This is a genomic window from Pseudoxanthomonas sp. LjRoot125 (assembly GCF_964252705.1).
In the GTDB taxonomy this organism is placed as follows: Bacteria; Pseudomonadota; Gammaproteobacteria; order Xanthomonadales; family Xanthomonadaceae; genus Pseudoxanthomonas_A.
In genome coordinates, this window is sequence record NZ_CAXUOY020000001.1 from 1,580,827 (window position 1) to 1,692,929 (window position 112,103).

At 66.9% G+C, this 112,103-nt stretch carries 104 protein-coding genes and 3 tRNA genes (2 of these 107 only partly in view); 57 read left to right on the forward strand and 50 right to left on the reverse strand.

Going from position 1 to position 112,103, the window contains the following annotated elements:
- The 10 genes from rnt to pstS (ACSION_RS07260) form a co-directional block, all read right to left on the reverse strand.
- Positions 1-284, reverse strand: partial view of a ribonuclease T gene (rnt, locus tag ACSION_RS07215; RefSeq protein ID WP_435305454.1) — the beginning only. The gene continues 346 nt to the left of window position 1, outside the view; 284 of the gene's 630 nt are visible here — the first part of the coding sequence; it begins with the start codon at positions 282-284; its stop codon lies off the left edge, out of view.
- A gap of 76 nt (positions 285-360) precedes the next feature.
- Positions 361-1,113: an HvfC family RiPP maturation protein gene (locus ACSION_RS07220; RefSeq protein ID WP_435305455.1), complete on the reverse strand. Its 753-nt coding sequence runs from the start codon at positions 1,111-1,113 to the stop codon at positions 361-363.
- Entirely contained in the window at positions 1,106-1,957 is an 852-nt protein-coding gene (locus ACSION_RS07225) for an HvfB family MNIO-type RiPP peptide maturase (protein ID WP_435305456.1), read from the reverse strand. The genes ACSION_RS07220 and ACSION_RS07225 overlap by 8 nt, the downstream gene beginning before the upstream one ends.
- Positions 1,958-2,008: 51 nt before the next feature.
- Complete coding sequence (locus ACSION_RS07230; RefSeq protein WP_435305457.1) at positions 2,009-2,419, reverse strand: HvfA family oxazolone/thioamide-modified RiPP metallophore; 411 nt, start codon at positions 2,417-2,419, stop codon at positions 2,009-2,011.
- A 147-nt stretch (positions 2,420-2,566) separates the two neighbouring features.
- Positions 2,567-3,277, reverse strand: coding sequence for a phosphate signaling complex protein PhoU (phoU, locus tag ACSION_RS07235; protein ID WP_093490480.1), 711 nt, complete (start codon positions 3,275-3,277; stop codon positions 2,567-2,569).
- An 8-nt stretch (positions 3,278-3,285) separates the two neighbouring features.
- Entirely contained in the window at positions 3,286-4,104 is an 819-nt protein-coding gene (pstB, locus tag ACSION_RS07240) for a phosphate ABC transporter ATP-binding protein PstB (protein WP_093490481.1), read from the reverse strand.
- The gene (gene pstA / locus ACSION_RS07245) at positions 4,097-4,948 is read right to left on the reverse strand and encodes a phosphate ABC transporter permease PstA (RefSeq protein ID WP_435305458.1); all 852 of its coding nucleotides are present in this window, start codon (positions 4,946-4,948) and stop codon (positions 4,097-4,099) included. Before pstA ends, pstB begins: the two co-directional genes overlap by 8 nt.
- Positions 4,948-5,919, reverse strand: coding sequence for a phosphate ABC transporter permease subunit PstC (gene pstC / locus ACSION_RS07250; protein WP_435305459.1), 972 nt, complete (start codon positions 5,917-5,919; stop codon positions 4,948-4,950). The genes pstA and pstC overlap by 1 nt, the downstream gene beginning before the upstream one ends.
- A gap of 110 nt (positions 5,920-6,029) precedes the next feature.
- Positions 6,030-7,124 (reverse strand): phosphate ABC transporter substrate-binding protein PstS, encoded by a 1,095-nt coding sequence (gene pstS, locus ACSION_RS07255; protein WP_435305460.1) that lies wholly within the window; start codon positions 7,122-7,124, stop codon positions 6,030-6,032.
- A 217-nt stretch (positions 7,125-7,341) separates the two neighbouring features.
- Positions 7,342-8,352, reverse strand: a complete 1,011-nt coding sequence (pstS, locus tag ACSION_RS07260) for a phosphate ABC transporter substrate-binding protein PstS (RefSeq protein ID WP_435306677.1) — start codon at positions 8,350-8,352, stop codon at positions 7,342-7,344.
- 429 nt (positions 8,353-8,781) lie between these two features.
- Here pstS (ACSION_RS07260) and ACSION_RS07265 point away from each other — a divergent pair, with 429 nt between their 5' ends.
- Both ACSION_RS07265 and ACSION_RS07270 read left to right on the forward strand, forming a co-directional pair.
- Positions 8,782-10,080: an OprO/OprP family phosphate-selective porin gene (locus ACSION_RS07265; protein WP_435305461.1), complete on the forward strand. Its 1,299-nt coding sequence runs from the start codon at positions 8,782-8,784 to the stop codon at positions 10,078-10,080.
- A gap of 191 nt (positions 10,081-10,271) precedes the next feature.
- The gene (locus tag ACSION_RS07270; RefSeq protein WP_435305462.1) at positions 10,272-11,882 is read left to right on the forward strand and encodes a M28 family metallopeptidase; all 1,611 of its coding nucleotides are present in this window, start codon (positions 10,272-10,274) and stop codon (positions 11,880-11,882) included.
- A 21-nt stretch (positions 11,883-11,903) separates the two neighbouring features.
- On the opposite strand, the gene nth is transcribed toward ACSION_RS07270, so the two are convergent.
- The 3 genes from nth to ACSION_RS07285 are packed head-to-tail and all read right to left on the reverse strand — an operon-like array spanning position 11,904 to position 13,719.
- Positions 11,904-12,566: an endonuclease III gene (nth, locus tag ACSION_RS07275; RefSeq protein ID WP_435305463.1), complete on the reverse strand. Its 663-nt coding sequence runs from the start codon at positions 12,564-12,566 to the stop codon at positions 11,904-11,906.
- On the reverse strand, positions 12,563-12,931 hold the full coding sequence (locus tag ACSION_RS07280) for a hypothetical protein (protein ID WP_435305464.1): 369 nt from the start codon (positions 12,929-12,931) through the stop codon (positions 12,563-12,565). Before ACSION_RS07280 ends, nth begins: the two co-directional genes overlap by 4 nt.
- Before the next feature lie 5 nt (positions 12,932-12,936).
- On the reverse strand, positions 12,937-13,719 hold the full coding sequence (locus ACSION_RS07285) for an enoyl-CoA hydratase/isomerase family protein (protein ID WP_435305465.1): 783 nt from the start codon (positions 13,717-13,719) through the stop codon (positions 12,937-12,939).
- 157 nt (positions 13,720-13,876) lie between these two features.
- Between ACSION_RS07285 and ACSION_RS07290 the strand changes: the two genes are divergently transcribed.
- The 3 genes from ACSION_RS07290 (at position 13,877) to ACSION_RS07300 (ending at position 16,337) form a co-directional block, all read left to right on the forward strand.
- Positions 13,877-14,578: an FKBP-type peptidyl-prolyl cis-trans isomerase N-terminal domain-containing protein gene (locus tag ACSION_RS07290; RefSeq protein ID WP_435305466.1), complete on the forward strand. Its 702-nt coding sequence runs from the start codon at positions 13,877-13,879 to the stop codon at positions 14,576-14,578.
- A gap of 101 nt (positions 14,579-14,679) precedes the next feature.
- Positions 14,680-15,483, forward strand: a complete 804-nt coding sequence (locus tag ACSION_RS07295; RefSeq protein WP_435305467.1) for an NUDIX hydrolase — start codon at positions 14,680-14,682, stop codon at positions 15,481-15,483.
- A complete protein-coding gene (locus tag ACSION_RS07300; protein WP_435305468.1) occupies positions 15,480-16,337 on the forward strand; it encodes a sulfurtransferase in 858 nt (285 codons plus the stop codon). Before ACSION_RS07295 ends, ACSION_RS07300 begins: the two co-directional genes overlap by 4 nt.
- A gap of 11 nt (positions 16,338-16,348) precedes the next feature.
- On the opposite strand, the gene ACSION_RS07305 is transcribed toward ACSION_RS07300, so the two are convergent.
- Complete coding sequence (locus ACSION_RS07305; protein WP_435305469.1) at positions 16,349-17,125, reverse strand: enoyl-CoA hydratase/isomerase family protein; 777 nt, start codon at positions 17,123-17,125, stop codon at positions 16,349-16,351.
- 38 nt (positions 17,126-17,163) lie between these two features.
- Here ACSION_RS07305 and ACSION_RS07310 point away from each other — a divergent pair, with 38 nt between their 5' ends.
- Positions 17,164-17,607: a copper chaperone PCu(A)C gene (locus ACSION_RS07310; RefSeq protein WP_435305470.1), complete on the forward strand. Its 444-nt coding sequence runs from the start codon at positions 17,164-17,166 to the stop codon at positions 17,605-17,607.
- 8 nt (positions 17,608-17,615) lie between these two features.
- On the opposite strand, the gene ACSION_RS07315 is transcribed toward ACSION_RS07310, so the two are convergent.
- On the reverse strand, positions 17,616-18,035 hold the full coding sequence (locus ACSION_RS07315) for an acyl-CoA thioesterase (RefSeq protein WP_435305471.1): 420 nt from the start codon (positions 18,033-18,035) through the stop codon (positions 17,616-17,618).
- The gene (gene uvrA / locus ACSION_RS07320; protein ID WP_435305472.1) at positions 18,032-20,965 is read right to left on the reverse strand and encodes an excinuclease ABC subunit UvrA; all 2,934 of its coding nucleotides are present in this window, start codon (positions 20,963-20,965) and stop codon (positions 18,032-18,034) included. Before uvrA ends, ACSION_RS07315 begins: the two co-directional genes overlap by 4 nt.
- A 424-nt stretch (positions 20,966-21,389) precedes the next feature.
- On the opposite strand from uvrA, the gene rplU reads away from it, so the two are divergent.
- From rplU to cgtA, 3 genes are all read left to right on the forward strand, one after another.
- Complete coding sequence (rplU, locus tag ACSION_RS07325) at positions 21,390-21,698, forward strand: 50S ribosomal protein L21 (protein ID WP_056878361.1); 309 nt, start codon at positions 21,390-21,392, stop codon at positions 21,696-21,698.
- A gap of 12 nt (positions 21,699-21,710) precedes the next feature.
- A complete protein-coding gene (gene rpmA / locus ACSION_RS07330) occupies positions 21,711-21,971 on the forward strand; it encodes a 50S ribosomal protein L27 (protein ID WP_056878362.1) in 261 nt (86 codons plus the stop codon).
- A gap of 107 nt (positions 21,972-22,078) precedes the next feature.
- Positions 22,079-23,131 (forward strand): Obg family GTPase CgtA, encoded by a 1,053-nt coding sequence (cgtA, locus tag ACSION_RS07335; protein ID WP_435305473.1) that lies wholly within the window; start codon positions 22,079-22,081, stop codon positions 23,129-23,131.
- A 124-nt stretch (positions 23,132-23,255) separates the two neighbouring features.
- Here the strand turns inward: cgtA and rpsT are convergent, their stop codons facing one another.
- Positions 23,256-23,525 (reverse strand): 30S ribosomal protein S20, encoded by a 270-nt coding sequence (gene rpsT / locus ACSION_RS07340; protein WP_055935648.1) that lies wholly within the window; start codon positions 23,523-23,525, stop codon positions 23,256-23,258.
- Positions 23,526-23,652: 127 nt separating this feature from the next.
- Between rpsT and murJ the strand changes: the two genes are divergently transcribed.
- From murJ to ACSION_RS07380, 8 genes are all read left to right on the forward strand, one after another.
- Positions 23,653-25,263, forward strand: coding sequence for a murein biosynthesis integral membrane protein MurJ (murJ, locus tag ACSION_RS07345; RefSeq protein ID WP_435305474.1), 1,611 nt, complete (start codon positions 23,653-23,655; stop codon positions 25,261-25,263).
- 84 nt (positions 25,264-25,347) lie between these two features.
- Entirely contained in the window at positions 25,348-26,295 is a 948-nt protein-coding gene (locus tag ACSION_RS07350) for a bifunctional riboflavin kinase/FAD synthetase (RefSeq protein ID WP_435305475.1), read from the forward strand.
- A complete protein-coding gene (gene ileS, locus ACSION_RS07355; RefSeq protein WP_435305476.1) occupies positions 26,292-29,123 on the forward strand; it encodes an isoleucine--tRNA ligase in 2,832 nt (943 codons plus the stop codon). Before ACSION_RS07350 ends, ileS begins: the two co-directional genes overlap by 4 nt.
- The gene (lspA, locus tag ACSION_RS07360) at positions 29,123-29,626 is read left to right on the forward strand and encodes a signal peptidase II (protein WP_435305477.1); all 504 of its coding nucleotides are present in this window, start codon (positions 29,123-29,125) and stop codon (positions 29,624-29,626) included. Before ileS ends, lspA begins: the two co-directional genes overlap by 1 nt.
- A 7-nt stretch (positions 29,627-29,633) precedes the next feature.
- A complete protein-coding gene (gene ispH / locus ACSION_RS07365; protein WP_435305478.1) occupies positions 29,634-30,584 on the forward strand; it encodes a 4-hydroxy-3-methylbut-2-enyl diphosphate reductase in 951 nt (316 codons plus the stop codon).
- Positions 30,585-30,621: 37 nt separating this feature from the next.
- On the forward strand, positions 30,622-31,266 hold the full coding sequence (locus ACSION_RS07370; protein WP_435305479.1) for a cation transporter: 645 nt from the start codon (positions 30,622-30,624) through the stop codon (positions 31,264-31,266).
- A 151-nt stretch (positions 31,267-31,417) separates the two neighbouring features.
- Entirely contained in the window at positions 31,418-31,993 is a 576-nt protein-coding gene (locus ACSION_RS07375) for a hypothetical protein (RefSeq protein ID WP_435305480.1), read from the forward strand.
- A 357-nt stretch (positions 31,994-32,350) separates the two neighbouring features.
- Positions 32,351-32,785 (forward strand): hypothetical protein, encoded by a 435-nt coding sequence (locus tag ACSION_RS07380; protein WP_435305481.1) that lies wholly within the window; start codon positions 32,351-32,353, stop codon positions 32,783-32,785.
- Positions 32,786-33,193: 408 nt separating this feature from the next.
- On the opposite strand, the gene ACSION_RS07385 is transcribed toward ACSION_RS07380, so the two are convergent.
- Positions 33,194-33,412, reverse strand: a complete 219-nt coding sequence (locus tag ACSION_RS07385; RefSeq protein WP_435305482.1) for a hypothetical protein — start codon at positions 33,410-33,412, stop codon at positions 33,194-33,196.
- A gap of 21 nt (positions 33,413-33,433) precedes the next feature.
- On the reverse strand, positions 33,434-33,619 hold the full coding sequence (locus ACSION_RS07390; protein ID WP_435305483.1) for a MarR family transcriptional regulator: 186 nt from the start codon (positions 33,617-33,619) through the stop codon (positions 33,434-33,436).
- Positions 33,620-33,681: 62 nt separating this feature from the next.
- Here ACSION_RS07390 and ACSION_RS07395 point away from each other — a divergent pair, with 62 nt between their 5' ends.
- The 5 genes from ACSION_RS07395 to ACSION_RS07415 all read left to right on the forward strand — a co-directional run bounded on the left by ACSION_RS07395 (position 33,682) and on the right by ACSION_RS07415 (position 37,861).
- Positions 33,682-34,389: an RHS repeat-associated core domain-containing protein gene (locus ACSION_RS07395; RefSeq protein WP_435305484.1), complete on the forward strand. Its 708-nt coding sequence runs from the start codon at positions 33,682-33,684 to the stop codon at positions 34,387-34,389.
- A 5-nt stretch (positions 34,390-34,394) separates the two neighbouring features.
- Positions 34,395-34,892, forward strand: a complete 498-nt coding sequence (locus ACSION_RS07400; RefSeq protein ID WP_435305485.1) for a hypothetical protein — start codon at positions 34,395-34,397, stop codon at positions 34,890-34,892.
- Positions 34,893-35,049: 157 nt separating this feature from the next.
- Positions 35,050-35,125 (forward strand) — tRNA-Thr (locus ACSION_RS07405).
- 104 nt (positions 35,126-35,229) lie between these two features.
- Positions 35,230-36,618: a DNA repair protein RadA gene (radA, locus tag ACSION_RS07410; protein WP_435305486.1), complete on the forward strand. Its 1,389-nt coding sequence runs from the start codon at positions 35,230-35,232 to the stop codon at positions 36,616-36,618.
- Positions 36,619-36,757: 139 nt separating this feature from the next.
- Positions 36,758-37,861, forward strand: coding sequence for a class I SAM-dependent methyltransferase (locus ACSION_RS07415; protein ID WP_435305487.1), 1,104 nt, complete (start codon positions 36,758-36,760; stop codon positions 37,859-37,861).
- Between the two features lie 106 nt (positions 37,862-37,967).
- Here the strand turns inward: ACSION_RS07415 and ACSION_RS07420 are convergent, their stop codons facing one another.
- Positions 37,968-38,759 carry a cytochrome C assembly family protein gene (locus ACSION_RS07420; protein WP_435305488.1) on the reverse strand — a complete coding sequence of 264 codons (792 nt, stop codon included), beginning with the start codon at positions 38,757-38,759 and terminating at the stop codon, positions 37,968-37,970.
- 125 nt (positions 38,760-38,884) lie between these two features.
- Here ACSION_RS07420 and ffh point away from each other — a divergent pair, with 125 nt between their 5' ends.
- The 8 genes from ffh to ACSION_RS07460 all read left to right on the forward strand — a co-directional run bounded on the left by ffh (position 38,885) and on the right by ACSION_RS07460 (position 45,155).
- Positions 38,885-40,255: a signal recognition particle protein gene (ffh, locus tag ACSION_RS07425; protein ID WP_093490511.1), complete on the forward strand. Its 1,371-nt coding sequence runs from the start codon at positions 38,885-38,887 to the stop codon at positions 40,253-40,255.
- 105 nt (positions 40,256-40,360) lie between these two features.
- Complete coding sequence (locus ACSION_RS07430; protein ID WP_435305489.1) at positions 40,361-41,161, forward strand: aminotransferase class IV family protein; 801 nt, start codon at positions 40,361-40,363, stop codon at positions 41,159-41,161.
- Between the two features lie 105 nt (positions 41,162-41,266).
- Positions 41,267-41,524: a 30S ribosomal protein S16 gene (rpsP, locus tag ACSION_RS07435; RefSeq protein ID WP_056878379.1), complete on the forward strand. Its 258-nt coding sequence runs from the start codon at positions 41,267-41,269 to the stop codon at positions 41,522-41,524.
- Between the two features lie 35 nt (positions 41,525-41,559).
- Positions 41,560-42,087, forward strand: a complete 528-nt coding sequence (gene rimM / locus ACSION_RS07440; protein WP_435305490.1) for a ribosome maturation factor RimM — start codon at positions 41,560-41,562, stop codon at positions 42,085-42,087.
- A 63-nt stretch (positions 42,088-42,150) separates the two neighbouring features.
- Positions 42,151-42,909, forward strand: a complete 759-nt coding sequence (gene trmD / locus ACSION_RS07445; RefSeq protein ID WP_435305491.1) for a tRNA (guanosine(37)-N1)-methyltransferase TrmD — start codon at positions 42,151-42,153, stop codon at positions 42,907-42,909.
- A 150-nt stretch (positions 42,910-43,059) separates the two neighbouring features.
- Positions 43,060-43,455: a 50S ribosomal protein L19 gene (gene rplS / locus ACSION_RS07450; RefSeq protein WP_435305492.1), complete on the forward strand. Its 396-nt coding sequence runs from the start codon at positions 43,060-43,062 to the stop codon at positions 43,453-43,455.
- Between the two features lie 117 nt (positions 43,456-43,572).
- Positions 43,573-44,640, forward strand: a complete 1,068-nt coding sequence (locus ACSION_RS07455; protein WP_435305493.1) for a hypothetical protein — start codon at positions 43,573-43,575, stop codon at positions 44,638-44,640.
- A 107-nt stretch (positions 44,641-44,747) separates the two neighbouring features.
- Entirely contained in the window at positions 44,748-45,155 is a 408-nt protein-coding gene (locus ACSION_RS07460; protein WP_435305494.1) for an RNA-binding S4 domain-containing protein, read from the forward strand.
- A gap of 47 nt (positions 45,156-45,202) precedes the next feature.
- On the opposite strand, the gene ACSION_RS07465 is transcribed toward ACSION_RS07460, so the two are convergent.
- From ACSION_RS07465 to mutS, 3 genes are all read right to left on the reverse strand, one after another.
- A complete protein-coding gene (locus ACSION_RS07465; RefSeq protein WP_093299928.1) occupies positions 45,203-45,817 on the reverse strand; it encodes a DUF937 domain-containing protein in 615 nt (204 codons plus the stop codon).
- A gap of 159 nt (positions 45,818-45,976) precedes the next feature.
- Entirely contained in the window at positions 45,977-48,223 is a 2,247-nt protein-coding gene (katG, locus tag ACSION_RS07470) for a catalase/peroxidase HPI (RefSeq protein WP_435305495.1), read from the reverse strand.
- A gap of 400 nt (positions 48,224-48,623) precedes the next feature.
- Complete coding sequence (gene mutS / locus ACSION_RS07475) at positions 48,624-51,179, reverse strand: DNA mismatch repair protein MutS (protein WP_435305496.1); 2,556 nt, start codon at positions 51,177-51,179, stop codon at positions 48,624-48,626.
- 106 nt (positions 51,180-51,285) lie between these two features.
- Here mutS and ACSION_RS07480 point away from each other — a divergent pair, with 106 nt between their 5' ends.
- The 9 genes from ACSION_RS07480 to ACSION_RS07520 all read left to right on the forward strand — a co-directional run bounded on the left by ACSION_RS07480 (position 51,286) and on the right by ACSION_RS07520 (position 60,528).
- Entirely contained in the window at positions 51,286-51,462 is a 177-nt protein-coding gene (locus tag ACSION_RS07480) for a hypothetical protein (RefSeq protein WP_435305497.1), read from the forward strand.
- A gap of 113 nt (positions 51,463-51,575) precedes the next feature.
- A complete protein-coding gene (locus ACSION_RS07485) occupies positions 51,576-54,143 on the forward strand; it encodes a TonB-dependent receptor (RefSeq protein ID WP_435305498.1) in 2,568 nt (855 codons plus the stop codon).
- Between the two features lie 129 nt (positions 54,144-54,272).
- Positions 54,273-54,764, forward strand: coding sequence for a CinA family protein (locus tag ACSION_RS07490; protein WP_435305499.1), 492 nt, complete (start codon positions 54,273-54,275; stop codon positions 54,762-54,764).
- Positions 54,765-54,848: 84 nt separating this feature from the next.
- A complete protein-coding gene (gene lexA / locus ACSION_RS07495) occupies positions 54,849-55,493 on the forward strand; it encodes a transcriptional repressor LexA (protein ID WP_435305500.1) in 645 nt (214 codons plus the stop codon).
- A gap of 187 nt (positions 55,494-55,680) precedes the next feature.
- Positions 55,681-56,718: a recombinase RecA gene (gene recA / locus ACSION_RS07500; RefSeq protein ID WP_435305501.1), complete on the forward strand. Its 1,038-nt coding sequence runs from the start codon at positions 55,681-55,683 to the stop codon at positions 56,716-56,718.
- Positions 56,719-56,746: 28 nt separating this feature from the next.
- Positions 56,747-57,253, forward strand: a complete 507-nt coding sequence (recX, locus tag ACSION_RS07505) for a recombination regulator RecX (RefSeq protein ID WP_435305502.1) — start codon at positions 56,747-56,749, stop codon at positions 57,251-57,253.
- Between the two features lie 93 nt (positions 57,254-57,346).
- A complete protein-coding gene (gene alaS, locus ACSION_RS07510) occupies positions 57,347-59,998 on the forward strand; it encodes an alanine--tRNA ligase (protein WP_435306678.1) in 2,652 nt (883 codons plus the stop codon).
- A 151-nt stretch (positions 59,999-60,149) separates the two neighbouring features.
- Positions 60,150-60,359, forward strand: a complete 210-nt coding sequence (csrA, locus tag ACSION_RS07515; protein WP_056878398.1) for a carbon storage regulator CsrA — start codon at positions 60,150-60,152, stop codon at positions 60,357-60,359.
- A 76-nt stretch (positions 60,360-60,435) separates the two neighbouring features.
- Positions 60,436-60,528: transfer RNA gene (locus ACSION_RS07520), tRNA-Ser, on the forward strand.
- Positions 60,529-60,657: 129 nt separating this feature from the next.
- On the opposite strand, the gene ACSION_RS07525 is transcribed toward ACSION_RS07520, so the two are convergent.
- A tRNA-Arg gene (locus tag ACSION_RS07525) sits at positions 60,658-60,734 on the reverse strand.
- A 251-nt stretch (positions 60,735-60,985) separates the two neighbouring features.
- Here ACSION_RS07525 and ACSION_RS07530 point away from each other — a divergent pair.
- Positions 60,986-62,560: a hypothetical protein gene (locus ACSION_RS07530; protein ID WP_435305503.1), complete on the forward strand. Its 1,575-nt coding sequence runs from the start codon at positions 60,986-60,988 to the stop codon at positions 62,558-62,560.
- A 228-nt stretch (positions 62,561-62,788) separates the two neighbouring features.
- Entirely contained in the window at positions 62,789-64,186 is a 1,398-nt protein-coding gene (locus tag ACSION_RS07535; protein ID WP_435305504.1) for a TIGR03013 family XrtA/PEP-CTERM system glycosyltransferase, read from the forward strand.
- 31 nt (positions 64,187-64,217) lie between these two features.
- Here ACSION_RS07535 and ACSION_RS07540 read toward each other — a convergent pair whose 3' ends face one another.
- On the reverse strand, positions 64,218-65,132 hold the full coding sequence (locus ACSION_RS07540; protein WP_435305505.1) for a glycosyltransferase: 915 nt from the start codon (positions 65,130-65,132) through the stop codon (positions 64,218-64,220).
- On the opposite strand from ACSION_RS07540, the gene ACSION_RS07545 reads away from it, so the two are divergent.
- Positions 65,131-66,153, forward strand: coding sequence for a polysaccharide deacetylase family protein (locus ACSION_RS07545; protein ID WP_435305506.1), 1,023 nt, complete (start codon positions 65,131-65,133; stop codon positions 66,151-66,153). The two genes, ACSION_RS07540 and ACSION_RS07545, sit on opposite strands and share 2 nt — an antisense overlap.
- Positions 66,154-66,187: 34 nt before the next feature.
- Here ACSION_RS07545 and ACSION_RS07550 read toward each other — a convergent pair whose 3' ends face one another.
- The 4 genes from ACSION_RS07550 to ACSION_RS07565 are packed head-to-tail and all read right to left on the reverse strand — an operon-like array spanning position 66,188 to position 70,009.
- On the reverse strand, positions 66,188-67,234 hold the full coding sequence (locus ACSION_RS07550) for a hypothetical protein (protein WP_435305507.1): 1,047 nt from the start codon (positions 67,232-67,234) through the stop codon (positions 66,188-66,190).
- A gap of 12 nt (positions 67,235-67,246) precedes the next feature.
- Positions 67,247-68,227 (reverse strand): NAD(+) synthase, encoded by a 981-nt coding sequence (nadE, locus tag ACSION_RS07555; protein ID WP_093490527.1) that lies wholly within the window; start codon positions 68,225-68,227, stop codon positions 67,247-67,249.
- The gene (locus ACSION_RS07560; protein ID WP_435305508.1) at positions 68,224-69,738 is read right to left on the reverse strand and encodes a class I adenylate-forming enzyme family protein; all 1,515 of its coding nucleotides are present in this window, start codon (positions 69,736-69,738) and stop codon (positions 68,224-68,226) included. Before ACSION_RS07560 ends, nadE begins: the two co-directional genes overlap by 4 nt.
- Positions 69,739-69,754: 16 nt before the next feature.
- A complete protein-coding gene (locus ACSION_RS07565; RefSeq protein WP_435305509.1) occupies positions 69,755-70,009 on the reverse strand; it encodes an acyl carrier protein in 255 nt (84 codons plus the stop codon).
- A gap of 138 nt (positions 70,010-70,147) precedes the next feature.
- Here ACSION_RS07565 and ACSION_RS07570 point away from each other — a divergent pair, with 138 nt between their 5' ends.
- A complete protein-coding gene (locus ACSION_RS07570) occupies positions 70,148-71,380 on the forward strand; it encodes a PQQ-dependent sugar dehydrogenase (RefSeq protein ID WP_435305510.1) in 1,233 nt (410 codons plus the stop codon).
- 10 nt (positions 71,381-71,390) lie between these two features.
- Here the strand turns inward: ACSION_RS07570 and ACSION_RS07575 are convergent, their stop codons facing one another.
- From ACSION_RS07575 to ACSION_RS07585, 3 genes are read right to left on the reverse strand one after another with little or no spacing between them, the layout of a single operon-like run.
- Positions 71,391-72,335 carry a methyltransferase domain-containing protein gene (locus tag ACSION_RS07575; protein WP_435305511.1) on the reverse strand — a complete coding sequence of 315 codons (945 nt, stop codon included), beginning with the start codon at positions 72,333-72,335 and terminating at the stop codon, positions 71,391-71,393.
- Between the two features lie 33 nt (positions 72,336-72,368).
- Entirely contained in the window at positions 72,369-74,354 is a 1,986-nt protein-coding gene (gene asnB / locus ACSION_RS07580; protein ID WP_435305512.1) for an asparagine synthase (glutamine-hydrolyzing), read from the reverse strand.
- Between the two features lie 33 nt (positions 74,355-74,387).
- On the reverse strand, positions 74,388-75,575 hold the full coding sequence (locus tag ACSION_RS07585) for a glycosyltransferase (RefSeq protein ID WP_435305513.1): 1,188 nt from the start codon (positions 75,573-75,575) through the stop codon (positions 74,388-74,390).
- A gap of 92 nt (positions 75,576-75,667) precedes the next feature.
- Here ACSION_RS07585 and ACSION_RS07590 point away from each other — a divergent pair, with 92 nt between their 5' ends.
- The 3 genes from ACSION_RS07590 to ACSION_RS07600 all read left to right on the forward strand — a co-directional run bounded on the left by ACSION_RS07590 (position 75,668) and on the right by ACSION_RS07600 (position 78,928).
- Positions 75,668-76,702, forward strand: coding sequence for an acyltransferase family protein (locus tag ACSION_RS07590; protein ID WP_435305514.1), 1,035 nt, complete (start codon positions 75,668-75,670; stop codon positions 76,700-76,702).
- An 88-nt stretch (positions 76,703-76,790) separates the two neighbouring features.
- The gene (locus ACSION_RS07595; protein ID WP_435305515.1) at positions 76,791-78,302 is read left to right on the forward strand and encodes an oligosaccharide flippase family protein; all 1,512 of its coding nucleotides are present in this window, start codon (positions 76,791-76,793) and stop codon (positions 78,300-78,302) included.
- A complete protein-coding gene (locus ACSION_RS07600; protein ID WP_435305516.1) occupies positions 78,299-78,928 on the forward strand; it encodes a hypothetical protein in 630 nt (209 codons plus the stop codon). The genes ACSION_RS07595 and ACSION_RS07600 overlap by 4 nt, the downstream gene beginning before the upstream one ends.
- A gap of 10 nt (positions 78,929-78,938) precedes the next feature.
- Here the strand turns inward: ACSION_RS07600 and ACSION_RS07605 are convergent, their stop codons facing one another.
- From ACSION_RS07605 to ACSION_RS07630, 6 genes are read right to left on the reverse strand one after another with little or no spacing between them, the layout of a single operon-like run.
- Entirely contained in the window at positions 78,939-80,033 is a 1,095-nt protein-coding gene (locus ACSION_RS07605; RefSeq protein ID WP_435305517.1) for a GNAT family N-acetyltransferase, read from the reverse strand.
- A complete protein-coding gene (locus ACSION_RS07610) occupies positions 80,030-81,172 on the reverse strand; it encodes a GNAT family N-acetyltransferase (RefSeq protein WP_435305518.1) in 1,143 nt (380 codons plus the stop codon). Before ACSION_RS07610 ends, ACSION_RS07605 begins: the two co-directional genes overlap by 4 nt.
- Positions 81,156-83,216 (reverse strand): NAD-dependent epimerase/dehydratase family protein, encoded by a 2,061-nt coding sequence (locus ACSION_RS07615; protein WP_435305519.1) that lies wholly within the window; start codon positions 83,214-83,216, stop codon positions 81,156-81,158. Before ACSION_RS07615 ends, ACSION_RS07610 begins: the two co-directional genes overlap by 17 nt.
- A gap of 28 nt (positions 83,217-83,244) precedes the next feature.
- Positions 83,245-84,420 carry a glycosyltransferase gene (locus ACSION_RS07620; RefSeq protein WP_435305520.1) on the reverse strand — a complete coding sequence of 392 codons (1,176 nt, stop codon included), beginning with the start codon at positions 84,418-84,420 and terminating at the stop codon, positions 83,245-83,247.
- Positions 84,413-85,024 (reverse strand): class I SAM-dependent methyltransferase, encoded by a 612-nt coding sequence (locus tag ACSION_RS07625; RefSeq protein WP_158253501.1) that lies wholly within the window; start codon positions 85,022-85,024, stop codon positions 84,413-84,415. The genes ACSION_RS07620 and ACSION_RS07625 overlap by 8 nt, the downstream gene beginning before the upstream one ends.
- A gap of 26 nt (positions 85,025-85,050) precedes the next feature.
- Positions 85,051-85,722: a hypothetical protein gene (locus ACSION_RS07630; RefSeq protein WP_435305521.1), complete on the reverse strand. Its 672-nt coding sequence runs from the start codon at positions 85,720-85,722 to the stop codon at positions 85,051-85,053.
- Between the two features lie 193 nt (positions 85,723-85,915).
- On the opposite strand from ACSION_RS07630, the gene ACSION_RS07635 reads away from it, so the two are divergent.
- From ACSION_RS07635 to ACSION_RS07675, 9 genes are all read left to right on the forward strand, one after another.
- A complete protein-coding gene (locus tag ACSION_RS07635) occupies positions 85,916-86,977 on the forward strand; it encodes a polysaccharide deacetylase family protein (RefSeq protein WP_435305522.1) in 1,062 nt (353 codons plus the stop codon).
- A 22-nt stretch (positions 86,978-86,999) separates the two neighbouring features.
- Positions 87,000-88,295: an O-antigen ligase family protein gene (locus ACSION_RS07640; protein WP_435305523.1), complete on the forward strand. Its 1,296-nt coding sequence runs from the start codon at positions 87,000-87,002 to the stop codon at positions 88,293-88,295.
- Positions 88,292-89,845, forward strand: coding sequence for an oligosaccharide flippase family protein (locus ACSION_RS07645; protein WP_435305524.1), 1,554 nt, complete (start codon positions 88,292-88,294; stop codon positions 89,843-89,845). The genes ACSION_RS07640 and ACSION_RS07645 overlap by 4 nt, the downstream gene beginning before the upstream one ends.
- Positions 89,842-91,188, forward strand: coding sequence for a phenylacetate--CoA ligase family protein (locus ACSION_RS07650; RefSeq protein WP_435305525.1), 1,347 nt, complete (start codon positions 89,842-89,844; stop codon positions 91,186-91,188). Before ACSION_RS07645 ends, ACSION_RS07650 begins: the two co-directional genes overlap by 4 nt.
- Before the next feature lie 7 nt (positions 91,189-91,195).
- Positions 91,196-92,341, forward strand: coding sequence for a glycosyltransferase (locus tag ACSION_RS07655; protein WP_435305526.1), 1,146 nt, complete (start codon positions 91,196-91,198; stop codon positions 92,339-92,341).
- Between the two features lie 28 nt (positions 92,342-92,369).
- Positions 92,370-93,011: a polysaccharide deacetylase family protein gene (locus ACSION_RS07660; protein ID WP_435305527.1), complete on the forward strand. Its 642-nt coding sequence runs from the start codon at positions 92,370-92,372 to the stop codon at positions 93,009-93,011.
- 84 nt (positions 93,012-93,095) lie between these two features.
- Positions 93,096-94,292, forward strand: coding sequence for a hypothetical protein (locus tag ACSION_RS07665; RefSeq protein WP_435305528.1), 1,197 nt, complete (start codon positions 93,096-93,098; stop codon positions 94,290-94,292).
- Positions 94,289-95,080: a glycosyltransferase family 2 protein gene (locus ACSION_RS07670; RefSeq protein ID WP_435305529.1), complete on the forward strand. Its 792-nt coding sequence runs from the start codon at positions 94,289-94,291 to the stop codon at positions 95,078-95,080. The genes ACSION_RS07665 and ACSION_RS07670 overlap by 4 nt, the downstream gene beginning before the upstream one ends.
- Positions 95,081-95,082: 2 nt before the next feature.
- Positions 95,083-96,006 carry a glycosyltransferase family 2 protein gene (locus tag ACSION_RS07675; RefSeq protein WP_435305530.1) on the forward strand — a complete coding sequence of 308 codons (924 nt, stop codon included), beginning with the start codon at positions 95,083-95,085 and terminating at the stop codon, positions 96,004-96,006.
- 3 nt (positions 96,007-96,009) lie between these two features.
- On the opposite strand, the gene ACSION_RS07680 is transcribed toward ACSION_RS07675, so the two are convergent.
- The 8 genes from ACSION_RS07680 to ACSION_RS07715 form a co-directional block, all read right to left on the reverse strand.
- Positions 96,010-98,010, reverse strand: coding sequence for a hypothetical protein (locus ACSION_RS07680; RefSeq protein WP_435305531.1), 2,001 nt, complete (start codon positions 98,008-98,010; stop codon positions 96,010-96,012).
- Positions 98,011-98,270: 260 nt separating this feature from the next.
- Positions 98,271-100,124 carry a hypothetical protein gene (locus tag ACSION_RS07685; RefSeq protein WP_435305532.1) on the reverse strand — a complete coding sequence of 618 codons (1,854 nt, stop codon included), beginning with the start codon at positions 100,122-100,124 and terminating at the stop codon, positions 98,271-98,273.
- Positions 100,125-100,134: 10 nt separating this feature from the next.
- Entirely contained in the window at positions 100,135-101,436 is a 1,302-nt protein-coding gene (locus ACSION_RS07690; RefSeq protein WP_435305533.1) for an outer membrane beta-barrel protein, read from the reverse strand.
- Between the two features lie 20 nt (positions 101,437-101,456).
- Positions 101,457-102,224 carry a polysaccharide biosynthesis protein gene (locus ACSION_RS07695; protein ID WP_435305534.1) on the reverse strand — a complete coding sequence of 256 codons (768 nt, stop codon included), beginning with the start codon at positions 102,222-102,224 and terminating at the stop codon, positions 101,457-101,459.
- A gap of 10 nt (positions 102,225-102,234) precedes the next feature.
- Positions 102,235-103,827, reverse strand: coding sequence for an XrtA system polysaccharide chain length determinant (locus ACSION_RS07700; RefSeq protein WP_435305535.1), 1,593 nt, complete (start codon positions 103,825-103,827; stop codon positions 102,235-102,237).
- On the reverse strand, positions 103,827-104,447 hold the full coding sequence (locus tag ACSION_RS07705; protein ID WP_093490551.1) for an XrtA/PEP-CTERM system exopolysaccharide export protein: 621 nt from the start codon (positions 104,445-104,447) through the stop codon (positions 103,827-103,829). Before ACSION_RS07705 ends, ACSION_RS07700 begins: the two co-directional genes overlap by 1 nt.
- A gap of 93 nt (positions 104,448-104,540) precedes the next feature.
- Positions 104,541-105,548 (reverse strand): NAD-dependent epimerase, encoded by a 1,008-nt coding sequence (locus ACSION_RS07710; RefSeq protein WP_435305536.1) that lies wholly within the window; start codon positions 105,546-105,548, stop codon positions 104,541-104,543.
- A gap of 25 nt (positions 105,549-105,573) precedes the next feature.
- Positions 105,574-106,863 (reverse strand): nucleotide sugar dehydrogenase, encoded by a 1,290-nt coding sequence (locus tag ACSION_RS07715; RefSeq protein WP_435305537.1) that lies wholly within the window; start codon positions 106,861-106,863, stop codon positions 105,574-105,576.
- Between the two features lie 216 nt (positions 106,864-107,079).
- Between ACSION_RS07715 and galE the strand changes: the two genes are divergently transcribed.
- Complete coding sequence (gene galE / locus ACSION_RS07720) at positions 107,080-108,096, forward strand: UDP-glucose 4-epimerase GalE (RefSeq protein WP_435305538.1); 1,017 nt, start codon at positions 107,080-107,082, stop codon at positions 108,094-108,096.
- A gap of 112 nt (positions 108,097-108,208) precedes the next feature.
- Positions 108,209-109,264, forward strand: coding sequence for a diguanylate cyclase (locus ACSION_RS07725; protein WP_435305539.1), 1,056 nt, complete (start codon positions 108,209-108,211; stop codon positions 109,262-109,264).
- Positions 109,265-109,272: 8 nt separating this feature from the next.
- On the opposite strand, the gene ACSION_RS07730 is transcribed toward ACSION_RS07725, so the two are convergent.
- The 4 genes in view from ACSION_RS07730 to ACSION_RS07745 are tightly spaced (at most 34 nt apart) and all read right to left on the reverse strand, a layout consistent with a single transcriptional unit that may run on beyond the window.
- Positions 109,273-110,124 carry an alpha/beta hydrolase family protein gene (locus ACSION_RS07730; protein ID WP_435305540.1) on the reverse strand — a complete coding sequence of 284 codons (852 nt, stop codon included), beginning with the start codon at positions 110,122-110,124 and terminating at the stop codon, positions 109,273-109,275.
- Entirely contained in the window at positions 110,121-110,930 is an 810-nt protein-coding gene (gene thiD, locus ACSION_RS07735) for a bifunctional hydroxymethylpyrimidine kinase/phosphomethylpyrimidine kinase (RefSeq protein ID WP_435305541.1), read from the reverse strand. The genes ACSION_RS07730 and thiD overlap by 4 nt, the downstream gene beginning before the upstream one ends.
- Before the next feature lie 34 nt (positions 110,931-110,964).
- A complete protein-coding gene (locus tag ACSION_RS07740; RefSeq protein WP_435305542.1) occupies positions 110,965-111,645 on the reverse strand; it encodes a YoaK family protein in 681 nt (226 codons plus the stop codon).
- Positions 111,646-111,660: 15 nt separating this feature from the next.
- On the reverse strand, positions 111,661-112,103 hold the final stretch of the coding sequence (locus ACSION_RS07745) for a PhoH family protein (protein ID WP_435305543.1). 955 nt of this gene lie beyond the right edge of the window; the window shows 443 of its 1,398 coding nt (coding positions 956-1,398); its start codon lies beyond the right edge, outside the window; it ends in the stop codon at positions 111,661-111,663.

The window sequence follows — 112,103 nt, forward strand, 5'->3', positions numbered from 1 at the left end:
TCGTGCTTGGCGAAGCGGAAGGGATGGTCGAGGTCGATACCCGTGACTTCGAGCGACTTGGGATCGATCTCCAGCCCGGGCGCCGGATGCAGGTGCACGCTGGAGGTGGTGCCGGGCACCAACAGGCCGTTCTCGTCCAGGTCGAGCGGGACCGCGGCCAGTTCGAGCAGGGCGTGCCGGTTCCAATCGAAGCCGCCGGTTTCCACATCCACCACGACCGGCAGGTAGCCGCGGAAGCGGTGGGCCATGGGTGTGATGCGGGCGGTTTCGGCGGCGTTTTCCATGCGCGGAAGGGTAGCAGACGGCGCGGCCGCTTCCTGTGCTGGAACCACAACCGCGCGTGAGTGTCGCCGGTCGCGACTACAGTGGGGCTGGCTCCACACCCAGCAGCGTGCCTTCCTCGCGCATGCGCTGCAGCATGGCGGTGCCCTGCTCGATGAAGGCGCGCACATCATCGACGCCGGCCTCGTCGGCGAGCTGGCGAAGGACGTCGGCCCCGCTGCGTTCTCGCGTACCCAGGAGTTCGACCAACCGGTAGACCAGCGGCGAGATCGCGGCGAACCGGACTTGCTGGTCGTCGCCACGCCGCACGAGCAAACACGTGGGTTCGGCGGGAGGCACGTCGGGCTGGTAGTCGGGGCCGACGCGATGCACCGGCCACTGGTACGCCAGCGCCCATGCGAACGGCGACACCACGGGCACGCCCGCGAGCAAGTCGCCTTCCGGATCATGCGGGGGCACGGTGTCGTCGGCGATCTGCAGCGCCAGCTCCACCCATTCGTAGTGGGCGAGTTCGCGCAACCACGGCGGATCGCTGTCGACCGTGCGGGTGTCGAGGAAGCGGATGAACTCGCGCGCGACCTCGGGGAACAGCGGCGTGTGGCTGCGATGGTTGGCGTAGAAATCCCGCACCAGGCGGCGCCAGGCATCATCGCCCAGGGTCTTGCGGATCACCGGGAAATTGCCGGCCAACAGCCCTTCGATGTTGTTGAAGAACAAGTCGCGATAAACCGCGAGCCGCCGCTCCTCGATGCCGGGCGGCGGCGGATGCGCGGAGGGGTCCCGCAGATGCCGCGACAGCGCGAACTGCTGGTCATGCAGGGTGTCAGCCATGGGTCGTGCGTACGCTCGCGCTTGCGTGTGCGATCTGCACGTGGCGGATGCGCTGCACTTCGGCGCTGAGCTCGGCCAGCGGCGGAAAGTTGAAATCGCGTTCGAGCAGGGTGGGGCGGACGCCATGCTGTTCGTACGCCAGCGACAGTAGCGACCAGACATCGTCCTTCACCGGTGCGCCATGGGTGTCCACCTTCAGGTCGTCGGCTTCGTCGTAGTGGCCGGCGATGTGGTACGACGCGATCCGCGCCGACGGCATGCGGGCCAGGAAGGCGCGCGCGTCGTAGCCATGGTTGATGGCATTGACGAAGATGTTGTTGACGTCCAGCAACAGGTCGCAGTCGGCTTCGTCGAGCACCGCGCGAATGAAGTCGGCTTCCGCCATCGCCTGGTAAGGCGCGGCGTAGTAGGAAACGTTCTCCACCGCGATCCGCCGGCCCAGGGCGTCCTGCGCCTGGCGGATGCGCGCGGCGACATGGTGCACGGCTTCCTCGGTGAACGGGATCGGCATCAGGTCGTACAGATGGCCGTCGTCGCTGCAGTAGCTCAGGTGTTCGCTGTAGAGCGACACGCCGTGCTGGTCGAGGAAGCGACGGGTGCGTGCGAGGAACGTGTCGTCCAGCGGCGCCATGCCGCCCAGCGACAGCGACAGTCCGTGGCAGGTGAGCGGGTGGCGTGAGGACAGTGCGTGCAATGCTTCGCCGTAACGGCCGCCGACGCCGATCCAGTTGTCGGGCGCGCACTCAAGGAAGTCGAAGCTGCCCGCGGGCGCATCCAGCAGGTCGTCGAGCAGCGCACGACGCAGGCCGAGGCCTGCGGAGGCGGTGGGTAGGGGTGTGGTCATGCAGAAAGGCATCGGGTCCCGGCGGTGGCGCCGGGACCCTTTCGCGCAGGCTTACTTGTCGCCGGTCTTCTTGTCGCCGCCGCACTTGCCTTCGCCACACTTGCCTTCACCGCACTTGCCCTCGGCACCCTTGGCACCCGCATGGGCCTTGTGCTCGGCAGCGTCGATGAAGCCGTCCTTGTTGGTGTCGATGCCGGCGAAGTCGGCCGCCTTGTCCGGATGGGCGGCCGCGAACTCGGCCTGCGAGACCTTGCCGTCCTTGTCGGTGTCGGCCTTGGCCATGCCGCACTTGCCCTCGCCGCACTTGCCTTCCCCGCACTTGCCTTCGCCAGCCTTCGCAGCTTCGGGCGCGGCCAGCAGGTAACCCTGCGCGAGCGGCTCCATCGCGAAGCTCGAACCGGCCAGCAGGATGCCGCCTGCCAGCGCGACAGCGACGGCAGCGGGTTTGGTGGTCTTGGACATCGTGTTCTCTCCCAGGGCGTGCGGGGGATCCGCACCAGCGTGGCGGGATTGTAGCGGCCGGACGTTAGCGGCCCGTTGGTGCCAGGCCCTGAACGGACAAGCCCCGCCGGAGCGGGGCTTGTCGCGTGTTGCGGTGCGGCGCAGGAATCAGACGGCGCCGGTGGTGCTGGTGTCGTCGCGCTTGGCCCGCGGCGGCAGCGGCTGTTCACCATGCACCAGGAACCACACGTTCTCGGCGATGTTGGTGGCGTGGTCGCCGATCCGCTCCAGGTTCTTGGCCATGAACAGCAGGTGCGTGCACGGCGTGATGTTGCGCGGGTCTTCCATCATGTAGGTCAGCAGCTCGCGGAACAGCGCGGTGTAGTGCGCGTCCAGCTCCGCATCTCGCTCGCGTACTTGTACGGCCTGTTCGGCGTCGCCGTTCTGGTACGCGACCAGTACATCGCGTACCTGGCGGGCTGCCAGCTTGCCGAGCGCGCGAAGGCCGGTGATTTGCGGCATCGGCGGCGACACGTTGAGGGCGATGGAACGCTTGGCGACGTTCGCGGCGTAGTCGCCGATGCGCTCGATGTCGGCCGGGATGCGCAGGCCGGCGAGGATCTCGCGCAAGTCGCGCGCCATCGGGCCGCGCAGGGCCAGGTGCATCACGTCGTGGCTGACCTGGTGCTCGATGGCGTCGATGGCTTCATCGTTGGCGATGATGCGTTGGGCGGCCTTGTCGTCCCGGCGTTCGACCACGTCCAGCGCGGCCTCCAGCTGGGCAACGGCGGTCTCGCCCATGCGGACGATCTCGGCCACCAGGCGGCGCTGTTCTTCGTCGTAGCTCTTCACGATATGGTCGTTGGGTTGTGTGTTCATGGGCGTCCTCAGCCGAAACGTCCGGTGATGTAGTCTTCGGTCTGTTGCTTGCCTGGGTTGGAGAAGATCGTCGACGTGGCGTCGTGTTCGACCAGCTCGCCCAGGTACATGAAGGCCGTGTAGTCGGACACGCGCGCGGCCTGCTGCATGTTGTGCGTCACGATCGCGATGGTGTACTGGTGCTTCAGTTCTTCGATCAGCTGTTCGATCTTGCTGGTCGAGATCGGGTCCAGGGCGGAGGTCGGTTCGTCCAGCAGGATCACGTCCGGGCGCAGGGCGACGGCGCGCGCGATGCACAGGCGCTGCTGCTGGCCACCGGAGAGGCCCAGCGCGCTCTGCTTCAGCTTGTCCTTGGCTTCTTCCCACAACGCGGCCTGGCGGAGCGCCTGTTCGACGCGCACGTCCATGTCCGCCTTGTTCAGGCGCTCGTGGTGGCGGATGCCGTACGCGACGTTTTCATAGATCGTCATCGGGAACGGCACCGGCTTCTGGAACACCATGCCCACCTTGCTGCGCAGGCGGTTCATCGGGTACTTGGGGTCCAGGATGTTCTCGCCATCCAGTAGCACGTCGCCGGCGGCGCGCAGCTTCGGATACAGCGAGTAGATGCGGTTGAAGACGCGCAGCAGGGTGGACTTGCCGCAGCCGGAGGGGCCGATCAGCGCGGTGACGCGCTTCTCCGGGATCTCCAGATTGATGTTCTTCAACGCGTGGAAGTCGCCGTAGTAGAAGTCCAGGCCCTTGGCGGCCAGCTTCACGCTGGCGGGCGCGGCGAGGTCGTCGTGGCGTTGCGGCGTCACCACGGCAATGCGGGCGGCGTCATTCATGGGTCACCTTGTTTCGAAGAAGGATGGTTCGCGCAATCAAGCTGAGGATCAGCACCATGCCGGTGACGAGGAAGGCGCCGGCCCAGGCCAGCGAGTTCCAGGAGTCGTAGGGGCTCATCGCGTACTGGAAGATGACCATCGGCAGGTTGGCCATCGACTGGTTGAGGTCCGTGCTCCAGAACTGGTTGTTGAAGGCGGTGAACAACAGCGGCGCGGTTTCGCCGCTGATGCGCGCCAGCGCCAGCAGGATGCCGGTAACGATGCCCGGCAGCGCCGAACGCATCAGGACCTGGGTGGTGACCTTCCACTGCGGCACGCCCAGCGAGAGCGCGGCCTCGCGCATCTGCTGCGGCACCAGCCGGAGCATCTCGTCGGTGGTGCGCACGATCACCGGCAGCGCGATGAACGCCAGCGCCACGGCACCGGCCCACGCCGAGTAGTGCCCCATCTGCGCCACCATCACGGTGTAGATGAAGAGGCCCAGCACGATCGACGGGGCCGACAGCAGGATGTCGTTGACGAAGCGGACGGTTTCGCCCAGCCAATGCTTGTTGGCGTACTCGGCCAGGTAGGTGCCAGCGGCGATGCCGATCGGCGTACCCAGCACGATCGCCAGCAGGCTGATCACGACGCTGCCGAACAGCGCATTCGCCAGGCCGCCCGGTTCGTTCGGCGGCGGCGTCATTTGGGTGAAGAGATCGAGGTTGAGGCTGCCCATGCCCTTGGTGATCGTGGTCCAGAGGATCCAGACCAGCCACATCAGGCCGAACATGGCCGCCGCGATGGACAGTGTCAGCGCGGCGACATTCTTGATCTTGCGCCAGGTGTAGAGCGAAGCGGACATCAGTTGCCCTCCCGCTTGGCGAGCTGGCGCAGCATCAGGCGGGCGATCGCCAGCACGATGAAGGTCAGCACGAACAGGGTGAAGCCGAGCAGCAGCAGCGAACCCTTGTGCAGCGGGTCGGTGGCTTCGGCGAATTCATTGGCGATGGTCGCCGCGATGGAGGTGCCCGGTTCCAGCAACGCCAGACTGATCGCGTAGGCGTTGCCGATCACGAAGGTGACCGCCATCGTTTCGCCGAGCGCACGGCCCAGGCCGAGGAACACGCCGCCGATCACCGCCGAGCGGGTGTACGGCAGCACGATGTCCCAGACCACTTCCCACTTGGTCGACCCCAGTGCGTAGGCCGATTCCTTCAGGCGGCCCGGCACGGTCAGGAAGACCTCGCGCATCACCGACGAGATGAAGGGAATCACCATGATCGCCAGCACCAGGCCGGCGGTCATCATGCCGATGCCCAGCGGCGGGCCGGACAGCAGCACGCCCACCAGCGGGATCTGGCCGAGGTTGTCGTTGATCCACGGATAGACGTGCTCGCTCAGCTGCGGTGCCAGCACGAACAGGCCCCACATGCCGTAGATGATCGAGGGGATGCCGGCCAGCAGTTCGATGGCCATGCCGACCGGGCCGCGCATCCAGGCCGGCGCGACTTCGGTCAGGAAGACGGCGATGCCGAAGCTCACCGGCACCGCGATCAGCATGGCGATGCCGGCGCTGACCAGCGTGCCGAAGATCGGCACCAGTGCACCGAATTCGCGTGTGCCAACATTCCACTCGGTGCTGGTGAAGAAACCCAGGCCGAAAGTCTGCAGGGCTTCGCGACCGCCCCACAGCATCGACACGGCGGCGGCGATCAGCGAGATCAGGACGAACAGGCCGGCGCCGGTCAGCGTGAGCCGGAACAGCGTGTCTGCGCGCGCATCTTTGGCGGTGCGCACGTCCGTCAGGGAAACGGGGAGGGCAGTGGCGTTCATGCAACCCGATGGGTGGGGGAGGGCGGTGTGGCGGTCTGGCTAGTGCACGGGTACGTCGTTACCGCGTGATGACACCGGGCCGCCGATCACGGCAGCCCGGTGCGCAACTCTCAAAGCTTGATTTCGGTGCTCCAGTACTGCTCGATCTGGCCCACCAGTTCCGGTGGCAGCGGCACGTAGTCCAGTTCGTTGGCCTGCGCCTGGCCCTGCGCGTAGGCCCACTTGAAGAACTCGAGCGTGTGCTTGGCCTTCGCCGCGTCCTTGGGCTGCTTGTAGACCAGGATGAAGTTGGTGGCGGTGATCGGCCACGCGTGCTCGCCCGGCGCGTTGGTGATGACCAAGTTGAAGTCCTTCGCGTTGGCCCAGTCGGCGCTGGCCGCGGCGGCGGCGAAGCTCTCGGCGGTGGGCAGCACGAACTGGCCGGCCGCGTTCTGCAGCGAGGCGTACGACATCTTGTTCTGTTCGGCGTAGGCCAGTTCGACGTAGCCAATCGAGCCCTTCAGCTGGCGCACGTACGCAGCCACGCCTTCGTTGCCCTTGCCGCCGACGCCGCCGGGCCAGTTGACGCTGGTGCCTTCGCCGACGGTGTCCTTCCACGCCGGACTGACCTTGGACAGGTAGTTGACGAAGTTGAAGGTGGTGCCCGAGCCGTCCGAGCGGTGCACGGTGTTGATCTTGCCGGCCGGCAGCGTGACGCCCGGATTCAGGGCGACGATCGCCGGGTCGTTCCAGGTGGTGATCTTGTGCAGGAAGATGTCCGCCAGCACGGTGCCGTTGAGCTTCAGCTGGCCCGGCTGCAGGCCTTCCACGTTGATGACCGGGACCACGCCGCCGATCACCGACGGGAACTGGCCCAGGCCGGCCTGCGCCAGTTCTTCCGGCGACAGCGGCTTGTCGGACGAGCCGAAGTCGACGGTCGCGGCCTTGATCTGCGCGATGCCGCCGCCGGAACCGATCGACTGGTAGTTGATCTTGGCGCCGGTGGCCTTGTTGTAGTCCGTGGACCAGCGCGCCATCAGCGGATAGATGAAAGAGGCGCCGGCGCCGGTGATTTCGGCCGAGATCTTCTGCGTACCGTCGGCGGAAGCGGCAGCGCCTTCGGCGCCCGTGCTCGCGGCCGGGGCATCGGTCTTTCCACCGCAGGCGGCGGTGAAGAGGGCGGTGGCCAGGGCCAGCGTGGCCAGGCGGGCGTTACGGACGTGCATGGGCTCTCCAGACGGGTCGTTTGTGATCCACGCTATGAAATGATGTTTTTGTTACAGGGTGATGACATCGCGGTCTCGCGCTGTCATGCGACCGCCATGGCCTTTCGCCCGGGACCAAATAGAAAGCGGGCCCGAAGGCCCGCCTGGGGTGGAATCGCGCGGGAGGGATCGCGATCCCGGTGCCGGCACGGGGAGAGAGCGTGCCGGCGGTTCTGGATCAGTACTTCAGGTTGGCCTTCCAGTACGTCTCGATCTGCTGCACCAGCGCCGGCGGCAGCGGCACGTAGTCGAGTGACTTGGCCTGGGCGTCGCCATTGGCATAGACCCAGCGGAAGAAGTCGCGGGCGTCCTTGTTGCCCTTCTTCGGCGCCTTGTACATCAGGATGAAGTTGGTGGCGGTGATCGGCCAGGAGTTCGCACCGGGGGCATTCGTCATGACCAGGTAGAAGTCCTTGGACTTCGCCCATTCGGCGCTGGCGGCGGCGGCCGCGAAGGACTCGTCGCTCGGCTGCACGAAGTTGCCGGAGGCATTCTTCAGGCTGGCGTAGGACATCTTGTTCTGCAGCGCGTACGACAGTTCGACGTAGCCGATGCCGCCCTTGATCTGCTTCACGTACGCGGCGACGCCTTCGTTGCCCTTTCCGCCCACGCCGGTCGGCCACTGCACGGTGGTGCCTTCACCGACCTTGCTCTTCCACTCCGGGCTGACCTTGGACAGGTAGTTGACGAAGTTGAAGGTGGTACCCGAACCGTCCGAGCGGCGGACCACGGTGATGCGCTGCGCCGGCAGCGCCACGCCCGGGTTCAGGGCGGCGATGGCGGGGTCGTTCCAGGTCTTGATGTTGCCGAGGAAGATGTTGGCCAGGGTCGGGCCGTCCAGCTTCAGCTGGCCCGGCTTCAGGCCGGCGACATTCAGCACCGGCACCACGCCGCCGATCACCGACGGGAACTGGGCCAGGCCGTACTTGGCCAGCTCTTCCGGCTTCAGCGGGGCGTCGGACGAACCGAAGTCCACGGTGCCGGCCTTGATCTGGGCGATACCGCCGCCGGAACCGATCGACTGGTAGTTCACGCGGTTGTTGGTGGCCTTGGCGTAGTCGGCGGACCACTTGGTCATCACCGGATACACGAACGACGCACCGGCGCCGGTCACGTCGGCAGCGAATGCGTGCGCCGAGAAGGCCGAGGCGAGCGCCAGCAGCGCCACGCGGGATTTGATCGAGTTCAACACGGAAGTCTCCTGGGAGAAGGCAGGGTGGAAGGACGGGTGTGCCCGTTGGGTGGCCATTCCACGACGTTTGTGTGACAGCCCGGTGTCGTGATTAAGACAGTCCCATGACGGCCGGCGATGCAGGCCGATCCATGCCGACATTCCATGTGGGAGCGCATGCGTCACGCGCGCGGCGGATCCGGTCCGCGCACCGACGCATGCAGACCTATCTATGAAAGCGCGCGCAAGCGTTGCCAGGAGGCGGAGGGCGGTGATGCGCCCTTGTCATATTTCGGTCACGAAACGCACATGTGACTGCAAGATTTCACTCCCATCCTTTAGCGCATCTTTGACGGGCGCTTAATGATTTCCGAAGGTGATCTCGGAAGTGAAGCCGGCGCCCACGAAGCCAGCGCTCTTACTTCTACTTCCACTCGGAGAGTCACCATGCGTTATTCCCTCCTGGCCGCCGCGCTCGCCGTCGCCATGGGCAGCACCAGCTTCTCGGCGTCCGCCGCCGACTCCCGCGATCAGACGATCGCCGAACTGAAGGCGCAGTTGGAAGCGCTGTCGGCCAAGGTGGCCGAGCTGGAAGATCGCAGCGATGCGCAGTCGGACGTCAACATCGACACTGCCGCGCAGCTGGACAAGCTCAACACGGGTTCGCCGAAGGTCGATACCAAGGGCGGTCTCAAGATCACCTCGGCGGACGGCAAGTTCGAAGCCTCCGTCGGCGGCCGCATCCACTTCGATACCTATGCCTTCGATCGTGACCTGGCCAGCACCACCGGCACCACCGAATTCCGCCGCGCGCGCCTGACCCTGCAGGGCAAGGCGTACGGCTGGGAATACAAGATGGAGAACGACTTCGGTGCGGGCGGCGGCCTCGACGGCTTCCGCGACGTCTACATCGCCAAGTCGGCGCTGGGCGGCAAGTTCACCATCGGTCACTTCAAGCCGTACCGCGCCATGGAAGAGCTGACCAGCTCCAACGAACTGCTGACCATGGAGCGTCCGTTTGCGTCCGCCACCGGCCTGTTCTCCGGTCGCCAGTTCCAGCAGGGCGTGGGCTACCTGCGCGCCGGCGAGAACTACACGGCGGGCATGAGCGTGTTCAACCTGCGTGGTGCCGCCGGCACGCGCAACGAAGGCGTCGGCGCCGCCGGTCGCGTGACGTTCGCGCCGATCAACAACGACAACAACACGCTGCACTTCGGCGCCTGGTACAGCTTCGAAGACCAGAACCAGGGTTCAGCCGACCTGGTCGCCACGTCGAACTACGCCGGCCGTCGCGGTCCGTCGCAGGTCATCGCCACCACCACCGGCGCCAGCCGCAACACCGTCGACGTGATGGCGGTGGAAGCCGCCGGTTCGTTCGGTCCGGCGTTCTTCCAGGCCGAATACGCCGATGCCACCTACGGCCAGCCGCTCGGCCGCGACCAGGATGTGACCACGTACTACGTGCAGGGCAGCTTCATGCTCAACGGTGGCCACAAGCCCTACAAGGGCGGTACCGGCGTGTTCGGTTCGCCGAAGGTCGCCGACAAGGGCCTGTGGGAGCTGACCGGCCGCTACGATTACGTCGAGAACGAAACGCTGAACCGCGAGGTCACCAGCTGGATCCTCGGCATGAACTACTACGTCAACCCGAACCTGCGCTTCATGTTCAACTACACGCAGGGCGACAACGAAGTCACCGGCGACGAGACCGCCCAGTACGCGCTGCGTACGCAGTTCAGCTGGTAAGCGACGCGGCGCACGCGCGCCGTCATCGCCGCATGGAGGCCCGGGATCGCATCCCGGGCCTTCGCGTTTCCGCCCGCCGACCATGACCATTGGCAGGGGTCCCTGCGATGCCCAGCAGGGACACTGCGGGGCGGTCCCTGGCACGCGCCGAGGGCCGCAGGGATGGGGATCCTTATCAATCAGGGGGTTGGATGAAGCGGCTATTGGTTGTTGCCTGCGTGGCGATGTGCGTGATGTCGGGCGAGGTGCGGGCCGCCGAGCCCGTGGACCTGGATGTGGTCGCGAGAATCCGGCACGAGGCGTTCAACCGCTCGCAGGCCGCGGCCAACCTGAAGGAGCTCACCGAAACCGTCGGGCCGCGCCTGACCGCGTCACCCAACTACACGCGCGCCAGCGCGTGGGCGCGCGGCAAGCTGTCCGGCTGGGGGCTGTCCGGCGTGCATGAGGAGGTCTTCGATCCTGCTTTCGGCCGGGGCTGGGCGTTTGAATCCTCGCGCGTCGAGATGGTGTCGCCAAGGCAAGCGCCCGTGCATGCGCTGCCCAAGGCCTGGACGCGCGGCACCGGCGGCCCGGTGGAGGGCGAGGTGGTCCTGGCCTCGTTCAAGACGCTGGAGGACATCGACAAGCAGCGCGGCAAGCTGCGTGGAAAGATCGTGCTGTTGGACGACGCGCGAGCCTACAAGCCCGCTGACAAGGCCGATTTCCGTCGCTATAGCGAGGCTGACCTGGGCGAACTGCAGACCTTCCCGATCGCTGAAGACGCCGCACCCGATGCGCAGGAGAAGCGCCTGGAGGAGTACCGCAAGCGCCAGGCCCTGACCAAGGCGCTGAATGCCTTCCTCGCGGAAGAGGGCGTACTGGCGACGCTGTCGCTCAGCTCATGGGACAACGGCATCATCCGCGCCACCGGCGGAGGCGCGCGCAAGGCGGACGAGCCGGTGGGCGTGACCGAACTGGTCCTGCCTACCGAACACTACAACCCGCTGGTGCGTGCGGTGCAGGGGAAGCAGCCGGTGCGCCTGCGCATCGACGTCGACTCCCGCTTCACCAGCGAGCAGGACCTGCCAGCCACCAACACGTTCGCGGAAATCCCGGGCAGCGGCGGCAAGGCAGGTGAGGTCGTCATGATCGGCGCGCACCTGGATTCGTGGCACACCGGGACGGGCGCCAGCGACAACGGCGCCGGCGTCGTCGTGATGATGGAAGCCATGCGCATCCTGAAAGCGATCGGGGTGAAGCCCCGCCGCACCATCCGCCTGGCGCTGTGGGGCGGTGAAGAACAGGGGCTGCACGGCTCGGCGGGCTACGTCGCCAAGTACCTGGCCGACTATCCGGCCCCGACCGATCCGGAGCAGAAGGCGTTGCCCCGCGCGTACCAGCGTGGCACCGGGCCGCTGCAGCGCCAGCGTGGTTACGGCGGCTTTTCGACGTACTTCAACTTTGACAACGGCACGGGCCGCATCCGCGGCATCTATGCGCAGGAGAACCACGCCGCCGTGCCGATCTTCAAGGCGTGGCTGGAGCCGTTCGCCGACATTGGCGCGACCATCGTGACCACCCGCAACACCGGCAGCACCGACCACATCTCGTTCGACCGGGTCGGCCTGCCGGGTTTCCAGTTCGTGCAGGACCCGGCGGACTACTTCACCCACGTCCATCACACGCACCTGGACACCTACGACCACGTGGTGCCGGAAGACCTCAAGCAGGCGGCGGCGATCATCGCCTCGTTCGCGTACCACGCCGCGATGCGCGAAGAGCGCCTGCCGCGAAAGCCGTTCGTGGAGCGGGACGAGCAGTAAGCGCAAGCGACGGCGGCCGCGTCAGGCCGCCGTCTTCTCCTTGAAGCGGCAGATATCGCGGATAACGCACTGCGGGCAATCCGGCTTGCGCGCCTTGCACACGTAGCGGCCGTGCAGGATCAACCAGTGATGCGCATCCAGCATGAACTCCGCCGGCACCACCTTCAGCAGTTTGTCCTCCACCGCGCGGACGTCCTTGCCGGGCGCCAGGCCGGTGCGGTTGGCCACGCGGAAGATGTGCGTGTCCACCGCAATGGTCGGTTCACCGAAGGCGGTATTGAGCACCACGTTCGCGGTCTTGCGCCCCACGCCAGGCAAGCCTTCCAGCGCTTCGCGCGAGCGCGGCACCTCGCCGCCGTACTGATCGATGAGGATGCGGCAGGTGGCGATCACGTTCTTCGCCTTGGCGTTGAACAAACCGATCGTGGCGATGTATTTCTTCAGCCCCTCTTCGCCGAGTGCGAGGATCGCGGCCGGGGTGTTGGCCACAGGAAAGAGCCGTCGCGTCGCCTTGTTGACGCCCACGTCCGTCGCCTGAGCGGACAGGGTCACCGCAACCAGCAACTCGAAGGGCGTGCTGTATTCCAGTTCCGTGGTCGGACGCGGATTGAGTTCGCGCAATCGCGAGAACAATTCCACCACTTCATCACGCTTGAGCGTCGGGCTCCGCCGCGGTGCACTCATGGTTTGGTGCGCTCTGCGGCCTTGGCGCGTGCACGCTCCAGGATGGCGGCGGCGGCGGCCGGCAACGCAGGCCGCGCGGGTGCCGTGGGGCCGGCGGGCTGCAGCGTGACGCGCCTTGCCTCGCGTTCGGCGGCACGACGTTCCAGTCGCGTCGCGCGCTGGCGATAGCGTTCACGCGCGGCCCATGCGGTGCGCAGCCGACCCTGCGCACGGGTGATCGCCTCGGCATCCGCAGGCGCGGTACATCCACCTGCGCACGGCGCCCACGCCATGAGGCCGGCCTGCAACGCGGCATCGACCTCGTCGTCGGCCAGCAGGCGTGCCAGGTCGCGTGCCTGTTCGCAGCCGGGGCAAGGCGCGGTCATGCGACTCAGTGGCCGGTGAAGGTGGGCTTGCGGCGTTCGGTGAAGGCGCGCGTCCCCTCGCGCATGTCATCGGTCGAGAACATCAGGCCGAACTGCGCGGTTTCATACTGCAGGCCCTCCTCGATGCCGCACTCGCCGCCGATGTTGACCACATCCAGCGTGGCGCGCAGGGCCAACGGCGCGGAGGCCGCCAGTTGGGCGGCGACCTTTTGGGTTTCGTCCTCCAGCTCCGCCGCCGGCACGACCCGGTTGACGATGCCCAACTGCAGCGCGCGTTCGGCCGTGATCGGTGTGCCCAGCAGGCAAAGTTCCAGGGTCGCGGCACGGCCGGCGAGGCGCAGCAGGCGCTGGCTGCCCCCGAAGCCGGGGATCAGGCCCAGGTTGATCTCCGGCTGTCCGACCTTGGCGGTGTCCGCGGCGATGCGCAGGTGGCAGGCCATGGCCAGTTCCAGGCCGCCGCCCAGGGCGAACCCGTTGACCATCGCGATGACAGGCTTGGGCAGCGTTTCGATGGTGCGCATCAACCGCTGGCCGCGCAGCGAGAAGTCGCGGCCGTCGGTGGGCCGCAGGTCCGCCATTTCGGCGATGTCGGCCCCGGCCACGAAGGCTTTCGGGCCCGCGCCGGTCAGGACGACCACGCGCACGGAGGCATCGTCGGCCGCGGCCGTGAAGGCGGCCTGCAACGCATCCAGCGTGGCGGCGTTCAGGGCGTTCAGCTTGTCGGGACGATGGACGGTGAGGCGGCGGATGCCATCGGCATCGCTAACGAGGACAAGGCTTTCGGACATGGGATTTTCAGGGGTTTTGTAAAAATTCGGTAAAGGGGGAACTCTGCCACGGAGGGCCGGTCAGAGCAGCCTGCTGTCAGTGGCGGTTAAGCGCCCCGGCCGCTATCCTAGCGCGTCCATTCCAGGCGGTACGCCGCCCATCCCGGAGAGTGTTTTGATGAAGTTGCGTTCGTTAGTGGTCGCTGTTGCGGCATTCGCCATGGCCGGTAGTGCCCTGGCTCAGGACGTCTCGTCCGAGAAGGGCAAGCTGAGCTATTACTTCGGCTACGACTATGGCAACAACCTGGCCGAGCTGACCGCCCGTGGCGAGCAGTTGGACATCAATTCCGTGGTCAAGGGCTTGCAAGACGCGTATGCGAAGCAGAAGCCCGCGCTGACCAGCGAGCAGCTGAAGCCGGCGCTGGAAGCTTTCCAGAAGCGTGAGCAGGCCCGCGCGCAGCAGGCCAAGGCCGAGTACGACAAGGTTGCGGCCGAGAACAAGACCAAGAGCGACCAGTTCATCGCCAGCTTCAAGGGTCAGGCCGGCGTGAAGCTGCTGCCCAGCGGCGTGCCGTACAAGGTGCTGGAGAACGGCACCGGCGCCAAGCCCACGCAGGCGAGCACGGTGGAACTGCAGGTCGCGGGTGCCTACCCGTTCGGCCAGCGTCCGACCGAAGCCCGTCCGCCGCAGCAGATGAAGGACGTGAAGGTCAGCGCCATCGAAATGCAGGCCATGCGCGAAGTGCTGCTGCAGATGCCGGTCGGCTCGAAGTGGGAAGTCGCGCTGCCGCCGGAGAAGGCGTATGGCGCCGATCCGCGCACGGGCTTCCCGCCGAACGTGGCGGTGGTGTTCGAGATCAAGCTGGTCAGCGCCAAGTAATTCCCGCCTGATCGTTCCATCCCTGCGCCGGCCTCGTGCCGGCGCAGTGCTTTTCGCGGCAGGAAGCGTTTTCGCGCTAACCTCCGCAGGTGTCCGACGACATGAATACCGCTTTCCGCGCCGTGCTCAGTCCCTGTATCGGCGTTTGCACGCTCGACGACGCCGGCCTCTGCCAGGGTTGCCTGCGCACCACCTCGGAGATCGCACGCTGGTCGCAGATGAACGATGACGAACGCCTGCGCCTGATGGAATCCGTGCTGCCCGCACGCGAACGCGCGCGGGCGCCGCTTGTCGAGCAGTTGCACGAAGGCGCCCGCCTGCAGCGCGCCCTCCATCCGTTGGGCGCAGTACCGCGCACGGCGGGTTGGAACCACGAAGAACTCATCGATCTCCTACCGCCCGGGCCGCTGGCGGAGGCCGCGGTGCTCGCCGGCCTGGTCCCGCGCGATAGCGGCACCCAGGTGCTGCTGACGCGGCGCACGGACGGCCTGCGCCATCATGGCGGACAGGTGAGTTTCCCCGGCGGACGCATCGAGCCCACCGACGCGGACGTCGTGGCGGCTGCACTGCGTGAGAGCCGCGAGGAGATCGCGTTGCAGGCCTCACAGGCGGTGCCGCTGGGCTTCCTGGACCCTTTCACCACCATCAGCGGCTTCCGCGTGGTCCCGGTGGTGGCGGTGATCGATCCGGCGTTCGTGCCGACGCCGGAACCCGGCGAGGTCGCCGATGTTTTCGAGGTGCCGCTGGATTACCTGCTGGCGCCTGACAATCTGCGCCGCGTGGAGGTCGACTACCGTGGCCGCCGGCGGGCGGTACTTGAGTACGACTGGCCAGGGCAGCGCATCTGGGGCGCAACGGCCGCCATCCTGTTCAACCTGCGGCAACGCCTGGAGCAACTCGCATGAACTGGACCGCGCTCGTCGATGCACAGGCATTGTTGGCCGCCATCGGTGCACCCGACCTGCGATTGGTGGACGCGCGCTTCGTCATGCTCAACGCAGCCCCCGACGCAGGCCGCCAGGCCTATGCGCAGGGACATCTGCCAGGCGCGGTCTACGCCGACCTGAATCTGGATTTGTCGGATCTGTCCAAGATCGGCGAGGGGAGGCATCCCTTGCCTGACGAAACAGCCTTCGCGCGCCGCCTGGGCGAGTGGGGCATCACGCCGGCGGACCAGGTCGTGGTGTACGACGCGGGCGACGGCAGCATGGCGGCCGCGCGCGCGTGGTGGCTGTTGAAATTGCTCGGCCATCAGCGGGTTGCCGTCCTCGACGGTGGGCTGGCCGCCTGGCGTGCCGCGGGGGGTGCCGAGACCGATGCGCTTCCTGATATCGCGCCGACGCCGGCGTATCCGGCACGTTTCGACATGCGACAGTGCGTGAGTGCGGATGAGGTGGTGGCGCGCCTGGGCGAAGACTCGGGGTGGTTGTTCGACGCGCGCGCGGGCGAACGTTTCCGCGGCGAAGTCGAACCCATCGATCCCATCGCGGGCCACGTGCCGGGTGCGGTCAACCTGCCGTTCGCTCAGGCACTCCGCGATGGGCGCTTCGCATCGGCGTCCGAGCTGCGTTCCCTGCTGTCGTCCCTGCTGGGCGATCGCCAGAGTTCCGATAGCGTGCTGATGTGCGGTTCCGGCGTGACGGCTTGCCATCTGCTGCTCGCCTTCGAACATGCCGGCCTGCACGGTGCGCGGATCTATCCCGGTTCGTGGAGCGGCTGGATCAGCGATCCCGCGCGCCCAGTCGCACGCGGTGCTTGAAGAGCAACGCGCTACTTCTTCAATTTATCGATCAACGCATGCAGCGCGGCCTGCGTATCCGGCGCATGCCAGGCATCGACGAAGCGCTCGAGCTGGATCAGCGCCGGATCGAGCGCTTCCACCAGGTCGCGACGGGCGAGGGCACGGGTCTGCAGCATCGGATGATGCGGCAGTGCCAGCAGGTGTTGCAGCCAGGCAGTCGCGCGTGCGGTGACGTTGTCCTGGTCGACGAGTTCATCGACCAGGCCAATTTCCAGTGCACGCTCGGCGGGCACCATCTCGCCGGCCACCAACAGGCGCTCCGCGCGATAGGGGCCCACCACCCGGCGCATCAAGCGCTGGATGCCTTCCGGTACCACCAGGCCGACTTGCGTTTCATTGAGTCCCAGCGCAAACGGGCGCGCCGGATCGGGGCTGCGTGCCATCACGCGGTAGTCGCAGCACAGCGCCAGCACGCAGCCGCCCGCCGGCGCGTGGCCGGTGATCGCGGCGACCACGGGTACGCGTGATTCCGCCAGCGTGCGCGCTGCGCCGAAGAATGCCTGCCAGGCGTCGAGCAGCGACTTGCGGTCTTCGCCCAGCGACATCAGGTAGGGCACGTCCATGCCGGCGGAGAATATCTTCGGATTGCCGGCCAGCACGATGCCGCGCACGCCTTCGTCGAGTGCCGCATTGAGCGCATCGATCAGAGCGCGGCACAAGTCCGTATTGAGGGCGTTGACCGGCGCGCGCGCCAGGCGGATTTCGCGGATGTCGCCGCGATCGGCGGTTTCGATGAGGGCGCTCATTCACCATCTCCCTGGAGTCAGGTCGCTATCATAGGCGCATGAACCGACGCTTCGTGATGCTCCCGCTACTGGGTCTGGCGTTTGCCAGCGCGCTTCCCGCCATGGCCGCCGAATGCCTGCCGAAGGTGCAGGGTGCCTGGGTGCGCGTACCGCCGGTGGCCATGCCCATGATGGCCGGCTTCGTCCGCATCGAGAATCCGTGCCGCGCGCAGGTCACGGTGGTAGGTGCGGAGAGCCTGGCCTTCGCGGACGTGTCCTTGCACGAAACGCGCGAGGAAGGCGGCGTCAGCCGGATGCGTGAAGTGGAGCGTCTACCCATCGCGCCCGGCAAGCAGGTTGAGCTGAAGCCCGGCGGTCTGCACCTGATGCTGCATGGCGCTTATGCGCCAGTGGCTGCCGGCGAGAAGGTGGTGATCACGCTGAAACTTGCCGACGGGCGCTCGGTGCCGGTGCAGTTCGAGGCGCGCAAGAGCGCACCCTGATCCACTGACTACTCCGACACCGCCCGGATCGCCGCCGGCAGCGGTGCGCTATGGCCGGTCTGGGTGTCCATCCACACCACCACCACGTTGCCGTCGGAATACAGCACGCTGTCGTCCTTCGCCGACACGATCCGGTGCCCGATGGTGACGCTGCTGGTGCCGAGCCGGTCGACGTAGAGTTCCACCACCACGTCGTTCGGCCACGTCAGCGGGCGCTTGTAGTTGATGTTGTTGGCGGCCACGACGGGCGCGATGCGGTCGGTCATCGAGACCTCCGGCACCGTCAGCATCCAGCGCACGCGCGCTTCCTCCAGGTACGAAATGTACTTGGCATTGTTCACGTGGCCCATGCTGTCCATGTCCCGCCAGCGCACGCTGATCGGGATCTTGGCCAGCAGCTTGCGGCCGTCATCGTGGGATTGGCTCATGACGCGGCCTTCTTCTTCGTGGTCTTGGTGGCGGATTTGCGGGGCGGAAGCACATCGGGCTTCGCCATGGCGGCGGGCTTCGTCGGCTTGGGCGCTTTGGCCGCGGGCAGCAGCTTGGCGAGGAAGCGGCCGGTATGCGATTCCGGATGCGCCGCGATGTCCTCGGGCGTGCCGGTGGCGAGGATGCGTCCGCCCCGGTGCCCACCTTCGGGCCCGAGGTCGACGACCCAGTCGGCGGTCTTGATGACATCGAGGTTGTGTTCGATCACGACGATCGTGTTGCCTTCGTCGCGCAGCTTGTGCAGCACCGCGAGCAGGTGTTCGATGTCGTGGAAGTGCAGGCCGGTGGTGGGCTCGTCCAGGATGTACAGCGTGCGGCCCGTGTCGCGGCGCGAGAGCTCCTTCGACAGCTTCACGCGTTGCGCTTCGCCACCGGACAGCGTGGTCGCGCTCTGGCCCAGCTTGACGTAGCTCAGGCCCACGTCCACGAGCGTTTCCAGCTTCCGCGAGATCGACGGCACCGGCTCGAACAGGGTCAATGCATCCTCGACCGTCATTTCCAGCACGTCGTTGATGTTGTAGCCCTTGTAAAGGATCTCCAGCGTCTCGCGGTTGTAGCGCTTGCCATGGCAGACGTCGCAGGGCACGTACACGTCCGGCAGGAAGTGCATTTCGACCTTGATCATGCCGTCGCCCTGGCAGGCCTCGCAGCGGCCGCCACGCACGTTGAAGCTGAAGCGGCCCGGCGAATAGCCGCGCGCGCGCGCTTCCGGCACCTGCGCATACAGTTCGCGCAGCGGCGTGAACAAGCCGGTGTACGTCGCGGGGTTCGAACGCGGCGTGCGGCCGATCGGCGACTGGTCGATGTCCACGACCTTGTCGAACAGATCCAGGCCCTCGATCTCGCGGTACGGTGCGGGCTTGTGCGATGCACCGTTGATCTCGTTGGCGGCCAGCGCGTACAGGGTGTCGTTGATCAGCGTCGACTTGCCCGAGCCGGACACGCCGGTGATGCAGGTGAACAGCCCCGACGGCACGTCGAGGTCGACATCCTTCAGGTTGTTGCCCGTCGCACCGCGCAGGTGCAGGGTCATCTTCGGGTTCGCCTTGTGGCGCGCCTTCGGCACTTCGATCTGGCGCTTGCCGGAGAGGTACTGACCGGTCAGCGAGCGAGGCGCCTTCAACAAGTCGTCGAGCGTGCCCTGGCCGACGATCTCGCCACCATGCACGCCCGCCCCCGGCCCGATGTCGAGCACGTAGTCGGCCATGCGGATGGCGTCTTCATCGTGCTCGACGACGATCACCGTGTTGCCCAGGTCACGCAGGCGCGTCAGCGTGCCGAGCAGGCGTTCGTTGTCGCGCTGGTGCAGGCCGATGCTGGGCTCATCCAGTACGTACATCACGCCGACCAACCCGGCGCCGATCTGCGAGGCCAAGCGGATGCGCTGGGCTTCGCCGCCGGACAGCGTGTCCGCCTTGCGTTCGAGGGTGAGGTAGTCCAGGCCGACATCGACCAGGAACCCGAGGCGCTCGGCGATTTCCTTGACGATCTTCGACGCGATTTCGCCGCGCCAGCCGGGCAGGTCGAGGCCGCGGAAGAACGCCAATGCTTCGTCCACCGGTAGCACCACCAGCGAAGGCAGCGGGCGGTCGGCCACGAACACATTGCGTGCCGACTTGTTCAGTCGCGCACCCGCGCAATCAGGGCACGGCCGGTCGCTGATGTACTTCGCGAGCTCCTCGCGCACGGCGGGCGACTCGGTCTCGCGATAGCGGCGTTCGAGGTTCGGCACGATGCCCTCGAAGCGGTGCTTGCGCTGCGTGCGTCCGCCCGACTCGGTGAGATAGGTGAACGTGATGACGTCTTCGCCGCTGCCGTAGAGCACCGCTTGCTGCACGCTCTCCGGAAGCGATTGCCAGGGCGCGTCCACGTCGAAGCGATAATGCTTCGCCAGCGAAGCGATCAGCTGGAAGTAGTAGGCGTTGCGGCGATCCCAGCCACGCACGGCACCGGCGGCCAGCGACAACTCCGGATGGACGACGACGCGCGCCGGGTCGAAGAATTGCGCAACGCCCAGGCCATCACAGGTCGGGCAGGCGCCTACCGGCGAATTGAACGAGAACAGGCGCGGTTCCAGCTCCGGCAACGAGTAGTCGCAGACCGGGCAGGAATATTTCGACGAAAACAGCAGCGGTGCGGATTCGGGTTGGTCCAGCGACATCACCTGGGCCATGCCGTCGCCCAGCTTCAGCGCGGTCTCGAAGCTTTCCGCCAGGCGTTGCTTGAGGTCTTCGCGCGGACGGAAGCGGTCGATCACCGCTTCGATCGTGTGCTTCTGGCGCAGCGCCAGCGCCGGAACGGCATCGATCTCGTACAACTCGCCGTCCACGCGCACGCGGACGAAACCCTGGGCGCGCAGTTGGTCGAACACCTGTGCGTGCTCGCCCTTGCGTTCACGGATTACCGGTGCCAGCAGCATGTAGCGCTGCTCACCGTCGAGCGCCAGCACCTGGTCGACCATCTGGCTGACCGTCTGCGCCTCCAGCGGATATCCGTGGTCCGGGCAACGCGGCAAGCCCACGCGGGCGTACAGCAGGCGGAGGTAGTCGTAGATCTCGGTGATCGTGCCGACGGTGGAGCGCGGGTTGTGGCTGGTCGATTTCTGCTCGATCGAGATCGCCGGCGACAGGCCTTCGATGTGGTCTACATCGGGCTTTTCCATCACCGACAGGAACTGCCGCGCGTAGGCCGACAGCGATTCGACGTAGCGGCGCTGGCCTTCGGCGTAGATCGTGTCGAACGCCAACGACGACTTGCCCGAGCCGGACAGGCCGGTGATCACGATCAGCTTGTCGCGCGGGAGGTCGAGGTCGATGTTCTTGAGGTTGTGCGTCCGCGCGCCGCGGATGCGGATGAAGTCCATGGCCATCGGGTGGGGGATCCGGAAAGCGAACAAGGAAGCGTAGCGATCTGCTCAGATGGGGGCAAATCGCCCCATGCACCAGTGCAGGGAGACGCGGAGAGATGGGAGCGGTCAGGCGGGAGTGGGACTGCCGAGGCCCGTTCTGGCGCGCACGGACTCGACGCGGACCTGCGCTGTAGCCCCTGAGGGCAGAGGCGGGCTGGAAGATCTGGGCAAGTCCATGATTCTCAAGGGCTCTGGGAGGGGCGGTTGGTCTGAGCGGGCCAGTGTGGAGGCCCACCGAGGGCGGATTCCGTCCGCAATCGGGACGGGATCGTCAGGAGGAGGGGGTGGTTGACCCTAACCGCCTGAATCCCTTAGAATTCCGCTTCTGTCCGCCCTCGATGGCAGGCAGGCTCCAGAAAATAACTACAGAAACCAAGGAATCCACATGTACGCAGTCGTAGTCACTGGCGGTAAGCAGTACCGCGTGATGAAGGGCGAGACGCTCCGCGTCGAGAAGCTCGAAGCCGAAGCCGGCAACGAGATCACCTTCGACAACATCCTGATGCTGGGCGATGGCGAGACCATCAGCCTGGGCGACGCCCTGAAGGGCGCCAACGTCACCGCGAAGGTCGTCGGTCATGGCCGCGCCGACAAGGTGCGCATCATCAAGTTCCGCCGCCGCAAGCACCACATGAAGCGCCAGGGTCACCGGCAGCATTACACCGAAATCGAAATCACCGGCATCAACAAGTAAGGAGAAGCAGTCATGGCACATAAAAAGGGCGTAGGCTCATCGCGCAACGGCCGCGACTCCAACCCGAAGATGCTGGGCGTGAAGGTCTTTGGCGGTCAGGCGATCGACGCGGGCAACATCATCATTCGCCAGCGCGGCACCCAGTTCCATCCGGGTCCGGGCGTCGGCCTGGGTCGCGACCACACGCTGTTCGCGCTGGTCGACGGCAAGGTCGAGTTCTCGATCAAGGGCGCCAAGAAGCGCCGCACCGTCAGCGTGGTGGCGGAAGCCTGAGGCTTCGCGCACACGCGTCGCGAAGGGCCCCGCCGCGTGCGGGGCTTTTCGTTTACGGGGACGTAGATCCCCGCGTCCCACCCTCCAACGATTGAACCGATCCCGCCATGAAACTCGTAGACGAAGCTGAAATCCTGGTCACCGCCGGCAATGGCGGCAACGGCTGCGTGGGCTTCCGCCGCGAGAAGTTCATCCCGCTGGGGGGCCCCGATGGCGGCGATGGCGGCGGCGGCGGCAGCGTGTGGCTGCTGGCCGACGAAAACCTCAACACCCTGGTCGACTTCCGCCACCAGACCACGTTCCGTGCCCAGCGCGGCGAGAACGGCATGGGGCGGCAGATGTACGGCAAGGCGGGCGACGACCTGACGATCACCGTTCCGGTCGGCACGGTCGTCACCAATGTCAGTACCGATGAAGTCATCGGCGACCTCACCCAGCACGGCGACCGCTTGCTGGTCGCCAAGGGCGGCAAGGGCGGCCTGGGCAACATGCATTTCAAGAGCTCGATCACCCGTGCGCCGCGCAAGGCCACGCCGGGCGAAGAGGGTGAAGAGCGCTTGCTGAAGCTGGAGCTCAAGCTGCTGGCCGACGTTGGCCTGCTGGGCTTTCCGAACGCCGGCAAGAGCACCTTCATCCGTGCCGTCTCGGCGGCGACGCCGAAGGTGGCCGACTATCCCTTCACCACGCTCTACCCGAACCTGGGCGTTGTGAGCGTGGAAGCCCACCGCAGCTTCGTCATCGCCGACATTCCGGGCCTGATCGAGGGCGCGGCCGACGGTGCTGGCCTGGGTGCGCAGTTCCTCCGCCACCTGCAGCGCACGCGCATCCTGTTGCACCTGGTGGACATGGCGCCGATGGAAGGCGGCGTGGAAGGCATCGACCCGGTCGAGCAGGTGCGCGCGATCGAGCGCGAACTCGAAAAGCACGACCCGGAGCTGTTGGCCAAGCCACGCTGGCTGGTGCTCAACAAGGCCGACCTGATGTTCGAGGACGAAGCGAAGGAGCGCGCGGAGCAGATCATTGCCAGCCTCGGCTGGACCCAGTCCTGGTACCAGGTCTCGGCGATCTCACGCGAAGGCACCTGGCCGATCATGAAGGACGTGATGGCCTTCTTCGATCGACAGAAGGCAGAGGCCGACGAGGCCGCCTACGAAGGCTGATGTTCGAAACCCGCCGGAAGGCGGGTTTTTCGTCTGCGCCCCGCGCGGGTCGTGTGCGGCGGGCAGGCAAAAAGAAACCCGCCTTTCGGCGGGTTCCGTGTCTTCGCGTCCGTGTACCGCTGGATCAGGCGGCTTGCAGCGCCTTGATGCGGGCGTTCAGGCGGCTCTTGTGGCGAGCGGCCTTGTTGCGGTGGATCAGGCCGCGCGAGCTCAGACGGTCGAGGATCGGCTGGGCCGAGACGAACGCGGCCTGGGCGCCAGCGGCGTCGTTGGCATCGAGGGCTTTCAGGACTTTCTTGACGGCGGTGCGCAGCATCGAACGCTGGCCGGCGTTGCGCGCATTGCGCACGACGGTCTGCTTGGCGCGCTTCTTGGCGGACTTGATATTGGCCACAGTGGGATTCCTGGTGAATACCTGAGAGAATTCAGGGGTTGAACGGAAGACGGATAATCGAGCCGGAAATTATGGGGCATTCAATGGGTTGCGTCAAGCTGGTGATTCTGTCGGGGGATATGCCCCGATGAGCGGGAAGCTCCTGCGCTCCGCCGCCGTCTTCAGCTCCATGACCTTCCTGTCCCGGCTCTCGGGACTGGTCCGGGACCAAGTCTACGCCCATGTCTTCGGCGCGGGCGGGATGATGGACGCCTTCTTCGTGGCGTTCCGGATCCCCAATTTCATGCGTCGGCTCTCGGCCGAGGGCTCGTTTTCGATGGCCTTCGTCCCGGTCCTGGCCGAGTACAAGGCCACCCGGAGCCCGGAGGAGGTCAAGGCGCTGATCGACCGGGTCACCGGCACGCTGGCCGCGGCGCTGCTGGTACTGACCGGCATCGTCATCCTGCTGGCCCCGCAGATCGCCCGCCTGATCGCGCCGAACTTCGACGCCGAGCAGATGAGGGTGCTGACCGACCTGCTGCGGATCACCTTCCCGTACGCGCTGTTCATTTCGCTGGCCTCGCTGGCCGGCGGCATCCTCAACAGCTACCAGCGCTTCGCCATCCCGGCGCTGTCGCCGGTGCTGATGAACCTGTCCATGATCGCCGCCGCCGTCGGTCTGGCGCCGCTGATGGACTACTCGGTGATGGTGCTGGGATGGGGCGTCTTCGCCGCCGGCGTGCTGCAGCTGGGCTTCCAACTGCCCTCGCTGGCCCGCCTGGGCCTGCTGCCCCGCCCGAAGCTGGACTTCGCCCACGCCGGCGTCCGCAGGATCCTCACCCTGATGGTACCCACGTTGTTCGGCTCCTCGGTGGCCCAGTTCAACCTGCTGCTGAACACCTGGGTCGCCGCGGCGCTCATCAGCGGCAGCGTCAGCTGGCTGTACTACAGCGACCGGTTGCTGGAATTCCCGCTGGGCATGTTCGGCGTCGCGATCGGCACGGTGATCCTGCCGCACCTGTCCAGCCGCCATGCCGAAACCGACCCGGAAGGCTATTCGAAAGGCCTGGATTGGGGTTTCCGGCTCTGCCTGCTGATCGGCCTGCCGGCTTGCGCCGGCCTGATCCTGTGCGCCGGGCCCTTGCTGGCGACGCTGTTCCAATACGGCAAGTTCGACGCCGAGGACGTTCGGATGGCCAGTTGGAGCTTGATGGCCCAGTCGATCGCCGTGCCGGCCTTCCTGTTGGTGAAGGTGCTGGCGCCGGCGTTCTATTCGCGCCAGGACACCCGTACGCCGGTGAAAGCGGCCGTGGTGGCGGTGCTGACCAATGCGTTGTGCATGCTGCTGTTCTTCGCCGCCATGCTCTACGGCACCGAGCCCGGCAGACAGGCGCTGCAGGCCGCCGGCGGCGACCTGAAGCTGGCCCTGGGCCAGGTGCAGGGCGCGCACGCGCTGCTGGCCCTGGCCATCGCCGTCGCCGGCTGGGTCAATGCGCTGCAACTGGCCTGGCTGCTGCGCAAGGCGGGCGTATACCGGCGCCAGCCCGGCTGGGGCCGGTTCCTGCGCCAGATCGGCGTCGCGACGGTGGCGATGACGTTGGTGGTGCTGGCCTTCCGCGTGCTCTGGCCGGACTGGACGCCCTGGGCCTGGTGGGACCGCGGCTGGCGCCTGGCGGTGATGGTGGGCGCGGGCGGCGCACTGTATGCCGGCCTGCTGTGGGTGCAGGGCATCCGCCCCCGTGACCTGCGTGGCCATTGAGAGCCGGTACGCCCGGCTATACTTCAAGGTTGTTGCATTCTTCCCGGATCGCCCGCATCGGCCGGTCCGCCTTGACAGGATTCCATGAGCAGGCTGTTCCGTGACGTCGATGGCGGGTCTCTGTGCCCGCACGGTAGCGTGGTCTGCATCGGCGCCTTCGATGGCCTGCACTCGGGCCACCGCGCGCTGGTGCGGCATGCCGTGGCGCGTGCGCGTGCACTGGGCGTCGAGTGCGTCGTCGTCACGTTCGAGCCCCTGCCGCGCGAGTTCTTCTCCAAGGACCATCCGCCGCCGCGCCTGACCCTGGCGCGCGCCAAGGTCGAAGGCCTGCTGGACCTGGACGCCGATCGCGTGGGCCTGCTGCGCTTCGATGCCAAGCTTTCGGCGATGTCCGCCGAGGACTTCGTCCGCACCCTGCTGGTCGGCCGCCTGGCCGCACGCGAAGTCTGGATCGGTCCGGAGTTCCGCTTCGGCCATCGTCGCGGCGGCGATGTCGCGCTGCTGCAGGCGATGGGAAGTGAACTGGGCTTCAGCGCCGACGCGATCGCGCCGGTCGAAGTGCAGGGCGAACGCGTGTCCAGCACGCGCATTCGCGAAGCCCTGAAAAGCGGCGACTTCACCACCACCACCCGCTTGCTCGGCCGACCCTATGCCATCGGCGGCCGGGTCGTGCGCGGCAAACAGCTCGGCCGCACGCTCGGCTTCCCCACCGCCAACCTGCGCTTCCCGAAAGCGCCGGCCCTGTCCGGCATCTACGCCACCTGGGTGCACGGCGTGGGCGATGCACCGTGGCCGTCGGTCTCCAGCTTCGGCACGCGCCCCACGGTGGACGGCGTCGAGCCGCTGCTGGAAGCCCATCTGTTCGACTTCGCCGGCGACCTCTACGGGCGCCACATCGAAGTCGAATTCGTCGCCAAGCTGCGCGACGAACTGAAATTCCCGGATCTGCCCAGCCTCACCGAGCAGATGCACCGCGACGCCGACCAGGCGCGCGCACTCCTTTCCGAACACAAAGAACGAGCGACGGCGTGAGCCAGGACTACAAAGCGACCCTCCATCTGCCCGCCACGGATTTCCCGATGCGCGGCGACCTGCCCAAGCGCGAGCCCGACACGCTGGCCCGCTGGGAAAACCAGGGCCTGTACGCGCAGCTGCGCGAGAACGCCAAGGGCCGCCCGCTGTTCGTGCTGCACGACGGCCCGCCGTACGCCAACGGTGCGATCCACCTGGGTCACGCGGTCAACAAGATCCTGAAGGACATCATCGTCAAGTCGCGCTACCTCGCCGGCTTCGATGCGCCGTACATCCCGGGCTGGGATTGCCACGGCCTGCCGATCGAGATCGCCATCGAGAAGAAGTTCGGCAAGGTCGGCGTCAAGCTGGACGCGGTCGAGTTCCGGCAGAAGTGCCGCGAATACGCCGAGTCGCAGATCGACATCCAGCGCAAGGATTTCAAGCGCCTGGGCGTGATCGGCGACTGGGACAATCCGTACAAGACGCTGGATTTCCGCTTCGAAGCAAACGAGATCCGCGCGCTGGCGAAGATCGTCGCCAATGGCCACCTGACCCGCGGCGTGAAGCCGGTGCACTGGTGCTTCGATTGCGGCTCGGCGCTGGCCGAGGCGGAGATCGAGTACGCCGACAAGGTGTCGCCCGCCGTCGATGTCGCCTACGCCGCGCGTGATGCGCAGGCGGTCGCGACGGCGTTCGGTGCCACGGTGCCGGCGGATGTCGAGGTCGCTTTGCCGATCTGGACCACCACGCCGTGGACGCTGCCCGCGTCGCTGGCGATCTCCATCGGCGGCGAGCTGGAATACGCCCTGGTCGAAGGCCCCGCGCACGACGGCAAGCGCCGCTGGCTGGTGCTGGCCGATGCGCTCGCGGCGCGCGCGCTGCAGCGCTACGGCGTCACCGACGTGGTCGTGCGCGCGCGGGTGAAGGGCAGTGCGCTGGAGGGCCTGCTGTTTGCGCATCCGTTCTACGACACGCGCGACATCCCCGTGCTGCTGGGCGACCACGTGTCGGCTGAAGACGGTACCGGCGCCGTGCACACCGCACCCGGCCACGGCCAGGAAGACTATGTCGTCAGCAAGCAGTACGGCTTGCTGGACAAGTACACCGCCGCGCAGCTCAACCCGGTCGATGGCCGCGGCGTCTACCTGCCGTCCACGCCGGCCGCGCATGGCGTGGAGCTGGCTGGCCTGCACATCTGGAAGGCCAACGACGTCATCATCGATGTGTTGAAGCAGAGCGGCGTGCTGCTCGCCTTCAGCAAGATGGAACACAGCTACCCGCATTGCTGGCGGCACAAGACGCCCATCGCGTTCCGGGCCACCCCGCAGTGGTTCATCTCGATGGAGCAGGCCCACCTGCGCGCCGACGCGCTGGAAGCGATCAAGCAGGTGGGCTGGTTCCCGCAATGGGGCGAAGCCCGCATCGCCGGCATGGTCGATGGCCGTCCGGACTGGACCATCTCGCGCCAGCGCACCTGGGGCGTGCCGATCGCGCTGTTCGTGCATCGCGAAACCGGCGAGCCGCATCCGCGCAGCGTCGAACTGATGCGCGCGGTCGCCGACCGCGTGGAGCAGGGCGGCGTCGATGTCTGGTACACGCTGGACGCCGCCGAACTGCTGGGCGACGAAGCGAAGGACTACGACAAGATCACCGACATCCTCGATGTCTGGTTCGACTCCGGCGTGACCCACGAAGGCGTGCTGCTGGAGCGTGGCCTCGGCAAGCCGGCCGACCTCTACCTGGAAGGCTCGGACCAGCACCGCGGCTGGTTCCAGTCCTCGCTGCTGACCGGCGTGGCGATCGACAAGCAGGCGCCGTACAAGCAGTGCCTCACCCACGGCTTCACCGTGGACGAGCACGGCCGCAAGATGTCCAAGTCGCTGGGCAACGGCATCGAGCCGCAGGACATCATGAAGACCCTCGGCGCGGACATCCTGCGCCTGTGGATCGCCAGCGCCGACTACAGCAACGAGATGTCGCTGTCGCAGGAAATCCTGAAGCGCAACGCCGACGCCTACCGTCGTCTGCGCAATACCGCGCGCTTCCTGCTCAGCAACCTCAACGGCTTCGATCCCGCCCGCGATCTGCTGGCGCCGGCCGACATGGTCGCGCTGGACCGCTGGATCGTGCACCGCGCGTTCGAAGTGCAGGAGAAGATCAAGGCCGCCTACGACCGTTACGACTTCGCCGAAATCGTGCAGGCGCTGCTGAACTTCTGCAGCGTCGACCTCGGTTCGCTGTACCTGGACGTCACCAAGGACCGCCTGTACACGATGCGCGAGGATTCGCGCGGGCGCCGCAGCGCCCAGAGCGCGATGTACCGCATCGCCGAGGCCTTCGTGCGCTGGATCGCGCCGGTGCTCAGCTTCACCGCCGACGAGATGTGGGGCTACTTGCCCGGTGCGCGCGCCGGCAACGTGCTGTTCGCCACCTGGTACGACGGCCTGGCGCCGCTGCCGGCCGACGCCGCGTTGAACGCCGCCGACTTCGACCAGCTGCTGGCCCTGCGCGAACAGGTCGCCAAGGTGCTGGAGCCGATGCGCGCCAACGGCCTGATCGGTGCCGCGCTGGAAGCGGAGATCGCGGTGTCCGTGAACGCCGCCACCGCCACCAAGTGGCAGCCGCTGGCGGAAGAACTGCGCTTCTTCTTCATCAGCGGCGACGTCACCGTCTCCGAAGTCAGCGCCGACGAGGTCTTCGTGCTCGCCACGCCGACCACCAAGAGCAAGTGCGTGCGCTGCTGGCATTACCGCGCCGATGTCGGCGCGCATGCCGAGCATCCGGAACTGTGCGGTCGCTGCGTCAGCAACATCGACGGCGCCGGCGAAACCCGGGAGTGGTTCTGATGACGGCCGCCCCCAAGCCCAACGCGCTGCTCTGGCTGCTGCTCTCGGCGGTGGTGATCGGCCTGGACCAGTGGTCCAAGGCCTGGGTGCTGGCGTCGCTGCCGGAATACACCGCCATCCCGGTGATCGACGGCTTCTGGAACTGGTTCCGCACCTACAACACCGGCGCGGCATTCAGCTTCCTGGCCGACGCGGGCGGCTGGCAGCGCTGGTTCTTCACCGTGCTCGCGGTGGGCATCAGCGGCCTGTTGGGCTACTGGCTGTCGCGCACGCGCCGGGGCGACTGGCGCCAGGCGCTGCCGTACGCGCTGGTGATCGGCGGCGCGCTGGGCAACGTGATCGACCGCCAGATCCACGGCCACGTGATCGATTTCATCCAGTGGCACTGGCGCGACCACTTCTGGCCGGCATTCAACATCGCCGACTGCGCGGTCGTCGGCGGAGCCATCGGCATTGCGCTGTTCGGCCTGTTCGACGGCAAGTCCAAGGCGAAAGGGGGATAATCCACGCATGGACGTCCTGCTCGCCAATCCCCGCGGTTTCTGCGCTGGTGTCGACCGCGCCATCGAGATCGTCAAGCGCGCCATCGAAACGCTGGGCGCACCGATCTACGTGCGCCATGAAGTGGTGCACAACCGCTTCGTCGTCGACGACCTGAAGCAACGCGGCGCGATCTTCGTGGAAGAACTCGACGAAGTGCCGGATGGCGCCACCGTCATCTTCAGCGCGCATGGCGTTTCGCAGGCGGTGCGCGGCGAAGCCACGCGGCGCGGATTGAAAGTGTTCGACGCCACCTGCCCACTGGTCACCAAGGTGCACCTGGAAGTGGCACGCCACTGCCGCGCCGGGCGCGACGTGGTGCTGATCGGCCACGCCGGCCATCCCGAGGTGGAAGGCACGATGGGCCAGTGGAACCGCGAGGGCGGGGAAGGGCAGATCTACCTGGTGGAGGACATCGACCAGGTGGCCACGCTGGAAGTCAGCCAGCCCGAGAACCTGTTCTACACCACCCAGACCACGCTGTCGGTCGACGACACGGTGGGCATCATCCAGGCGCTGCAGGCGCGTTTCCCGGCCATCCACGGACCGAAGAACGATGACATCTGCTACGCCACCCAGAACCGCCAGGATGCCGTGCGCGACCTGGCCAAGCAGTGCGACCTGGTGCTCGTGGTCGGTTCGCCGAACAGCTCCAACTCCAACCGCCTGCGCGAGCTGGCCGAGCGCGACGGCGTGGAGTCGTACCTGATCGACGGCGCGCACGAGATCGACCCGCGCTGGATCGACGGCAAGCAACGCATCGGCGTGACCGCCGGCGCTTCCGCGCCGGACGTGCTGATCGACGGCGTCATCCAGCGCCTGCGCGACCTCGGCGCCGTCGGCGTCAGCGAACTGGACGGCGAACCCGAGAACATGGTGTTCGCCCTGCCCAAGGAACTGCGCCTGCAGCTGGTCGGCTGAGGCGCGGCCTCACGCGCACGCGGAACGGGATAGGCGAATGTCCGAATGCTGCGGATGCGGGAAGGTCGTCGATGTCGCCGCGCTGGAGGCGAAGCAGCGCCGCGTGCTGCGCTTCGTGCTGGCGATCAACCTGGCCACCTTCGCGATGATGATGTTCGCCGCCTGGCGTGCGCATTCGTCGTCGCTGCTGTCGGGCAGCCTCGACAACCTCGGTGATGCGCTGACCTATGCGATCAGCCTGGCGGTGGTGGGCGCGTCGTTGCGTGCGAAGGCGAAGGTCGCGTTCTTCAAGGGGCTGCTGATCCTCGGCGCCGCGGTCGCGGTGGGCGTGCAGATCGCGTGGCGGCTGGCCAACCCCGCGGTGCCGCTGTTCGAAGGCATGGGCATCGCCGCCGCGTTGAACCTGGCGGCGAACGCCGCCTGCCTGTGGCTGTTCACGCCGTACCGCACCGGCGACGTCAACATGGCCTCGGCGTGGGAATGCTCGCGCAACGACATCGTCGAAGGCGGTGCGGTGCTGCTGGCCGCTGCGCTGGTCTGGGCGTTCGGGGCCGGGTGGCCCGATCTGCTGATCGCGGCCGCGCTGTTGGTGATGTTCCTGCGGTCTTCCTCGCGCGTGTTGCGCGCCGCCTGGCGCGAGCTCAAGGTCGCACCGGCGGCGAACGCCACAGCCACGCGCTGATCCTGGCCCACCCGCGCTTGTTCGATGGTCGGCGCGCCGCCTAAGATCGACCCTGCATCCAGGGGAGGCGCGCCGTATCGGGGCGCCGTGGATGCACGGGGCAGTCGGGCGGTTGGCGGGCTGCCGCATGCGGGGATGACAAGGGGATCTGATGAAGCGTTCGATGATGGCGGCAGGGGCCGTATTGCTCTGCCTGTGCGGCACGTTGGCGGCCCAGACGGCCGCGCCGCCGGGGGCGGCGAAGTTGGTGACGTATCTGTTCGAGGTGTTCCGCGGGGACGAGGCGATCCTGCAGTCGATGCGGGAGCAGATGCCCACCGATCCCACGGAGCGAGCGATGATGGAAGGCTCGATGGCCGCGTTCGATGTCAACGCGCTGGCCGCACGCCTCGACGTACCGTTGTCGCGCCTGCTGACGCCGCAGGAATCCGAGCACTGCCTGGCGCTGATCGCCTCCGAGAGCGCGACCGACCTGGCCGAGGCCGGACGCCGGGCCGCCACGCTCGACGACCTGCTGCCGGAGCTGGAACGATTGCCCGCCCCGAAGAAGGACGCGATCGCCGCCATGTTCGAAGCACCCTGTTTCAAGAAGACCCTGGCCTACATCAACTCGGACGAGGCCCAGCAGGTGTCGTCGGACTACGGCAAGAGCCTGGTCTGCGACTACCTGGCGAAGACCGACCCGGAGAAGTCGGCGCTGGCGAAGCAGCATGGGGTGTGTCCGTAGTCGCGTCGACAGCGGCTTGTTGCGCATAGGTTGGGGTGAGTTTACGAACCCCAACGCACGGAGAAAGAGGAGCCACGGACCTTCGGCGCTTCCGTCAGGAGGAAGCCAGGCTCCCTGTCGAGCCATCGAGAGTCCCTGACGCACCACGTTGGCGCGCCATCATCCGATGAAGCCCGGCTGCCGGGGCGCAGATCCTTGGCGGGGGTCGACCTGAACACCGTCCGGGAACTACTGGGCCATGCGGATATCACCATGACGCTGCGTTACGCACATTTGGGGCCGGAACACCTGGCAGCGGCAGTGGAGAAGCTAGCAGCCTGACATGAGAGGCAATTCCATCAACCCAGGAGCTCTTCTATGAAGCGTTTTGCCGTGTTTTGCCTGATACCTGTCCTTGCTGCCGCTTGCGCCACCAGTCCTGTTTCCCTGTCCGAAGCCAAGCCGGTCCCAGCTGACCGGGTGTTTGCCCACAGCCGGCCCATCGATGAGCCCAGCGGGCAGCTGGTTGTCGTCCGGGATCAGGGTGCGCTCGGTGCTGCTTGCCCCATTGCCCTATACGTGGACGGGCAGATCGCTGCCCACTTCCGGACGTCTGAAACCCTGACCTTCCACCTCCCGGTCGGGCAACACGTCATCGGTGCGGGGCCGTCAGGCGGTGGTGTTTGCTCGTGGACCAACGAAGCAGCCCATCGCCGTGAGATAGCCCACACGGTGGAAGCCGGCAGGCAATCCAAGATGCGCTTGTCCATCACGCAACAGGGCCTGTACCAAATCACACCCACCGCATTCTGAGGGCGCAATCATGAAGAGCATTGGTGCCATCCTCATTGGACTTGGCTTGGCGTGGCTCGCTTTCGCATTGAACTACCACGATGCAATGCAAGAGATTCGTGGACCCTTCCGGTCTGGTCCGGACCCCATCACCGAGTACGAGAACAAGCAAACGAACACGTACCTATCCATCGGCACCGTAGCCGTTGGGGTGATCTTGTTTGGCTTTGGGACCCTGCAACGCCCTAGCGGCAATGATCCCGGCTATCGGACATGCCCCAAGTGCGCTGAAGCCGTCAGGGTGGCTGCCGTCGTCTGCAAGCACTGTGGGGCTAACCTGCCAGCCGTCTCCCCTGACCAATCGAAGTCATCGTATCGCGCGCTAGCAAAAGCAGCCGAGGAAGCCGAGCGCAAGATCCGAAACCGTACCTAGCGATCCTTCGCCAGCTTGCGGGGCCGGCCCCTTTGCGCAATCGCGCGACTTCGTGTCTCGTGCAGCCTTAGCGACTTCAGGTACTTTTCGGCCCTTTCGTCCATCGCTCGTTGGCTGTAATCGCCATTGAGCGCCGCAAGTGCACCAAAGAGGTCATTGCGACGTTTCGCGGACATGTCTGCAAACCAGACATCAGCGATATCGTCCCAGCCCACCAAGCCTCCATACATGGCCTTCTATCCCTTCGCGGTGAGCTGTAGTTGGACGGCCTTTAGGCCCTGCTGAAACGAATCTGGCTCGACGTAGCCAAGGCGTGTCAGCCGCGCAACCAGCACTGACATCGATCCGTTGGTTAGCCCCAGTTGCTCTGCAAGACGAGCCCGCGTGCAAGCAGCGCGTCCCTGTGCACGTGCAATGCCCATCAACGCCTGCAATCCCGTGAGTGTACTGGGTGCACAACGACCACCTCGGTCGACCTGAGATTGTGACCAATACGGCCAAGGCGGTGGTGTGGCGTGCCAGCAACTATGCGTTTGACCGTGCGGTAACGCTGGACAGCATCGGTGGCCTGAACATCGGCTTCCCGGGGCAGTACTACGATCAGGAAACCGGGCTTTGGTACAACGTCAATCGGTACTACGATGCGCGCTTGGGGCGGTATACGCAGTCGGACCCGATTGGATTGGGTGGTGGGTTGAACACTTATGGGTATGTAGGAGGGAATCCGATATCGAGCATTGATCCGCTTGGGCTAAAAGCTACCTGTAGGTGTACCGAGTCTGGTGCCGAGATAAACATCAACTTCAGATTTCAAGGCGAGGGTGCGTCCGACTCGACGCAAGTCGCGGCGCTTCGCTCCGCTATTGAGAATGCATGGTCGACAAGTGGCTTCACTGTCACTACAAGCATTGGTGGGTGGGGAGCTACAAGAGTGAATTTGATACTTGGAGCAGGTCGATCTAATGTTTCCAACTGGTATATGGGCGCTGATCCATGGGTGGCTGCTCATGAGGCTGGCCACATTATGGGTCTTCCCAATCGTTACACCGAAGCCGTCCGCGGGCAGACGATTTCTCAGCCTGGTTGGGAGGGGACCGTGATGGCGGAGTCTAACGGGGTTGTAACTGCGGCGGATCGCCAGGCTGTGCTGGACGCGCTCGGCTGCGATTGCGAATGTGGAGGAAAGAAATGAGCTCAATGAAATCTATCGCGGTTGCCATGTTAGCTCTCAGCCTTTTTTCTGCCTGTGCAAGTGGGCCTGAAGCTACATCACTTGAAGGTCATATTGCTGAGCTCGTTGATGAGATTCCTAGATCTGAGAGTGCAGGAAGAAGAGCTTTCGTTAGGCTGGAAGCTCTGGGGGAGCCTGCGGTTCCTTATCTGGTAGCGCACCTGGATGACATTCGGCCGTTGGTCGCACCCAAGATTAGCCTCAAGAACAATGCGTCAACTGCTTTCGAGGAAGAGCGTCACTACAGCCCGAATACAGTTCATGATGCTCTGTCGGCGATCCTTAACCAGATCACTGGTCAGAACTTCATCTTTGTTTACAACGGCGCCACTCCACAGGAGCGCGAGGAGAATCGACGTAGATGGATAACGTGGTGTCGTTCGACCTATCCAGATGATGCCGAGACATGTGGTAGCGCCATAGGTTGGGGTGAGCTTGCGAACCCCAACAGGCCGAGACGATGATGGACGCGACTTCGATGACACGTCCGTCAGGCCAAACCATCAAGCCGAGCCGACAGGGTGCAAGCCACCCACCCCCGGCTTCCCAGCGGCTTACACCCAATCCCGAACACCCCCGCATTGACCCGCCCCCACCCCAACCCCTAAAATTCGCGGCTCCGCCGGAATAGCTCAGTTGGTAGAGCGGCGCATTCGTAATGCGTAGGTCGTAGGTTCGATTCCTATTTCCGGCACCAGTCGTGACAAGGCCCCGCTTCGGCGGGGCTTTGTTTTTTCCGGGTCTCGCCTGCGGAGACGGCGGGCCGATACAGTAGCCGCTCGCCGTCCCGACAGGTTTCCCGTGGCCAAGACCTCCGCCAAGTCCCGTACCGCCTACGTCTGCGCCGAATGCGGGGCCGACCACAGCAAATGGCAGGGCCAGTGCGCCGACTGCGGGGCGTGGAATTCGCTCAGCGAGATCGTGCTGGAGACCGCCGCTGGCGCACCACCCGCGGCCCGCCGCTCGGGCTGGGCCGGGAAGGCCGAAGCCCCGAAGATCACCGCCCTGAAAGACGTGCGCCACAGCGAAGAAGCGCGCGTGACCACCGGCATCGGCGAGTTCGACCGCGTGCTGGGCGGCGGCCTGGTGGAGGGCGCCGTGGTGCTGGTGGGCGGCGACCCCGGCATCGGCAAGTCCACCCTGTTGCTGCAGGCGCTGGCCCGGATGTCGGCCAGCCTGCCGGCGCTGTACGTCACCGGCGAGGAATCGCTGGCCCAGGTCGCTGGCCGCGCCGTCCGCCTGGACCTGCCGCTGGACAACCTGCAGGCGCTGGCCGAGACCGGCATCGAGACCATCCTGCAGCACGCCTCGGTGGCGCGGCCGAAACTGATCGTCGCCGACTCCGTGCAGACCCTGTGGACCGAATCGCTGACCGCCGCGCCGGGTTCCGTCAGCCAGGTGCGCGAGAGCGCCGCGCGGCTGGTGCGCTACGCCAAGGAGACCGGCACCGCCGTCTTCCTGGTGGGCCACGTGACCAAGGAAGGCGGCATCGCCGGCCCGCGCGTGCTGGAGCACATGGTCGATGCGGTGCTGTACTTCGAAGGCGAGAGCGGCAGCCGGTTCCGCGTGCTGCGCGCATTCAAGAACCGCTTCGGCGCAGTGAACGAACTGGGCGTGTTCGCGATGGGCGAGAAGGGCCTGAAGGAAGTGCCCAACCCGTCGGCGATCTTCCTCTCCGGCAGTGCGCAGCAGCCCGGCAGCTGCGTGATGGTCACCCGCGAAGGCACGCGCCCGCTGCTGGTGGAAGTACAGGCGCTGGTGGACAGCTCGCCGTTGTCCAACCCGCGTCGCGTGGCGGTGGGCCTGGAACAGAATCGCCTGGCGATGTTGCTGGCCGTGCTGCATCGGCACGGCGGCGTGGTGGTGGGCGACCAGGACGTGTTCGTGAATGTCGTCGGCGGCATCCGCGTGCAGGAAACCGCGGCCGACTTGCCGGTGCTGCTGGCGGTGCTGTCCTCGCTGCGCGACCGTCCGCTGGCCGAGAAGACCGTGGCCTTCGGCGAAGTGGGTCTCTCGGGCGAGATCCGCCCAGTGCCCAACGGCGAAGAGCGCCTGCGCGAAGCGGCCACGCACGGCTTCAAGCGCGCCATCGTGCCCAAGGGCAACGCGCCGAAGTCGGGCACGTTCAAAGGGTTGGAAGTGGTGGCGGTGGAGCGGCTGTCGCAGGCGCTGGAGGCGGCCGCCGATTGAATGGCGCCGACGACTTCAGTCGCGATCAGGACGCTCGCTTTATGGCCCGAGTAGCATGAGGCGGGCGGGGGGGGCGGTAGCGTCACGTCACGCAAGATCTCAGTGCTAAGCTGTCGGAAACCCGAGCGGAGCGACGTGCATGCCTGGCGATTTGCGGGAAGTACAGGACACCTGGGAACGATTGGCGCAGATCGATCCGCTTTGGGCGGTGCTCAGCGAGCCGGACAAGAGGGGACGCAAATGGTGTCCTGACGATTTCCTCGCCACGGGCAGGCTTGAGATCGAGCATCTGCTTGAGGATTTGAGGTCGCTGGGCTTTGACGGCCGCGAATCGGCGCTGGACTTCGGATGTGGCGCGGGACGCCTGTCAATCGCGCTGGCGGCTGGATTCTCGCAGGTGGTTTCGGTGGATATTTCGCCCACCATGGTGGAGACCGCCCGCACCTTTGCTGGGGGCGCGTCGAACATCCGCTTCATCGTCAACGATAGAGATGACTTGTCGGTGTTGGCACCTGGGCAATTTGACCTGGTCTATTCCAACATCGTGCTCCAGCACATGCCGCCGGAGGCGGCGGCCGGCTACATACGCGAGTTCTACAGAGTCGTGAGGCCGGGGGGATTCGTGGTGTTCCAGATTCCCTCGCACCTCACCGAGGAATGGTTGCCTGGCGGAGGGGGTTCGGTCCTGCCGGAAGAGGCGCGCGCCGCGCGGGTCGTCGTGCTGGATGCGCCTGCTACGCTCGTTGCCGGCCAGAAGACCGTAGTACGGCTGCAGGTTACCAACCAGAGCGGGGTCGACTGGATGCAAGATCTCGTGCACCAGATCAATGTGGGCAACCACTGGGTGGGCGCGGATGGCGTGGAGATCCTGCACGATGATGCTCGGAGCAGACTGCCGGGAAGCGTTCGCGCTGGCGAGACCTGCGAAGTTTCGATAGAGATATGCGCCCCGCGCGTGACGGGATGCGCGTGCGTGGAGTTCGATGTTGTGCAGGAGGCGGTGTGTTGGTTCGCAGATCACGGGTCCATACCGGCACGCCATCCCATTGCCATCACGGCCCCGATATCCGAAGAGGATGTGGTTGAGTCGGCGCCATCTGCGTATCCGACCTTCATGATGAATGGCATTCCGCGGGATGAAGTCAGGGATCTGGTCGCCGCATGCGGGGCTGAGGTCCTGGATGAGGCGGAACACATCACGGAATGGGTGTCCTACCGTTACACCACGCGCCTGAAGGATTGAAGCCTGCAGGAGAGTTACCGACTTGGACTGGACCGGCTCAGTGCTGCCTCCGTCCCTGGTCCTGGTTGGCCGGGAGCGCCAGAGGGCATTGCCGGTCAGCCGCGCACTAACCCCGCCTCAACACCATCTCGTAGACGAACTTGCTGCCGAAGAACGCCAGCAGCAACAGCACCATCGCGGCAAGGGTCCAGCGGACGGCTTTCACGCCTCGCCAGCCATAGCGCCAGCGGCCGACCAGCAGCGCCCCGAACGCCAGCCATGACAGCACGCTCAGCACCGTCTTGTGGCTGAGCTTCTGGGCCAGGAAGTTCTCCACGAACAGCACGCCGGTCAGCAGCGTGGCGGTCAGCAGGATGAAGCCGACCGTGATCGTGCGGAACAGCAGGTCTTCCAGTTCCGTCAGCGGCGGCAGGGCACGCAGCCAGAGGTGGAATTCGCGCCGACGCAGGGCGCGTTCCTGCGCCCACAGCATCACCGCCAGCAGCGCGGCGATGGCCAGCGCCGCGTACGCCAGCAGCGCCAGCCAGGCGTGCAGCTGGAGGCGCCAGTCCAATCCGCTGGAGGCCTGGTGGCCGTAGAAGTGGTAGGCCGCCAGCAGGACGGCCGCCAGCGGGAACGCCACGACGCCCAATGCGGCCATCCGGCCCTGGATGGCGACCAGCAGCGTCATTGCCGCCATGCCCAGCGCCACCAGCGAGAGCGCGGCGAAGAAATGCATGTCCGGGCCGCCGGGGGTGCGCCAGGCCACCAGCAGGTGGTAGGCGCCATGCAGCACCACCGCGCCCAGTGCAGGCCACACCCAGGGCCGCGAGGCCTCGCCGGTGTCGCGGGCCACGGAGCGGACCAGCAGGCCGGCGGCGAGCAGATAGAGCGCAACGGCGATGAGAATGACTGTCATCGGGGAAGTGTCGCACAGCGGGCGGCGCCGGCGCAGGGGCGAAGGCGGCCCGCGCTGCGCGGGGAGGAGGCGGGGAGCGGGACCGCTATAATCGCCCTCCGTTTTCCCCTGGCGTGACTGCTTCCATGTTCGAATCCCTGACCCAGCGACTCTCCGGCACCATCGAACGCCTGCGCGGCCGTGGCCGCCTGAGCGAGGAGAACATCCGCGAGGCCACCCGCGAGGTCCGCATCGCCCTGCTGGAGGCCGACGTGGCCCTGCCGGTGGTGCAGGCGCTGATCGAGCGCATCAAGGTGCGCGCCGTCGGCCAGGAAGTGCTGAAGTCGCTGACGCCGGGCCAGGCGCTCATCAAGGTGGTCCGCGACGAACTGACCGCGGTGATGGGGTCGCAGGCCAGCGATCTGAACCTCAACGTGCCGGCACCGGCCGTCATCCTGATGGCCGGCCTGCAGGGCGCCGGCAAGACCACCACCGTCGGCAAGCTGGCCAAGCACCTGCGCGAGAAGCGCAAGAAGAAGGTGATGGTGGTCAGCGCGGACGTCTACCGTCCCGCCGCGATCGAGCAATTGAAGACGCTGGCGGAGCAGGTGGACGTGCTGTTCTTCCCGTCCGATGCCGGGCAGAAGCCGGAAGCCATTGTGCGTGCCGCCATCGATGATGCGAAGAAGTCCTTCGTCGACGTGCTGCTGGTCGACACCGCCGGCCGCCTGGCGATCGACGAGGCCATGATGGCCGAGATCAAGGTGCTGCACGCCGCGGTCAAGCCGGTGGAAACGCTGTTCGTCGTCGACGCGATGACCGGCCAGGACGCCGCCAACACCGCCAAGGCCTTCAGCGAAGCGCTGCCGCTCACCGGCGTGGTGCTGACCAAGACCGACGGCGATGCGCGCGGCGGCGCGGCGCTGTCGGTGCGCTACATCACCGGCAAACCGATCAAGTTCATCGGCGTGGGCGAGAAGCCCGACGGCCTGGATGTCTTCCATCCGGAGCGCGTGGCCAACCGCATCCTCGACATGGGCGACGTGCTGTCGCTGGTCGAGCAGGTCGAGCAGAGCGTCGATCGCGAGAAGGCCGAGAAACTCGCCGCGAAAGTCATCAAGGGCAAGAAGTTCGACCTCAACGACATGCGCGACCAGCTGGAGCAGATGCAGAACATGGGCGGCATCAGCGGCCTGATGGACAAGCTGCCGGGCATGGGCCAGATCCCCGAGCACGTGAAGCAGCAGGTGCAGCAGGGCAAGGAAGTGCCGCGCATGATCGCCATCATCAATTCGATGACGAAGAAGGAGCGTCGCAACCCGGCGCTGCTGAATGGTTCGCGCCGTGCGCGCATCGCCAAGGGCGCGGGCCTGACGCCGGCCGACGTCAACAAGCTAATGAAGCAGTTCCAGCAGATGGAAAAGATGATGGGCAAGCTGGCCGGCGGCGGCATGAAAGGCATGATGCGCAACATGAAGAGCATGATGGGCGGCCGCGGCGGCATGCCGTTCCGCTGATGCTTTCGCTTGCGCTTGCAGTGGGAGCGACGTAAGTCGCGATCTTGCCTCCGTTCATCGCGACTTACGTCGCTCCCACATTTGATTGAAGCGGAGTTCCGGTCCATGACCCTCGCTTTCCTCAACGGTGAACCGGCCCTCGCGGACGCGCTGCGCGCGCTGGCGTTGGCGAACTACGGCCACTTCACCTCGATGCAGGTGCGCGACGGTGCGGTGCAGGGTCGTGACTTGCACATCCAACGGCTCGAAGACGCCACGCAGGCGTTGTTCGGCGCATCGCTCGATGGCGAGTCGGCGCTTCAGCAGGCGGCGCATGCGCTGGCATCGGCCGGACTGCGCGATGCGTCCGTGCGCATCACCGTGTTCTCCCTGCATTTCGACTACCGCGATCCGGCGCGCGCCGTCGTGCCCGATGTACTAGTCACCTTGTCGCCCTCGTCGGCAACGGAAAAGCCGGCGCTACGGGTGAAGACGTATCCGTTCGTCCGCCCGCTGCCGCAGTTCAAGCACGTGGGCACGTTTCCGTTGTTCCACTACCGCCGGCAGGCGTTGGCCGAGGGGTTTGACGATGCGTTGTTCGTCGATCCGGCGGGGCAGGTCGTGGAGGGTTCGATCTGGAACCTGGCCCTGTGGGACGGCGACACCGTGACCTGGCCCGAGGGTCCGGCCCTGCGGGGCACGACCGAACGGTTGCTGCAGGCCGCCTTGGCCCGGGCCGGCGTGTCGCAGCGGTCGACACGGGTCCGGCAGGCTGACCTGGGGCGGTTCAAGGCCGCTTTTGCCTGTAACGCCAGTGGGTTACAGCCGGTGGTGGGCGTCGATGCTGTCGCATGGGGCATTGATACTGCCCTGATGGCACGGATGGCCGGGGCGTTGGAGGCCTCGCCCTGGAAGCCGCTGGCCTGATCGCGGAGGCCGAAGGCCCCGGGTGGGTTTTCCTGACCGATTCAATGGCTTAGAATAGCCGGCTTACCTCGCCATTCTGGCGACTGGGCAACACTGGAAAACACCATGGTCAAGATCCGTCTCACCCGCGGCGGCGCGAAGAAGCGTCCGTTCTACCACATCATCGTCACCGACTCGCGCAGCGCGCGCGACGGCCGCAACATCGAGCGCGTGGGTTACTACAACCCGGTCGCCGCCGGTAACGAAAAGCGTGTCGAACTCGACATCGCGCGCGTCGACCATTGGGTCGGCAACGGCGCCCAGCTGACCGAAAAGGTCCGCAACCTGTACAAGGAAGCCACCAAGTCCGCTCCGGCGGCCTGAGTGGTCCGGCCGCGCTCCGCGCGCGGCCTTTTCGCATGAGCCAAGAGCGCCCGACCGACCCGCAGAAAACGATTCTGCTGGGCAGGTTCCTGGGCGCTTTTGGTGTGCGCGGTCAGGTGAAGATCGAATCCTGGACCGAGCCGCGCGACGCGATTTTCCGCTACCAGCCCTGGACGCTCCGCGATGCGCGCGGCGGCGAACGCGAGCTCACCGGCGTGCGCGGCAAAGCGTCCGGCAAGCACCTGGTGGCCACGCTGCCCGAGGTGGAAGACCGGGACGCCGTTGAAGCACTGCACGGCACCGAGATCCATGTCCCGCGATCGGCACTGCCGCCGCCCAAACCGGGCGAGTTCTACTGGGTGGACCTGGAAGGTCTGCGGGTGGTGAATGCCGACGGGACCGATTTCGGCACCGTTTCGCATCTGTTCTCCACCGGCGCCAACGATGTGCTGGTGGCGCGCGGCGACCGCGAGCGACTGATTCCCTTCGTCGAACCCGAGTTCGTCCGTTCCGTGGATTTCGAGGCGGGCGTGGTCACGGTGGACTGGGACCCCGAGTTCTAGCCGTTTCGCCCGTCGTCGTCCTGGCGGTTACCCTGCTTCCCCAACGAGCTGCAGCCGATCGCCATGCGCATCGACGTCATGACCCTGTTTCCCGACTTCATCGCCCAGGCCGCGGCCGTGGGCGTGGTAGGGCGCGCGCAGGAGCGTGGACTGCTGTCGCTGCATGGCTGGAATCCGCGCGATTACGCCACCGGCGGCTATCGTCGGGTGGATGACCGGCCGTTCGGTGGCGGCCCGGGCATGGTGATGCTGATCGAGCCTCTGCAGGCCTGCCTGACGGCGATCCGTGCGGCGGATCCGGCCCCGGCGCCGGTGATCTACATGAGCCCGCAGGGCGCTCCGCTCACCCAGAGGAAGGCGCGCGAGCTGGCGGCGCTGCCGAGGATGATCCTGTTGTGCGGCCGCTACGAGGGCGTGGACGAGCGCTTCCTCGAGGCCGAAGTCGACGAGGAGTTGTCGATTGGCGACTACGTCCTGTCCGGGGGCGAGCTGGCGGCCGCGGTGGTGATCGATGCCGTCGGCCGGCTGCAGGAGGGAGCGCTGAACGATGCCGAGTCCGCGGTCCAGGACAGTTTCGAGGGCGACGGGTTGCTGGATTGCCCGCATTACACCCAGCCGTCCAGCCATCCGCTGGGCGACGTGCCAGCGGTCCTGCGCTCCGGCGACCATGCTGCCATCGCGCGCTGGCGCCGCCAGCAGGCGCTGGGCCGAACCTGGCTTCGCCGTCCGGACTTGCTGGACGAGGCCGGACTGTCCAAGGCCGACCGGCTGCTGCTGGAGGCCTTCAGGGCCGCTCTGGCGGGCCGGGACGGGGCAGGGTAGCCACCCGGCCGGGAAATCCGGTAGAATGCGCGACCCTTGGGCGGTTCACGCCCCCGGATCCCATAACAATATCGTGCAGCGCAATCCGGCGACTGCATCAGTTTTCCGCTGTCGCAAGACACGATCACGCATACAAGCATTGGTGCCAACATGAGCAAGCTCCTCCAGGAATTCGAAGCCTCCCAGATCACGCGCGAGCTGCCCGCGTTCGGCCCCGGTGACACGGTCGTCGTCAACGTGAAGGTCAAGGAAGGCAACCGCGAGCGCGTGCAGGCGTACGAAGGCGTTGTCATCGCCAAGAAGAACGCCGGCCTGAACTCCGCCTTCACCGTGCGCAAGATCTCGCACGGCTACGGCGTCGAGCGCGTCTTCCAGACCCACAGCGCCACCATCGACTCGGTCGAAGTGAAGCGCCGCGGCAAGGTCCGCGCCGGCAAGCTGTACTACCTGCGTGACCTGGAAGGCAAGGCTGCCCGCATCAAGGAAGACCTGGCCGCCAACGCCGCCGCCAAGGCCGCCCGCCTGGCCGCCGCCGCCGCCGAGTAATCCTCGCCGGTTGCGCGTCCGAGACGGCCACCTTCGGGTGGCCGTTTGCGTTTGGGCGTTGCGTGTTCACTCCTGATCGCCGAGGCGGTCCGCGTCATTTGCCGAGCGAGTGCCTGCATGCCGATGGATAACCCCTTTCTCTCGCTACTCCGCACGCTCATGGCGCTCGGCGGCCTCCTCATGGCGGGTAGCGTTCACGCGGCCAATTCACCCAGCAAGAACGTCACGCTCGACACTCTCTCGCCGCTGGCGTCCGCCCCCGAGCTGACATCGCGCCTGTTGTCGCCGGTGACGCAGGAACGCATCGCCAAGTTCCGCGAAAAAGTGGACGTAAGCCTCAGGGAGCAGACGATCACGGTAGGCGAGGAGCCGTTCGAGGTATTCGTTCCGGAGCCCGGCGCCGACGGCAAGTACGGTCTGATGGTGTTCGTGTGGCCCGCCGACGACATCCAGGTGCCCGAGGGCTGGTGGAGGGTGTTCCGCGATGAACACATGATCTACGTGGCGTCGCGCAGGTCGAGCAACGTCGAGAACATCTTCGACAGGCGAGTGCCCCTGGCGCTGCACGGCCACGAGTACGTGCGCAGCCGCTATCCGATCGATCCCGCGCGGGTCTACATCGGCGGCTTTTCGGGCGGCTCGCGGACCGCGCAACGGGTGGCGATGGCCTACCCGGACGTGTTCAGCGGCGTATTCCTGGTCGGTGGCAGCGATTCGCTGGGCGGTGAAAGCGGATTCACCCTCCCGTCCGCTGCGCTCTCCCAGCTGATGCAGCGACAGACGCGCTTCGTGTTCTCTACCGGAGGCAACGATTTTCCCAATCGGGCAAAGGACTCCCGCACGCGGAAGAACCTCGAGTCGCTGTGCATGCAGGGCATCCGGTCCGTGCCCCAGAACGGTGTGGAGCACTGGGTTCCGGATGGGCGTGGCTTCAGGAGAGTGATGAATGAACTGGAGCGACCGGTGGATCAAACAGCGGAAGGCAGCGCCTGCATGGCCAACCTGGCCAGGAGCATCAGCGCGCAGCTTGATGCGGTCGCGGAGAAAGTAGCCGAAGGCAAGCTCGATGAGGCCCAGCGGTTACTCGCGCGGTTGGACGCGCAATACGGTGGGCTCGCCGCGCCACGGAGCGTGGAACTGTCGCGCGTCATCGCCGAGAAGGCGGGGCTCTACGAATTGCCCTAGTTTCTCGCTTGGCGCGCCTGTCCGGAATGTCGTGCGGGTGGCATCATCATCCCGGGTCGTTGCCGACCCGATCTTCGAGCTTGCGGCCAGCGCGCCACCAACCTGTGATGCAACAAACAGATTCGACAGTGGATGCCGTCAGGCTGGATATCTGGCTCTGGGCCGCGCGTTTCTTCAGGACCCGTAGCCTCGCCAAACAGGCGGTCGAGACGGGCAAGGTCGACGTGGGCGGCCAGCGCGCCAAGTCGTCGCGCGCGGTGCGCGTGGGCGATGTGCTGGCGATTGCGCGCGGCGATGAAGCCTACGAGATCGAAGTGCGCGGCATCAGCGACCAACGCGGGCCGGCGCCCGTCGCCCAGGCGATGTATGTCGAATCCGAAGCCTCACGCCTGCGCCGCGAGGCGGCCGCGACCCAACGCCGCGCGGAACGCACCGGCTATCAGGCGCCGCAGTCCAAACCCGACAAGCGTGCGCGGCGATTGATCCGCGCGCTGGGTGACATCGACGCTATGTAGAAAAGAAGGGCGCCTGGGCGCCCTTCTTTCTCAAGCATGTGCGGGGCTCAGCGTCCGCCGCCGAACATGCCGCTGCCGATCTTCAGGATGTCGCCCAGGCCCAGTTGGCCGTCGCCATCCTGGTCCAGCACGGCGCCGAGCAGACCGCCGCCCAGGCCGCCCTGCTGTTGCACCTGGCGCTGCTCCTGGCCCAACACCTCGGCCAAGCCCAGCGGATTGTTCTGCGCGCTGCCCTGGGTCATGCGCTGGGCGATGAAGGCGAGCACGATCGGGGCGAGGATCTTCAGCAACTGGCCCGCACGTTCGCCACCCAGGCCGGTCGCCTGGCCGAGGCCGAGTTCGGCGCGGTTCTGCTGGCCGCCGAAGACATGGCCGAGGATGCCGGCACCGTTGGCCTGCGGCGACGCCGCGCCACCGAGTACCGCGCCCAGCACGCTGCCGATGTCCAGGCCGCTGTGGTTGCGCTGCAGGGCACCGAACAGCGCTTCCGCGCCCTGGGGCTGCGCCGTGTTCCGGCCCAGCGCGCCGAGCAACAGCGGCAACGCCGCTCCGACGGCACTGGAGGCCTGCATCTGGCCGATGCCGAGCTGCTGCGAGACCTGCTGCATCGGCGCGCCCTGCAACTGGGCAAAGAGTTCTTCTGCGAGGGAAGCGTTGCTCATCGTGCGTTCGTCCTCCTGGACGGGGGTGGGAAGCCGCGGATGATGCTAGCGCCAATCTGACCCTTCACCGACTCACAATTGCAGTCGGCCGACCGGCGGAAACAGCAACGCCGCATGCCTGTCCGGGCCATGCGGCGTTGTAGTGCGGGCTCCGTGGGATCAGCGAAGGTCGAAGCGGTCGAGTTCCATGACCTTCACCCAGGCGGCGGCGAAGTCCTTCACGAACTTGTCCTTGCCGTCCGCGCTGGCGTAGACCTCGGCGAGCGAACGCAGTACCGCGTTCGAGCCGAACACCAGGTCCGCACGGCTTGCGCTCCACTTCTTCGCGCCGGTCTTGCGGTCTTGCCCGGCGTAGCTGTTGGCGCCGGTGGCCTTCCACTCCGTGCCCATGTCGAGCAGGTTGACGAAGAAGTCGTTGCTGAGCGTGCCGGGCTTGCTGGTGAGCACGCCCGCGTCGCCGCCGTCGGCATTGGCGCCGAGTACGCGGAGGCCGCCGACCAGCGCGGTCAGCTCGGGCGCGGTGAGCGTCAGCAACTGCGCCTTGTCCACCAGCAGGTGTTCGGCCGGCACGGCCGAGCGGCCCTTGAGGTAGTTGCGGAAACCATCGGCGAACGGCTCCAGCACGGCGAACGATTCCACGTCGGTCTGGTCCTGGCGCGCGTCGGTACGGCCCGGACGGAAGGGCACGGTAAGGGAAACACCGCCGGCCTTCGCGGCCTGTTCGACGCCGACGCCACCGGCAAGCACGATCAAGTCAGCCAGCGATACCTTCTTGCCGCCGCCGGCATCCAGGTTGAATTCCATCTGGATGCGTTCCAGCGCCTTGAGCACCTTCGCCAGCTGTTCCGGCCGATTGACCGCCCAGTCCTTCTGCGGTGACAGGCGGATGCGCGCACCGTTCGCACCGCCGCGCTTGTCGCCGCCGCGGAACGTCGATGCCGAGGCCCACGCGGTCGAGACCAGTTCGGCCACGGACAGGCCGGAGGCGGCGATCTTGGCCTTCAGCGCGTCGACGTCGGCCGCATCGATGGCGGCGTAGTCCGCGTTGGGCAGCGGGTCCTGCCAGACCAGTTCCTCCCTCGGCACTTCGGGGCCGAGGTAACGCGCGCGCGGACCCATGTCGCGATGGGTCAGCTTGAACCACGCACGCGCGAAGGCATCGGCGAAGGCCTGCGGGTTCTCGAGGAAGCGCTTGGAGATCGGGCCGTAGATCGGGTCGAAGCGCAGGGACAGATCGGTGGTCAGCATCTTCACCCGCTGCTTCTTCGTCTTGTCGTGCGCGAACGGCACGTCTTCCGGCGCATCCTTTGCGACCCATTGGTGGGCGCCGGCCGGCGACTTCTCCAGTTCCCATTCGAAGCCGAACAGGTTCTCGAAGAACTTGTTGCTCCACAACGTCGGCGTCTGCGTCCAGGTGACCTCGATGCCCGAGGTGATGGTGTCGCCACCCTTGCCGCTGCCGAACTTGTTGTGCCAACCGAAACCCTGCTGCTCCAGATCACCGGCCTCGGGTTCGGCGCCCACGTTGTCGGCCGGACCGGCGCCATGCGTCTTGCCGAAGGTGTGGCCGCCAGCGATCAGTGCGACGGTCTCTTCATCGTCCATCGCCATGCGACCGAACGTGTCGCGGATGTCCTTCGCGGCAAGCAACGGATCGGGATTGCCGTCGGGGCCTTCCGGGTTCACGTAGATCAAGCCCATCTGCACGGCGGCGAGCGGATTCTCCAACCGGCGCGAATGCACGTTGCCGTCGGCGTTGTCGTCGGAGACGAGCACGCCTTCGTCGGCCGGCTTCTCGACGCCTTCCGATCCGTGCGCGTAGCGGATGTCACCACCCAGCCATGTGGTCTCGCGGCCCCAGTACACGTCCTGGTCCGGTTCCCATACGTCCTCGCGTCCGCCGCCGAATCCGAACGTGCGGAAGCCCATTGTTTCCAACGCCACATTGCCCGCCAGGATCATCAGGTCGGCCCACGAGATGGCCTGGCCGTATTTCTGCTTGACCGGCCACAGCAGGCGGCGCGCCTTGTCCAGGCTGACGTTGTCCGGCCAGCTGTTGAGCGGCGCGAAGCGCTGCTGCCCGCGACCGCCGCCGCCGCGCCCGTCACCGATCCGGTAGGTGCCCGCGCTGTGCCACGCCATGCGGATGAAGAGACCGCCGTAATGGCCGAAGTCCGCCGGCCACCAGTCCTGCGAATCTGTCATCACGTCGCGCAGGTCCTTCTTCAGCGCGTGGTAGTCGAGCTTCTTGAAGGCAGCGGCGTAGTCGAAGCCTTCATCCAGCGGATTGGAACGCGCGGAGTGCTGATTGAGCAGGTCGAGGCGCAACTGGTTGGGCCACCAGTCGCGGTTGCCGGTGCCGCCGCCGGCGGAAGAGTGGAACGGACATTTGGATTCGGTGGTCATGGGTTTCCTTCCTATGGCGGTGGGTGGGTAATGGAATGGAGTCGCAGCGCGAATGACGACCGCACTCGAGAAGACCCGTGGGGTCTTCGAGTGCGGTTGTTGTCTAGGGAGGCTGGGGACGACCCGCAGGCGCGGTGTCGGGGCGGACCGTCGTGGGAAGCATGGGCTCACGTCCTCAAGGGCGTTGGCGGATGGCGACCAGACTAGGTACTGCGGGTGATCAATGAAAATCGTTTGTGGCGAACGATTCGATAGCGACATTCAATGGTGCAATGCGCAATAGCTACGCCATCGGGAGGGCGCCACGATACTCCGCGTGCGTTACGCGTGTGTTGTAGTGACGTGCGCGCATCGCCCGCCGCAAAGCGCTGAGCGGGCTTACTTGCGGAAGGCGCGGGGTCTAGAGCAGGGCTTTGAGGCGGTAGAGCGCTTCGAGGGCCTGCTTGGGCGTGAGGTCGTCGGGATCGAGCGCGGCGAGCGCCTCCTGCGCGGCCGACGGTGCGGCAGCGAAGAGACCAAATTGCTGGGGGGCATCCAATGCTTGCGGCGCCATCTCGGACGCGTGCGTCTCGCGACCCCGTTGTTCCAGTTCCGCGAGGCGTCGACGTGCCTGCTGCAGGGTGGTCCTTGGCAGGCCGGCCAGCGCCGCCACCTGCAGACCGAAGCTGCGGTCTGCCGCGCCTTCCTTCACGGCATGCATGAAGACCAGCGCATCGCCATGCTCGACGGCGTCCAGATGCACGTTGGCGATGCCGCTGCCCGGTTCGCCCGCGAGCGCGGTCAGCTCGAAGTAGTGCGTGGCGAACAGCGTGTAGCAACGGTTCGCCATGGCGAGGTGGCGCGCAACCGCATCGGCCAGCGCGAGACCATCGTAGGTGGACGTGCCGCGGCCGATCTCGTCCATCAGCACCAGCGACTGCGCGGTGGCGTGGTGGAGGATGTAACTGGTTTCCGCCATTTCCACCATGAAGGTGGACTGCCCGCGCGCAAGATCGTCGCCGGCGCCGATGCGGGTGAGGATGCGATCGATCGGGCCGAGCACGGCGCGCGAAGCGGGCACGAAGCTGCCGATGTGGGCGAGCAGCACGATCAGCGCGTTCTGCCGCATGTAGGTGCTCTTGCCGCCCATGTTGGGGCCGGTGATCACCAGCATGCGGCGGCCGCCGTCGCCATCGTCGCCGGCCAGCAGCAGGTCGTTCGGCTCAAAGGGCTCCTTGCGCACGGCTTCCACCACCGGGTGGCGGCCGCGCTCGATGCGCAGACCGGGCGCCTCGCTCAACTCGGGCCTTGCCCAGTCGAGTTCCTGCGCGCGCTCAGCGAAGGCGGCCAGCACATCGAGCTCGCTCAACGCGGAGGCGCAGCGCTTGAGTGGCTCCAGGGCTGCGTTAAGGATGTCCAGCAGCGCGTCGTACAGCAGCTTCTCGCGCGACAGCGAGCGTTCGCGCGCGGACAGCACCTTGTCTTCGAACTGCTTCAGCTCTTCGGTGATGTAGCGTTCGGCGCCGGTCAGCGTCTGCCGGCGCGTGTAATGCACCGGCGCGCGTTCGGCCTGACCCTTGCTGATCTCGATGTAATAACCATGTACGCGGTTGTAGCCGACCTTGAGCGTGGCAATCCCGCTGCTTTCGCGTTCGCGTGCCTCGAGGTCGACCAGGAACTGGTCCGCGTTCGTGCTCAGCTGGCGCAGCTCGTCGAGCTCGGCGTCGTAGCCGTTGGCCAGCACGCCACCGTCGCTGAGCTTCAATGGCGGCTGCGGCGCTACCGCGGCGACGAGCAGCGCAGCGGTAGCGGCATGTTCGCCCAGCTCCGCTGCCAGGGCGCGCAGGCGGGGCGAGTCCAAGGGGGCAAGGTGTGCCTGCACGTCCGGCAACAGGGCAAGGCCGTCGCGCAGCGTGGACAGGTCGCGCGGCCGCGCTGAACGCAGCGCCACGCGGGTGAGGATGCGTTCGAGGTCGCCCAGCGCGCGGAAGCCCGTGCGCAGATCGCGTTCGGCGCCATCCATCAGCGTGGCGACGGCATGGTGGCGTTCGCCGAGGATACGGCGGTCGCGCAGCGGACGGTGCAGCCAGCGGCGAAGCAGGCGGCCACCCATCGGCGTGACCGTGGTGTCCAGTACGCCCAGCAGGGTGTGCCGCGTATCGCCGTCGACACGCGTGTCGAGCTCCAGGTGCCGACGGGTGGCGGCATTCATCGCAATGGCATCGCCCGCCGACTCCACCGCGATCGCGGTGAGGTGGGGTAGCCGCTGCTTCTGGGTTTCTTCCACATACCCCAGCAGCGCCGCGGCGGCGGCCGTGGCCAGGGCCTTGTCCTCGATCCCGAATCCGGTGAGGTCGTGCAGGCCGAAAAACTGGAGCAATTGCCGGCGACCGCTATCCGGATCGAACAGCCAGGGTGCGCGCCGACGCATGCCCGTGCGCTGCTGCAGGAACGCGGGCAAGCCTTCTTCGTCGGGCAGCAACAGTTCGGCTGGTTCGAGCCGTGCGAGTTCAGCTTCCAACGCGTCGTCGCTATCGACTTCGTTGACCAGGAAGCGCCCCCCGGCCAGGTCGGCCCACGCCAGGCCGTAGCCCGCACGGCCGCGCGCCACCGCCATCAACAGCGTGTCGCGGCGCTCGTTGAGCAGGGCTTCGTCGGTCACCGTGCCGGGTGTGACGATGCGGACCACCTTGCGCTCCACCAGGCCCTTGGCCAGCGCCGGGTCGCCGATCTGTTCGCAGATCGCCACCGATTCGCCCAGCGCCACCAGGCGGGCGAGGTAGCCCTCGTAGGCATGCACGGGCACGCCCGCCATCGGAATGGGCGCGCCACCCGAACTGCCGCGCTGGGTCAGGGTGATGTCGAGCAGCCGTGCGGCCTTGCGTGCATCGTCGTAGAACAACTCATAGAAGTCGCCCATCCGGAAGAACAGAAGCAGGTCCGGGTACTCCGCCTTGGCGGCGAAGAACTGCTTCATCAGGGGCGTGTGTTCCGATTTGTCTTTGCTCACGAGGCCAGCAGGGAAGGGGAGGCAAAAGGACGCTGATTGTAGCCGCTGGCTGCTCCGGCACCGGAGAGTCTCGATGGGCCTGGGCATCCGTTTCGGTATCCGTTTTGTGGATACGGCAGACCGCGTGAGCGGGTTCGGCGTAATCGAGGTTCCGCACGATCGTTCGAAAAATCAGTGGGTTATCCGTGCCAAAGTGATGGCCTGCGTATCGACGCAGTGCAGAATGCTGTTTCGTGAAGGGGAGTGTTAATTTCGCGTTGACGCAAGGGGGACTTGCGTCTTTCGCTGGCGGTCGCGCCGCCCATCACATCGACATTGCTGCAAGCACCCGTCGTCAGAACATGACCCTTGGGAGGGGAGAACATGGTCAAGGCATCGCCCAGGCATAAAGCGCTTTCGCTCGCCGTTTTCGGCGCGCTATGCGCAACTTCGCAGGCCCACGCGCAGCAAGCGGCCGCGCCCGCCGCCGAGGAGGAGCCCACCACGCTGGCGACCATGACGGTCACCGCGCAGAAGCGCGAGGAGGCGATGCAGGACGTGCCGATCGCGGTGACCGCGATCTCCGAACAGCTGCTGCAGGACACCGGCGTACGCGACATCAAGGACCTGCAGGTCCTGGTGCCCGGCATGACGGTGACCAGCACGCAGAGTGAAGCCATCACCACCGCGCGTATCCGCGGCATCGGCACGGTCGGCGACAACGTGGGTCTGGAATCTTCGGTCGGCGTGGTGATCGACGGCGTCTACCGTCCGCGCAACAGCGTGGGCTTCGGCGATCTCGGCCAGCTCGAGCGGATCGAAGTCCTGAAAGGCCCGCAGGGCACCGTGTTCGGCAAGAACACCTCCGCCGGCGTCATCAATGTGGTGACGCGCCGTCCGAGCTACACGCAGAGCGCCGAGGGCGAGGTGACCGTGGGCAACTACGGTTCCATGGGCGTGTCCGGCAGCTACAACGACGCGCTGGGCGACGCGGGTGCGTTCAACATCTACGCGGCCAAGCGCAAGCGCGATGGCTGGATGGACGTGCGCACCGGCAGCGGTCCGCGCCAGGAAACCGACGACTACGACCAGAACTTCCACACCGTGCGCGGCAAACTGCTGCTGGAGCCGAGCGAGAACCTCGACATCCTGGTGGCCGGCGACTACACCAGCCGCGAAGAGAACTGCTGCACCGCCGTACAGACCACGGTCGGTGCGACCGCCGCCATCCTCAATCGCCTCGTCGGCGGCCAGGCCGTCGCTGCGCCTGGCGACGATCCGTTCGATCGCGTGGCCTACAGCAACCGCCCGACGACGCAGGACATCAAGGACAGCGGCGTGTCGGTGGAGGTCAACTGGGACTCGCCGTGGTTCGGCAATGCGACGCTGACCTCGATCACGGCCCAGCGCAAGTGGGAGGCCATCAACGGTCTGGATTACGACTTCAGCACGGCCGACATCCTGTACCGCAATGCGGACGAGGATGAGTCCTTCACCGGGTTCGACACCTTCAGCCAGGAGTTCCGCCTGACCGGCTCGACGGACCGCATCGATTGGATGGTGGGTGCGTTCTATTCCGACGAGGACCTCGACCGCACCGAGACCTACCGCATCGGCCCGCATTACGAGCCTTACCTGTCGGTCGCGCTGCTGTCGATCATCAACCCCGCGCTGGGCACATCGCCGACCGCGCCGCTGTTCCTGTCGCAGGCCACGGGCCGTCCGTTCGGCACGGTATTCGCAGGGTTGGGTGCGCTCGATACTTACAAGCAGAATGCCAAGAGCACGGCGTTGTTCACCAACAACACCTGGCATGCCACGGATGCGCTCGACATCACCCTGGGCCTGCGCTACACCCGGGAGAAGAAGACCCTGATCTCCAACTACAGCAACCCCAATGGTGGTGCCGGCTGCGCGGCGATGCTGGCCAATCCCTCGCAGGTCGTCGCGGCCCTGGTCGCGCGCGGCCTTACCGTTGCGCAAGCGTCCGCGGCAGCACCCACGGTGGTCGGCTACGGCTGTCTGCCGTGGGCGAACCCACTGCACAACGCGGCCACGCGCGACACCGTGCAGGACCGCGAGGAGAAGGAGTGGTCGGGCACGGTGAAGGCGGCCTACCGCTGGAACGACAACATCATGACCTACGCCTCGTTCGCGCGCGGCTACAAGGGCGGTGGCTTCAATCTCGACCGCGTGCAGTCCTCCAATGGCCTGTCCAGCGGCGGCACCGGTATCCTGCCCGTGCTGGACACGTCGTTCCCGGGCGAGTTCGTCGATAGCTACGAGCTGGGCACCAAGACCACGTGGCTGGACGGCAACCTGCTGTTGAACGCCACGCTGTTCCACCAGAAGTACGAGGACTTCCAGCTCAACAGTTTCCTGGGCACCAGCTTCGTGGTGCGCTCGATCCCGGAGGTCACCTCGCAAGGTCTGGATGCGGAACTGCTGTGGCAGCCGCGCTCGATCAAGGGTTTGATGTTCCAAAGCGGCCTGATGTACGCCGACACCAAGTACGGCGACAACATCCCCGGAGGCGATTTCGTCGCACCGACCGGCGCGCTGTACAAGTTGCCGGGTGCGCAGATGAGCTTCGCGCCGAAGTGGTCCGGTTCCGCGTCCGTGACATACGAATGGGACGTGGGCAGCCTGGTGGCGCGCTTCAACATCGGCGCCAAGTACGTGTCCAAGTACAACACCGGCTCCGACCTGGATCCGGAGAAGATGCAGGACGCCTACACCGTGGCCAATGCGCGTTTCGGCATCGGCGCGCAGGACCAGCGCTGGATGCTGGAGTTCTGGGGCACCAACATCACCGACGAGGACTACGTGCAGGTCGGTTTCGACGGCCCGCTGCAGAACGTGTCGCCGGCACCCAACAATCCCTTCAATACCTTCAACGCCTTCCTGGGCGCGCCCCGCATGTACGGCGTGACCCTGCGCGTCCGCTACTGATCCCCCTTCGCTGATCGTGGCGAGCGGCCCGCCCCCTGGCGGGCCGTTTTCTTTCCGGCATTCGCGGTGGCGCGACAGGCGACGGCCAAATGGGCTACAACACGCAGGCCCCCACCATCAGGAAACCCGATGTCCGCTCCCCCGGATGAAGAGCTGCGTATCCTCGCCCAGGCGTTGGGCGATCGATTGCGCCAGGCGCGCGACCATCTGGTCACGGCAGAGAGCTGCACGGGTGGCTGGATCGCCAAATGCGTCACCGACATCGCGGGCTCTTCGGACTGGTTCGATTGCGGCATGGCGGCCTACAGTTACGAAGCCAAGCAGGCGCTGCTCGGCGTGCGGCCGCAGACGCTCGAGACGCACGGGGCGGTCAGCCGCGAGACGGTCATCGAAATGGTGTCCGGGGCATTGGTCAACTCAGGCGCGAGCATCGCGGTGGCGGTGACCGGCATCGCGGGGCCCGGAGGCGGGAGCGAGGACAAGCCGGTCGGCACCGTGTGGATCGGCTGGAAGCGCCGGGGCGGATATGCCCGGGCAGAGGTGTTCCACTTCGACGGAGATCGCGACGCGGTACGCCGGCAGACCGTCGCCAAGGCCCTCCAGGGTCTGGAGTTGCTGTAGCGGCCCCGTCTGCCGAGGCTGCCCGAGGGGTCTACTTCAAAAGGCTATTGCCAGCAGGCATCGTTAGTAGTAATACTACTAACCATGGACCTGACCGATACCCAGATTGCCATCCTCGCCCTGATCGCCGAACGGCTCGAGGCCGAGGGCATGCCCCCCTCGCAGGCCGAGATCGCCAAAGCCTTCGGTTTCAAGGGCGTGCGTGCGGCCCAATACCACCTGGAGGCATTGGAGCAGGCGGGCGCCATTGAGCGCGTGCCGGGTCGTGCGCGAGGCATCCGGGTCCTCAAGGCACCGCCGTCGCCCCAGCCCGACCTGGCGTTCCCGGTAGCTGCCAACGACGAAGGACTGCGCCTGCCCGTGCTCGGGCAGGTGGCTGCCGGTGCCCCGATCGGGGCCGATGCCGACCATCATGACTATGTCCTGCTGGACCGCGCGTTCTTCGCCCCCGCGCCGGATTACCTGTTGAAGGTGAAGGGCGACTCGATGCGCGACGAAGGCATCTTCGACGGCGACCTGATTGGCGTGCACCGCACGCGCGATGCCCGTTCCGGCCAGATCGTGGTGGCGCGCATCGATGACGCCATCACCGTCAAGCTGCTGAAGATCGGCAAGGATCGCATCCGCCTGCTGCCCCGCAACCCCGATTACGCCCCCATCGAAGTGTTGCCGGACCAGGACTTCGCGATCGAGGGCCTTTACTGCGGCCTGGTGAGACCCAACCGGTGAGTGCACGCGTTTCTTCAGGTCTCCCCTGTGCCGTTACGCGGCAATCCCCGACCCATGCATGCGGCAGTCGCCGATCCGCTGCGCCCGTGTCGACGATTAATTTCTTCCATGCCCGCTCCGTCGCAGCCTGTGCGATGGACGCCCTCCACACTGATCGCACCTGAACACATTGACTAGGACCACGACGATGGACGAGAACAAGAAGCGAGCCCTTTCCGCCGCCCTGACCCAGATCGAGCGCCAGTTCGGCAAGGGCTCGGTGATGCGCATGGGCGACCGGGTCATCGAGCCTGTCGAGATCATTCCGACCGGTTCGCTGATGCTGGACCTGGCGCTGGGTATCGGCGGCCTGCCCAAGGGGCGCGTGGTCGAGATCTATGGCCCCGAGTCCTCCGGCAAGACCACGCTGACCCTGCAGGCCATCGCCGAGTGCCAGAAGCAGGGAGGCACGGCAGCCTTCATCGATGCGGAGCACGCGCTGGATCCCGTCTATGCCGCCAAGCTGGGCGTCAATGTGGACGATCTGCTGTTGTCGCAGCCCGATACCGGCGAGCAGGCGCTCGAAATCGCGGACATGCTGGTCCGTTCCGGCTCCATCGACATCGTGGTCATCGACTCGGTGGCAGCGCTGACGCCGAAGGCTGAAATCGAAGGCGAAATGGGCGACCAGCTCCCGGGCTTGCAGGCCCGCCTGATGAGCCAGGCGCTGCGCAAGCTGACCGGCAACATCAAGCGGTCCAATACCTTGGTCGTCTTCATTAACCAGTTGCGCATGAAGATCGGCGTGATGATGCCCGGTCAGAGCCCCGAGACCACCACCGGTGGCAACGCGCTGAAGTTCTATGCCTCGGTGCGCCTGGACATCCGCCGCATCGGTGCCATCAAGAAGGGCGACGAGATCATCGGCAACCAGACCAAGATCAAGGTGGTCAAGAACAAGCTGGCGCCCCCCTTCAAGCAGGTCGTTACCGAAATCCTGTACGGCGAAGGCATCAGCCGCGAGGGTGAACTCATCGATATGGGTGTTGAGGCCAAGCTGGTCGACAAAGCCGGCGCTTGGTATGGCTATGGCGGTGAACGCATCGGCCAGGGCAAGGACAATGCGCGGACATTCCTGCGCGAGAACCCGGCCGTTGCAGCCAAGCTGGAGGCAGAGCTTCGTGAGAAGTTCCAGCCGGAAGAAGCCAAGCGCGATGAGAGCGCCGACGACGATAGCGACGATTGAGTGCTGATGGCGCGACGAGGTGTGTAGCGTGGCAGATCAGAACGCAGGCGGTCGAAAACCACGCCGACGGATAGCCGAGCAAACACCTGTGCAGCGCGCCCTGGGTCTGCTAGTGCGCCGGGAACACTCCCGGCGCGAGCTGTCCCGCAAGTTGACCGCCCGCGGCCTGGACGCGGGCGAAGTGCGATCGGCCGTGGATCGGTTGGAGGATGAGGGCTGGCAGAGCGACACGCGCTTTGCCGAAACCCTGGTCCGAAGCCGGGCTGCCGGTGGCCATGGCCCGGTACGGATCCGGGCCGAACTGTCCACGCATGGGCTGGACCGTGAGGCGGTGGAAACCGCCATGGCCACCTTCGACGGCGACTGGACCGAAACGGCGCGCGACCTCGTCCGCCGGCGTTTCGGTCCAGTCGATCCGGCCGATATCGCACAGCGGCGCAAAATCGCCGATTTCTTGATTCGTCGTGGTTTCGACGGCGCCAGCGTCAGGGCCGCCAGCCAGGCAGGGGCGGAGGACTGGGACGGGGCGGCCTGATAATCTAGTGCATTGGGTTGCTTCCGCCCGGCCGCACCCGCATATCGCGGGTATCGCGGCGCCAGGATGCGCCTTCCAGCCAATGCCTGCCAGATGACCACGCCCAAGACCTTCAGTACCCGCCAGATCCGCCAGGATTTCCTCGATTTCTTTGCCGGCAAGGGGCACACCATTGTCCCCTCCGCTTCCCTGGTGCCCGGCAACGACCCCACTTTGCTGTTCACCAACTCCGGCATGGTGCAGTTCAAGGACGTGTTCCTTGGCGCGGAGAAGCGCAGTTACGTCCGCGCGGCCGACGTACAGCGCTGCCTGCGCGCGGGTGGCAAGCACAACGACCTGGATTCCGTGGGCTACACGGCCCGCCACCACACGTTCTTTGAAATGCTCGGCAACTGGTCCTTCGGCGATTACTTCAAGAAGGATGCCATTGCCTGGGCGTGGGAGTTGCTGACCGAGGTTTGGAAGCTTCCAAAGGAGCGCCTGCTGGTCACGGTGTACCACACCGACGACGAGGCCTACGACCTCTGGCACAACATGATCGGCCTGCCGGCCGAACGCATTGTCCGTATCGGTGACAACAAGGGCGCGCCTTACGCATCGGACAACTTCTGGCAGATGGCGGATACCGGCCCGTGTGGCCCGTGCACCGAGATCTTCTACGACCATGGCGACCACATCGCCGGCGGCCCTCCGGGTTCCCCGGACGAAGATGGCGATCGCTACATCGAGATCTGGAACAACGTCTTCATGCAGTTCGATCGGCAGCCTGATGGCACGCTGGTGCCGCTGCCGGCACCCTGCGTCGACACCGGCATGGGGTTGGAGCGTCTCGCCGCCGTACTCCAGCACGTCCATACAAACTACGAGATCGACCTGTTCCAGGCGCTCATTCAAAAGGCGTCCGAGCTGACCGGCACGGCCGATCTCGAGAACAAGTCGCTCCGCGTCATTGCCGACCACATCCGCGCCTGCAGCTTCCTGATCGTGGATGGCGTGCTGCCCTCCAACGAAGGGCGTGGTTACGTGCTGCGCCGTATCATCCGCCGCGCTCTCCGGCACGGTTGGATGCTGGGCGTGCGTCAATCGTTCTTCCACAAGATGGTCGGGACGTTGTCCGAGCTGATGGGAGACGCGTATCCGGAGCTGCCGGCGGCGCGGGATCTGGTCGAAAAGGCACTGAAGGCGGAAGAAGAGCGCTTCGCCGAGACGCTTGACGCAGGCATGCGGATTTTCGGCGACGTCGCATCTCGCGTGTCTGATGGCGTGATTCCGGGCGCGGATGCCTTCCGTCTGTACGACACCTACGGCTTCCCGGTCGACTTGACCGCCGATATCGCGCGCGAGCGCGGACTGACGGTGGACATGGCGGGTTTTGACGCGGCCATGGAGCAGCAGCGGGAAACCGCGCGCGCCGCTGGCAAGTTCGCCTCGACGACCGGCCTGCCTGCCGACCTGGTGGCGCAACTCTCGCCGACGGGATTCCTCGGTTACGACCGGCTGGATGCCGGTGGTTTGCAGATCGTCGCGCTGCTGAAGGAGGGTCGTCCGGTAGTGTCCGTCGATGCGGGTGAGGAAGCGGTAGTGATCCTCGACCGCACGCCGTTCTACGCGGAGTCCGGCGGCCAGGTAGGCGATACCGGCGTGCTGGCGGAGCAGGGCGTCGAATTCGACGTCGCCGATACGCTCAAGTTCGCGGGTCAGTTCCATGGTCACGTCGGTCGCGTCGCCAAGGGAAGCCTGAAAGTCGGCGACCACGTCGTCGCGTCGGTGGATGCCGCGCGACGCGCCAGCACCATCCTCAACCACTCGGCGACCCATTTGCTCCATGCGGCCCTTCGTGAAGTGTTGGGGACGCATGTCCAGCAGAAGGGTTCGCTGGTGGCGCCGGATCGGCTCCGTTTCGATTTCTCGCACTTCCAGCCGATGACGGCGGACGAGTTGGCCGAGATCGAGCGCCGGGTCAACGCGCAGATCCGGGCCAATCATCAGGCCGAGGTCCACCACATGGGCATGCAGGAGGCGCTGGATTTCGGCGCCATGGCGCTGTTCGGTGAAAAGTACGGCGAACACGTCCGCGTATTGAAGATGGGCGGGTACTCCACGGAGTTGTGCGGCGGTACGCACGTCGGTCGCACGGGTGACATCGGCCTGTTCAAGCTGGTCAGCGAAGGCGGTGTATCCGCGGGCGTTCGTCGCATCGAAGCGGTCACGGGGCAGGGCGCGCTGGACTACGTCACCGACGAAGAGCATCGATTGGCCGAGGCCGCTACCCTGCTGGGCGGCAACGCGACCGAGCTCGTCGAGAAGGTGCGTTCGCTGGCCGATCGGCAGAAGAAGCTCGAGCGTGAGCTCGAGTCCCTGAGGGCCAAGGCGGCTTCCAGCGCCACCTCCGACCTGGCTGGCGCGGCGGTGGACGTGGCCGGCATCCGGGTCCTCGCGTCGCGCTTGGAGGGCTTCGATGCCAAGGCGCTCCGCGATGCCGTGGACCGACTGAAGCAGCAGCTTGGCGACGCCGTCATCGTGCTGGCCGGTGCCTCGGACGGCAAGGCGGCCCTGGTTGCCGGCGTGAACGGTGCCGCAACCGGGCGGGTGAAGGCGGGGGAACTCCTGTCCCACGTCGCCAGTCAGATCGGGGGCAAGGGCGGTGGTCGCCCGGACCTCGCCCAGGGTGGTGGTGAGGACGGACCCGCCCTTGCCACGGCCCTTCAGGGCATTCCTGAATGGGTTCAGCAGCGCCTCGGCTAACCCCCTTATTGGACTATCCGGTGCTTGCGGCCGTGCGCCTCCGGCCGCTAACATGCTTTAGGTTCATGAATGTACCAGGAAGCCGCCACCCCCTTTTCACGGGGTCGGCGCGCCCCCGGCACTATCCTTTGCCGGATTACGGAGAAGAAACATGTTGATCTTGACCCGCCGTGTCGGCGAAACCCTGATGATCGGCGATTCGGTCACGGTGACCGTGCTTGGCGTCAAAGGCAACCAAGTGCGTATCGGCATCACCGCGCCCAAGGATGTGGCCGTGCATCGCGAAGAAATCTACCAACGCATCCAGCGTGGCGAAGAGATCGGTTCGCCTTCGGCGTCCGAGAACGTCACTTCGGAGTGAATGTGTTTGCCGCATGAGCGGCGAGCCGCTATCCTATGCGGCCGCTGCAGGATGCCTGCGGCGAGCGAAAAACCCCGGAGTGATGCCCGAGTGGCCGAAGGGGCTCCCCTGCTAAGGGAGTATAGGGTCAAAAGCCTTATCGAGGGTTCGAATCCCTCTCACTCCGCCAGTTTGACGAGAAGGCCCCGCATTGCGGGGCCTTCTTTTTTTCGCTTTCTTGTGCGCGCTTTTGCGATTGCGCGAAGGTTTCGCGAGGACGAAAAAAAACAGGCAGACCTAAGTCTGCCTGTTTCGAAAATGGCGCGCCCGGAGAGATTCGAACTCCCGACCGCCTGGTTCGTAGCCAGGTACTCTATCCAGCTGAGCTACGGGCGCGTTTCGTTAGACGCGGAATTCTGCACGAAGCGGTTTCACCCGTCAATAACTTCCCGGCAACATTTTTCGGTGGCGAGGCGGCCGGAGATGCCTGCTCATGTCGTGATGACGGTGATCGTGTGCTGGATTTGAGGAAGGCGTCTCATACGCTTTGCCGAATAGGCGCCCGGATTAGCAGGGCATTCACGCCCGAGCCGCGAGAATGTCCGGGCAGGGGATACAGAACGCGCGAAGTCGCGGGAGTCGAATTGATGCTTCTTTCCAAACCCCTGCTCGGGCTGGGGCTGCTGGCCGCTGTGCCGCTGAGTGCCGCGGCGGCGACGTACAACGTCGGACCCGGCCGCCAGTACACGCAGCTCACCACGTTCTTCAACAGCGTCAACCTCGCGCCGGGCGACATCGTCGAGGTGGACGGCAACACCACCTACGCGGGCAACATCGTGGTGGGCGACGACGACAGCGGGACCGAGGCAAGCCCGGTGACCATCCGCTGGCGCCGCGTCGCGGGAGCCACGCGACCCGTGTTGTCGGGCGGCTCCCACACGATCAAGTTCCAGCAGTCCAACCACATCGTCTTCGAGGGCTTCGAAGTCACCGGCGGCACCAGCAGTTGCATCTTCAGCGAAGCCCATAACGCGACCGTGCGCGACGCCTACGTACACGATTGCCCTTCGCACGGCATCCTCGCTGCCGACCAGAACTCCGGCTCCTTCACCCTGGAGTACAGCGAAATCGCGCGCTCCGGACAGGGCGATCGTCGGCACGCCCTCTACATACAATCGGATGAGGTCGCGTATCCGGATACCGTGTTCCGCATGCGCTACAACTACGTGCACAGCGCCACCGGCGGCGTGCTGGTCCGCGTGCGTCACCAGCGGGCCGAGATCCATTACAACTGGATCGAGGGCTCGGACCTGCACGAAGTCGAGCTGATCGGGCCTGACTGCGAAACGCAGAAGTCCGGCTGGACCGCCGACCTTCGCCGCGAAGACGCAGAGCTGGTCGGCAACGTCATCATCCACCGTTCGACCAGTCGCTCCGGCAACGCGCTTCGCATTGGCGGCGATCTCAACGGGCGCAACCAGGGCCGCACGCGCCTGGTGAACAACACGATCCTGCTGGACCGTTCCGGCTCGGCGAACGCCGTGCTGGTCCAGCTCGGCCAGGGCTCGCTGGAGATGCACAACAACGTCGTCTACCAACCGGCCTCGGGTAGCGCACCTGCCATCGTGCGGGAGAACCCCGCCAGTAACGTGGATACGCCGTACTGCGGCCCGCAGAGCCGCGAGCCATGGTCGGATGGCCGCAAGGTGGCCGGTTCCAACAACTGGGTGCAATCGGCCGCCACCCTGGTGCCGACCGAGTGGAGCGGTACGCTGCGCGGCACCGATCCGATGTTCGTCGACCTGGCCCAGCGGAATCTGCGCCCGCGCGCAGGCAGCCCGCTGCTCAACGCAGGCAACAACACGCCGGCCACCCCGGCGGCATTCCCGTTCCCGTCGCCCCAGCTGCTGCCGGCCTTCGATCCGCCGCTGCGGACCAAGCTCGCCATCGGCGACGCCCATGCCCGCCTGATGCTGGAGAACAGGATCGACGTCGGTGCATTCGAGCAGTTCGACATCGATCAGGTCTCCGACCCGATCCGGGTGAACGGCTCCCAGCCGTTGATTCCCGGTGGAACGTCGGGCAGCGCGGCGCAGCCGGTCACGGCCTCCCAGCCGGCGGTGACGTCCCCCGACGCCACCGCGCCGATCCCGCCCCGGGATCGCCCGCGCTGGCGGCAGTCGCCGGTCACCCGCTATCGCAGGGGCGTCGTCAGGCCCTGAGTCGTCGGATCTCCCGCATCACCCAAGCCGCCCCTCGTGGGCGGCTTTTTTTTGCGGCGGCTGTCCGGCGATGGCAGCAAGTCGCGTTGGAAGTGATGTGTCGGACATGTATGCGTACTGGGACGCGGCGGTTTCAGGCCCCGGAGGGGGCACCACCGCCGCTGTCGGAACGAACGTAGCGCGCCCTGGCTTGGGAGCCGGGACCTGCGCCGCATCAGGGGGATGTCGATGAAGGCAACACACAAGAGCCGCAAGGACCGGGTGATCCGGTTCCTGTGGTTGGGCGAAGTGGTCGTGCTGTTCGCGGCCGTGATGGCGGCGGTGTGGATCCGCTTCCACACCGATCCGGAATACCAGGTGCAGTTCCTGGAACAGACGCCGTGGCGTGCGCTCGTCGTCGCCCTGGCCCTTACCGGCGCGATGACCGCATTCGGGCTGTACCAGACGCATGTCCGGCACACCCGCATGGATTTCGTGCTGCGCGTGGCATTGTCCTTCGCCTTCGGCGGCATCGTATTGGTGGTCCTGTACTACCTGTTGCCGCAGGCTTACCTTGGTCGCGGCGTGCTGGCCATCTCGCTGGCCATCGGCCTGGCGGGCATCGTACTGGTGCGCGTGGCATGGGTACGCCTTTTCCATTCCGACGTGCTGAAACAGCGCGTGCTGATCCTCGGCGCCGGCCGCAATGCCGACCTCATCAATTCCTGCATGCGTCGCCGATCGGATCGCCGCACGTTCACGGTGGTGGGATTCGTGCCCGTCCCGGGCCAGCCGGTGCAGGTGCGCGAAGACCTGCTGATCCATCGCGGTGAGGAAGGCCTGCATGACCTGGCCGAGCGTTTGCAGATCGATGAGTTGGTGATCGCGCCGGACGAACGCCGTGGCGGTCTGCCCATGGAACAGATGCTGTTGTGCGTGCAGCGCGGCATGTCGGTCGTCGACTTGTCCAGTTTCTTCGAGCGCGAGGCCGGCATGGTCCAGCTCAACGCCGTTGATCCGTCCTGGCTGGTGTTCTCGGGCGGTTTCGATTACTCGACGCCGCGTCGCCTCAGCAAGCGATTCTTCGACCTCATCGCCGGCAGCGCGCTGCTGCTGGTGAGCTGGCCGCTGATGATCCTGGTGGGCTTGGCGGTGTGGCTGGAATCGGGCGGGCCGGTGTTCTACAGCCAGACGCGCGTGGGCGAGCGCGGGCGCCACTTCACCCTGACCAAGTTCCGCAGCATGCGGGTGGACGCAGAGAAGAACGGCGTGGCGGTCTGGGCCAGCAAGGACGATGACCGCAGTACGCGGGTGGGACGCATCATCCGCAAGACGCGCCTGGACGAACTGCCGCAGCTCGTTGCGGTATTGCGTGGCGACATGAGTTTCGTCGGCCCCCGGCCCGAGCGGCCCCATTTCGTCGACATGCTCAACGATGAGGTGCGTTACTACGGCGTTCGCCACAGCGTGAAGCCGGGCCTGACGGGCTGGGCGCAGCTGCGCTATCCCTACGGCGCTTCCGTGCGCGACGCGGAAGAGAAGCTGAAATTCGATCTCTTCTACGTGAAGAACCACGGACTGGTGTTCGATCTGATGATCTTGCTGCAGACCGTGGAAGTGGTGCTGTTCGGTCGTGGTGCGCGCTGAGCGCATCCGGCCGCTGCACCGTGCCGTCGGATCAGCCGGGCACGAGGCTGCGCAGCAGTCGCTTGATGCCGAAGGGCACGAGCGCCTTAATCTGGCCGCGCAGCTCCGCGTCGCGGGTCAGGTGCCAGGCGCGTCGCGCCAGCGCGGCGCCTTCCTTCCAGCGGCCACGGATGAGCATGCCGCGGGCATTCCGGGCGTAGGTGCCTGCAAGAGCCTCGTCCAGCTCCCGGTCGTCGACGGTGCCACGCGCGCCGGCAACGGCGGCCTCCATCACCCGCACATAGTCGTCGTACGTGCTGTCGGCCGCGGACAGGCCGTCGTGGCCACGCATCGCGCGCACGAGCGCCTGCTCCACCACGCCGATCTTCCAGTGCCGCGCCACGCGCAGGTGGAATTCCAGGTCTTCGGCCGTGCGCAGTCCTTCGTCGAAGCCGCCGAGCTGTTCGACGACCTCCCGGCGCATCAGCACCGAAGCGGGAGCCAGCGCCGGGTTGTGCAGGACCCATCGCAACACCCAGCCATCCTCGCGCAGGGTGTCGCGCCGGCGGAACACGTCGATGTGCCGATACTCGCTATCGACGCGCTCCACGTCGCACACCACCATCCCGAAATCGGGGTGCGCGTCCAGGAAGGCCACCTGCAGTCCGGTCTTCGCGGGGAGCCACAGGTCGTCGCTGTCGAGCAAGGCCAGGTAACGGCCCTGCGCCAGTTGCAGGCCGTGGTTGCGCGCAGCGGAAACGCCCGCGTTCGGCTGCCACACGTAGCGGACCCGATCGCCGTAGCGCGCGCGCAGCATGTCGTCGGTGCCGTCGGTCGAGCCGTCGTCGATGACGATGATCTCGTCGACCGCCAGCGTTTGCGCGAGCACGGAATCGAGCGCGCGCGGCAACAGGTCCCGACGGTTGTACGTCGGTATAATCACTGAAACTTCGATGCGGGCCGCCATGCTGAAGGACGTCTCCAAGAAGCTGCTCTATACCACGGGGCTGCTCGGTCTCTACCATCGGCTGCGCAATGCGGACAGCCTGACCGTCGTGATGTTCCATCGTACCCTGAGTCCGGACGATCCGCGCTGGACCACGTGCGATCCGGACTACACCCTCGCCACCGGGTGGCTCGAGCAGTCGCTGGCTTTCTTCCGGCGACACTACAACGTCGTATCGCTGGAGCAGGTGCTCGCATCGCGCCGGACAGGCGCGGCGCTGCCCAAGCGCGCGTTGTTGATCACCTTCGACGACGGCTGGGCCGACAACGCAGATTACGCGCTGCCCGCGCTGGAGCGAGCAGGCTTGCCCGCCCTGATGTTCGTCGTGGCCGATGCCATCGGGACGCGTCAGCCCTTCTTCCAGGAGCGACTGATCGCCGCGTGGCGGCGGGGCGCCGTGACCGTACGCGGTCTGGCCGCGGCGCTGCCTGCGGGCGAGGCGGCGGCGACCTCCACCGACGAGGAATCCATGACGGCCTTACGCGCCGTCATCGCCCGCCTGGAAGCACTGGAAGCCGGCGTCCGCAAGCAGGTCCTGGCGCCCTTCATGGCGCAGCTCGATGACGGACACCGGCACATGGTCACGGTCGAGGAGTTGCAGCGATTGCAGGCCGGCGGCGTTGCACTCGGACTGCATGGCAAGACGCATACGCCGATGAGGCTCGCGACCGATCTCGATGCGGAACTCTCGGGCGCTCGCATGTCGCTGGCACATCAGCTCGGGCACGCGAACGCAAATGCCGAATCCATGTCGTTTCCGCATGGGTCGTTCGATGCGGATATCGCGCAGCGCGCACGCGAGTCGGGCTACGAACTGGTGTTCACCAGTGTGCCCGTGTTGAACCCGACCGCGCCCGACGTGGGTTGGTTGCTGGGGCGCACGGGTTTCGAGACCGACGCGGTGGTGGACGCGCAGGGCCGTTTCCGCGACGACTGGTTGGCGCTGTATCTGTTCCGGCGGCAGGCACGCCGCCTGGCCTGATCCGACGGCCCGCCCCGCATCGCGGGGCGACGCGTCACTCGTCCTCGTCGGCCGAGGTCAGGAAGATCGGCGCCGATGCGAACGCGGCGTCGGGCGCGGTCCAGCGCATGAAGACCGGGCGCCGGCCGCGCTCCACGAAGTGGACCGCATGCCAGCCCGCGCGTTGCGCGTCGGGTGCGCAGATTTCCACCGAGACCGCAGTGCAGCCCAGCTTGCGTGCCGCACGCAGCAATTCGCCGACATGCGCCGCCGCCATGCCGCGTGCGCCATCCACCGACCAGAAATCGCGCACATGCAGCGTGCCTTCGATGCGCTGTACGGCGAACCAGGCTTGCAACGCGCGATCCTGTTCGCGCTTGACCAGCAAGTAGCGCGTGCTCGCCAGCGGGGATTCGTCGAACCGCCAACGCAGGTGGGCGACGTCGCGCACCGCCATCACGGCGTCGTCCTTGGGCGATTGGGCCCATACCGCATCGATGCGCGCATCGGCCTGGTCCGCCCAGGCGGAACACAGCGATGGCCCACGCAGGCGGGAAAACGCATCGCGGCAGGCGATGGCCACGTCTGCGGCCCAACCCACGGGCTTGGTCAGCCAGCCCGGCACGCGGCCGCGCAGATAGCCTGCATGGCGCAACACGCGCGCGTAGCGGACCAGGTGCGCCGGCTGCGCGTAGCCGATCCGCTTGAACACCGGCGCGGCCTTGGGGTTGGGGAACCCGTACAGCACGTCCAGCGCTTGGTCGGCGGCGGCGATCAGGCCCTGCTGGAGCATCAGCGCCGGACCGAGCGAGCGGTGCTGGGGCAATACCGCCAGATCGACCAGCACGCCGGCGCGCAGCTCGCGCCCTTGCCATACGAGGCGACGACGACCGGCCGATGCGGTACCCACGTGGGCCGCGCCCGGTACGTCCAGCAACAGCTCGAGCAGCGGCTCGCCGTGCGGGCACCGCAGATAGAACCATTCGTACTTCGCCGTCATCCGGGCGTCCTGGCCCAGGTTGCCTCGCCACAGCGACAGCACCGTCTCCCGGTCGCGCGCCGGCTGGCCGGCCTCCACGAGGTACTGCGGTGTGGTGGGCATGGCGTTCATCGCTCAGTCCAGTTCGGGAACGTCGCCGGCCAGCACCGGCGCCATGTGCAGGTACTTCGTGGTGCGGCGCTTGTTGCGGATGTCGTCGTAGACCGCCTGCGCGTGCGCTGGGGTGATGCCCAGGGCGATGGCGAGCTCGCTGGCCGGACGGTCGTGGTTGAGTGCCCAGATCGCGAGGTCCATCTGCTGGTAGGGCAGGGCGAAGTAGAACTCGTCCTGGCCTTGGCTCAGGCTGTAGGTGTCAGTGGTCGGGATGGCGGCGCAGACGCGCTCGGGCAGGCCGAGGTGGCGTGCCATGCCGTACACCTGCGATTTGTACAGGTGGGCGATCGGCTTGACGTCGGCCGAGCCGTCGCCGTTCTTGACGAAGAAGCCCTGGTCGTACTCCACGCGGTTCGGCGTACCGACCACGCCGTAGTTCAGGCGGTCGGCATGGAAGTATTCCAGCGTCTTGCGGATGCGCTGCTTGAAGTTGGTGGCGGCGACGATCGTGAGGTAGTCGGCCAACGCGAGGTCGCGCTCGTGCATGGCGCCATCCGGCGACTGCGCGATCAGGCGAAAGCGGTTGATGCGGCCTTCGGTGCCGCCATCGATGACGATCTTGAACTTCCAGCCTTCGCCGTACTCGGGCAGCGTGTTGCGCACGGCCTCGTCACGCGCGCGGTAGCAGCCGATGGCCGCCAGCGCCGGCGCGATGTCCACGGTTTCGGTCCGCACGCCGAGATGCTCGGCCAGGATGTGCGCACGCGCCGCACTGTCGTCGGAGGAGTCCTGCTCGGGAAGGATCAGCGTGAAGACGCGATCGGGACCCAGCGCGCGGACCGCGAGCGCGGCGCTGACCGAGCTGTCGATGCCGCCGGAGATCGCGACGACCAGGCCACGCCGGTGCAGCTGGCGTGCGGTGATTTCGCGCAGGCGGGCGCAGATGCGGTCGGCTTCGCTCTGGTAATCGATGTCGAGGACGTGGTGGTCGAGCTGGCTCATGGGCTTGCGGTCTGCTCCGTCAGTTGGACACGTCGGACCTTGCCGGACGCAGTGCGCGGCAGGGCATCGACGAAGGTGATGTGTCGGGGGATCTTGTAGGCGGCCAGGCGCGCGCGGCAGTGCGCCTTGATGCGGTCTTCCGCACGCGGCAGGACTTCGTCCGCGACGATGAAGGCCTTGATCACCTGGCCCAGCGCGTCGTCGTCGATGCCGACCACCGCGACTTCGCGGATGCCGGGCAATTCGGCGATGACTTCCTCCACGTCGGTGGGGTGCACGCGGTGCGCGCCGGTCTTGATCATGTCGCTGCGGCGGCCTTGGAGGAAGAGGTAGCCTTCCGCATCGACGTAACCGAGGTCGCCGGTGTGCAGCCAACCGTCGCGCAGCACGGCCTGTGTCGCGGCGGGATTGTTCCAGTAGCCCAGCATGATGCCAGGGCCGCGCACGCAGACTTCGCCCGGTTGGCCTGCCGTGGCGGACGCGCCGTCCTCGCCGAGGATGCGCCAGTGCGTGTCCTGTACGGGGATGCCGACCGAGCCGCGCTTCTCGTCGAGCCGTTCGGGCGGCAGCCAGCTGATCCGCGACGTCGCTTCGGTCTGGCCGTACATCAGGAACAGTCGCGTATCGGGCAGCAGGCCGCGCACGCGGTCGGCGACGGCCGGGGCCATCGCGCCACCGGCCTGGGTCAGGTAGCGCAGCGAGGCAAGGTCGTGGCCACGTCGCTCCAGCATGTCCAACAGCAATACGTAGGTCGACGGCACGCCGGAGAAGCCGGTGGCGCGATGACGCTGTACGGCGTCGAGCACCTGGATCGGAAACACCATGCTCGGCCCGAGCACGATGCAGGCGCCGCTGGCCAAGTGGGTGTGCAGCACCGACGCGCCGTAAGCGTAATAGAACGGCAGCACGCTGACGACCGTGTCCTGCGTCGTGAGTCCGAGATAGGCGATCACCGCATCGGTATTCGCCGCCACGTTGGCGTGGCTGAGCATCACGCCCTTGGGATCGCCCGTGGTGCCGGACGTGTACAGCAGTTGCGCCAGGCTCGCATCCGCTTCGCCTTCGATCGCAAGGTCCGCATCGTCACCGTCCACCTGCGGCAGTGCCGTCTCGGAGGCGAGTTCGATGGCGAGCGGCGGAGGGGCGACGACATCCCACTGGGCGAGCGTCTGCTCCATGTCGCGATGGCCGGCTTCGTGCACGACGAAACGAGCCCCGCAATGCCGCAGCCAGGGGCCGAAGTCCCGCGAACGCGCCTGTGCGTTCAAGGGTGCGACCACGCCTCCGGCCAGCCACGTGCCATAGATCGCCGCGGCGGCCTCGATGCGATTGGGCAACACGAGGGCCACGCGGTCTTGCGGCTGCAGCCCGACATGGCGCAGGTAGCGGGCGAAACCGCATGCCTGCTGCCAGAACGTCGCGTAGTCGACCGACCGCGCACCATCGATCATCGCGACGCGCTGAGGGGCGCTGCGAGCGTTCCGGGCGAGGCGGGCGGTCAGGCGCTCCATCGGCAGGCAGGGGCGCTCAGACGACGACGGCGAGCTTGCGCGAAACGAACGCGTCGACGGTCTGGATCGAGTCGAAATTCGCCGGCGTCATTTCCTCGGCTGCGATCTGCAGCTTGAACGCGTCTTCCAGGAAGAAGACGAGCTCATGGATGCCGGTGGAATCGATGATGCCTCCCTGGATCAGCGAGTCCTGATCGCCCACGGCGGACGGATCGTCCGAGAAGAGGAAGTTCTGCAGGATGAAGGTCTTGATCTGTTGCTTCTGCGGCATGGTGTCCCCGGCATTTCCTGTTCCGTTGCTGTCCAGATGAACGGCGGTTCGGACGTTCACCGGCCAAGGGGACGGGGGGGCAGCGCGGACATTCCCGGTGCTACCATCGCCGCCCGACGTCACTGACAGGAGTCCACGATGCGTGCTTCCTTCCTGATGCTGGCCCTGGTGGCGCTGGCCGGCTGCCGGCAGAACGCGCCCGTCGCGGAACCCGCTGCGCCGCCGCGCACCGTGCTGGATGCCCCGGCCGTGACGTACGCCTCCGAGAAGCAGGCGTTCACGGTATCGGAGCAGGTGGTCGGGCTCGATCATCCTTGGTCGGTGGCGTTCCTGCCTGATGGCGGAATGCTCGTTACGGAACGCGCGGGTCGCCTGCGGCGGATCGCGGCCGACGGGAGCGTGTCGGAACCGGTCGCCGGGCTGCCGAAAATCTTCGTCGACGGCCAGGCTGGCTTGCTCGATGTCGCGCTATCGCCGGGCTACGCCAACGACAACCTGGTGTACCTGGCCTTTGCCGAACCCACCTTCCGCGGCAACAAGGCCGGGACTGCGGTGGTGCGCGGAAAGCTGCAGGACAACGCGCTGGTCGACGCGGCCGTCGTCTACCGGCAGGAACCCAAGCTTTCCCATGGCACGCACGTGGGCGCGAGGCTGGTGTTCGACGACCAGGGGCACCTGTTCGTCACCCATGGCGACAATCGGGTGGGCGCGGCGACGGCGCAGGAGCTGGACAAGCTGTCAGGCAAGATCGTGCGCATCCGTCCGGACGGCACCGTGCCGGCCGACAATCCCTTCGTGGCCAAAGCCGGGGCTCGCGGCGAAATCTGGTCTTACGGCCATCGCAACGTGCAGGGTGCGGCGCTGCATCCGGTCACCCGCCAACTGTGGGCCACCGAACATGGACCCATGGGCGGGGACGAACTCAACCTGCCGAAGGCGGGCCTCAACTACGGTTGGCCGGTAGTCACCCACGGGGTGGACTACAGCGGGCGCCCGGTGCCCGGATCGCAGGGCAATGCGGCGCCCGGCATGGAACCACCTCACCACGTGTGGATGAAGTCGCCCGGCCTCAGCGGCATGGCGTTCTACACCGGCGACGCATTGCCGGGCTGGAAAGGCAATCTGTTCCTGGGTGCGCTCGCATCGAAGGCGCTGATCCGGCTCGAACTGGACGGCGATCGCGTCGTGCATGAGGAACGCTTGCTGGTGGACCGCAACCAGCGCATCCGCGACGTGCGGCAAGGGCCGGACGGCGCGCTCTACGTGCTGGTCGACGCGCCAGCGCCCGATGGCAAGCTGTTGCGCATCGCGCACGCGCCGGCCGCCGTATCGGAACCCGCACCGGCAGCGCCGGCGGCCGGCGCTCCGTAACGCACCGTCTTCAGGCGGCCGTCGTCGACGCCGGCTTGCGCGCGATGAAGTCCACGCTGGTGATGCAGAGCTGTTCGGCGGGCACGTCCGCGAACGTCGGATGCACCGGCATGGCCGCCAGTTGCTTCATCCGTTCCGCCCGCGTGGTGCGGGTGTCGAGATCGATGTCGAAGCCGTGCCGGCGCGCGCCATCGACGAACCAGTGCGCACGCAGGCGGTTCTGGTAGAGGAAGGCGTTGTTCCAGCGCTGCCACTCCTCGTCGGAGTAGCGCAGGTAGTTCAGTTGGTGGACGTTGCGGTCCACGTAGGCGTAGTGGTCGCCGCAGTTGACCGAATGGAACATCACCCCGCGCGGCGACAGGACGCGCATCGATTCGGCATACATCGCATCGATGACCTCCGGCGGCACGTGCTCCAGCACGCTGTTGGAGAACACCACGTCCACATCGCCATCCGGCAGCGCGCTGCGGGTGGCATCGGCGGGTGCGCGGTAGTGGATGACGCCATCGCTGGCGGCTTCCAGGTCCGACCCTTTCCGCAGGGCGTCGAGCAGTCGCCGATGACGGGCTTCGACCTCGGATAGCGGCGTGCCCGCCACGGTCGCGATGCGCCCCAGGAATCCGCCCAGCACTTCCGCGCAGCGGATCGTCAGGTCCATGCGCAGGTGCGGGTTGAGGTCGTACGTGGTCACGCGCGCCGCACCCGCCAGATAACAGGCGAACGGGAAGGTTGGATACCAGCCGGTGCCGATCTCGAAGGCGCGCACGCCGGGCAGCACGATGCCGGCATCGCGCAGGTGGCCGACCATAATCTCCCAGTCGTCCACCTTGGTCGCGAGTTCGCCATCGAAATCGCGCAGGCCGCCGAAACGTCGCTGCAGGTGGAAGTGCATCGTATGCCCACCGGGCAACGCGCCGAGAACCTTCTGGATGATGCCCTTGACCCGCCAATCCATGCCTTGATTCCTCGATATGCCGCGTGGTCGGTGTTACGCGATCGCGCCCGAAGGCTGTGCCGTGGCCCCGGCCGGCGCCAGGCGTGTCTCCACGGTCTGCCGGTGCACCAGCATCGTGGACAACACGCCCATGAAGGCCTGGTTGTCGCCGAAGCCGGTGGCCCGGCCCTGCCTGCATTTTTCCACCAGACGCCCGACCGCGGCGGCATCGAAGTAGCCTGCCTCGCGGATCGATTCCGGCGACAACAGGTCGGCCACGTAGTCCAGCGGCTTGCCATCGAAGAAGAAACTCTGGCTGTCGGGGGCGCGGTACGGTTGCTTGGTCCGCTGCGCGATGTCCGGCGGCAGCAGGTCGGCCAGTGCGCGACGCAGCAGGTACTTCTCCGTCATGCCGCGGATCTTGAAGCTGGGCGGCAGGCGGTTGGCGAATTCGATGACGCGATGGTCGAGATACGGGAAGCGGCCTTCGATGGAGTTCGCCATCGCCACGCGGTCGCCTTGCGACGACAGCAGGTAGCCGGCCAGCAACGATTTCGCTTCCACGTACTGGTCGCGGGCCAGGTCGCTCCAGCGCGCCATGTCCGGTGGCAGCGTCTGTTCGTAGGCATCCAGCGCGTCCCAGCGCATGGCGGTGGCACGCAGTTCGGGCGACAGGAAGGCGAGTGCGCGCTGCGAGGTGGTCCAGCGCGGCACGTGGGCGAAGATCGGCCGGTGCAGATGCTCCATGCCCTGGCCGAAAAACGACTGCGCGAACGCCGGGTTGCTGACGGGCGAGTTCGGCAGGTACCCGTACAGTTTCTGCAGCAGGCGCGGGCGCATCCGGGAATCGGGCTGGCGAGCCCAGAAGCGGCGGATCTTCGCTTCCTTGAACAGATCGTAGCCACCGAACACTTCGTCGGCCCCTTCGCCGGTCAGGACGACCTTGTACCCATGCCGGCGGACGCTGCCGGCCAGCAGCATCAGCGGGATGGGGCCGGTGCGCAGGACCGGGGTCTCGGTGTGGCGGATCAGGCGCGGCAGCGCTTCGCCGATGTCGCGGCGCGTGCAGGTCAGCGTGGTGTGTTCAGTACCCAGGTGCCGCACCATCGCCTGTTGGTATTCGCTCTCGTCGAACTCGCCGTCTTCGAATGCTACCGAGAACGTGCGCACCGGCGTGTCGGTGAAGCCGCGGATCAGGGCGACGATGCCGGAGGAATCCAGGCCGCCGCTGAGGTAGGCGCCCACCGGCACGTCGGCGCGCAGTTGCAGGCGCACGGCGTCGACCAGCAGTTCGCGCAGTTCGGCGGTGGCCTGTTCCAGTGTCAACGGGTAGCGCGCGGGCGAGGTGTCCTGCGCGTCCGGGAACGTCCAGTCCCAGTAGCGGCGCATGTGCTGGCGCCCGTCGCGCTCGACGGTCAGTACGTGGCCCGGAGGCAGGCTCTGCACGCCCTGGTACAGGGTTTCCGGATCCACCGGCGCCCAATAGGTCAGCGTCTGCAGCAGCGCCTGCGTTTCCAGGTGCGCGCACTCGGGCAAGACCGCGAGCAGCGATTTCACTTCCGAGGCGAACCACAAGCGGCCGCGCTGGCGCGTGTAGTACAGGGGACGGATGCCGGCGCGGTCGCGCGCCAGCACCAGGCGCTGGCGCTCGCTGTCCCACAGCGCGATGGCGAACTGGCCGTTGAGGTGCTGGACGAAATCCTCGCCGTAACGGTCGTAGAGGTGCACGATCACTTCGGTGTCGGAGTGCGTGTAGAAGTGATGGCCCTTGGCCTCGAGCATCTGTCGCAGTTCGACGAAGTTGAAGATCTCGCCGTTGAAGACGGTCCACACGGTGCGGCGCGGGTTGTGGATCGGCTGGTCGCCGGTGGACAGGTCGATGATCGACAGCCGCGCATGCGCCAGGCCGATGCTGGGCGCCGCATGGAAGCCGAAACCGTCCGGGCCGCGATGCGCGAGCGGATGGATCATCCGCTCCAGTGCGTCGCGTGCGCTGGCCGTGACCACATCGGGACCCATGAAACCCGCGATTCCGCACATGTGCCTTATCCCCTGTCCGTATCCGTGTTGGTGTCAGGCCGAATCGGCCGCATAGCCGCTGCGCGCCGTTCGTGCCCCGGCGACGGCTTCCTCGCAAGCCAGCAGCGTTTCCCGCGCCACCTGCCGCCAGTCGCGGGAAAAACGTTGCGCGAGTGCCGCTTCGTCCCATCGCCGGTCGAGCGCCTGCGCCAGCGCGTCGGCCAGCGCATCCGCATCGCGGGCCGGCACCAACAGTCCGCTGGCGGCATCGACCACTTCCGGGATCCCCCCCACGGGCGTGGCGACTACCGGACGACCGCAGGCCAGTGCCTCGACCAGTACATTGGGATGGCCTTCGGAATAGCTCGGCAGCGTCACCAGGTCCGAAGCGACCATCCAGCGCGCGACCTCCGCCGGCGCCTGGCCTCCGGCCAGGTGCAGCGGCAATCCCGGTTCGGCGACCAGGGCCGCCGCGAGTTCGGCTTGCATGGGGCCGTCGCCAACGAAGACGACGCGCGCGCGCGGCCGGGTGGCGGCTATGCGCCGTGTCGCGTGCAGCAGCTCCCGAAGCCCCTTCTCCGGGACCAGTCGCCCGACATAGAGGATGATCTCGGCGTCCTGCGGCAATCCCAGCGCCTCGCGTGCCGCGCGGCGGTCGCCCGGGTGGAACAAGGCGGCGTCGCAGCCGTTGGGAATCGCGCGGATGCGCTCCGGGGCCGCACCGTACTGGCTGACGGCGACGCGGCCCAGGTCCTCGCTGACCACCAGCAGGCGCTGCGCGGCGCGGACGACGGGTTGGGTCAGGCGGCGACTGATGGCATCGCGCACGCGCAGGTCGGAACCGCGCGCGCCGGCGACGAAAGGCACGCCCGCCGCGCGCGCGGCGCGCATGGCGCCGTAGCCATCGGGGTAGAGCCAGTACGCCAGCACCACGTCCGGAGCGAATGCCCGGACCGGTCGCGCCAGCGCCTGAGCGGACAGGTGGCCGTTGAACGGGCGGCTCAGCGCGGGCAGGGCGGGGTAAGTGACGTAGTCCACATCGCAGCCGGGGGCCACGTGTCCGTCGTCGGCCGCGCGGTACAGGTAGCTGCGCGGCTGCGCCCAGCGGGGATACGTGGCGATCGGGCTGAGCACCTTCACCTGCGCCAGGCGCGAAAGCTCGCGCACGGTCTGGTACACGGGGCGGCCGCGGTTCGGTTCCCCGGCGATCGGGAACTGGGAGGTGACGATCAGGATGCGCATGCGGGGAACGGAATGACGGCGGCGCCGGACTGTCCGCCGCATGGCGTGGTTGGCGTTGTAAAAGCCGAGTCATGCCGATGCAGGGGGATAGGGTGGGTCACGAAACGTCTTCGCCCTCGCGGATGGTGGAACTGGATGCCCTGCGCGGTATCGCCGCGGTCGCCGTGCTGGGTTACCACTTCACAACGCGTTACGAGGAGCAGATCGGCCATGCCAAGGGCATGCCGGTGGATCTGCTGGCGGGGAAGTACGGCGTCTACCTGTTCTTCCTGATCAGCGGTTTCGTGATCTTCATGACGCTGGAGCGTACCCGTACGGCGGCCGATTTCGTGGTGTCCCGGTTCTCCCGCCTGTTCCCGGCCTACTGGGTGGCGGTACTGCTGACCGCTTGCGTGGTCTACAGCGTGGGCTTGCCGCTGCAGCAGCTGCCCACCGGGCAGGCGTTGCTCAACTTCACCATGGTGCAGGAGATCCTGGGCGCGGAGCACCTGGATGGCTCCTACTGGACGCTGCAGATCGAGTTGTTCTTCTACGTGCAGATGCTGTTCTGGTACCTGCTCGGGCAGCTGAAGCGGATCCACTGGATCATCGGCGGCTGGCTGGTGCTGGCGACCATCGAGGGTGTGTGCGAGAAGCACCACTGGCATTTTTCGTATTGGGTGCGGGAGCTGATGATCCTGCGCTTCATCCCGTTCTTCGCGATCGGCATCCTGTTCTATCGTCTGCACCGCTACCCGGCGGAGTGGCGGCTGAACCTGGCGATGTTGCTGTGCGCGCTGCTTGCCATCGCGATCGGGGAGCGCCCGATCTTCCTGCCGGTGGCGCTGGTGTGTTGCGCGATCTTCGCGTTGTTCATACGCGGGAAGCTGGCGTTCCTGGATACGCGGTTCTTCGCGTTCCTCGGCGGGATCTCGTACACGCTGTACCTCGTCCACCAGGCCATCGGGTTCGTGGTGATCCACCATCTGGAGCGCCTGGGCGTGCCGGCCTGGCTGGCCTGCCTGGGCGCGGCCGCGCTCTCGCTGGCGCTGGCCACGCTCCTGCACCGGCTGGTCGAACGTCCCGCCATGGAATGGATCCGCGGCAACTGGAAGGCGGCGCGCATGCACACACTGGTGAATCGATGAGGCATGCTCACCCTGCGGCAGCCGTCGCATTCTCCATTCCGGCCGTCCAGGACATTCGCTTGCACCCAATCCCCCGAGCACGCCACGCATGAGCGACGCAGGAACCGCGGCGCCGGGCCTGTTCGCCAAGATTGCTTCGTCCGCCGCCTACGGCATCGTCGGCGGCCTGCTGGGCCGCGCAGTCGGGCTGGTGGGCACGCTGCTGGTCGCACGCCACCTGACGCCCGACATCGTCGCCGAGGTCACGGTGGCGACGGTCGTCGCACTGACCGGCAACTGGGTGGCCGCGTGGGGCTGCGGCCAGTACGTGGTGGTGAAGGGCGACCAGGGCCGCGAAGCGATCTTCGCCGCCAGCGTGGTCTACCTGATCGCCGGATTGGCGATGATCGCGGGCCTGTGGTTCGCCGCGCCGGCGCTCGCGTCGTGGCTGCAAGCGCCGCGCGTAGCCGAGTACCTGCCGGGCGCGCTGCTCGGCATCGGCATCCGCCGGATCGGTGCGATCCCCGACAAGTTGCTCGCCCGCGAGCTGCGCTTCGGCCGCATCGCCGCCGGCACTGCGCTGGGCGACATCGTCTACGCCATCGTCGCGGTGACCCTGGTGAGCACCACGACGCTGGGCGGACATTCGATGATCCTCGCTTTCATCGCGCAGTCGACGGTGATCGCGGGCGTCACGCTGTCGGCGACGGGCCTGAGCAGCTGGTTGGCGCCCGTCAGGATTCCGCTGGCGCGCCTGCGGGACCTGCTGCGCTTCGGTGCACCGATCACCGGTGAAATCGTGCTGAGCGAAGGCGCGCGCTACTGGGACAAGCCGCTGATGCTGCGCCTGGTCGGCGCGCATGATGCTGGCAGTTACGGCTTGGCGTTCAACCTGGCGCAGCTGCCTGCGGTCTACGTCGGCGGCCACATCGGCACGGTGATGATGCCGGCGATGGTGCGGGCCGACCCTGCCGCGCGCCCGGCATTGATGGTGCGTGCGTTGACCTTCACGGCGCTGGTGCTGTTCCCCATGTCGGCCGGCTTAGCGGTGTGCGCGACGACGCTGGTGGAGGCGCTGCTGCCGCCCACGTGGGCGCAGGTGGCGCCACTGCTGAGCGTGTTGGCGATCGCGTCGCTGCCGGGCCCGGGTAGCTTCATCCTGTCGGCGTTCCTGTCGGCGCATGGACGCAATCATCGTTTGATGTGGATCGAAGTCGCGACGATGGCGAGCCTCGTCGCGGCGCTGTGGTTGTTGTCGAAGGGGGGCGTGCTGTGGGCGTCCGCGGCGATCGGCGTGGCGGCGCTGGTGCAGTGGGTGCTGACGGTGCAGGCCTGCCGCATCGATGGGTTGCGCCTGCGCGGACTGAGCCCCGCGTTGCTGCGCATCGCGTCGGCGAGCGTGGCGATGGCACTCGCGGTGCTGGCGTGTCGCTGGGCACTGGGGCCCGCGATCGGCGCGCCGTGGCGACTGGCCACCGAAGTATTGGTCGGCGTGGTTGTGTATGGTGTAGGCCTGTGGGGATTCGCGCGCGACCTGGTCGGGGACGCGCTGGCAGGTATCGGGGTGTCCCGTTCGCGGATCCCGGGAATACGGACGCGGCAAGGGGAAGGCACGTCATGATCGAGTTCAACGCCATCGCGCTGTTGCGCCGTCGCGCGGCGACCAGCTGCCTGTTGGCGCTTGCGGAAAACCAGCGCTTCCTGGAGATGCGCGAAGCCGACAAGGCGCGGTTGGTCCAGGCTTATCGCGCCAACGGCATGTCGGGAAAGCCAGAGCGCCTGCAGCGCCGCTACGACCACGGCATGCGCTGCTTCGCCATCGAGGAAGGCGAGCAGCTCGTCGCATGGTTCTGGGCGCTGCACGGCGTGCCGCGCTACATGGACGAATTCGCCTGGCAGGTTCCCCTGAACGAGACCCAGGTATGGCTACGCGACGCCTTCGTCGTGCCCGAGCGGCGCGGCCGCCGCCTGTTGCTGGCGATGATGGGCGCGGGCATGACGGTGGAGTCCACACCGATGGAATACTTCTCCGACGTGAGCGTGTCCAACCGGCCGTCGTTGCGTGCGCATGCGGCCATGGGCTTCAGCCGATTCGCCACCGTGCGCAGCCTGCGCCTGGGTCGTGGACGGCTCTGGCGCAGCCTGCCGCCCGAAGGCCTGCCGACACCGGCGCAGCTCCGGCCGGGGCAGTCGCATTTGAGCATGTCGGCCGAAGAGATCGCCTGGCACCACGCGCAGATCGCCTGATCCGCGCGCCTCAGTCGTCGTGCCCCAGCCGATAGGCGAGCGGCCGCAACGGTCTCGCGCCGGCCATTGCGATGCGGTGCAGGCGACCCACGTGCAGGATGCCCGATACCATCGGCTGCCGGTCCGGCAACAAATCGGCCATGTAGGACGTTTCATGCGCCTGGCTGTCGAATAGCGCGAGCTCCGGCCATCGCTGGTCCAGTGCCTGCAGCAGGTGCCACTCGTTGAGCTTGCCCGGGCTGCTCGTCGCAAACGCAGGGTCCCACCCGGTCTTGAATCCGCTCAGTCCGCCGCCCAGGTGGAGGTTGCTGCTGCTCGCTACCACCTGGTCGCCGCACAGCGTTTCCACGAACACCATGCCGCCACTGCTGGCCAGTCGCGGCACCAGTTCAAGAAAGAACGTGCGCTCGCCCTCCGAGGCCAACATCGAGCTTCCTCGCTCGCCCTTCCAGCCTGCATCTTCCAGCGTCAGGTGCCGCATCGCCGCGGCCGCGTCCGCCTCCGCGCCCTGCAGGATGCGCAGGCTGACGTCGCCGCGTTCCTGCAAGCGACGCAGTCGCCGGCGCAGGTCCTTGGCGGTGGCGGCACGGACGCGCGCCGCCGCTGGCACGTCGTCGGGGTGGCGCCGCAGCACGGGCCGCTGCGAGAGCGCGGTCTGCGACCATGCGAGGTCCGCCTGGTCGCGCAACGCGGCCCACAGTTCGCCGTCGCCGGCGACGTTGTGCCAGACGATCGCGCGGTCGCGCAGGGTGCCCTCGCGCATGCGTGCAGCGATGGCGCCCGCGACCTCGATGGCCTCGCCAGGCAGGTGCAGCACACCGGACTGGAAGGCGTGCTGGTGCCGGTAGGCACGCCAGTGCGGCACCGGCACGAACAGGTTGGGCGCGCGGCGCTGCAGACAGGTGAGACCGAGCAGGGCATCGTCGCGCTCCACCGTGAGGACGACCGGTGGCGCATCGGGAGTCAGCCAGCGCGCGGCGGCGAGCACGAAGCCCGGATGCAGGAACGGCACCGATGCAGCGGAAGACTTCGCCAGTCTTTCCCACGCGCGCAGATCGTCGTTGGACAGGTCATCCAGCGGGCGCAAGCGCGTGCGCAAGCTCACGGCACGATCTCCTCGCCGCGCCGACGACGGTAGAGGTCGACGATGCGCGCACGCCAGCCGACCCGGTCCACCGACAGCCAGCCCATGCGGCCTTCGGCCATCGCCAGCGCCCGCTTGTAATCGACGTGGCCGGCCATCAGCTCGTAACGGTCGAAGCCGTTGCCGAGGAATTCGTTGATGGCGCTGGCGAGCAGCAGCAGGCCTGGACTACCGGCCTGGCCCACCTGCCGGTAGTCGATACCGGCCTGGTAGAAGCAGCTCGTGCCGCGCCAGACCAGGTGGTAGAGATAGCCCACGGTCGCCTCGCCGGCCTCGAGCCGCATCAGGTGCACGCCGGCGTCCGAGGTGGAGGCGGCGATCAGTGCGCGGTGGAACGCGATGACGCGCGGATCGCCGAAGGCACCCTGGTCGCCGGTGTCTTCATCCCAATGCGCCTGGTGCAGTCGCGCGAGCTCATCGAAGAAGGCGAGCCGGTCCTGCAGCGTCACCGCCGTGCTGCAGGCGAGCGGGCCGAACTGGTCGGCCAGTTTGCGTGCGGTGCGGCGCAGGCGCGCACGCGTGCTGCTGCCGGGCACCGTGCTCACGTAATCCTGCTGGGTCAGCCGCAGGCTCGCCAGGTCCACGTAGGGCGTAGGCCGCGCCATCATCTGCAGGCGCAGCTGCGGCGAACGAAGGCGTTCCAGCGGAATGCCATCCATGTCCAGGCCCGGAAGGTACAGGGTCAGCCAGTGCCGTTCGCGGTGCTCGAAGTGCGCCACGCATGCGGCGAGCACGTCATGCTCGCAGCCATCGAGCGAGAGCACGCCGTTGAATTCGACGGTGATGCTGTCGGCGACGCGTTCGCCCACCTGGTGCAGGCGGACATGCTTGAGGCCGAGCGCGAACCACCGGCGTTGCTCGACCACGATGCCCATGCCGACGCATTCGCCGTCCAACCACACGGACATCAGACGCGCACGCGGCAAGGGGCACAGCGTGCGCAGCCAGGTGCCTATCCAGATCCAACTCAGGAAGAAACTGCCGCGACTGCGCACTTCAAGCGCACGCCAGCGGGTTTCCAGCACATCCATGTCCGGCAGCCGCTCGACGCGCACGTCGTAACGTGCGGTCGGCGCGCCGTCATCAACCGAACGTCGCATCCAGCCCTTTCTCCACGCCGGTTCGCGGCGTCCAGCCCAGCTCCGAACGCGCGGCGGTGGTGTCGAAGTTGGCGAGCGGGCGCAGCGAGCGCACGCGGTAGCGCGTCAGCGGAACGTCGCGGCGCAGGACCTTGCCCAGTTGCTCCACGCCGAAGCCGAGCAGCATGAACGTCCAGCGCGGAACGCGCACCACCTTCACTTCGCTGCCGAGCTTGCGGCGGCAACGCGCCAAATAATCCTGCTGGGTCACCGGCGAGGTGTCCACCACGTTGAACACGCGCTGCGTCGGCAGTGGTGCTTCTGCCGCGCAGATCAGCGCATCCACCACGTCGTCCACGTAGACCAGCGGCAGCGCCACCGCGCCATTGCCGACGGCGACCCAGCGGCCGGCGAGGCCGATCACGCCATTCGGCGTGACCTTCTCCGCGCCGGGACCGAAGATCTGGCCGGGCCGCACGATGACGGCGGGCAGGCCGTGCTGCGCGATGGCATCCAGCACCCTGCGTTCGGCCGAGAGCTTGGTCTGGGTGTAGGCGCCGCGCCATTCCGGATGCGGTTCCAGCGGCGAGGATTCGGTCATCACCGCGGCCGGATCGCGACCGGCGTGGTCGAACACGCTCATCGAACTGACGTAGACCAGGCGCGCGGTCGATTCGGCCACGCACGCCTCGATCATGTTGCGCGTGCCCCAGACGGTGCCCGCCTCGAAATCGCGCGGGCCGCCGCGCATCGCCGCGCCCACGTGATAGACCAGCGGCACGCCGCGTACCGCATGGCGGACGATGCGTGGATCGCCCAGGTCGCCCACGACCGTCTGGACGCCGGCATCGGCGCTATAGGCCGCCACGGGCCTGCGCACCAGCACGCGCACGGTCTTGCCCTGTTCGCGCAGGCGCGCCACCACGCGCTTGCCGAGGAAGCCCGCGGCACCGGTCACCAGGGCGTCGGCGGGCGGCAGGTCGACGTAGCGCGATTCCAGCAGCGCGATACGTTCGGCATCCGGCGCGGCGCAAGCCGGCTCCAGCAAGCGCGCGATGCGCAGTGCGTCGTCACCGGTGAAGGGCGGTGTGGCGTTGTCACGGGCGGCGCGCGCGAATTCGACGGCGCCGCGGCGGATGCCCGGAGACGGCTTGAGCATGCCCGTGGCGAAACGCACCACGTTCCACGGTACCCGGAAGACATCCTTGACCGCGCTGAAGAGCGCGTTGGCGACGATGCCGATGAACTTCGGTCCCGGCAGGACGCGGTGGATGCGGCAGGTCTGCAGGAAGCGGTCGACTTCGATCGTGCCGCGGGTGCCGCGCACGAAGACGCGGTTCTCCATCGGGCGCGCATTCCACGACAGCAGCAGCCGGCCCACGCCATCGCGCGCCTGGACATGTGCCTGCCATTCGTCGAAGTGCAGGTTCGGATCGGTGCCGCGTGCTTGGTAGTCCACGCGCAGGTCCTGCACCGGGCCGAGGAAGGCTTCGATGGTGTAGAGGCCGTGCACGCCGAGGTCGCGGAACGGGTAGGAGCCCTGCGTGACCGAACCCGGCAACGGGCCGCCCGCATAGGGGGGGTACTCCGAATTTCGCACGATCTCCACCGAGACGACGTCGCCAATGCGTCCGTCGCGGACCGCCTGCACGGCCTGCATCAGCACCGGATCGAACAGGTCGGAGTGGTTGACGCCCAACTGTACTTTGCGCGTGCGCGCGGCGGCGATCATGGCTTCGCAATCGGCGACCGTGTCGGCCATCGGCTTCTCGACGAGCACGTGGCAACCCATCTCCATCGCCTGCAGCGCGATGGCGGCGTGGAAGGCCGGTGGCGTGAGGACGTACACGGCCTGCGGGAGAAGGTCGGCAAGGTCGTCCAGGCGGGCGGCCACGCGCTTCACGCCGAAACGGTCGGCGAGCGCCTGCGCGGCGGGCAGCTGCGGATCGCAGATGCCGACCACGTCGACGAAGTCCAGTTGCTTGAGCGCGGCCAGGTGATGGGTGGCGACGTAGCCGGCGCCGACGAGGGCGACGCGGAGGCGGGTGGAAGCGGGTTGGGTCATGGGGAAAGGGTCATCATGGAATAGGGTGTCATCGGCCATCGAGCGCGCGCGCGACCGTGGCTAGCACGTCGTCGACGCGGCGGTCCCAGGTCTGTGCGGCGACGGCGGCCACGCGGGCCTCGGCGGCGGCGGCGCTGTCGTCGGCCAGGGCCTGATCGAGCGCAGCGAGGAAGCCCTCGCGATCTTCGGCGATGCGGACCCACTGCGCGAACTTCGCGATCTCGGGGTTGTATGTGCTCACCACCGGTTTGCCGGTGGCCAGGTATTCGCGCAGCTTCAACGGATTGGCGTTGGCGACCTGGCGGTTCATCCGGTACGGGATGATCGCGGCGTCGAAGGCCTTCGCCCACGTCGGTAGCGTGGCATAGGGTTGCGGCCCGGCGAGCCGCACGTTCGGCAGCGCGCGCAGCGCCGATACGTCGGCTGCCGCGTGGCCCACCAGCAGGAAGCTCCATTGCGGCCTTGCTTGCGCCAGCCAGGCGATCAGTTCGATGTCGATCCATTCGTGCAGCGAACCGATGTAGCCGATCACCGGACCGCTCAACCCGCGCGCGCCCTCGGCGATCGGGGTTTCCGGCGCGCGCGCCGTCAGGAACAGGTCCAGGTCCACGCCGTGCGGCGCATAGGTGGTGGTCGGGTTGATCGCCTGCTTGATGGGCAGCAACGCGGGCGGCGCGACGAACAACTGGTCGGCTTCACGGCTCAGTGCCTCGTCGCGGCGACCGATCAGGTCGGCGTCCACGCCAGGATGCGCGGCATAGTCGTCGATGCAGTAGTACACGCAGAAATCCTCGCCCAGCCGATGGGCGAGGAACCCCGGGTGCGGTACCACGAACCAGGAGAGGTAGCGGTCGATGCCGGTCTTGCGGACCGCACGGCGCACGGCCCAACGGCTGAACACGCGATTGAAGGCGTCGACGCCGGGAATGCGGCGGAACGGCAGCTGCGGGACCGTGCAGTGCCACAAGCCCTCGCGCACCTGCACGGGCGGCTTGAGCGCGGCCGTCAGCTTGCGCCATGCGCGCTTGAGGTCGCGTCCCGAGGTGGTGGGTGCGCGCATGCCGGGCGAATCCACGTAGAGCACGGGCATCCGTTGCGCCAGGCGGGTCGCGACGTGGTGGCTGCTGGTACGGTTCTCCGCGTTCCAGTCGTTGCCGAAGTACACCACGCCCCGCCCCCGCAGGGCGGCCGAGGGGTCACTCATCGCGCCACCAGGCGATCAGCCAGGCGGTGCCGCCATGGTGGATCCAGGTTTTCTGCAGGCCGGGGATGGCCTCCACGTGCGGTCCCACACGGCCGCAGGCCGGCGCGAAGAACGTCACCAGGCCGCAACGGCCCAGGTGGCGCATGCGGGCGATGGTCGCGGCGGGGTCGCTGAGGTAATAGAGCACTTCGCAGGCGGTGACCAGGTCGAAGCGATGGCGTTCTTCGCCCCACGGTTGCTGGAACAGGTCGGCGGCGGCGAAGTGGGCCTGGGGCAAGCGAACGCGCGCGCGCTCGATCGCGGCGGGGCTGACGTCGAGCCCGTATTGTTCGTCGCTGAGCTTGGCCAGGTACTGCGTCTGGTGGCCTTCACCGCAGCCGATCTCCAGCACGGAGCCGACGCGGCCGAACGCCTGCTCGATCACCCGGTTGGTCGCCTCGAAGCGCGCACGCTCCATCGGCGACTCCATGTTCCAGGGGTCCGGCATGCGATACGCCAGTTCCAGGCGTGCGTGGTTGTCGTTGCCGCCCACGCCACGCAGGGCGTACTTCATCCACAGGCGGCGCTGGGCCTTCCTCAGCAGTTTGGCGGTATCGCTCCACATGTCCCTGTCTCCTTCGCCGTCGTCGTTCAACCGCACGTGGCCGCGCCGTGCGGGCCTTCGCTCGCCTGGTGCGCAGAGTCCCGGCCTACCTCGAGCGGCTGCGCGGGCGCGCTGTACCAGCCAGTGACCTTGCCACACTCGAAATCGACCCAGGACGGCCCGTATTGCCAGCGCGCGGCGTGTTCGGTGGTCGGCTCGCCCAGGATCCGTCGCGCCTGGTCGAGGTCCATGCCCAGTTCGAGCTGCTTCGGCGAACGCGGCTGCCACGCGGCGGACGCGCTGTCGCCGGGGGCGCCTGGATCCAGGGTTGGAATCGAGGTGCGGTTCGCACCCAGCCAGTAGAGCAGGGCTGCCAGCAAGGCGCCAAGCAACAGGTATCGGCGGCGCGAACGCGGCGGTTCGAAGCCATCGTCTTCCACCGGCATCGCGGGCGCTATCCGCTCCAGGCGCGGCGCCTGCGGACGCTGCGGCGTGGTTGGGGCGCCCGGCAGGCGGCCGTGCACGCGGTGGAATTCCATCGCCGATTCGTACAGGCGATTCAGTCGCTGCAGGCGCGGCAGGTCGGCAGCCTGGCCCTGCGTGTCGGGGTGGAGCAAGGCCACGCGCCGACGATAGGCCTGCTTGAAGGCGGCCATGCCGCATTCGGCATTCAGCCCCAACTCTTCGTACATGCTGACGAAGTCGGTATCGTCCGACATCAGTACCGCGCCCCTGTATCGCTGCTCACGCCGTAGCGGCGCATGATTTCTGCTTTCCCCATTCATACGTGATCCGGGGGGCGATCCGGCCAGCCCGTGGACTGGCCGCTGAGAGGTGCTTTCTGCGTATTCAGGAGCACAGGCAAGGTTGCCGAAACTGCGGAAGATGATGACCAGGGGATCATCGATAAGCGTGGCCGCGCGCGTCGGGCGCCGGCAGTTGCTGGCCCGATGGTGCCATCGGCTGGGCGCGCTGCCGTTCCTGCAGCGGGTGCGGCCGAAGGCGCACGGCGAGCTGCGCGTGCTGGCCTACCACCGGGTACTGGAATCGCAGGACCCGCAGGGCTTCAGCTTCGATCCGGAGCTCATCAGCGCGTCGGCGGAGGATTTCCGCCAGCAGATGCAGCACCTGAAGACGCATTTCGTGCCCATGCGCTTCGATCAGGTCGTCGACCTGATCGAGCAGGGCAAGCCGCTGCCCGAAGGCGCAGCGCTGGTGACCTTCGACGACGGCTACGACGACAACTACCGCATCGCCTTCCCGATCCTGCGCGAGCTGGGCATGTCGGCGATGTTCTTCGTATCCACCGGCCACATCGATTCGGGCCGGCCTTACGCCTACGACTGGCTGGTCCACATGCTGTGCTCGGCGCCGGCCGGCACCCGCGTGCACGTGCCTGAGCTGGACGTGGACTGGACGGTCGAAGCAGACCTGCCCGACCGCCGCCGCCAGGCCGCCGACCTGCTGTACCGCGTGAAGCTGCTGGATGACGACGGCCAGGCGGCGCTCGTCGCGCGCCTGGAATCGGACTGGGGCATCCCGCGTGCGGCCGGGCACCCGGACTGCAAGCCCATGACCTGGGACCAACTGCGCGAAATGCAGCGCGGTGGCATGGAGATCGGCTCGCATGGCGTGGACCACCGCATGCTGGCCAAGCTGCCGCTGGAACGGATGGTGGCCGAGGTGCAGGGCTCCAAGGACGCGCTGGAGCGCGAGCTGGGCGTACCCGTGCAGGTCATCTCCTATCCGGTGGGTGGCCCGGATGCGTTCAACCACGACACCGTCGAAGCCGTGCGTTCGGCCGGGTTCCGCCTGGCCTGCAGCTACGTGGCCGGCATCGGTCGGCTCGGGCCGCGCACCCAGTTCTCGCTTCCCCGGCTTCCGGTGGAGCGCCACATGGACATGCCATGGTTCAAGGCCATGATGGCGATGCCGGAATTGTTTACCTACGCCTCGCGATTGCGCACAGGCTGAGGCACGGGAGCGACAGGGGATCATGTTCTTTTTCATGTTGTTGTACCTCGTCCTGGTGCTGATCAGGCCCCAGGACTACCCGGCGGTGGCCGAATCACCGGGTCCGCCGATGCAGTCGATCGCGCTGGTGCTGGCGGCCGGGCTGTTCCTGTTCTCGCAGCGCAAGTCGTTCAATCAGCCGCAATTCCTGCTGATCCCGATCTTCCTGTTCATCGCCATGGTGTCCAAGGTGGTGAACGGCTGGGCGGGCGGCGCGCTGTTCGTCTTCTTCGTCTTCGCGCCGGTACTGCTGGCCTACGTACTGCTGGCCAACACGGTGGACACGCGTGCGCGCATGCAGGCGGTCATGGGCGTGTTCGTCATCTGCGCTTCGGTGCTGGCGGTGCACGGTATCGACCAGGCCAGCACCGGCATCGGCTGGACCGGCGTCGAGCTCTCGCAGGGCACGCGCATCCAGTACGTGGGCATCTTCAACGACCCCAACGACCTGGGCCTGCTGTTCGTGATGTGCCTGCCGATGGCGTTCTACCTGAGTACGCGCGGCGGCTGGCTGGGCCTGAAGCGGCTGTTCTGGTGGACCGCGATCGTGTTGCTGGTGTGGGGCTGCTACCTGACCAACTCGCGCGGCACGCTGCTGGCTTTGGTCGCCATGCTGGGCGTATACGTCTGGCGCACGCGTGGCATGTTCTGGGCGGCCCTGCTGGGCGCAGGCGCGCTGGGCGGACTGATGATGCTGCCCTCGCGCATGCAGGAAATGGACGTCTCCGAGGCTTCGGCGATGGGCCGCGTGGAATCCTGGTACGAAGGCATCCAGATGTTCATCGGCAGCCCGGTGTTCGGCATCGGCGCGGGCGGCTATTCGGACCTGCATGAACTGACCGCGCACAACTCGTTCGTGCTGGTGCTGGCCGAGACCGGCATCGTCGGCTTCACCGTCTGGCTGGCGATCGTCGGGTACTGCTTCCGGATGATGATGGCCATCGTCAACCGCAACGACGACATCATCGACGACGTGCCGATGGACGTGCCCGACGAGGTGGCGCTGAAAGAGTGGCGCACCGATAAGGCCTTGACTCTGTGCATGCTGATCTCGCTGGTCGGCTTCTTCACGGCGGCATTCTTCCTGAGCCGCAGCTACGTGGTGATCCTGTACCTGCTGGTGGCGATGGTCGTCGGCCACTACACCCGCATGCGCAATACCTATCCCAGTCTTCCGGTCTTCTCCCTGGAGAAGGACATCATCCGTTGGCCCGCCTACGCCGTAATCGGCGTTATCGGTCTTTATGTGACCGTCAAGGTCCTGTTGGCGATGGCATGAACGAGCGCTCGCGCACACTCAGCAATACCCTGTTCTCCTCGGTGGGCATGTACACCGAGTACGTGCTCGGCATGCTCACGTCCATCATCATCGCCCGTCACCTGGGCCCGGACGGATTCGGTACCTACAGCTTGGTCATCTGGCTGGTCGCGATGGGCGTGGCGACGACCAATTCGGGCACGGCCAGCGCGGCGATCAAGTTTGTCGCCGAACTGCGGGGCGCGGGGCACTTGGAGCAGATCCCCTACGTCCTGAGCTACCTGCGGAAAGCGCAGCGGGTGTTCATGCTGTTCGTGCTGTTGGCGGGCGCCGCGTTGTTCATCTTCGCCGGCGACCATGTCGCCCCGGGCATGAACCACACGCTGCTGCTCGGCTTCCTGATCGTGGGCGTGGCGCTGCGTTCGTCGTACATGTTCAACATCGGCGTGGCGAAGGGATTCGAGAACTTCCGCGCGACGGCGATCGTGGCGCTTGTCTCGACGCCGATCAATCTGTTGCTGGTGATCGCGGCATGGCAGTTGGACGCCCCCGTCGAGTGGCTGCTGGCGGTGTTCTCGTTGTCGGGCATCGTCTTCTATGTCATGTCGCTGCGGCAGATCCGCCCGTTGCTGCCGCCGCGCCAGCCCGGCGTGGTGTTGCCGCCGGCGCTGCGCGCCCGGATCAGCCACCACATGCGCTGGACCGCGCTGACCGTGTCGGTCAGCTTCCTCGTGGCCAGCGAGGTGGAGGTGATGTTCCTCAACCTGTACGCGGACAGCCACGATGCCGGCCAGTTCAAGGTGGCCTACCAGCTCGCGGTGGGCGCGGCGGCCCTGGTGCCGGGCGTGTTCGGCGCGCTGCTGCTGCCGATGATGGCCAATGCCCTGAGCCAGGGCCGTGAGGTCGCGGCGCGGCGCTTCGTCGGCACCACGCATTACCTGTCGCTGCTGGCCGTGCCGCTGATGGCGTTCGGCCTCGTGTTCGGCGATGACGTCATCCATCTGTTGTACGGGCGCGAGTACTGGGCGGCCGGACCGCTGTTCTCCGCATGCCTGTTCGCCACCTGCATGACGACGATGGCGCAAGGCGCGTCCAGCCTGCTGGTCAGTGCGGACAGGCAGCGCAGCATCCTGGTGCTCGCGATCACCAGCGGCACGCTCAAGCTGACGCTGGCCGCCGTGCTGATCGCGCATTACGCGCTGGTAGGTGCCGTGGCCGCGTACCTGACCGTGGCGGCGGTGAACGCCACGCTGTACATCTCCCTCGCGATCAAGGTGAGCCATGCGCGGCCGGCCTGGGGTGCGCTGGGGCGCGTGCTGCTGGCAGGCGCGCTGGCCGCGGCGCTGGCATGGCCGTTGCGTGGGCACCTGGTGCCATGGGCGGCGGTGCTGCTGGGCGGCGTGCTGCTGGTGCTTTCGTATGCATTGTTCACGCTGCTGTTGCGCTGCTGGACGCGCGACGACATCGAACATCTCCAGCAACTGCACCGGCGATTCGCCGCGGGTCGCCCGCGCGCCGGTGCGCGGCTGCTGGCCTGGGCGCACGATCGAGCAGGGGAGGGGATCTCATGACAGGTCTTTACGAACCGCTTTTCCGCCATGTGCTGTTCCCGGCCTATGAGTCGGGCCTGCGCGGACGCAAGACGCTGTCCTACTTGCGCGAGTACGAGCGCCAGCAATGGCTGGAGCCCGAGCAGATCGACGCGCTCCAGTGGCAGAAGCTGCAGCAGCTGATCCGTCACTGTTGGGACCAGGTGCCCTATTACCGGGAAACGTGGAGCGCGCTGGGTATCTCGGCGCCGGATGACATCCGCGACCTCGCGCACTTCGCCCGCCTGCCGGTACTCGACAAGCCAACGATCCGTGCCAACTTCGATCGTCTCATCGCCGATCCGTACAGGCAGGACCTGCTCTACAAGACCACCGGCGGTTCGACCGGCGAGCCGCTGAAGTTCGGGTACACGCGCGAGAGCTACGAGCGTCGCGTCGCGGTCATGTGGCGCGGCTACGGTTGGGCGGGTGCGCGCCTGGGCCAACGCACGTTGTACCTGTGGGGTACGCCTATCGGCGCACAGAAGCGCAAGGACCGGCTCTACCACAGCGCCTTCAACCGCTGCATGCTGAATGCGTTCGAGATGGACCGCGCGCGCATGGCCGAGTACGCCGACGCGATCGATCGCTTCCGTCCGGAGACCATCGTGTCCTATGTCGCGCCGATCGTGGAAATGGCGGATTGGCTGATCGCCAGTGGTCGACGCGTGCACGCGCCGGTACGCATCCTGGGCGCGGCGGAGGCGTTGCACGCATCGCAGAAGCAACGCATCGAGCAGGCCTTCGGTGCGCCGGCCTACAACACCTATGGCTGCCGCGAGTTCATGCTGATCGCGGCGGAGTGCGAGCATCGAGACGGTCTGCACGTGAACGCCGACCACCTGGTGGTGGAGCTGGGCCACGGCGACGGCGCCGTCGCGGACGGTCCGCGTGAGCTGGTCGTGAGCGACTTGCACAATTACGGCATGCCGCTGTTGCGCTACGTCAACGGCGACCTGGCCACGCCGGGCCACGGGCGCTGTGCCTGCGGGCGCGGATTGCCGCGGCTGGCCAGCGTGGATGGGCGCAAGCTGGACGCGCTGCGCACGCCGGATGGGCGGTTCGTGCCGGGCGAGTACATCGTCTACGCCTTCCTGGCCGCGACCGGCGTGCGTCGTTACCAGGTGGTGCAGAAGCAGTTGGATGCCTTCGAGATCCTGATCGTGCGCGACGAAGGCTTCGATCCGTCGGTGATCGAACTCGTGCGGCGCGAACTGGTCAAGGTAGTGGGCGACAGCGTTGCCCTGGATTTCCGCTTCACGGACGAAATTCCGCTGACGCCGACCGGCAAGCAGCGTGTCACCGTGTCTGAACTAAGGGGTTAGGGCTAGCGTGGAGATCGTGCATTTCGTCGAGAACCTGGATCGTGGTGGCCTGGAGCGCACCGTGGTGGACCTGATCGCCAGTCAGCGCGAAGCGGGGCACCAGTGCCGGGTGATCTGCCTCTTCAAATTGGGCTTGCTGGCCAAGGAGTTGCTCGCCAGCGGCGTGCGCGTGGATGCTTGCGGCAAGCGGCCCGGGATGGATCTGCATGCGCTGCGGCGCGCCCGCGCGCTGATCCGGCAGTCACCGGGCGCCGTGCTCCACACCCATAACGCGATGGCGCACTACTACGCCGTCATCGCATCGTTGGGCCTGCCTTTGAAGTGCCGCATCAACACGCGCCACGGCATGGGTGGGCGGGTGCGCAGTGGACGCCAGGAATGGCTGTACCGCCTGAGCATGCGTTTCACCGACTACGCCGTCGCTGTTTGCGAAGCGGCGCGCGAGCGCTTCGCGGCCGAGGGCGTTCGACCGCGGCGTGGCCTGCTGTCGGTGCCGAACGGGATCCGTCTGGAGCGATTCAAGCCCGCCGACACGGCGGGGCGCCAGGCGCTGGCCACTGAGCTGGGGTGGCCGGTTGGCAGCCGCGTCATCGGCACCGTCGGACGGCTTCAGCCGGTGAAGGACCACGCGCTGCTGTTGCGCGCGTTCGCCAAGGTCCGCATGCAGGTGCCGGAAGCGGTGCTCGCCATCGTCGGCGACGGACCGCTGCGCGGTGCGCTGGAAGCGCAGGCCGAGCAGGCGGGGCTGTCGGATGCGGTCCGGTTCCTGGGCGACCGCCACGATGTGCCTCGGCTGTTGACGGGCATGGACGTGTTCGCGCTCTCGTCGGCCAGCGAAGGCTATTCGATCGCGCTGCTGGAGGCGTGCGCGGCCGGATTGCCGATCGTGGCCACCGATGTGGGCGGCAACCGCGAGATCGTCCGCGACGGCGTCAATGGCCGGCTTGTGCCGGCCGCCGACGTGGCCGCCCTCGCGACGGCGCTGATCGCGCTGCTGCGCGGAGGCGACGAGGCGGGCAGGATGGGGCGCGCGGGCCAGGCCTGGGCGCAGGCCGAGGCCTCGTTCCGGACCATGGCGGAGCGGTACCATGGCCTCTACGATTCGCAGGATTGCGATTCGTGCACCATGGCCGTACAGGGACGCCTGTCGTGAGCCGTCCTTCTCCCCCCAGCGCATCACCATGAATCCACGTCCGCGACGACTCAAACTGCTGCGCTTCCTGCCCAATGGCTGGCTGGCGACGGCGGGCCCTGCGCGGGACGGACGCACGCTGTACCTGACCTTCGACGACGGTCCGCACCCGGAGTTCACGCCCGAGCTGCTGGACCTGCTGGCCGAGCACGATGCCAAGGCCAGCTTCTTCCTCATCGGGCGCGAGGCGGAGCGCCATTCCGACCTGGCCCGTAGGATTGCCGCCGAAGGCCACACGCTGGGGAACCACTCTTACTCGCATCCGATCTTCGATTCGCTGACGCTCGCGCAGCAACTCGAAGAGATCGATCGCACCGAGCGCGTGCTTCAAGGCATCGATGGCCGCGTTCGGCACGCGTTCCGCCCCCCGCGCGGCGTGCTGACGTTGCCCATGCTGGCGAAGCTCGCCAGCCGCAGGCATCGGATCGACTACTGGTCCTACGACAGCCTCGACTACAGCCGGCGGCCCGTCCCGGACCTGCTCGAAACGATCCAACGGCACCCGCCTCGCGCGGGGGACATCGTGCTGATGCACGACGACAGCGCGCATTCGCTGGCACTGCTGCGCCAACTGATCCCTGCCTGGAAGGCGCAAGGATTCGAACTGCGCGCGCTACCGCATCTCCACTGATCCCCGATGGCCGGTGTGCCGCCGTTGCCGCGTTTTCGATGGTGACGAAGGCGTGAGCGCACGCTGGAAAACCAAGGGGGACGCTTGAACATCCTGGTCTGGCTGGCGGTTCCGGTCGCGATTCTCGCGGTGGCCGCATTGGCCGTGTGGAAGCTGTTGCGTTCGCGCAACATGGAGATCTGGATCGGCAGCTACCTTCGCCGGCCGCGCGTGCCTGCGTCGGCGGGTCCTGTGCACGTGATGTTCTGCTTCGTCGACCACTTCGAGCCGATGTGGCATGGCGCCGACGAAGCCAAGCAGCGCGAGCGCGTCGATCGTTGGTGCCGAGACTACCGCACGCTGGCCGGTCGTCACCGCGACGCCGATGGGCGGCCGCCGCAGCACAGCTTCTTCTATCCCGAGGAAGAGTACGTTCCCGAGTATCTCGACAAGCTGTCGGCCCTGTGCAGCGATGGTTATGGCGAGATCGAGGTGCACCTGCACCACGACAACGACACCGAAGCGAACTTCAACGAAGGCATGGCCCGGTTCTGCCGCGTGCTGCACGAGCGACACGGCGCGCTGCCCCGCGACCCCGCTACCGGAGAACTGCGTTTCGGCTTCATCCACGGCAACTGGTGCCTGGACAATTCGCGTCCCGATGGACGGTGGTGCGGGCTGGACAACGAACTGATCCTGCTCCGCGACCTGGGCTGCTACGCCGATTTCACCCTGCCGTCGGCGCCGAGCGACACGCAGACGCGCACGATCAACAGCATCTACTACGCGACCGACGACGCGCATGCGCCCAAGTCGCACGACACCGGCGTGCCGGTGCGCGTCGGCGGCCAGGCCACCGGCGACCTGATGCTCATCCAGGGTCCGCTGGGCCTGAACTGGAAGGATCGCCGCATGGGCCTGGTGCCGCGCATCGAGAATGCCGACGTGCGCAAGGGACAGCCGCCTACGCCCGAACGCGTCGATGCCTGGATTGAGGCCGGTGTCCATGTCGAGGGCAAGCCGGAGTGGGTCTTCGTGAAGATCCATACCCACGGCACCCAGGAAGGCGATATCGACACCTTGCTGGGACCGCCGGTGGATGCGATGCACGACTACCTGGAGTCCGCCTACAACGACGGCCAGAAGTACGTGCTGCACTATGTCAGCGCGCGCGAGGCATACAACATCGTGAAGGCCGCCGAAGCCGGCATGCAAGGCAATCCCGGCGACTACCGCGACTACCACCTGCCGCCGCCGCGCGCATCGTGGGCCGGCGGTCGACAGGCGCAGGCGGCGGCATGAACGCCGCGGCGCCCGCGACGGACATCCGCATCCCGCTCGTCAGCGTGGTGATGCCGGTATACAACGCGGAAGCGACCATGGAGCGTTCGATCGAGTCGGTGCTCACGCAGAGCCATCGCGAGGTCGAACTGATCCTGGTCAACGATGGCTCGCGCGATGGCTCGGCCGCGATCATGGATGCCTACGCCAAGCGCGACGCCCGCGTGGTGGCCGTGCACCAGGCCAATGGCGGCGTCGCCGCGGCACGCAACCGCGGCTTGCAGGAGGCAACGGGCACCCATGTCGCCTTCCTGGACAGCGACGATTGGTGGGACCCGGACAAGCTCGCGCTGCAACTCGCGCACATGGCCCGCACCGGCGCCCGCGTCTGCTACACCGCCTATCAGCGGGTGGCCGAGGATGGCCGCGCGCTCACGATGGTGGTGCCGCCGGAGCGCGTCGACTATGCGGGCATGCTCTACAGCAACCGGATCGGCAACCTCACGGGCATCTACGTGCGCTCGCTCGGCGAGGTGGCCTTCCAGAAGATGGGGCACGAAGACTACGTGTTCTGGCTGGACCGGGTGCGCCGTGCCGGCCACGCCGAGCGCGTGCCGGAGGCGCGTCCATTGGCGTATTACCTGGTGCGTGGCGGCTCCGTGTCGGCGAACAAGCTGCGCGCGGCCGGGTGGCAATGGCGCATCTATCGCGAGACCGAGCAGCTGAACTGGCCGCGCTCCGCCTGGTGCATGCTGCACTACATGGCGCACGCGCTGCTCAAGCGAAGTCCCGTGTCGAGGCCCGCCTGATCATGGCACCGTCTTCCCCCGTGACGGCCGCCGATTACACGGTAGTGATCCCCGCCTTCAATGCTTCCGCCACGCTGGCGCATGCGCTGGACAGCGTGATGGCGCAGACCTTGCCCGCGCGCGAAGTGGTCGTGGTGGACGATGGATCGCCGGACCGCGCGGAGATCGCCAGGATCGTCGCCGGTTACGGCGGCCGCGTGGTCCTGCTGCAGCAGGAGAATGCTGGCCCTGCGGCCGCGCGCAACGCCGGGGTCCGTGCATCGGGCGGCGCGTGGATCGCGTTCCTGGATGCGGACGACAGTTGGCTGCCGCACAAGATGCAGGTGCAGTTGGCGCTCGCGGGAGAGGAAGATGTCGGCCTGCTGCATGGCGCCGCGCGCCTGGATCGATTGCTGCTGCCGGGAGAGATGGACTTCGATCTGCTGTGGCGAGCGAACCGCATCTGCACGTCGATGACGGTCGTGCGCAGGAGTGTCTTCGAACGCTTGGGCGGCTTCTTCGAGGCGCCGGAGCTGATCGGTGCCGAGGACTACAACCTGTGGCTGCGTATCGCGCACGCGGGCTGGCGCGTGCGCGCCTGTGAAGGACTGGTCGGCCACTACACGCCAGCCGAAGGCAGCCTGACGAGCAGGATCGAGCGCTGTGCGCTGGCGGAGATACGCAACGCGCGCGAACTCGGCGAATCGCTGGGGCTGCCGCGTCGCGATATCCGCTGGAAGCTGCGCGCGATCCGCACGGACTTCGCGCGCCACCTGATCCATGCACGCTGCCCCTCGCCGGCACGCCGGCTGCTGGTGCGCGCCTTGTTCGAGCGGCCGACGCTGGAGCGGATCGGCCTGATGTCGGTCAGCTACGTGCCGACACCTTTGCTCGACATGCGTCGCCGCCTGCGCAAGCGCGGGCGGCAGACGCTGTACGGCCTCTGAGGATCAGATCTCGCTCAGCTCCACCACATAACCGGTGGTGCCGCCTTGTACGTCGATGCGGAAACGAGCGCCGTCTTCCACGTACTTGCCGCTGCTGAAGTTGGAGTTGATCGTCGCGTTCGCCGGCTCGAGCACGCGCACGCGCAGGCGGCCGGCCGTCGCTTCACGGCTGTTCACCAGGGTGGGCGCGACCGGTACGTTCACCTGGAACGTCGCGGTGGTGCCGCTGGTGATGCTGAAGGTATCGCGCACGGTGAGGCGACGGTTGGCGAAGTTGAAGTTGCGCTGCCAGTTCGTCACCGCGTCGGCGTTGCAGAACGACGGCGTCAGGTTGGCGTCCGCGGTGAACGCGCCGCCGCTGCCTGGCGTGACCGTCATCGTCGATGCCTTCGTCGTGGATTCGCACTGACGCGCGACGGTGCCGTTGCGCACGAAGCGCACCAGGTTGTGCACGTCCGTACCCTGGTTGATGCCGCTATGGCTCCAGATGTTCGCGGTGACGGCCAGCCAGTCGCCGGAGAACAGGGTGAAGGAGCCCTGGTCCTGGTGGGCGTGGCTCTCGTTGTACGGGCCGGCGACGATCGCCACCCACATCGCGTCGCGCGTCCAGCCGGTACGGGCGAACAAGTGGCCGGCGCCGCGCGCGTGGTAGACCAGATCGGTCGGCACGGTCGCGGTGGTGCCGGCCGGCAGCAGGTCGTAGCGATAGTTGAAGCCAGACCCCATGCGCGCGATCGAGATGTTGTTCAGCCACCAGGTCGCCTGGTTCTGGATCACCGGGTTGGTGTTGACCGAACGCGCTTCCAGCACGAGACGGCGGTGGTAGTCGTACAGGTCCGGAACGGAGCTGCGCGCCTGGTCGCCGATGGGCGCGAAGCGGTCCATCGTCGGCACGGTCGCGTGGATCCAGTACGGGATGCTGTCCGATGCATGGCTACTGGCGTTGGCCAGATCGTAGCCGGTGGCATCGCGCCAGATGCGGTACAGCGAGAACAGGCGCATGTGCGAGGTGCCGTAGCCGGTGCCCTCGCTGCTGCCGCCGCCGGGCAGGCGTGCGAAGTAGGTCTGCATCGCCGCCAGCTTGTTGTCGCGCAGGAAGTTGAACCAGGTGCTGCTGCCGCTGGCCAGCGCCCAGTACATCGTGGCTTCGACGAAGCTGTAGTAGTAGTTGTTGCCGGGATTGGTCACCGACCAGCCCGACCACGGCTGGGCACGGCCGCCCCACTGGGCGCTGTTGTAGTTCCAGACGTTCCACACGGCCTGCTCGGCGTAGGCCGACCAGCGGGTGCGCTGGCTGGAGGTGATGCTGCCTGCGCAAGCGGTCATGGTCGACGCTACGTCGGCGATCATCGGGCCGACTTCCAGATAGGAGTCGCCGGCGACGGCGGGGCGGCCACCCCCAGCGATCGCCGATTCGGCAGCGGTGACCTGCTCTTCGACCATCTGGATGGCCAGGGTGCAGTACTTGGCTTCGGGCGAGAGCTGGTACATCAGCGCGGCCTCGGCGGCGCTGAAGCCGTAACCGCGGCTGCCGGCGACGGCCGAATCCACCCAACCCTTGAAGCGGGTGTAGGCGGCGGAGCTCTTGTCCACGGCAGGCACCGGCAGGGGCAGGTTGACCACGCGCGGGCGGGAGGAGTTGGAGCTGACCCGCCCACCGCTGCTCAGCACGGGGCTGGAGTCGGTACCGGTGGAGGGGGTGCTGCTGCCCAGGCTGCCGACCGATGGGGTCACGGCAACGCGTTCGCGTGCGCGGCGCGCCGCCTTGGCGGAAGAGGTGGTGCGGGTCCAGAAGCGGATGACGTTGTCGCGACCGGCGTCACGCAGGTCGGCAAAGTCGTCCTCGGCCTGGCTCCAGGCGTCGGAGGCGAGGGCCTGGGCGCGCTGGCCGAACAGGCCGCCAGCCGCGCTGGCAGCGGTCAGGGAGGTGAGTGCGGCGGCGCCGAGGAACAGGGCGACGGGGAGCCGGCGGGCGGTGCGGGGGGAAACGGGCGTGCGCGACAAGGGGGTTCTCCTGGCAAGAAAACCGCGCACGAAAGAATTGGAAGACGACAGCCCTGAGGCTGGTGGCTACCCGCTGCAGCGCCCCCTCGCTACATGCGATCCGCGCAACGGCGGGGCGGATCATAACGTGGGGCATTTTCCAAAACGGACGCCCTGGGTCACAGAAACGCGCGCCGGTTCAGCCGGCGGCAGGGGAGTTCACGGGAGTGTGATGGCCTGCCCGGTGCGCTCTGGGGCGCCGGGCAGGTCGGTAAAGGCCCTTATTTTTCGCTCAGTTCGACGGTATAGCCATCCTGGCCGCCGGCCACGTCCACCCGCCATCCCCGTCGGAATTCCTGGGGATCGTCGTCGCTCCAGGCATGCACGCGCAGGGTCGCGTTGGCCGGTTCAAGCACGCGGATGCGCAACCGGCCCGCCACGGCTTCGTTGCCCTGGACCACCGGACGCTCCGGTACGTTGACCTGGAAGATGGCGCGGGTACCCGCTCCCAACCGGAAGTCGTCGCGGACCAGCAGCTTGCGTCCGCCGAAGTCGATACGGCGCTGCCAGGACTGCAGGGCGGGGTTGTCGCGGTACACCGGGGTCAGGTCAGCGAGCGCCGTCACGCCGCCATCCGGGCGGGGAGTGACGGTCACCTTCGAACGGGAGCGGGTGGACTCGCACTGGTGTACGACGGTGTCGCCGCGCGGCGCGGCGCATTGCTGCGCATCGGCGTTTGCCCGTTCGAACCGCACCACGTTGTGCACGGGGGTGCCCTGCTGGATGCCGCTGTGGGTCCAGATGTTTTCGGTCACGGCCAGCCAGTCGCGCGCGAACAGAGTGAAGCCGCCCTGATCCTGGTGGGCATGGCTTTCGTTGTAGGGACCGGCGACGAAGGACATCCACATCGCGTCCTTGCCCCAGTCGCTGCGCGCGAACAGGTGGCCGGCGCCTTCCGCGTAGTAGACCAATGCCTTGGGTGCCTCGTTCGATTCGCCGGCGGCCAGGAGGTCATAGCGCGAATTGAATCCCTGGCTCATCCGCGGCACCGAGATGTTGCGCAACCACCAGGACGAGAGCGCCAGCGCATCGGCGTCCGTGGTCAGCTGGCGCGCTTCCAGCACTAGGCGACGGTGGTAGTCGAACAACTCCGGCACCGAACTGCGCGCCTGGTCGCCGATGGGAGCGAAGCGGTCCAGCGTGGGCACCGTGGCGTGCACCCAGTAGGGGATGCTGTCGCGCGCATGCGTGTTCGCCGCGGCCAGGTCTTCGCCCGTGCTGTCCTTCCACAGGCGGTAGAGACCGAACAGGCGCATTTGCGCGGCGCCGTAACCGGTGCCCTCGCGACTGCCGCCGCCCGGCAGGTCGGCGTAGTAGGCCTTCAACGGCGGCAGGCGCCGCTGCCGCAGTTCTTCCATCCAGGTCGGGCTGCCGCTCACCAGCGCCCAGTACATGGTGGCTTCGATGAAGCTGAAGTAGTAGTTGTTGCCCGGGTTGTCGATCGACCAGCCCGTCCACGCGTGGGTGCGCCCGCCCCATTGCGCGCGCGCCGGGTTCCAGACGTTCCAGACGGCCTGCTCGGCGAGAGCGGACCAGCGCTGTTGCTGGGCGGGAGCGATGTCGGGCCGGCATGCATGCAGCGTCATCGCCAGATCGGCGATCCGGGGTCCGACCTCGAGATAGGAGTCGCCCGCGATGGCCGGACGTCCGCCCGAAGCGATGGCGCTTTCGGCCTCGCTCACTTCTTGCTCGACCATGCGGATGGCCAGCTTGCAATACTTGTCACCGCCGCCCGACAACGCCATCAAGGCGGCGTCGCTGGCAGAGAATGCATAGCCAGGACTGCCGGACACGGCGCTGTCGACCCAGCTGCGGAAGCGGCCGAAGGCGGGCGATCGCCGGTCCACGGATGATAGATCGATTTTCAACTGGTCCACGCCGGTCGCCACGGCCGGGGCCGTGACAGGCGCTGCGGTGGGCGGCGGGGCCGCGACGGCCCGCTCGGCGGACTGTGGCGTGCTTTCGGGCGCATCCGCGGCGCCGCAATGGCCGATCGCGGCGGCCACCAGGGCGAACCCGAGCAGGATCGCGCTGGGAATGCCATGGGTTTTCAGCTTGGAAGGCGAGGCGCGCATGCCGGTGCCCTCAACGGTTGGAGTAAGCGACGCTCAGGTAGACGATGTTCTGTGCGACGTCCTGGTTCAGGTCGGTGCTCTCGCGCTTGTAGCGCTCTGCGTGCAACCGCACCGCCCAGCGACGTACCCACTGGTATTCCAGGCTGGCACCGACCCGCGTCGTCTTGTCCTCGCGCCCGAGCTGGGTGTAGTCCAGGCGTTCCCAGGTGGCGTAAGTGCCCAGCGAGAGCCCGCGCCGCATCAGCCAGTGCAGGTCGAACCGTGAGCCGCGCGTCTTCTGGTCGAACTCGTCCGAATCGACGTAGTCGCGCTTCTGCACGAACGGCGTCAGCGACAGGTTCAAGCGCGTGCCGGTGTAGCTGTAGCCGAGGTCCAGGCTGCGGACCTCGTAGGGGGATGCGTTCACCACCGCGTCGCCGGTCAGGACGTTGACCGGCACGGTGGATTCGGACTGGATGCCGGCCAGTGCATCGGTTGCGGTGTCGGAGAACTGGCTCGACACCACGGCGGTCAGCTGGCTGTGCGGCGACAGCGTCCATTCGGCGTCGGCGCGCAGCAGCGGTTCGGAGCGCGATTCGCCCTGGCGGTAATCGATGCGCGAATAGCCCAGGTCCGCGCCCAACCGGAAATTCGCCAGTTCGCGGACGTAACGGCCGTAGAGGTCGTAGCGGTTGTAGTCGCGAGCGACGACGTCGTCATCGAAATCCACGCGCTGCGCCTGCAGGTTCAGCGAGATGCGGCTGGTGGGCGTCAGCTCCCGGATCGTGCGCAAAGCGGCCGCGAGGCGCTGCGAATTGAACTCCTCGGTCACTTCGGCGTCGCTGTTCACGTAACGCAGTTCCGCCTGGCCGTGCAATTGCGGCGACCAGTTGAAGAGCATCGTCGGACCGGCCGAGAAGACGTTGACCTGCTGGCGGTTGCCGGGTCCGTCGGGCACCAGCGAATCCACCGGTTGCACGGTGAGGTTGTCTTCGACCACGACGAAGAGCCGGTCGGGAATGGCGACCCAATTCATCCTTCCCGACAACGTGCCATCGACCGTATCGGCGAAGATGTCGTCTTCGTAGTCCCTGTATTCGGCGCGCCCGTCCAGGCTGAGCTGGAGGGCGGAGACGCTTTCAGTGATGCTGAAGCCGATGCCGCTCCGCAGGTAACGCTGCTCGATCGGATTGGACGGCGCCATCGTCACGTTGCTGTTGCGCTCCATGCCCAGGTCGATGGTGTAGTCGACGCGCGCGGCGGAGGCATGGCCGGAGAACGCGGCCAGCACGGACGCTGCTAGCGCGGAAATGCGGAGGCGGGAAGGTCGCATGCCGAGGCTCCTTGGCGTTCTCAGGGGATTTCGTTGAACACCACGCCGGCCACCTTGTCGGCGGGGAAACTGCCGATGGCCTTTTCCAGCTTGTCCGGAGTGACCTTGCCGTAACCTGCCACCAGCACCACCAGATCCGCCAGTTCGGACAGGATGCGTGCATCCGGCGAACCCAGCACCGACGGACTGTCCAGCACCAGGTAACGATCGGGATAGCGGCTGCGCAGCGAGTCCACCATGGCCCGCATGCGGAACGAACTGAACGCCTCGCCGGTCATCTCGCGCTGCCGGCCGCTGGGAATCAGGCGCAGGCGCGGCACGCCGGTGCGGTAGAGGATCCTGCCCAGGTCGGCGTCGGAATCCTCGAGGTAGTCGATCAGGCCGCCATGGCCTGCATCGACGTGCAGCGCGGTGTGCTGGGTGGGGTGCAGCGCGTCGCAATCGATCAGCAGCGAGCTCTTGGTGTCGTCGAACGCGAAGGCGGCCGCCAGATTGCGGGCGACGAAACTGCCGCCGCAGCCGTGCGAAACCGGCGCCACCAGGGTGACGAAATTGCGCTCGCCGCCCAGCGTCAGCAGGCGCGTGCGCAGTTCGCGGAACGCATCGGCCTGTTCGCGGACCGAGTCGTTGCGGTGGATGACGCGACGATCTTCGAGCTCGCGCGGCGTCAGCGCCTTGGGCTCGTCCATGAGGGCCAGCGAGCGGGAGGGTTCGGCGCGGTGAGGCACGCCGTGCAGTCGATCGTTGTCCGGGGTCACGGGCTTTTCCATGGTGGCGTGTGGGTTCATGGCGAGGGCCTCAGGCGGCAGCGAGCTGCTTGAGGCCGAACGCCAGCCCGTACGCGAGGATGACGAGCGCCAGGAAGCCGACGCTCATCGCGTTGCGGCTGAACTCCTGCCGGCGATCACGCGGCGAGTGGTAGGTCGGCACGACGGTCAACAGGGGACGGTCGGTCATGCGCTGGAGTTGCTGCGCCGAGCGGATGCGCGGGTCGAACCGCGCGCGCAGGAACAGCAGGCCCAGCGGGATGCCCACCGCCATCAGCAGCCCGCCGATGGCGAAGTGCATGAAGCGCAAGCCAGTCGGGCGCAGCGGCATGGTGGCCGGGTCCTGCACGCGCAGGGTCAGGCCGCGTTCTTCGCGGTCGAGCTGCATCGAGACGCGGGCGTTCTCGCGGCGGCGCAGCAGGTCCTGATAGATGTCGCGGTTGACCTCGTAGTCACGGGTCAGCTCGGCCAGCGCACTCTCCGAATCGGCGATGCGCCGGCTGCGGTTGAGCTCGTCGCCCAGCATCGATTCCGCGATCGCCATGCGCGACGCCGTGGCGGCCACTTCGCGACGGGTTTGCGCCTGCTGGCTGCGCAGCTCCTGGTAAAGCGGGTTCATCTGCGCTTCGTCGAACGGGCTGGTGCCCTGCGGCGCGGACGCGCGGCGATTCTGTTCGTTGGCCATGGCCTGCTGAAGGTCGGCCATCTGATGGCGCACGCGGACCACGTCGGGATGCTGCTCGGTGTAGTTGAGCAGCAGCCGGTCCAACTGGCCCTGCAGCTCTAGCAACTGGCCGCGATACAGGCTTTCGCGCGTCTGCACGGCGGTCACCGCGGATTCGCCCGAGAGCTGCGACGCGATCGCACCCTCGCGCGAGCGCTGTTCCAGCAGCGACATGCGGGTCTGCTCGACCGTGGTGCGCAACGCGCTGATGCGGGTGTTGGCGTCGGTGGCGCTGCCGGGCTGCGCATCGGTGTTGGCCGAGCGGTAGGACCGCAGGCGCTCTTCCGCCTCCAGCAGCTTGGCGTGGTAGTCCTGCACCTGCTTGTCGATGAACTCGTAGGCCTCGCGGCTCTCGCGTTCCTTCGCCGCCAGGCTTTCCTTGATGAACATCTCGCCGAGGTGCTCGGTGACATCGTAGGTGCGCTTGGCGTCGCTGTCGCGATAGGTGATCTGGATCAGGTTCGGACGCGGGCTGGTGATCGCGATGCGCCCCTTGATCTGCTCCATCAGGCGGTCCTGCTCGATGGCGCTGGGCTTGTCTTCCAGCCAGCCACCGGTCTTCATCGCGTCTTCCAGCACCTTGCGGCTATAGATCACCTGGCGGGCGATGCCCGCGCGGTCGACGACTTCGGTGGCCACGGCGCGGCCTTCCAGCAGCGGCTGGATGATGTCGCTCTCCTGCGCCAGGATCGTGGTGGACGCGGTGTAGTTCTTGGGCAGCACCAGCAGGCCCACGACCAGCGTCAGCAGCGCGACGGCGGCGAAGATGCCGACCAGCGCCACACGATGGCGGCGCGCCTCGCGGATCAGGATGGGCGCCAGGTCGTTGGGAGAAAGCGCAGTGGACGGCGCAGCCGGCGCGGAATAGCCGCGCCGTGCGGGAAGGTTGCTCTGGCTCATCAGAAGGTACGCTCGGGGACCGTGATGACGTCGCCGGGCGACACGGTGTAGTTGGTGCTCAGGTCGCCCCGGTTGAGGATGCGGTCCAGACGCACGGCGTAGGTGCGGGTTTCCTCAGGGGTCTTGCGATGCAGGTCGGAACGATCGGCAGCGGCGAACTCGGTGATGCCGCCAGCGGCCAGCACGGCGTCCAGTACGGTCATGCCGGGACGGTAGGGCAGCGAGACGGGCTGGCGGACGGCGCCGGTGACGCGAACGCGCGAGAGGTATTCATGGCTGCGGAGGTCGGTGAGGATCACCGCCACCTGCGGATCGCGCACGTAGGTGGCCAGGCGCTCCTGGATGTCCTTCGCCACTTCGGCCGGCGTGCGGCCGCCGGCTGCGACGTCGCCCACCAGCGGCACGGAGATCATGCCGTCCGGACGCACGGGCACCGTGATGCCCAGTTCGGGGTTGCGCCACACCGAGACCTGCACGATGTCGTCGACCCCGATGTGGTAGGCATCCGTGGCCAACGTGCTGGTGGCGGGCGGAGCGCTCTCGCTGCCGGATGACGTCGCGCAGGACGTCAGGAACACGGCCAGGAGGAGGGCGCTGAGGCCGGTGAAGACGCGTTTCATCGAGGATCCCCTGTATCTGCTGATGCCCACTACAACGGGGGCAACGCGGGAATCCGGCCAATGCGGGGCGCACGACGCCCGGCGGTGCGGGCCTCAGACCTGGTAGAACGCGCGGTACCACTCGGCAAAGCGGCGCACGCCCGTTTCGATGGGCGTGGAGGGCGAGTAGCCGGTGTCGCGGCTCAGCGCCTCCACGTCGGCGTAGGTGTCGGGGACGTCGCCCGGCTGCAGCGGCAGCAGCCGCTTCTCCGCCGTGCGGCCCAGGCACTCCTCCAGGACCTCGATGTAGCGCAACAGCTCCACCGGCTGGTGGTTGCCGATGTTGTAGACGCGATACGGGGCGAGCGAACTGGCCGGCGTCGGCGACAGCGGGTCGTAGTCCGGATCGGCGCCGGGGACGCGGTCCAGGGTGCGGATCACGCCCTCGACGATGTCGTCGATGTAGGTGAAGTCGCGCGTGTGGCGGCCGTGGTTGAACACGTCGATGGGCTCGCCGGCCAGGATCTTCCGGGTGAACAGGAAAAGCGCCATGTCCGGCCGGCCCCAGGGACCGTAGACGGTGAAGAAGCGCAGGCCCGTGGTCGGAAGGTTGAACAGGTGGCTGTAGGTGTGCGCCATCAGCTCGTTCGCCTTCTTGCTGGCGGCGTACAGGCTGACCGGGTGGTCGACACTGTCCTCCACCGCGAACGGCAGCTTGCGGTTGGCGCCGTAGACCGAGCTGGACGAGGCGTAGACGAGGTGCTCGATACCGCGATGGCGGCAGGCCTCGAGAATGTTCAGGAAGCCGGTGATGTTGCTGTCGACGTACGCCTGCGGGTTCTCCAGCGAGTAGCGCACGCCTGCCTGCGCCGCGAGGTTCACCACGCGCTGCGGCTTGAAGTCGTCGAACGCGGCGTCCAGCGCGGCGCGGTCTTCCAGCGAGCCGCGCACGAAGCTGAAGCCGTCCTTCGGCGTCAGGCGGGCCAACCGCGCTTCCTTCAGCGAGGGGTCGTAATACGCGTTGAGGTTGTCGTAGCCCAGCACTTCGTCGCCACGGGCGAGCAGGCGCTCGCTGAGGTGGGAGCCGATGAAGCCGGCGGCGCCGGTGACCAATACGCGCATCAGGTACTCCTGGGGGAGGAAGGGATTACAGGCAGTCGTCGACCGCGTGGCGGGGCAGGGCGCGCTTCACGTCGAAGACCACCGCGCCGGGCTTGCCGAACCCGCGGATGCCCTCGGCGCCATGCGCGCTGAACTGCTTGTGCGCGACGGCGAGGATCACCGCATCGTACTGGCCGGCCTGGGGCTCCGCCACCAGATCGAGCCCGTATTCGTGCTTGGCTTCGTCTGCGTTCACCCAGGGGTCGTGCACGTCCACTTGCGCGTTGTAGCTGCGCAACTCGGCCACGATGTCGACCACGCGCGTATTGCGCACGTCCGGGCAGTTCTCCTTGAATGCCAGGCCCAGCACCAGCACCTTCGCACCGGCGGTGGGCAGGTTGCGGCGCGCCATCAGCTTGGCCACGCGGCGCGCCACGTGGCTGCCCATGCCGTCGTTGATGCGCCGGCCGGCCAGGATCACGTCGGGGTGGTAGCCGATCTGCTGCGCCTTGTGGGTCAGGTAGTACGGGTCCACGCCGATGCAGTGTCCACCGACCAGGCCGGGGCGGAACGGCAGGAAGTTCCACTTGGTCCCCGCGGCTTCCAGCACTTCGTGGGTGTCGATGCCGAGGCGGTGGAAGATGAGCGCCAATTCGTTGATGAGCGCGATGTTGACGTCGCGTTGCGTGTTCTCGATGACCTTCGCCGCTTCCGCCACGCGGATGCTGCTGGCCTTGTGGGTGCCGGCCGTGATGATGCTGCCGTACAGCGCATCCACGAAGTCCGCGACTTCCGGCGTGGAGCCGGACGTGACCTTCATGATGGTTTCCAGGCGGTGCTGCTTGTCGCCCGGGTTGATGCGTTCCGGGCTGTAGCCCGCATAGAAATCCTGGTTGAAGGCCAGGCCGGATTCGCGCTCGATGATCGGCACGCACGCTTCTTCGGTGGCGCCGGGGTAGACCGTCGATTCGAAGATCGCCACGCCACCCTTGGCGATCGCCCGGCCTACGCTCCGGCTCGCCGACTCCAGCGGCCGCAAGTCCGGGCGCTTGTAGTCGTCGATCGGCGTGGGCACGGTGACGATGAAAACATTGCACGAAGCCAAGGCTGCCGGATCGTCGCTGAACTCAAGCTGCGGCGTGTCGCGCAGCTCGTCGGCGGAGACTTCCAGCGTATGGTCGTGGTGTTCGCGCAGTTCGCCGACGCGCTTGCCGTTGATGTCGAATCCCAGCGTGGGGTACTTGCGGCCGAAGGCCACGGCCAACGGCAGGCCGACATACCCCAGTCCGATCACGGCGATCCTGGCCTGGTCCAGGGTGGGCAGTGGAGCGTTCATCGATGTGGAAATCCCCTGTAGGTGTCGCGTGTAGAAGAGTCTATACGGTGGCGCGGTGCGGACGTTCCCCGGGTCCGTGCCCCTTGTCGTGCCGATCAACGTCCAAACCGTCGAACGCAGGACAACCCTGCGGTCGTTGGCCTGATTGGGGCGTCGCTTGCGTATCCCTTGTGATCGTCCACGGGAATGGACGGCGACACGACCGGGGGAGTCGAGATGCGGATCCTGTTGTGCGGTGGCGCGGGCTACATCGGCGCGCATGCCTACGTGGTGCTCGTCGAGCGCGGCCACGAGGTGGTGGTGGCCGACAACTTCAGCAACAGCTCGCCTGGCGTGCTGGCACGCCTGCAGCAGATCACCGGCGGACCGGTTCCTTTCCAGCCCCTGGATCTGCGCGACCGCGAAGCCGTGAGCGGATTCTTCGCCCGGCAGCCCTTCGACGCCGTGGTCCACTTCGCCGCGCTGAAATCGGTGGGCGAATCCTGCGAGCGGCCGCTGGACTATTTCCACAACAACATCGGCGGCACCCTCAACCTGCTGCACGGCATGCAGCAGGCCGGGGTGAAGCGTCTGGTGTTCAGCTCCTCCGCGACCGTCTACGGCGACCCCGCCAGCGTGCCGGTGCGAGAGGATGCCCACCTGCAGGTCACCAATCCCTACGGCCGTACCAAGCTGGTCATGGAAGAGCTCATCGGCGACCTCTGCCAGAGCGATCCGGATTTCCATGCCGTCAACCTGCGCTACTTCAATCCCGTGGGGGCTCACGCATCGGGGCTGATCGGCGAGGACCCGGGCGGCATACCCAACAACCTGATGCCCTTCATTTGCCAAGTGGCCGTCGGGCGCCGCGAGCGACTGAGCGTCTTCGGCGGCGACTGGCCTACGCTGGACGGCACCGGCGTGCGCGATTACATCCACGTCATGGACCTTGCCCGTGCGCACGCAGACGCGCTGGATTTCGTCGCGCGTGAGCGACGCAACCTCACGGTGAACCTGGGCACCGGCCAGGGCATCAGCGTGCTGCAACTGGTGAAGGCGTTCGCCGACGCGGCGGCGCGCGAGATCCCGTACCAGGTGGTGGCGCGACGCCCCGGCGACGTCGCCGAGGTCTACGCCGATCCTTCGCTCGCACAGCGCACGCTCGGTTGGCGCGCGGAACTCGGGGTGGAGGCCATGTGCCGGGATGCATGGCGTTGGCAGTCGTTGAATCCGCAGGGATATCCCGCCGCCTGAGTGCGACGATGTGATCGGGTTGGCATAACGGAGCCTGCGACCGTACGGCGCGGGCTGGTGCCATCGGCGCGATTGGTCGAAAATCCGGCCAACCCGGCACCCTTGGATCCCCTTGCCCATCGATGCTGCGCGCGACATGGCGGAACAGAACCGCTCACGCTACGGCTTGCGCATGTACCGGATGCGCGCGCTGGGGCTGGGGCTGGGAGGCATCTGCGTCGCAGCGGTGCTATGGGAGCACGGGGCTTCGCCCTGGCTGTGGGGGTTGCTGGTCGCCAACGCGGTGCTGTGGCCCCACGTGGCCTACCTGCGGGTCAAGGCCCAGGTCGAAGAACCGCTGCAGGCCGAGTTCCAGAACCTGACGTTCGACGCGGCGATGGGCGGTTTCTGGATCGCCGCGATGCACTTCGGTGCCTTGCCCAGCGTCCTGCTGGCGGTGATGCTGACGATGGACAAGATCATCATCGGTGGCGGCCGCTTCGCGCAGCGCACGCTTGCTGCGATGGTGCTGACCTGCCTGGCGGCGAGTGCGGCATGGGGGTTCGCGTTCGATCCTTTCACGAGCTACCCCGTCGTGCTCGCCTGCCTGCCGTTCCTGGCGATCTACCCGATGGCGATCAGCATCGCGACGCATTCGCTGTCGCGCAAGGCCCGTCAGCAGAAGGTGCTGTTGGAGAAGATGGCGCGCTTCGATGCCGCCACCGGACTGATGAACCGCCAGCAGTGGCTGCATGCGGCGACGTCCGAACTCCAGCGTTACCAGCGGCTCACGCGTCCTGCCGTGCTGGTCCTGATCGACATCGATCGCTTCAAGGACATCAACGACGGCTACGGCCACACCGTCGGCGACGAGGTGGTGGAGGAATTCGCGCGGCTGCTGAAGGCGTGCCTGCGCGATAGCGACACCGGCGGACGCTACGGCGGCGACGAGTTCGGCATCGTCATGCCGAACACGCGTTGGGAGGAAGCGATCGTGGCCGCGGAGCGGTTGCGTCGGCAGGTGGCGGCGTATTCCTTTTCGGCCCGCGGATTGCGCTGTACGGTCAGTATCGGTCTGTCCGAGCCTCATCCTGGCATCGCGTCGGTATCCGACTGGATCAACAGTGCGGATGGCGCGCTTTACCGCGCAAAGGCCCAAGGCCGCGACTGTATCGTCGTCGGTTGCTGACCCAGCGGTCAGGCGAGCAGCGCGTCCACCACCGCCTGCGGCTGCTTCATCCACGCGAAGTGGTCGGCGCGCGTGCCGAGGGCGGCGTGATGCAGCACCTCGATGCGCGAGGGGGCATCGGGCATCTTCGCCATCAGTGCGCGCAGCGAGCTTTCAGGCGCCAGCCAATCGTCGTCGAACAGCACGCCGTCGATGGGGATGCGCACCTGGCGCATGCCGGCTTCCAGATCCGCCGGCCAGCCCGCCGCGCGGTAATGTCCGCTGAGGCCGACCCGCGCCCAGTCGCGGATCAGGCCGCGCGCCTCGTCGCCGCCGAAGCCGAGCCGGCGGCCGGGCAGGGCGCCGCATGCGTGGGCCAGCCACGGGGCGAATTGATAGAACAGGGGCAGGGTGTAGCCGCGCAAGCCGGGGAAGGTGCGCCAGTACGGCGTGCCGCTGCCGACCAGCCACAACCGCTCGAATGCCGTCGGCTCTGCGCCGAGGTGGCAGGCCGCGAGCTGTCCGCCCAGGCTATGGCCGCCGGTCACGTGCGGCAAGCCGGGCAAGCGGCGTTGCACCTCGGCGTGGCTCAGCGGCAGATCGGTGCCGAGTAGCTCGCGGTAGCCCCAGTCCTGGCGGCGACCGGCCCGCAGCGTGCTGCTGCCGTTGCCGCGCCACTCGTGCACGAAGACCGCCATGCCGCGCGCCGCCAGCATGTCCGCGAACGGAAGGTAGTGGCGTGCGGCCACGCCAAGGGCGGGAATCCACAGCAGCGCGGACGTTGCCGCCGCGGGAATGCGCGCCAGCAGCGTGTAGCCATGGCCATCCTGCGAACGCAGCGGGATCTCCAGCGGCGCGATGTCGATGTCGAAGGTGTTCATGCGTCGGGCGCGGCTCCGAAGTGGTCGAGCACGAGGATGTCGCTGCGGCCGGGACGATAGCCGCCGCGCAGTGCCGCATGCACGTAGTCCGAGGCTGCCAGGCATGCTTGCTTCATTGGCATGCCCAGCGCGCAACGCGCGGCAATGGCGGAAGCCAGCGTGCAGCCGGTGCCGTGCGCCTCCACGGCCAACCGGGGATGCGATGTTTCCGTCATGCCCGACCCGTCGACGTACAGGTCCACCACGTCGCCGTCGCCGGGCAGGTGGCCACCCTTGAGGAAGACGGCACGCGCGCCCAGGGCGAGAAGATCGTTCGCGGCGGACCGCATGGCGGATGCGTCCGGGATAGGACGACCGAGCAGCAATTCCGCTTCAGGCAGGTTGGGCGTCAGCACGTGCGCCAGTGGCAGCAACTGCGTGCGCAGCGCGTGCAGCGCGCTGTCTTCGAGCAGCTTGGCGCCGCTGGTCGCGACCATCACCGGATCGACCACGATCGTCGCGGGGCGATGATCGCGCAAGGCGCCGGCGACCACGCCGATCACCTCGGCGGTGGCGAGCATGCCCAGCTTCACCGCACGGATGTCGAAGTCGTCGAAGCAGGCGTCCAGTTGCGCGCGCAGGAAATCCATCGGCGGCACGTTCACCGCCGTCACGCCGCGCGTGTGTTGGGCAGTGAGCGCGGCGATCGCGGACACGCCGTGCAAGCGATGCGCGGCGAAGGTCTTCAGGTCGGCCTGGATGCCCGCGCCGCCGCCGGAATCGGAGCCGGCGATGGTGAGGGCGGAAACCACGGAAGGAGGCGTCATGCGGGGATTGTGCCACCGCGTCGCCCTGGTTGGCCTAGGCGTCGGCGACCGATCCTCGTTGTCGCCACTGCCGGTAGACCACGTAGCCCGTGCCGGTCAGGCCAGTCAGCAGGGCGGGCGCCAGCAAGGCGTCGTAACCGAACTGCCGGTACAGCAGCGCGCCAAGCACGCCGCCACCAAGGAAGCCGCTGATGATCAACCCGCTGAGCGTCAGTCGCCGCACCTGCAGTGGCATGCCGCGCAGCAGGTGGCCGAGGCCGATGCCCAGGTCGGTGAACATGCCACTGAGATGCGTGGTGCGTACCGCCGCACCGCTGTACGTGGTGACCATCGCGTTCTGCAGGCCACACGCGGTGGCGGCCAGCAATGCGCCCCAGATCTGCTCCTGCTTGAACAACGGGATCGCAGCAAGAAGCAGCGAGGCTTCCAGCGCGAGCGCCGCGCCGTAGCGACGCCCGAGCCTGAGCGTCTGATCCTGGATGATCAGCCCGCTGAGCATGGCGCCCAGGCAGAAGGCGATCAGCATGCCCCACAGGTGCATCACCGCGCGCAGATTGCCCTGCGCCAGCGCCGCACCCAAAAGACTGGTGGTGCCGGTCAGGTGGCTGACCGCCTGGTGTTCGAAACCGAGGTAGCCGATGACATTGACCATCCCCGCCACGCAGGCCAGCGCAACCGCGCCGATCCATACCCAGCGGGGAAGGTGAAGGCCCATGCCGCCGCAGACCGGCTACAGCACTTCCGACGCGTAGTCCGCCAGGCGGGAGCGCTCGCCACGCCGCAGCGTGATGTGTGCGCTGTGCGCCCAGTTCTTGAAGCGGTCCACCGCGTAGGTCAGGCCCGATGTCGTCTCCGTCAGGTAGGGCGTGTCGATCTGCTCGACGTTGCCCAGGCAGACGATCTTGGTGCCCGGGCCGGCGCGGGTGATCAGTGTCTTCATCTGCTTCGGCGTGAGGTTCTGCGCTTCGTCGAGGATCAGGTAGCGGCTCAGGAACGTGCGGCCACGCATGAAGTTCATCGAGCGGATCTTGATGCGCGATGCCAGCAGGTCGTTGGTCGCCGCACGGCCCCATGCGCCGCCTTCCTGGTTGTGCGTCAGCACCTCCAGGTTGTCGGTCAGCGCGCCCATCCATGGCGTCATCTTTTCCTCTTCCGTGCCGGGCAGGAAGCCGA

What these genes read in the sequence shown, in the direction of transcription:
- ACSION_RS07220 (WP_435305455.1), bottom strand. Translation starts at nt 1,113, where the DNA reads ATGGCTGACACCCTGCATGACCAGCAGTTCGCGCTGTCGCGGCATCTG.
- ACSION_RS07225 (WP_435305456.1), bottom strand. Translation starts at nt 1,957, where the DNA reads ATGACCACACCCCTACCCACCGCCTCCGCAGGCCTCGGCCTGCGTCGT.
- ACSION_RS07230 (WP_435305457.1), bottom strand. Translation starts at nt 2,419, where the DNA reads ATGTCCAAGACCACCAAACCCGCTGCCGTCGCTGTCGCGCTGGCAGGC.
- phoU (WP_093490480.1), bottom strand. Translation starts at nt 3,277, where the DNA reads ATGAACACACAACCCAACGACCATATCGTGAAGAGCTACGACGAAGAA.
- pstB (WP_093490481.1), bottom strand. Translation starts at nt 4,104, where the DNA reads ATGAATGACGCCGCCCGCATTGCCGTGGTGACGCCGCAACGCCACGAC.
- pstA (WP_435305458.1), bottom strand. Translation starts at nt 4,948, where the DNA reads ATGTCCGCTTCGCTCTACACCTGGCGCAAGATCAAGAATGTCGCCGCG.
- pstC (WP_435305459.1), bottom strand. Translation starts at nt 5,919, where the DNA reads ATGAACGCCACTGCCCTCCCCGTTTCCCTGACGGACGTGCGCACCGCC.
- pstS (WP_435305460.1), bottom strand. Translation starts at nt 7,124, where the DNA reads ATGCACGTCCGTAACGCCCGCCTGGCCACGCTGGCCCTGGCCACCGCC.
- ACSION_RS07265 (WP_435305461.1), top strand. Translation starts at nt 8,782, where the DNA reads ATGCGTTATTCCCTCCTGGCCGCCGCGCTCGCCGTCGCCATGGGCAGC.
- ACSION_RS07270 (WP_435305462.1), top strand. Translation starts at nt 10,272, where the DNA reads ATGAAGCGGCTATTGGTTGTTGCCTGCGTGGCGATGTGCGTGATGTCG.
- nth (WP_435305463.1), bottom strand. Translation starts at nt 12,566, where the DNA reads ATGAGTGCACCGCGGCGGAGCCCGACGCTCAAGCGTGATGAAGTGGTG.
- ACSION_RS07280 (WP_435305464.1), bottom strand. Translation starts at nt 12,931, where the DNA reads ATGACCGCGCCTTGCCCCGGCTGCGAACAGGCACGCGACCTGGCACGC.
- ACSION_RS07285 (WP_435305465.1), bottom strand. Translation starts at nt 13,719, where the DNA reads ATGTCCGAAAGCCTTGTCCTCGTTAGCGATGCCGATGGCATCCGCCGC.
- ACSION_RS07290 (WP_435305466.1), top strand. Translation starts at nt 13,877, where the DNA reads ATGAAGTTGCGTTCGTTAGTGGTCGCTGTTGCGGCATTCGCCATGGCC.
- ACSION_RS07295 (WP_435305467.1), top strand. Translation starts at nt 14,680, where the DNA reads ATGAATACCGCTTTCCGCGCCGTGCTCAGTCCCTGTATCGGCGTTTGC.
- ACSION_RS07300 (WP_435305468.1), top strand. Translation starts at nt 15,480, where the DNA reads ATGAACTGGACCGCGCTCGTCGATGCACAGGCATTGTTGGCCGCCATC.
- ACSION_RS07305 (WP_435305469.1), bottom strand. Translation starts at nt 17,125, where the DNA reads ATGAGCGCCCTCATCGAAACCGCCGATCGCGGCGACATCCGCGAAATC.
- ACSION_RS07310 (WP_435305470.1), top strand. Translation starts at nt 17,164, where the DNA reads ATGAACCGACGCTTCGTGATGCTCCCGCTACTGGGTCTGGCGTTTGCC.
- ACSION_RS07315 (WP_435305471.1), bottom strand. Translation starts at nt 18,035, where the DNA reads ATGAGCCAATCCCACGATGACGGCCGCAAGCTGCTGGCCAAGATCCCG.
- uvrA (WP_435305472.1), bottom strand. Translation starts at nt 20,965, where the DNA reads ATGGCCATGGACTTCATCCGCATCCGCGGCGCGCGGACGCACAACCTC.
- rplU (WP_056878361.1), top strand. Translation starts at nt 21,390, where the DNA reads ATGTACGCAGTCGTAGTCACTGGCGGTAAGCAGTACCGCGTGATGAAG.
- rpmA (WP_056878362.1), top strand. Translation starts at nt 21,711, where the DNA reads ATGGCACATAAAAAGGGCGTAGGCTCATCGCGCAACGGCCGCGACTCC.
- cgtA (WP_435305473.1), top strand. Translation starts at nt 22,079, where the DNA reads ATGAAACTCGTAGACGAAGCTGAAATCCTGGTCACCGCCGGCAATGGC.
- murJ (WP_435305474.1), top strand. Translation starts at nt 23,653, where the DNA reads ATGAGCGGGAAGCTCCTGCGCTCCGCCGCCGTCTTCAGCTCCATGACC.
- ACSION_RS07350 (WP_435305475.1), top strand. Translation starts at nt 25,348, where the DNA reads ATGAGCAGGCTGTTCCGTGACGTCGATGGCGGGTCTCTGTGCCCGCAC.
- lspA (WP_435305477.1), top strand. Translation starts at nt 29,123, where the DNA reads ATGACGGCCGCCCCCAAGCCCAACGCGCTGCTCTGGCTGCTGCTCTCG.
- ispH (WP_435305478.1), top strand. Translation starts at nt 29,634, where the DNA reads ATGGACGTCCTGCTCGCCAATCCCCGCGGTTTCTGCGCTGGTGTCGAC.
- ACSION_RS07370 (WP_435305479.1), top strand. Translation starts at nt 30,622, where the DNA reads ATGTCCGAATGCTGCGGATGCGGGAAGGTCGTCGATGTCGCCGCGCTG.
- ACSION_RS07375 (WP_435305480.1), top strand. Translation starts at nt 31,418, where the DNA reads ATGAAGCGTTCGATGATGGCGGCAGGGGCCGTATTGCTCTGCCTGTGC.
- ACSION_RS07380 (WP_435305481.1), top strand. Translation starts at nt 32,351, where the DNA reads ATGAAGCGTTTTGCCGTGTTTTGCCTGATACCTGTCCTTGCTGCCGCT.
- ACSION_RS07390 (WP_435305483.1), bottom strand. Translation starts at nt 33,619, where the DNA reads ATGGGCATTGCACGTGCACAGGGACGCGCTGCTTGCACGCGGGCTCGT.
- ACSION_RS07400 (WP_435305485.1), top strand. Translation starts at nt 34,395, where the DNA reads ATGAAATCTATCGCGGTTGCCATGTTAGCTCTCAGCCTTTTTTCTGCC.
- ACSION_RS07415 (WP_435305487.1), top strand. Translation starts at nt 36,758, where the DNA reads ATGCCTGGCGATTTGCGGGAAGTACAGGACACCTGGGAACGATTGGCG.
- ACSION_RS07420 (WP_435305488.1), bottom strand. Translation starts at nt 38,759, where the DNA reads ATGACAGTCATTCTCATCGCCGTTGCGCTCTATCTGCTCGCCGCCGGC.
- ffh (WP_093490511.1), top strand. Translation starts at nt 38,885, where the DNA reads ATGTTCGAATCCCTGACCCAGCGACTCTCCGGCACCATCGAACGCCTG.
- ACSION_RS07430 (WP_435305489.1), top strand. Translation starts at nt 40,361, where the DNA reads ATGACCCTCGCTTTCCTCAACGGTGAACCGGCCCTCGCGGACGCGCTG.
- rpsP (WP_056878379.1), top strand. Translation starts at nt 41,267, where the DNA reads ATGGTCAAGATCCGTCTCACCCGCGGCGGCGCGAAGAAGCGTCCGTTC.
- rimM (WP_435305490.1), top strand. Translation starts at nt 41,560, where the DNA reads ATGAGCCAAGAGCGCCCGACCGACCCGCAGAAAACGATTCTGCTGGGC.
- trmD (WP_435305491.1), top strand. Translation starts at nt 42,151, where the DNA reads ATGCGCATCGACGTCATGACCCTGTTTCCCGACTTCATCGCCCAGGCC.
- rplS (WP_435305492.1), top strand. Translation starts at nt 43,060, where the DNA reads ATGAGCAAGCTCCTCCAGGAATTCGAAGCCTCCCAGATCACGCGCGAG.
- ACSION_RS07455 (WP_435305493.1), top strand. Translation starts at nt 43,573, where the DNA reads ATGCCGATGGATAACCCCTTTCTCTCGCTACTCCGCACGCTCATGGCG.
- ACSION_RS07460 (WP_435305494.1), top strand. Translation starts at nt 44,748, where the DNA reads ATGCAACAAACAGATTCGACAGTGGATGCCGTCAGGCTGGATATCTGG.
- ACSION_RS07465 (WP_093299928.1), bottom strand. Translation starts at nt 45,817, where the DNA reads ATGAGCAACGCTTCCCTCGCAGAAGAACTCTTTGCCCAGTTGCAGGGC.
- katG (WP_435305495.1), bottom strand. Translation starts at nt 48,223, where the DNA reads ATGACCACCGAATCCAAATGTCCGTTCCACTCTTCCGCCGGCGGCGGC.
- mutS (WP_435305496.1), bottom strand. Translation starts at nt 51,179, where the DNA reads ATGAAGCAGTTCTTCGCCGCCAAGGCGGAGTACCCGGACCTGCTTCTG.
- ACSION_RS07480 (WP_435305497.1), top strand. Translation starts at nt 51,286, where the DNA reads ATGGGCCTGGGCATCCGTTTCGGTATCCGTTTTGTGGATACGGCAGAC.
- ACSION_RS07485 (WP_435305498.1), top strand. Translation starts at nt 51,576, where the DNA reads ATGGTCAAGGCATCGCCCAGGCATAAAGCGCTTTCGCTCGCCGTTTTC.
- ACSION_RS07490 (WP_435305499.1), top strand. Translation starts at nt 54,273, where the DNA reads ATGTCCGCTCCCCCGGATGAAGAGCTGCGTATCCTCGCCCAGGCGTTG.
- lexA (WP_435305500.1), top strand. Translation starts at nt 54,849, where the DNA reads ATGGACCTGACCGATACCCAGATTGCCATCCTCGCCCTGATCGCCGAA.
- recA (WP_435305501.1), top strand. Translation starts at nt 55,681, where the DNA reads ATGGACGAGAACAAGAAGCGAGCCCTTTCCGCCGCCCTGACCCAGATC.
- alaS (WP_435306678.1), top strand. Translation starts at nt 57,347, where the DNA reads ATGACCACGCCCAAGACCTTCAGTACCCGCCAGATCCGCCAGGATTTC.
- csrA (WP_056878398.1), top strand. Translation starts at nt 60,150, where the DNA reads ATGTTGATCTTGACCCGCCGTGTCGGCGAAACCCTGATGATCGGCGAT.
- ACSION_RS07530 (WP_435305503.1), top strand. Translation starts at nt 60,986, where the DNA reads ATGCTTCTTTCCAAACCCCTGCTCGGGCTGGGGCTGCTGGCCGCTGTG.
- ACSION_RS07535 (WP_435305504.1), top strand. Translation starts at nt 62,789, where the DNA reads ATGAAGGCAACACACAAGAGCCGCAAGGACCGGGTGATCCGGTTCCTG.
- ACSION_RS07545 (WP_435305506.1), top strand. Translation starts at nt 65,131, where the DNA reads ATGCTGAAGGACGTCTCCAAGAAGCTGCTCTATACCACGGGGCTGCTC.
- ACSION_RS07540 (WP_435305505.1), bottom strand. Translation starts at nt 65,132, where the DNA reads ATGGCGGCCCGCATCGAAGTTTCAGTGATTATACCGACGTACAACCGT.
- ACSION_RS07550 (WP_435305507.1), bottom strand. Translation starts at nt 67,234, where the DNA reads ATGCCCACCACACCGCAGTACCTCGTGGAGGCCGGCCAGCCGGCGCGC.
- nadE (WP_093490527.1), bottom strand. Translation starts at nt 68,227, where the DNA reads ATGAGCCAGCTCGACCACCACGTCCTCGACATCGATTACCAGAGCGAA.
- ACSION_RS07560 (WP_435305508.1), bottom strand. Translation starts at nt 69,738, where the DNA reads ATGGAGCGCCTGACCGCCCGCCTCGCCCGGAACGCTCGCAGCGCCCCT.
- ACSION_RS07565 (WP_435305509.1), bottom strand. Translation starts at nt 70,009, where the DNA reads ATGCCGCAGAAGCAACAGATCAAGACCTTCATCCTGCAGAACTTCCTC.
- ACSION_RS07570 (WP_435305510.1), top strand. Translation starts at nt 70,148, where the DNA reads ATGCGTGCTTCCTTCCTGATGCTGGCCCTGGTGGCGCTGGCCGGCTGC.
- ACSION_RS07575 (WP_435305511.1), bottom strand. Translation starts at nt 72,335, where the DNA reads ATGGATTGGCGGGTCAAGGGCATCATCCAGAAGGTTCTCGGCGCGTTG.
- asnB (WP_435305512.1), bottom strand. Translation starts at nt 74,354, where the DNA reads ATGTGCGGAATCGCGGGTTTCATGGGTCCCGATGTGGTCACGGCCAGC.
- ACSION_RS07585 (WP_435305513.1), bottom strand. Translation starts at nt 75,575, where the DNA reads ATGCGCATCCTGATCGTCACCTCCCAGTTCCCGATCGCCGGGGAACCG.
- ACSION_RS07595 (WP_435305515.1), top strand. Translation starts at nt 76,791, where the DNA reads ATGAGCGACGCAGGAACCGCGGCGCCGGGCCTGTTCGCCAAGATTGCT.
- ACSION_RS07600 (WP_435305516.1), top strand. Translation starts at nt 78,299, where the DNA reads ATGATCGAGTTCAACGCCATCGCGCTGTTGCGCCGTCGCGCGGCGACC.
- ACSION_RS07610 (WP_435305518.1), bottom strand. Translation starts at nt 81,172, where the DNA reads ATGCGACGTTCGGTTGATGACGGCGCGCCGACCGCACGTTACGACGTG.
- ACSION_RS07615 (WP_435305519.1), bottom strand. Translation starts at nt 83,216, where the DNA reads ATGACCCAACCCGCTTCCACCCGCCTCCGCGTCGCCCTCGTCGGCGCC.
- ACSION_RS07620 (WP_435305520.1), bottom strand. Translation starts at nt 84,420, where the DNA reads ATGAGTGACCCCTCGGCCGCCCTGCGGGGGCGGGGCGTGGTGTACTTC.
- ACSION_RS07625 (WP_158253501.1), bottom strand. Translation starts at nt 85,024, where the DNA reads ATGTGGAGCGATACCGCCAAACTGCTGAGGAAGGCCCAGCGCCGCCTG.
- ACSION_RS07630 (WP_435305521.1), bottom strand. Translation starts at nt 85,722, where the DNA reads ATGTCGGACGATACCGACTTCGTCAGCATGTACGAAGAGTTGGGGCTG.
- ACSION_RS07640 (WP_435305523.1), top strand. Translation starts at nt 87,000, where the DNA reads ATGTTCTTTTTCATGTTGTTGTACCTCGTCCTGGTGCTGATCAGGCCC.
- ACSION_RS07645 (WP_435305524.1), top strand. Translation starts at nt 88,292, where the DNA reads ATGAACGAGCGCTCGCGCACACTCAGCAATACCCTGTTCTCCTCGGTG.
- ACSION_RS07650 (WP_435305525.1), top strand. Translation starts at nt 89,842, where the DNA reads ATGACAGGTCTTTACGAACCGCTTTTCCGCCATGTGCTGTTCCCGGCC.
- ACSION_RS07660 (WP_435305527.1), top strand. Translation starts at nt 92,370, where the DNA reads ATGAATCCACGTCCGCGACGACTCAAACTGCTGCGCTTCCTGCCCAAT.
- ACSION_RS07670 (WP_435305529.1), top strand. Translation starts at nt 94,289, where the DNA reads ATGAACGCCGCGGCGCCCGCGACGGACATCCGCATCCCGCTCGTCAGC.
- ACSION_RS07675 (WP_435305530.1), top strand. Translation starts at nt 95,083, where the DNA reads ATGGCACCGTCTTCCCCCGTGACGGCCGCCGATTACACGGTAGTGATC.
- ACSION_RS07685 (WP_435305532.1), bottom strand. Translation starts at nt 100,124, where the DNA reads ATGCGCGCCTCGCCTTCCAAGCTGAAAACCCATGGCATTCCCAGCGCG.
- ACSION_RS07690 (WP_435305533.1), bottom strand. Translation starts at nt 101,436, where the DNA reads ATGCGACCTTCCCGCCTCCGCATTTCCGCGCTAGCAGCGTCCGTGCTG.
- ACSION_RS07695 (WP_435305534.1), bottom strand. Translation starts at nt 102,224, where the DNA reads ATGAACCCACACGCCACCATGGAAAAGCCCGTGACCCCGGACAACGAT.
- ACSION_RS07700 (WP_435305535.1), bottom strand. Translation starts at nt 103,827, where the DNA reads ATGAGCCAGAGCAACCTTCCCGCACGGCGCGGCTATTCCGCGCCGGCT.
- ACSION_RS07705 (WP_093490551.1), bottom strand. Translation starts at nt 104,447, where the DNA reads ATGAAACGCGTCTTCACCGGCCTCAGCGCCCTCCTCCTGGCCGTGTTC.
- ACSION_RS07710 (WP_435305536.1), bottom strand. Translation starts at nt 105,548, where the DNA reads ATGCGCGTATTGGTCACCGGCGCCGCCGGCTTCATCGGCTCCCACCTC.
- ACSION_RS07715 (WP_435305537.1), bottom strand. Translation starts at nt 106,863, where the DNA reads ATGAACGCTCCACTGCCCACCCTGGACCAGGCCAGGATCGCCGTGATC.
- galE (WP_435305538.1), top strand. Translation starts at nt 107,080, where the DNA reads ATGCGGATCCTGTTGTGCGGTGGCGCGGGCTACATCGGCGCGCATGCC.
- ACSION_RS07730 (WP_435305540.1), bottom strand. Translation starts at nt 110,124, where the DNA reads ATGAACACCTTCGACATCGACATCGCGCCGCTGGAGATCCCGCTGCGT.
- thiD (WP_435305541.1), bottom strand. Translation starts at nt 110,930, where the DNA reads ATGACGCCTCCTTCCGTGGTTTCCGCCCTCACCATCGCCGGCTCCGAT.
- ACSION_RS07740 (WP_435305542.1), bottom strand. Translation starts at nt 111,645, where the DNA reads ATGGGCCTTCACCTTCCCCGCTGGGTATGGATCGGCGCGGTTGCGCTG.